This window comes from Streptomyces sp. NPDC003248 (assembly GCF_055563235.1).
Map to the genome: position 1 here is coordinate 1 of NZ_JBVHDT010000014.1, position 111359 is coordinate 111359.

At 73.5% G+C, this 111359-nt stretch carries 103 protein-coding genes, 4 pseudogenes and 1 riboswitch; of the genes and pseudogenes, 60 read left to right on the plus strand and 47 right to left on the minus strand.

Annotation, left to right across the window (positions count from 1 at the left end; genetic code table 11):
- The 3 genes and pseudogenes from ACZ3KJ_RS27395 to ACZ3KJ_RS27405 form a co-directional block, all read left to right on the plus strand.
- Positions 1-492 (plus strand): annotated as a pseudogene (locus ACZ3KJ_RS27395) (tryptophan halogenase); the annotation flags it as partial.
- Positions 489-746, plus strand: coding sequence for a phosphopantetheine-binding protein (locus tag ACZ3KJ_RS27400; RefSeq protein WP_467530851.1), 258 nt, complete (start codon positions 489-491; stop codon positions 744-746). The pseudogene ACZ3KJ_RS27395 and the gene ACZ3KJ_RS27400, both read left to right, overlap by 4 nt.
- Before the next feature lie 201 nt (positions 747-947).
- A pseudogene (locus ACZ3KJ_RS27405) lies at positions 948-1076 on the plus strand (trehalase-like domain-containing protein); the annotation flags it as partial.
- Positions 1077-1531: 455 nt separating this feature from the next.
- On the opposite strand, the gene ACZ3KJ_RS27410 reads toward ACZ3KJ_RS27405, so the two are convergent.
- Complete coding sequence (locus tag ACZ3KJ_RS27410) at positions 1532-2392, minus strand: pirin family protein (RefSeq protein WP_467531083.1); 861 nt, start codon at positions 2390-2392, stop codon at positions 1532-1534.
- Positions 2393-2508: 116 nt separating this feature from the next.
- On the opposite strand from ACZ3KJ_RS27410, the gene ACZ3KJ_RS27415 reads away from it, so the two are divergent.
- A complete protein-coding gene (locus ACZ3KJ_RS27415; protein WP_467530852.1) occupies positions 2509-2958 on the plus strand; it encodes a carboxymuconolactone decarboxylase family protein in 450 nt (149 codons plus the stop codon).
- A 51-nt stretch (positions 2959-3009) separates the two neighbouring features.
- On the opposite strand, the gene ACZ3KJ_RS27420 is transcribed toward ACZ3KJ_RS27415, so the two are convergent.
- Complete coding sequence (locus ACZ3KJ_RS27420; protein ID WP_467530854.1) at positions 3010-3507, minus strand: hypothetical protein; 498 nt, start codon at positions 3505-3507, stop codon at positions 3010-3012.
- Positions 3504-5879, minus strand: a complete 2376-nt coding sequence (locus tag ACZ3KJ_RS27425) for a molybdopterin oxidoreductase family protein (RefSeq protein ID WP_467530856.1) — start codon at positions 5877-5879, stop codon at positions 3504-3506. Before ACZ3KJ_RS27425 ends, ACZ3KJ_RS27420 begins: the two co-directional genes overlap by 4 nt.
- Positions 5880-6243: 364 nt before the next feature.
- Here ACZ3KJ_RS27425 and ACZ3KJ_RS27430 point away from each other — a divergent pair.
- Both ACZ3KJ_RS27430 and ACZ3KJ_RS27435 read left to right on the plus strand, forming a co-directional pair.
- Positions 6244-7471, plus strand: a pseudogene (locus ACZ3KJ_RS27430) (NUDIX domain-containing protein).
- Between the two features lie 186 nt (positions 7472-7657).
- Positions 7658-8845 (plus strand): phosphodiester glycosidase family protein, encoded by a 1188-nt coding sequence (locus ACZ3KJ_RS27435; RefSeq protein ID WP_467531085.1) that lies wholly within the window; start codon positions 7658-7660, stop codon positions 8843-8845.
- 12 nt (positions 8846-8857) lie between these two features.
- On the opposite strand, the gene ACZ3KJ_RS27440 is transcribed toward ACZ3KJ_RS27435, so the two are convergent.
- The 6 genes from ACZ3KJ_RS27440 to ACZ3KJ_RS27465 form a co-directional block, all read right to left on the minus strand.
- Complete coding sequence (locus tag ACZ3KJ_RS27440; protein WP_467530857.1) at positions 8858-9052, minus strand: hypothetical protein; 195 nt, start codon at positions 9050-9052, stop codon at positions 8858-8860.
- Between the two features lie 123 nt (positions 9053-9175).
- The gene (locus tag ACZ3KJ_RS27445; protein WP_467530859.1) at positions 9176-10036 is read right to left on the minus strand and encodes a phosphatidylinositol-specific phospholipase C/glycerophosphodiester phosphodiesterase family protein; all 861 of its coding nucleotides are present in this window, start codon (positions 10034-10036) and stop codon (positions 9176-9178) included.
- A 175-nt stretch (positions 10037-10211) separates the two neighbouring features.
- Entirely contained in the window at positions 10212-11294 is a 1083-nt protein-coding gene (locus ACZ3KJ_RS27450; RefSeq protein ID WP_467530861.1) for an acyl-CoA dehydrogenase family protein, read from the minus strand.
- On the minus strand, positions 11291-12472 hold the full coding sequence (locus ACZ3KJ_RS27455; RefSeq protein WP_467530863.1) for an acyl-CoA dehydrogenase family protein: 1182 nt from the start codon (positions 12470-12472) through the stop codon (positions 11291-11293). The genes ACZ3KJ_RS27450 and ACZ3KJ_RS27455 overlap by 4 nt, the downstream gene beginning before the upstream one ends.
- On the minus strand, positions 12469-13440 hold the full coding sequence (locus ACZ3KJ_RS27460) for an NADPH:quinone oxidoreductase family protein (RefSeq protein ID WP_467530865.1): 972 nt from the start codon (positions 13438-13440) through the stop codon (positions 12469-12471). The genes ACZ3KJ_RS27455 and ACZ3KJ_RS27460 overlap by 4 nt, the downstream gene beginning before the upstream one ends.
- Positions 13441-13538: 98 nt before the next feature.
- Positions 13539-14120, minus strand: coding sequence for a helix-turn-helix domain-containing protein (locus ACZ3KJ_RS27465; RefSeq protein ID WP_389517062.1), 582 nt, complete (start codon positions 14118-14120; stop codon positions 13539-13541).
- 78 nt (positions 14121-14198) lie between these two features.
- Here ACZ3KJ_RS27465 and ACZ3KJ_RS27470 point away from each other — a divergent pair, with 78 nt between their 5' ends.
- From ACZ3KJ_RS27470 to ACZ3KJ_RS27490, 5 genes are all read left to right on the plus strand, one after another.
- Entirely contained in the window at positions 14199-15158 is a 960-nt protein-coding gene (locus tag ACZ3KJ_RS27470; RefSeq protein WP_467530866.1) for an NAD(P)/FAD-dependent oxidoreductase, read from the plus strand.
- Positions 15159-15826: 668 nt separating this feature from the next.
- Entirely contained in the window at positions 15827-17365 is a 1539-nt protein-coding gene (locus ACZ3KJ_RS27475; RefSeq protein WP_467530867.1) for an ATP-dependent DNA ligase, read from the plus strand.
- Positions 17362-17826 carry an NUDIX hydrolase gene (locus ACZ3KJ_RS27480; RefSeq protein WP_467530869.1) on the plus strand — a complete coding sequence of 155 codons (465 nt, stop codon included), beginning with the start codon at positions 17362-17364 and terminating at the stop codon, positions 17824-17826. The genes ACZ3KJ_RS27475 and ACZ3KJ_RS27480 overlap by 4 nt, the downstream gene beginning before the upstream one ends.
- Positions 17827-17897: 71 nt before the next feature.
- Positions 17898-19283 (plus strand): NADP-dependent succinic semialdehyde dehydrogenase, encoded by a 1386-nt coding sequence (locus ACZ3KJ_RS27485; protein WP_467530870.1) that lies wholly within the window; start codon positions 17898-17900, stop codon positions 19281-19283.
- Positions 19284-19308: 25 nt separating this feature from the next.
- The gene (locus ACZ3KJ_RS27490) at positions 19309-19545 is read left to right on the plus strand and encodes a DUF6213 family protein (protein ID WP_358794725.1); all 237 of its coding nucleotides are present in this window, start codon (positions 19309-19311) and stop codon (positions 19543-19545) included.
- Between the two features lie 214 nt (positions 19546-19759).
- On the opposite strand, the gene ACZ3KJ_RS27495 is transcribed toward ACZ3KJ_RS27490, so the two are convergent.
- Positions 19760-20983 carry an acyl-CoA dehydrogenase family protein gene (locus tag ACZ3KJ_RS27495; RefSeq protein WP_467530872.1) on the minus strand — a complete coding sequence of 408 codons (1224 nt, stop codon included), beginning with the start codon at positions 20981-20983 and terminating at the stop codon, positions 19760-19762.
- A 171-nt stretch (positions 20984-21154) separates the two neighbouring features.
- Here ACZ3KJ_RS27495 and ACZ3KJ_RS27500 point away from each other — a divergent pair, with 171 nt between their 5' ends.
- Positions 21155-21796, plus strand: coding sequence for a TetR/AcrR family transcriptional regulator (locus tag ACZ3KJ_RS27500; protein WP_385074684.1), 642 nt, complete (start codon positions 21155-21157; stop codon positions 21794-21796).
- 80 nt (positions 21797-21876) lie between these two features.
- Here the strand turns inward: ACZ3KJ_RS27500 and def are convergent, their stop codons facing one another.
- A complete protein-coding gene (gene def, locus ACZ3KJ_RS27505; protein WP_467530874.1) occupies positions 21877-22431 on the minus strand; it encodes a peptide deformylase in 555 nt (184 codons plus the stop codon).
- 158 nt (positions 22432-22589) lie between these two features.
- On the opposite strand from def, the gene ACZ3KJ_RS27510 reads away from it, so the two are divergent.
- The 5 genes from ACZ3KJ_RS27510 (at position 22590) to ACZ3KJ_RS27530 (ending at position 27126) form a co-directional block, all read left to right on the plus strand.
- Positions 22590-23828, plus strand: a complete 1239-nt coding sequence (locus tag ACZ3KJ_RS27510) for a DUF1727 domain-containing protein (RefSeq protein ID WP_467530875.1) — start codon at positions 22590-22592, stop codon at positions 23826-23828.
- A gap of 19 nt (positions 23829-23847) precedes the next feature.
- Entirely contained in the window at positions 23848-24576 is a 729-nt protein-coding gene (locus ACZ3KJ_RS27515; RefSeq protein ID WP_467530876.1) for a type 1 glutamine amidotransferase, read from the plus strand.
- A 214-nt stretch (positions 24577-24790) separates the two neighbouring features.
- Positions 24791-25816: a 6-phosphofructokinase gene (locus ACZ3KJ_RS27520; protein WP_389517082.1), complete on the plus strand. Its 1026-nt coding sequence runs from the start codon at positions 24791-24793 to the stop codon at positions 25814-25816.
- Positions 25817-25922: 106 nt separating this feature from the next.
- Positions 25923-26873 carry a cytochrome c oxidase assembly protein gene (locus tag ACZ3KJ_RS27525; protein ID WP_467530878.1) on the plus strand — a complete coding sequence of 317 codons (951 nt, stop codon included), beginning with the start codon at positions 25923-25925 and terminating at the stop codon, positions 26871-26873.
- Positions 26874-26955: 82 nt separating this feature from the next.
- Positions 26956-27126, plus strand: coding sequence for a hypothetical protein (locus tag ACZ3KJ_RS27530; protein WP_385074669.1), 171 nt, complete (start codon positions 26956-26958; stop codon positions 27124-27126).
- An 87-nt stretch (positions 27127-27213) separates the two neighbouring features.
- On the opposite strand, the gene ACZ3KJ_RS27535 is transcribed toward ACZ3KJ_RS27530, so the two are convergent.
- Genes ACZ3KJ_RS27535 through ACZ3KJ_RS27550 form a run of 4 tightly spaced genes read right to left on the minus strand, consistent with a single transcriptional unit; the run spans position 27214 to position 31241 of the window.
- The gene (locus ACZ3KJ_RS27535) at positions 27214-28419 is read right to left on the minus strand and encodes a sensor histidine kinase (protein ID WP_467530880.1); all 1206 of its coding nucleotides are present in this window, start codon (positions 28417-28419) and stop codon (positions 27214-27216) included.
- The gene (locus ACZ3KJ_RS27540) at positions 28416-30131 is read right to left on the minus strand and encodes a sodium/solute symporter (RefSeq protein WP_467530882.1); all 1716 of its coding nucleotides are present in this window, start codon (positions 30129-30131) and stop codon (positions 28416-28418) included. The genes ACZ3KJ_RS27535 and ACZ3KJ_RS27540 overlap by 4 nt, the downstream gene beginning before the upstream one ends.
- The gene (locus ACZ3KJ_RS27545; RefSeq protein WP_467530883.1) at positions 30128-30490 is read right to left on the minus strand and encodes a hypothetical protein; all 363 of its coding nucleotides are present in this window, start codon (positions 30488-30490) and stop codon (positions 30128-30130) included. The genes ACZ3KJ_RS27540 and ACZ3KJ_RS27545 overlap by 4 nt, the downstream gene beginning before the upstream one ends.
- 1 nt (position 30491) lies before the next feature.
- A complete protein-coding gene (locus ACZ3KJ_RS27550; protein ID WP_467530885.1) occupies positions 30492-31241 on the minus strand; it encodes a LytR/AlgR family response regulator transcription factor in 750 nt (249 codons plus the stop codon).
- A 78-nt stretch (positions 31242-31319) separates the two neighbouring features.
- Between ACZ3KJ_RS27550 and ACZ3KJ_RS27555 the strand changes: the two genes are divergently transcribed.
- From ACZ3KJ_RS27555 to ACZ3KJ_RS27580, 6 genes are all read left to right on the plus strand, one after another.
- Positions 31320-31814, plus strand: a complete 495-nt coding sequence (locus ACZ3KJ_RS27555; RefSeq protein ID WP_385074656.1) for an Lrp/AsnC family transcriptional regulator — start codon at positions 31320-31322, stop codon at positions 31812-31814.
- 156 nt (positions 31815-31970) lie between these two features.
- The gene (gene ddaH, locus ACZ3KJ_RS27560; RefSeq protein ID WP_467530887.1) at positions 31971-32810 is read left to right on the plus strand and encodes a dimethylargininase; all 840 of its coding nucleotides are present in this window, start codon (positions 31971-31973) and stop codon (positions 32808-32810) included.
- The gene (rocD, locus tag ACZ3KJ_RS27565) at positions 32807-34033 is read left to right on the plus strand and encodes an ornithine--oxo-acid transaminase (protein WP_467530889.1); all 1227 of its coding nucleotides are present in this window, start codon (positions 32807-32809) and stop codon (positions 34031-34033) included. The genes ddaH and rocD overlap by 4 nt, the downstream gene beginning before the upstream one ends.
- Positions 34034-34484: 451 nt before the next feature.
- Positions 34485-37127 carry a SpoIIE family protein phosphatase gene (locus ACZ3KJ_RS27570; protein WP_467530890.1) on the plus strand — a complete coding sequence of 881 codons (2643 nt, stop codon included), beginning with the start codon at positions 34485-34487 and terminating at the stop codon, positions 37125-37127.
- Between the two features lie 89 nt (positions 37128-37216).
- Positions 37217-38656 (plus strand): PP2C family protein-serine/threonine phosphatase, encoded by a 1440-nt coding sequence (locus ACZ3KJ_RS27575; protein WP_467530891.1) that lies wholly within the window; start codon positions 37217-37219, stop codon positions 38654-38656.
- 149 nt (positions 38657-38805) lie between these two features.
- Positions 38806-39528, plus strand: coding sequence for a lysophospholipid acyltransferase family protein (locus tag ACZ3KJ_RS27580; RefSeq protein WP_467530893.1), 723 nt, complete (start codon positions 38806-38808; stop codon positions 39526-39528).
- 121 nt (positions 39529-39649) lie between these two features.
- On the opposite strand, the gene ACZ3KJ_RS27585 is transcribed toward ACZ3KJ_RS27580, so the two are convergent.
- The 7 genes from ACZ3KJ_RS27585 to ACZ3KJ_RS27615 form a co-directional block, all read right to left on the minus strand.
- Complete coding sequence (locus ACZ3KJ_RS27585; RefSeq protein WP_467530895.1) at positions 39650-40405, minus strand: urease accessory protein UreD; 756 nt, start codon at positions 40403-40405, stop codon at positions 39650-39652.
- A 1-nt stretch (position 40406) separates the two neighbouring features.
- Positions 40407-41084, minus strand: coding sequence for an urease accessory protein UreG (gene ureG / locus ACZ3KJ_RS27590; protein WP_467530897.1), 678 nt, complete (start codon positions 41082-41084; stop codon positions 40407-40409).
- A gap of 168 nt (positions 41085-41252) precedes the next feature.
- A complete protein-coding gene (locus tag ACZ3KJ_RS27595) occupies positions 41253-41927 on the minus strand; it encodes an urease accessory protein UreF (protein WP_467530898.1) in 675 nt (224 codons plus the stop codon).
- Positions 41928-41937: 10 nt separating this feature from the next.
- Positions 41938-43659: an urease subunit alpha gene (locus tag ACZ3KJ_RS27600; protein ID WP_389517108.1), complete on the minus strand. Its 1722-nt coding sequence runs from the start codon at positions 43657-43659 to the stop codon at positions 41938-41940.
- Positions 43652-43963, minus strand: coding sequence for an urease subunit beta (locus ACZ3KJ_RS27605; RefSeq protein ID WP_389517110.1), 312 nt, complete (start codon positions 43961-43963; stop codon positions 43652-43654). The genes ACZ3KJ_RS27600 and ACZ3KJ_RS27605 overlap by 8 nt, the downstream gene beginning before the upstream one ends.
- Positions 43964-43974: 11 nt before the next feature.
- Positions 43975-44277, minus strand: a complete 303-nt coding sequence (locus ACZ3KJ_RS27610; RefSeq protein ID WP_389517112.1) for an urease subunit gamma — start codon at positions 44275-44277, stop codon at positions 43975-43977.
- A 133-nt stretch (positions 44278-44410) separates the two neighbouring features.
- Entirely contained in the window at positions 44411-45040 is a 630-nt protein-coding gene (locus ACZ3KJ_RS27615) for a TetR/AcrR family transcriptional regulator (protein WP_467530901.1), read from the minus strand.
- Positions 45041-45156: 116 nt separating this feature from the next.
- Here ACZ3KJ_RS27615 and ACZ3KJ_RS27620 point away from each other — a divergent pair, with 116 nt between their 5' ends.
- The gene (locus tag ACZ3KJ_RS27620) at positions 45157-46170 is read left to right on the plus strand and encodes an ABC transporter permease (protein WP_467530903.1); all 1014 of its coding nucleotides are present in this window, start codon (positions 45157-45159) and stop codon (positions 46168-46170) included.
- Positions 46171-46403: 233 nt separating this feature from the next.
- On the opposite strand, the gene ACZ3KJ_RS27625 is transcribed toward ACZ3KJ_RS27620, so the two are convergent.
- Positions 46404-46685, minus strand: a complete 282-nt coding sequence (locus ACZ3KJ_RS27625) for a type II toxin-antitoxin system Phd/YefM family antitoxin (protein ID WP_467530904.1) — start codon at positions 46683-46685, stop codon at positions 46404-46406.
- 64 nt (positions 46686-46749) lie between these two features.
- Between ACZ3KJ_RS27625 and ACZ3KJ_RS27630 the strand changes: the two genes are divergently transcribed.
- The 3 genes from ACZ3KJ_RS27630 (at position 46750) to ACZ3KJ_RS27640 (ending at position 48729) form a co-directional block, all read left to right on the plus strand.
- Positions 46750-47385, plus strand: a complete 636-nt coding sequence (locus tag ACZ3KJ_RS27630; protein WP_467530906.1) for an ATP-dependent Clp protease proteolytic subunit — start codon at positions 46750-46752, stop codon at positions 47383-47385.
- A 7-nt stretch (positions 47386-47392) separates the two neighbouring features.
- Entirely contained in the window at positions 47393-47701 is a 309-nt protein-coding gene (locus tag ACZ3KJ_RS27635; protein ID WP_389517122.1) for a hypothetical protein, read from the plus strand.
- Between the two features lie 380 nt (positions 47702-48081).
- Positions 48082-48252, plus strand: a riboswitch (cyclic di-AMP (ydaO/yuaA leader).
- Between the two features lie 3 nt (positions 48253-48255).
- The gene (locus ACZ3KJ_RS27640; protein ID WP_467530908.1) at positions 48256-48729 is read left to right on the plus strand and encodes a C40 family peptidase; all 474 of its coding nucleotides are present in this window, start codon (positions 48256-48258) and stop codon (positions 48727-48729) included.
- Positions 48730-49395: 666 nt separating this feature from the next.
- Here the strand turns inward: ACZ3KJ_RS27640 and ACZ3KJ_RS27645 are convergent.
- Positions 49396-49854: an ATP-binding protein gene (locus ACZ3KJ_RS27645; protein WP_467530910.1), complete on the minus strand. Its 459-nt coding sequence runs from the start codon at positions 49852-49854 to the stop codon at positions 49396-49398.
- 212 nt (positions 49855-50066) lie between these two features.
- Between ACZ3KJ_RS27645 and ACZ3KJ_RS27650 the strand changes: the two genes are divergently transcribed.
- Together ACZ3KJ_RS27650 and ACZ3KJ_RS27655 are read left to right on the plus strand one after the other, a co-directional pair.
- Complete coding sequence (locus ACZ3KJ_RS27650) at positions 50067-50927, plus strand: helix-turn-helix domain-containing protein (protein ID WP_467530911.1); 861 nt, start codon at positions 50067-50069, stop codon at positions 50925-50927.
- 9 nt (positions 50928-50936) lie between these two features.
- Positions 50937-51179, plus strand: a complete 243-nt coding sequence (locus ACZ3KJ_RS27655) for a DUF397 domain-containing protein (protein ID WP_467530913.1) — start codon at positions 50937-50939, stop codon at positions 51177-51179.
- A 79-nt stretch (positions 51180-51258) separates the two neighbouring features.
- Here the strand turns inward: ACZ3KJ_RS27655 and ACZ3KJ_RS27660 are convergent, their stop codons facing one another.
- On the minus strand, positions 51259-52386 hold the full coding sequence (locus ACZ3KJ_RS27660) for an 8-amino-7-oxononanoate synthase (RefSeq protein ID WP_467530914.1): 1128 nt from the start codon (positions 52384-52386) through the stop codon (positions 51259-51261).
- 149 nt (positions 52387-52535) lie between these two features.
- On the opposite strand from ACZ3KJ_RS27660, the gene bioB reads away from it, so the two are divergent.
- Genes bioB through bioD form a run of 3 tightly spaced genes read left to right on the plus strand, consistent with a single transcriptional unit; the run spans position 52536 to position 55826 of the window.
- A complete protein-coding gene (gene bioB, locus ACZ3KJ_RS27665; protein WP_467530916.1) occupies positions 52536-53774 on the plus strand; it encodes a biotin synthase BioB in 1239 nt (412 codons plus the stop codon).
- Positions 53767-55047, plus strand: a complete 1281-nt coding sequence (locus tag ACZ3KJ_RS27670; RefSeq protein ID WP_467530918.1) for an adenosylmethionine--8-amino-7-oxononanoate transaminase — start codon at positions 53767-53769, stop codon at positions 55045-55047. Before bioB ends, ACZ3KJ_RS27670 begins: the two co-directional genes overlap by 8 nt.
- A 2-nt stretch (positions 55048-55049) precedes the next feature.
- The gene (gene bioD / locus ACZ3KJ_RS27675) at positions 55050-55826 is read left to right on the plus strand and encodes a dethiobiotin synthase (protein WP_467531087.1); all 777 of its coding nucleotides are present in this window, start codon (positions 55050-55052) and stop codon (positions 55824-55826) included.
- A gap of 29 nt (positions 55827-55855) precedes the next feature.
- Here the strand turns inward: bioD and ACZ3KJ_RS27680 are convergent, their stop codons facing one another.
- Both ACZ3KJ_RS27680 and ACZ3KJ_RS27685 read right to left on the minus strand, forming a co-directional pair.
- Positions 55856-56230: a fic family toxin-antitoxin system, toxin component gene (locus ACZ3KJ_RS27680; RefSeq protein WP_389517137.1), complete on the minus strand. Its 375-nt coding sequence runs from the start codon at positions 56228-56230 to the stop codon at positions 55856-55858.
- A 4-nt stretch (positions 56231-56234) separates the two neighbouring features.
- Complete coding sequence (locus ACZ3KJ_RS27685; RefSeq protein WP_467530919.1) at positions 56235-56522, minus strand: toxin-antitoxin system HicB family antitoxin; 288 nt, start codon at positions 56520-56522, stop codon at positions 56235-56237.
- Positions 56523-56660: 138 nt separating this feature from the next.
- On the opposite strand from ACZ3KJ_RS27685, the pseudogene ACZ3KJ_RS27690 reads away from it, so the two are divergent.
- The 9 genes and pseudogenes from ACZ3KJ_RS27690 to mug form a co-directional block, all read left to right on the plus strand.
- Positions 56661-57435 (plus strand): annotated as a pseudogene (locus tag ACZ3KJ_RS27690) (ABC transporter ATP-binding protein); the annotation flags it as partial.
- A 309-nt stretch (positions 57436-57744) separates the two neighbouring features.
- The gene (locus ACZ3KJ_RS27695) at positions 57745-60309 is read left to right on the plus strand and encodes an ABC transporter permease (protein ID WP_467530921.1); all 2565 of its coding nucleotides are present in this window, start codon (positions 57745-57747) and stop codon (positions 60307-60309) included.
- 323 nt (positions 60310-60632) lie between these two features.
- The gene (locus tag ACZ3KJ_RS27700; RefSeq protein WP_467530922.1) at positions 60633-61058 is read left to right on the plus strand and encodes a GNAT family N-acetyltransferase; all 426 of its coding nucleotides are present in this window, start codon (positions 60633-60635) and stop codon (positions 61056-61058) included.
- 178 nt (positions 61059-61236) lie between these two features.
- Complete coding sequence (locus ACZ3KJ_RS27705) at positions 61237-62571, plus strand: hemolysin family protein (RefSeq protein ID WP_467530924.1); 1335 nt, start codon at positions 61237-61239, stop codon at positions 62569-62571.
- Positions 62568-63581, plus strand: a complete 1014-nt coding sequence (locus ACZ3KJ_RS27710; RefSeq protein ID WP_467530926.1) for a hemolysin family protein — start codon at positions 62568-62570, stop codon at positions 63579-63581. Before ACZ3KJ_RS27705 ends, ACZ3KJ_RS27710 begins: the two co-directional genes overlap by 4 nt.
- A gap of 157 nt (positions 63582-63738) precedes the next feature.
- Positions 63739-64527 (plus strand): SGNH/GDSL hydrolase family protein, encoded by a 789-nt coding sequence (locus ACZ3KJ_RS27715; RefSeq protein ID WP_467530927.1) that lies wholly within the window; start codon positions 63739-63741, stop codon positions 64525-64527.
- A gap of 119 nt (positions 64528-64646) precedes the next feature.
- A complete protein-coding gene (locus ACZ3KJ_RS27720; protein WP_467530929.1) occupies positions 64647-64970 on the plus strand; it encodes a hypothetical protein in 324 nt (107 codons plus the stop codon).
- Between the two features lie 192 nt (positions 64971-65162).
- Positions 65163-66605, plus strand: coding sequence for an adenylosuccinate lyase (purB, locus tag ACZ3KJ_RS27725; RefSeq protein WP_467530930.1), 1443 nt, complete (start codon positions 65163-65165; stop codon positions 66603-66605).
- Positions 66602-67177 carry a G/U mismatch-specific DNA glycosylase gene (gene mug / locus ACZ3KJ_RS27730; RefSeq protein ID WP_467531089.1) on the plus strand — a complete coding sequence of 192 codons (576 nt, stop codon included), beginning with the start codon at positions 66602-66604 and terminating at the stop codon, positions 67175-67177. Before purB ends, mug begins: the two co-directional genes overlap by 4 nt.
- On the opposite strand, the gene ACZ3KJ_RS27735 is transcribed toward mug, so the two are convergent.
- From ACZ3KJ_RS27735 to ACZ3KJ_RS27745, 3 genes are all read right to left on the minus strand, one after another.
- Positions 67155-67598: a hypothetical protein gene (locus ACZ3KJ_RS27735; protein ID WP_467530932.1), complete on the minus strand. Its 444-nt coding sequence runs from the start codon at positions 67596-67598 to the stop codon at positions 67155-67157. The genes mug and ACZ3KJ_RS27735 overlap by 23 nt on opposite strands.
- A 155-nt stretch (positions 67599-67753) precedes the next feature.
- Complete coding sequence (locus ACZ3KJ_RS27740) at positions 67754-68479, minus strand: ABC transporter permease (protein ID WP_467530933.1); 726 nt, start codon at positions 68477-68479, stop codon at positions 67754-67756.
- 1 nt (position 68480) lies between these two features.
- A complete protein-coding gene (locus tag ACZ3KJ_RS27745) occupies positions 68481-69434 on the minus strand; it encodes an ATP-binding cassette domain-containing protein (protein WP_467530934.1) in 954 nt (317 codons plus the stop codon).
- Between the two features lie 155 nt (positions 69435-69589).
- Here ACZ3KJ_RS27745 and ACZ3KJ_RS27750 point away from each other — a divergent pair, with 155 nt between their 5' ends.
- From ACZ3KJ_RS27750 to ACZ3KJ_RS27765, 4 genes are all read left to right on the plus strand, one after another.
- The gene (locus tag ACZ3KJ_RS27750) at positions 69590-69925 is read left to right on the plus strand and encodes a Pepco domain-containing protein (RefSeq protein WP_467530936.1); all 336 of its coding nucleotides are present in this window, start codon (positions 69590-69592) and stop codon (positions 69923-69925) included.
- Positions 69926-69929: 4 nt separating this feature from the next.
- Entirely contained in the window at positions 69930-74756 is a 4827-nt protein-coding gene (locus tag ACZ3KJ_RS27755) for a wHTH domain-containing protein (protein WP_467530937.1), read from the plus strand.
- A gap of 14 nt (positions 74757-74770) precedes the next feature.
- Positions 74771-75433 carry a response regulator transcription factor gene (locus ACZ3KJ_RS27760; RefSeq protein WP_467530939.1) on the plus strand — a complete coding sequence of 221 codons (663 nt, stop codon included), beginning with the start codon at positions 74771-74773 and terminating at the stop codon, positions 75431-75433.
- Between the two features lie 98 nt (positions 75434-75531).
- Positions 75532-76704 (plus strand): ROK family transcriptional regulator, encoded by a 1173-nt coding sequence (locus ACZ3KJ_RS27765; RefSeq protein WP_467530941.1) that lies wholly within the window; start codon positions 75532-75534, stop codon positions 76702-76704.
- Between the two features lie 326 nt (positions 76705-77030).
- On the opposite strand, the gene ACZ3KJ_RS27770 is transcribed toward ACZ3KJ_RS27765, so the two are convergent.
- Positions 77031-77792 (minus strand): GntR family transcriptional regulator, encoded by a 762-nt coding sequence (locus ACZ3KJ_RS27770; RefSeq protein WP_467530943.1) that lies wholly within the window; start codon positions 77790-77792, stop codon positions 77031-77033.
- 289 nt (positions 77793-78081) lie between these two features.
- Complete coding sequence (gene sigJ / locus ACZ3KJ_RS27775) at positions 78082-78963, minus strand: RNA polymerase sigma factor SigJ (RefSeq protein WP_467530944.1); 882 nt, start codon at positions 78961-78963, stop codon at positions 78082-78084.
- Positions 78964-79099: 136 nt separating this feature from the next.
- Between sigJ and ACZ3KJ_RS27780 the strand changes: the two genes are divergently transcribed.
- The 4 genes from ACZ3KJ_RS27780 (at position 79100) to ACZ3KJ_RS27795 (ending at position 85282) form a co-directional block, all read left to right on the plus strand.
- Positions 79100-79930, plus strand: a complete 831-nt coding sequence (locus ACZ3KJ_RS27780; protein ID WP_467530946.1) for an alpha/beta fold hydrolase — start codon at positions 79100-79102, stop codon at positions 79928-79930.
- Positions 79931-80121: 191 nt separating this feature from the next.
- Positions 80122-81696, plus strand: coding sequence for an alkaline phosphatase D family protein (locus tag ACZ3KJ_RS27785; RefSeq protein ID WP_467530947.1), 1575 nt, complete (start codon positions 80122-80124; stop codon positions 81694-81696).
- 193 nt (positions 81697-81889) lie between these two features.
- The gene (locus tag ACZ3KJ_RS27790; protein ID WP_467530949.1) at positions 81890-83311 is read left to right on the plus strand and encodes a GNAT family N-acetyltransferase; all 1422 of its coding nucleotides are present in this window, start codon (positions 81890-81892) and stop codon (positions 83309-83311) included.
- Positions 83312-83590: 279 nt separating this feature from the next.
- The gene (locus ACZ3KJ_RS27795) at positions 83591-85282 is read left to right on the plus strand and encodes a DUF885 domain-containing protein (RefSeq protein ID WP_467530950.1); all 1692 of its coding nucleotides are present in this window, start codon (positions 83591-83593) and stop codon (positions 85280-85282) included.
- A gap of 54 nt (positions 85283-85336) precedes the next feature.
- Here ACZ3KJ_RS27795 and ACZ3KJ_RS27800 read toward each other — a convergent pair whose 3' ends face one another.
- Positions 85337-85837 (minus strand): rhodanese-like domain-containing protein, encoded by a 501-nt coding sequence (locus ACZ3KJ_RS27800; RefSeq protein WP_467530951.1) that lies wholly within the window; start codon positions 85835-85837, stop codon positions 85337-85339.
- Positions 85838-85969: 132 nt separating this feature from the next.
- On the opposite strand from ACZ3KJ_RS27800, the gene ACZ3KJ_RS27805 reads away from it, so the two are divergent.
- On the plus strand, positions 85970-86416 hold the full coding sequence (locus tag ACZ3KJ_RS27805) for an Lrp/AsnC family transcriptional regulator (RefSeq protein WP_467530952.1): 447 nt from the start codon (positions 85970-85972) through the stop codon (positions 86414-86416).
- Positions 86417-86481: 65 nt separating this feature from the next.
- On the opposite strand, the gene ACZ3KJ_RS27810 is transcribed toward ACZ3KJ_RS27805, so the two are convergent.
- From ACZ3KJ_RS27810 to ACZ3KJ_RS27830, 5 genes are all read right to left on the minus strand, one after another.
- Positions 86482-89475 (minus strand): AAA family ATPase, encoded by a 2994-nt coding sequence (locus ACZ3KJ_RS27810; RefSeq protein WP_467530953.1) that lies wholly within the window; start codon positions 89473-89475, stop codon positions 86482-86484.
- Positions 89472-90635, minus strand: a complete 1164-nt coding sequence (locus tag ACZ3KJ_RS27815; RefSeq protein ID WP_467530955.1) for an exonuclease SbcCD subunit D — start codon at positions 90633-90635, stop codon at positions 89472-89474. Before ACZ3KJ_RS27815 ends, ACZ3KJ_RS27810 begins: the two co-directional genes overlap by 4 nt.
- A 124-nt stretch (positions 90636-90759) precedes the next feature.
- Positions 90760-91386: a YigZ family protein gene (locus ACZ3KJ_RS27820; RefSeq protein WP_389517192.1), complete on the minus strand. Its 627-nt coding sequence runs from the start codon at positions 91384-91386 to the stop codon at positions 90760-90762.
- Between the two features lie 221 nt (positions 91387-91607).
- The gene (locus ACZ3KJ_RS27825; protein WP_467531090.1) at positions 91608-92138 is read right to left on the minus strand and encodes a SixA phosphatase family protein; all 531 of its coding nucleotides are present in this window, start codon (positions 92136-92138) and stop codon (positions 91608-91610) included.
- A 29-nt stretch (positions 92139-92167) separates the two neighbouring features.
- A complete protein-coding gene (locus tag ACZ3KJ_RS27830) occupies positions 92168-93058 on the minus strand; it encodes a hypothetical protein (protein WP_467530956.1) in 891 nt (296 codons plus the stop codon).
- A 114-nt stretch (positions 93059-93172) separates the two neighbouring features.
- Between ACZ3KJ_RS27830 and ACZ3KJ_RS27835 the strand changes: the two genes are divergently transcribed.
- Positions 93173-93580 carry a CoA-binding protein gene (locus tag ACZ3KJ_RS27835; RefSeq protein WP_467530958.1) on the plus strand — a complete coding sequence of 136 codons (408 nt, stop codon included), beginning with the start codon at positions 93173-93175 and terminating at the stop codon, positions 93578-93580.
- Between the two features lie 57 nt (positions 93581-93637).
- Positions 93638-94861, plus strand: coding sequence for a 4-hydroxybenzoate 3-monooxygenase (locus ACZ3KJ_RS27840; protein WP_467530960.1), 1224 nt, complete (start codon positions 93638-93640; stop codon positions 94859-94861).
- A 160-nt stretch (positions 94862-95021) separates the two neighbouring features.
- On the opposite strand, the gene ACZ3KJ_RS27845 is transcribed toward ACZ3KJ_RS27840, so the two are convergent.
- Positions 95022-95369, minus strand: coding sequence for an ArsR/SmtB family transcription factor (locus tag ACZ3KJ_RS27845; RefSeq protein ID WP_467531091.1), 348 nt, complete (start codon positions 95367-95369; stop codon positions 95022-95024).
- Positions 95370-95444: 75 nt separating this feature from the next.
- Between ACZ3KJ_RS27845 and ACZ3KJ_RS27850 the strand changes: the two genes are divergently transcribed.
- On the plus strand, positions 95445-96560 hold the full coding sequence (locus tag ACZ3KJ_RS27850) for a cation diffusion facilitator family transporter (protein WP_467530961.1): 1116 nt from the start codon (positions 95445-95447) through the stop codon (positions 96558-96560).
- A gap of 2 nt (positions 96561-96562) precedes the next feature.
- Here ACZ3KJ_RS27850 and ACZ3KJ_RS27855 read toward each other — a convergent pair whose 3' ends face one another.
- The 3 genes from ACZ3KJ_RS27855 to ACZ3KJ_RS27865 all read right to left on the minus strand — a co-directional run bounded on the left by ACZ3KJ_RS27855 (position 96563) and on the right by ACZ3KJ_RS27865 (position 98854).
- Complete coding sequence (locus ACZ3KJ_RS27855; RefSeq protein ID WP_467530963.1) at positions 96563-97120, minus strand: YbaK/EbsC family protein; 558 nt, start codon at positions 97118-97120, stop codon at positions 96563-96565.
- Positions 97121-97371: 251 nt separating this feature from the next.
- The gene (locus tag ACZ3KJ_RS27860) at positions 97372-97944 is read right to left on the minus strand and encodes a helix-turn-helix domain-containing protein (protein ID WP_467530965.1); all 573 of its coding nucleotides are present in this window, start codon (positions 97942-97944) and stop codon (positions 97372-97374) included.
- Positions 97945-98089: 145 nt separating this feature from the next.
- Positions 98090-98854: an acyltransferase gene (locus ACZ3KJ_RS27865; RefSeq protein WP_467530966.1), complete on the minus strand. Its 765-nt coding sequence runs from the start codon at positions 98852-98854 to the stop codon at positions 98090-98092.
- 122 nt (positions 98855-98976) lie between these two features.
- Here ACZ3KJ_RS27865 and ACZ3KJ_RS27870 point away from each other — a divergent pair, with 122 nt between their 5' ends.
- Complete coding sequence (locus tag ACZ3KJ_RS27870) at positions 98977-99504, plus strand: gamma carbonic anhydrase family protein (RefSeq protein ID WP_467530968.1); 528 nt, start codon at positions 98977-98979, stop codon at positions 99502-99504.
- A 93-nt stretch (positions 99505-99597) separates the two neighbouring features.
- Here the strand turns inward: ACZ3KJ_RS27870 and ACZ3KJ_RS27875 are convergent, their stop codons facing one another.
- Positions 99598-100260, minus strand: coding sequence for a DedA family protein (locus ACZ3KJ_RS27875; RefSeq protein ID WP_467530969.1), 663 nt, complete (start codon positions 100258-100260; stop codon positions 99598-99600).
- Positions 100261-100588: 328 nt separating this feature from the next.
- On the opposite strand from ACZ3KJ_RS27875, the gene galU reads away from it, so the two are divergent.
- Positions 100589-101557, plus strand: coding sequence for a UTP--glucose-1-phosphate uridylyltransferase GalU (galU, locus tag ACZ3KJ_RS27880; protein WP_467530970.1), 969 nt, complete (start codon positions 100589-100591; stop codon positions 101555-101557).
- 429 nt (positions 101558-101986) lie between these two features.
- Here galU and ACZ3KJ_RS27885 read toward each other — a convergent pair whose 3' ends face one another.
- The gene (locus ACZ3KJ_RS27885; RefSeq protein ID WP_467531093.1) at positions 101987-102424 is read right to left on the minus strand and encodes a DUF4442 domain-containing protein; all 438 of its coding nucleotides are present in this window, start codon (positions 102422-102424) and stop codon (positions 101987-101989) included.
- 246 nt (positions 102425-102670) lie between these two features.
- Between ACZ3KJ_RS27885 and ACZ3KJ_RS27890 the strand changes: the two genes are divergently transcribed.
- The 3 genes from ACZ3KJ_RS27890 (at position 102671) to ACZ3KJ_RS27900 (ending at position 106102) form a co-directional block, all read left to right on the plus strand.
- The gene (locus ACZ3KJ_RS27890; protein ID WP_467530971.1) at positions 102671-103693 is read left to right on the plus strand and encodes a DUF8017 domain-containing protein; all 1023 of its coding nucleotides are present in this window, start codon (positions 102671-102673) and stop codon (positions 103691-103693) included.
- Between the two features lie 155 nt (positions 103694-103848).
- Positions 103849-104964 (plus strand): MFS transporter, encoded by a 1116-nt coding sequence (locus ACZ3KJ_RS27895; RefSeq protein ID WP_467530972.1) that lies wholly within the window; start codon positions 103849-103851, stop codon positions 104962-104964.
- Positions 104965-105073: 109 nt separating this feature from the next.
- Positions 105074-106102 (plus strand): hypothetical protein, encoded by a 1029-nt coding sequence (locus ACZ3KJ_RS27900; protein ID WP_467530974.1) that lies wholly within the window; start codon positions 105074-105076, stop codon positions 106100-106102.
- Positions 106103-106217: 115 nt separating this feature from the next.
- Here the strand turns inward: ACZ3KJ_RS27900 and ACZ3KJ_RS27905 are convergent, their stop codons facing one another.
- Together ACZ3KJ_RS27905 and ACZ3KJ_RS27910 are read right to left on the minus strand one after the other, a co-directional pair.
- Positions 106218-107270, minus strand: a complete 1053-nt coding sequence (locus ACZ3KJ_RS27905) for a hypothetical protein (protein WP_467530976.1) — start codon at positions 107268-107270, stop codon at positions 106218-106220.
- A 26-nt stretch (positions 107271-107296) separates the two neighbouring features.
- Complete coding sequence (locus ACZ3KJ_RS27910; protein ID WP_467530977.1) at positions 107297-108649, minus strand: tetratricopeptide repeat protein; 1353 nt, start codon at positions 108647-108649, stop codon at positions 107297-107299.
- Positions 108650-108842: 193 nt separating this feature from the next.
- On the opposite strand from ACZ3KJ_RS27910, the gene ACZ3KJ_RS27915 reads away from it, so the two are divergent.
- On the plus strand, positions 108843-109409 hold the full coding sequence (locus ACZ3KJ_RS27915; RefSeq protein ID WP_467530979.1) for an ATP-binding protein: 567 nt from the start codon (positions 108843-108845) through the stop codon (positions 109407-109409).
- A 319-nt stretch (positions 109410-109728) separates the two neighbouring features.
- Complete coding sequence (locus ACZ3KJ_RS27920) at positions 109729-110028, plus strand: hypothetical protein (protein WP_467530980.1); 300 nt, start codon at positions 109729-109731, stop codon at positions 110026-110028.
- 410 nt (positions 110029-110438) lie between these two features.
- On the opposite strand, the gene ACZ3KJ_RS27925 is transcribed toward ACZ3KJ_RS27920, so the two are convergent.
- On the minus strand, positions 110439-111215 hold the full coding sequence (locus ACZ3KJ_RS27925; RefSeq protein ID WP_467530982.1) for a GntR family transcriptional regulator: 777 nt from the start codon (positions 111213-111215) through the stop codon (positions 110439-110441).
- Positions 111216-111359 lie beyond the last annotated feature (144 nt).

Sequence of the window (111359 nt, forward strand, 5' to 3'; positions counted from 1 at the left end):
CTCGCCTTCTACGACATGCAGCACAACGAGGACTCCTACTTCTGGCAGGCCCGCAAGGTCTCCCGGGCCGAGGCCACCGACCTGCGCGCCTTCGTGGAGCTGGTCGGCGGCGTCTCCTCCGGCGAGACGGCGCTCCTGGACACGGCCGCGCTCAAGGAGCGGTTCGCCGGCTCCTCCCGCGATCTGGCCGAGGCCGTCACCAGGACCGGGCCCGCGCAGACCGAGAGCGGCGAGCAGATGGGCGAGCTGTTCGGCACGGGTGTCGTGACGGAGGTCATGCAGGGCATGAACGAGATCCAGGCCCGCGCCTCCCTCGGCGGCGCGACGGCGCTGGAACGCCCCCTCTTCCCCGACGGCCTGATCCCCTCATCCGACGGCCTGGGCTGGACGGTACCGGAGCCGGACGACGCCGAACCCCCGACGAACGGCGCCGAACGGCCGACCGACGACGCCGAGCAGTCCGCGCTCACCCACGGAGGTCCGGTCGCATGACGTCGCTGGAGAAGCCGTTGACCCGTGAGCAGGTGCTCGCGGACCTCGCGGAGACACTGGAAGAGGACATCGGGGCGCTCGACGAGGATACCGACCTCGTCTCCTTCGGCCTCGACTCGATCAGGATGATGCACCTCATGGTCCTCTGGCGCCGCTACGGCGTCGAGGTGACCCTCCAGGACCTCACGGCGAATCCCACGCTGAAAGGCTGGTGGGAGGCGCTGAGCCTGCCCGACAGGCGGGGGATGGGGTGAACTCCGAGCGCATCGCCGCGAGCGTCCTGGCCGCCACCGGCGTGGTCGTGGCCCTCGCGGCCCTGCTCTCCGTGCTCGCCCGGCCCCTGGGCAGCCACCGGTCATCGGCCAGGTCCTCGCCGGCATCGCGCTCGGTCCAAGATGCCCGGCCGATCTCCCGCCGCCCCGAGCTCACTGCTCGCAGGCTTCTGCTCTTGTATGCGAGACGGCTCGATCGACTGGCTGTGCCTGCCCCGCTTCGACTCGCCAGCCGTGTTCGCCCGGCTGCTGGGCACGCCGAATCACGGTACCTGGCGGGTAAGCCCCGCGATCGAGGCAGAAGCGGTGCCGCAGTCGCCGATCAGCGCCGCTTTCGTATGTCCCGGCGTACCACTCGATCGTCTTCCTGACGCGCACTGGTAGAGACACACTGCGGTACTCCCCCGCCTCACTGTGCTGGAGCGGTCCGTACGCCGGGTGGACAGAATGACCTGCGGAGATATCAAACCCCCCGCTCCGCATCGGCCTCGCTCAACGCGGCCCGCGAGCCAGGCGAACCGCACCGGCCCGCCGAACCGCAAGAGACACCTGAGTCATCAGCTGATGACTCGTCAGTAAAGTCGGCAAAAGGTCAGCAAGAGGCTGACCAGAGTCGCCCGCAGGCAGCCACACTGTGGAAGCGCCTGCTGTTCTGACTCAGGCACTCGGCAGGGTCGGCCGTCGCCTCCGTGAGCCACCGGAGCGGTGGGAGGCAGTGGCCCTCAGGGTCGTACCTCCCTACCGCCAGAACCCGGTATCCGTGCAGGTCAGTGCCTGTTTCCCCGCGGTTTCAGCGGGGCGTTCGGCAGCTCGGGGGCGGGCAGTGGAGCGCCGTCGTAGCCGTCTACCTCGCCGAACCGGGGGCCGCCGAGCTCCGCCATCCAGTCCTCCCGTGCGCGGACGATGTCCTGGTGGGTGCGTCCGATGAAGTTCCACCACATGACGATCTCCTCCTCGAACGGAGGGCCGCCCAGCAGGACGGCCCGGGCCGTGTCGTCGGACTCGTTCGTGAGGGTGAGACGGGCGGCGCCGGGCTCCAGGCAGCCGAGTTCCGCGGGCCGCAGGGAGGTGTCGGCGAAGCGGACCGCCCCGGTGTCGACCAGGAGGCCGTGCTCGAAGGCGGGGTCGACGGGCAGGGTGACCGTGGCGCCCGGACTCAGGAGGAGTTCCGCGCCGAGGAGGGGCGTGAAGGTCCGTACGGGGGAGGTCGTCCCGGCGAGGGTGCCGAGGAAGACGCGGATCTCGGCGCCGTCCAGCCGTACCGGCTCGGGGACGTGGTGCTGGAAGTCGCGTCCGGTGGCGCGGTGCGCGTCGGGGAGGGCCACCCAGAGCTGGACGCCGTGCAGGACGGTGGTGTCCGGGGTGGAGACCTCGGTGTGGCTGATGCCGTGGCCGCCGGTCATGAGGTTGAGCTCGCCGGGGCGGACGAAGGCGTGGCTGCCGAGGCTGTCGCGGTGTTCGATCTCACCGCTGAACAGCCAGCTCACGGTCTGGAGTCCGGTGTGCGGGTGCGGCGCGACGTCCATGCCGCCGGTGTCGGCGACGTCGTCGGGGCCGTAGTGGTCGGCGAAGCACCAGGCGCCGATCAGCGAACGGGTACGCTGCGGCAGCGTCCGCCGTACGGTCATGGCCCGTGGGCCGCCCAGCGGCACGTCCCGCGGGGTGAGTACCTCGACCTTGCTCACTGCGGCCCACCTCTCGTCGGTTCCATCCCGACCCTCCCAGGAATGTTACATATTCAACTATGACTCGACGGATCTTCATAGACAAGCAGAGCCCCAAGGCCTATCACGCGCTGGTCCAGACGTCCGAGGCCGTGCGCGCGACGGCGGCCGACGCGGGCCTGGAGCGCACCGTCGTGGAGCTGGTCAACCTGCGCGTCTCGCAGCTCAACGGCTGCGCGTACTGCCTCGACCTGCACACCGGGGCCGCCCTGCGCGGGGGTGAGACCACGCGCCGGCTGGGGGTGCTCGCGGCGTGGCGGGACACCGACCTGTTCACCCCGCTGGAGCGGGCGGCCCTGGCCCTGGCGGAGGCGACCACCCACCCCAGCGACGCCGCCGCGCAGGAGACCGCGTACGCCGAGGCCCGGGAGGCCCTCACCGAGGACCAGATCTCGGCGGTGATCTGGGTGGCGGTCACCATCAACGCCTTCAACCGGGTGTCCATCCTGAGCAAGCACCCCGTCCACTGACGGCCCGTCCGCCTCGTGGCCGGGGGCGTCCCTGGAGCCGTCGGGAACGACCTAGGCGGAGGTGAGGATCTGTGACGCCTGCACCTTGATCAACGTGTTCGTCCAGCGCATCTGCCGCAGCGTCCGCGGGTGGCAGGAGCCGACGAGGTCCAGCAACTCCTCGTCGCGCAGGGCCTGGGCGGCCTGGGCGAGCATCTCCCAGTGCAGCGAGTTGCGGGCGGCGGCCAGGTGGAGGTCGCGCAGGTCGTGCAGGAGGAGCAGGCCCGCCGCGGGGCGCCGGCCGAGCGCCCCGGCGGTCCTCTCGCGCAGCGCGGCGAGGGCGCCGGGGCCCGGGTCGTCCGGCGGTCCCGGCAGGTCGAGGCCGTGGCGGCGGCCCGTCGCGGCCAGCCGGGCGGTGTGCTCGTGGGACCAGCGGGCGAGGTCCCTGGCGACGTGGTGGACCTCGTGCTCCGCGCGGTGCCGTTCCGCCGCGGCCAGCAGGTCCCGTTCCAGGCCGTGTTCGCCGTCGTGCAGGGCGCGCAGGGTGGCGGTGACTCCGGTCGTCGTCATCGGCGGCCGTCCTTCCCGGGGCCCTCGGCGCGCCGCGCGACGAGCGTGACGCGGGCGGCGCCCGACTTGAACAGGGGCTGCTTGGAGACCGGGTCCCAGTCGGTGACCGTCGTCTCGTTGGCGGCCCGTCCGGGGCCGCCGTCGGGCGGGCGGTGGCCCTCGGGGGTGTCCCAGTAGCCGTAGTGGAACGGCAGGAAGACCGTGCCGTCGCGCATGACGGTGGTCCGCAGCCGGGCGCGCACCGTGCCGCGCGGGGTCGTGACCTGGACGAGGTCGCCGTCGGCCAGGCCCTGCCGGGAGGCCTCCGACGGCGACAGCTCCGCCCACACGTCGGGGGCCGCGGCGTCGAGCTCGGGGACGCGGCCGGTCTTCGTACGGGTGTGGAAGTGGTGCACGGTCCGTCCGGTGATCAGCCGGAGGGGGTGGTCGGGGGAGGTCTCCTCGTGCGGGGGCAGGTACTCGGCGGCCTTGAGGACCGCCTTGCCGTCCGGGTTGAGGGACCGGTACTCGACGGGCTCCACGGACGCCCCGGTGACGAGGTCCCTGCCGTAGCTCTCGCAGGTGTCGGGGCGGGCGAAGGTGATGCCGCCGGTGTAGAGGCGCGGGGTGCCGCCGGGGGCGTCGGCGGTGCAGGGCCACTGGATGCCGCCGGCCTCGCGCAGACGGTCGTAGGACAGGCCGGTGTAGTCGCAGGGGCGGCCGGCACTGCACCGCTGCCACGCCGCGAACGCCGACTCCGGGTCGTGCCAGGTGATCAGCGGGGCGCCGTCCTTGTCGCGGAAGTCCATGCGGGCGGCGTAGGCGAGGAAGATGTCGAGGTCGGCGCGGGCCTCGCCGGGCGGGTCGACGGCCTTCTCCGAGAGGTGGACGGTGCGGTCCGCGTTGGTGAGGGTGCCCGTCTTCTCGCCCCAGGTGGCGGCGGGCAGGACGACGTCCGCGAGCTGCGCGGTCTCCGTGAGGAAGAGGTCCTGGACGACGGTGAACAGCTCTTCCCGGGCGAGGATCGCGCGGATGCGGGAGAGCTCCGGCAGGGAGACGGCCGGGTTGGTGCCGGTGATCCACAGGAACCGGACCGAGCCCTGTTCGGCGTTGCGGAAGATCTGCATCGCGTGGGTGGGCGGCGCGTGGTGCGGGATGCGTTCGGGCTCGACGTTCCAGATCCGGGCCAGCTCGGCGACGTGCGCGTCGTTCTCCCAGTTGCGGAAGCCCGGCAGGTCGCCGTCGGCGCCGCACTCTCGGGTGTTCTCGGCGCTGGGCTGGCCGTTCATCTGGAGCAGTCCGCAGCCGGGGCGGCCCAGCATGCCCCGGAGCAGGTGCAGGTTGTTGACCTGGACGGCGGCCGCGGTGGCCTGGTGGGACTGGTAGACGCCCTGGAGGACCGTGGACAGCAGCCGCTCGGCGGTGCCGAGGACCTCCGCCGCCCGTTCGATCTCGGCGGCCGGGACGTCGCAGACGCCGGCGGCCCACTTCGGGGTGCACCGCTCGACGGCGGCGGCCAGCTCGTCGAAGCCGACGGTGTGCCGCTCCAGGTAGGCGTGGTCGATCCGGTCGGTGCGGATCAGCTCGTGCAGCAGGGCGTTGAGCAGGGCGACGTTCGTGCCCGGGCGGGGGGCGAGGTGGACGTGGGCGTGGCGGGCGACGTGGGTGCGGCGCGGGTCCACGCACAGCAGCGTGGGCGGTTCGGGGCCGGCGAGCCGGTCCAGGACGCGCGCCCACAGCACCGTCTGCGTCTCGGCCATGTTGTGGCCGAACAGGGCGATGGTGTCGGCGTGGTCGATGTCCTCGTAGGAGCCGGGCTGTCCGTCGCAGCCGAACGTCTCCTTCAGGGCCTCGGCGGCGGTGGCCGTGCACAGGCGGGTGTTGCCGTCGAGGTGGTTGGTCCCGATGCCGGCGCGGGCGAGGACGGCGAGCGTGTAGTACTCCTCCAGGAAGAGCTGCCCGCTGGTGTAGAAGCCGAGGGCGCCCGGTCCCCGCTCGTCCAGCAGTGCGCGGGTGCGGGCGGCGATCCGGTCCAGCGCGGTGTCCCAGTCGCACTCCGTCAGCCGTCCGCCCTCGCGCACCAGCGGCCGGGTCAGCCGGTCCGGGGAGTGGTTGGCCTGCCAGCCGTACAGGTCCTTGGGTCCCAGCCGGCCGTGGTTGACCCGGTCGCCGGCCCTCCCCCGCACACCCACGATCCGGCCGTCCCGGACGGCGATGTCCATGGCGTCGCCGTTGGAGTGGAGCAGCGAGGCGGAGGGCACCCAGCGCTCCACGTCGTCCTCGGTGAGCCCGTCGGCCAGGTGCAGGTCGGTGCGGACGGGCCACGGCGCGCCGGGTCCGTAGGGCGTCCGGGGACCCCAGGGGTCCTCGATGCGGTCGGGTCCCTTCTCCACCACGTCACCTCCGCCGGTCGAGCTGCTTGCCCCGGGCGAGTACCCCGTTACGCCTGCACTGCGCGTCACGGGTGATCGTCCGGGGCGAGCGCCCCTGGGCCCGCCTTCTCGTACGCGCCGGGCGGAGCACCCCGTCGCCGCTTCGCCGCGGGCGAGCACCCCGTCGCACCCGTGCCGGCCCGTCGCAGGTGATCGTCCCGGGCGGACACACCCGCCGCGGCCGTGGCCGCCCGGCCGCGCCCCGGTCCCGCCCCGGGCCCCCCGGCCCCACGCCCCTCCCGTGCGCTCAGGGGATTGCCCGCCCCGGCCGCCGGTAAGGATCTCCCGGCCCGTGCACCCGCCCGCCCCGCCCCGGAGGACGCCCATGCCGCACCCTCTCGTCCCGGACGTTCCGGAGGGACCGGACGGCCCGGAGGCCGTCAACGCCGATGCCTGGCAGGCCTACGCGGAGGGCCACCTGCGGCGCGGTACGGCCGTCGCGGAGGCGGAGCGGACCGACCGGGGGTTCCCGGGCGCCGGACCGGACGAGGCCCTCCTGGGTGAGCTGAGGGGCCGTCGGGTGCTGGACCTCGGATGCGGCACGGCCGGGCACGCCGCCCGGCTCGCGCGCGTACGGCGCCGAGGTGGACGCCGTCGACCGTGCGCCCGGTCAGATCGAACGGGCCCGGGCCCGTCACGGCGACCTTCCCGGCCTGCGCCTCGTCCACGCGGACGCCGTGGCCCACCTGCGCGCCGCCGGTCCGTACGACGTCGTCTACTCCGTCGGCGCCGTGCCGTACATCGATCCGCTCCGTCTGCTGCCCGCGCTGGCGACGGCGCTGGCGCCCGGCGGGACGCTGTGCTTCTCGGTGCCGCACACCGGTGGGCGCGGGACGGGCCCCTCGACGGAGCTCGTGGCACGGCCCGGAACCCTGCCGTTGCCGGGCGGCGGCGAGGCACCGGTCCACCGGTGGGAGCCGGCCGCGCAGGTGTGGGAGCGGCTCCTCGCCGACCACGGGCTGCGCGTGGAGGAGGTGGTGGAGGTGCCGGCGCCGGATCCGGACCGCCCCGCCTCTCACCGCGTCTTCCGGGCCCGGCGCCCCGTGCGCGTGACGTCCCGCCCGCGCTCCGCGTCGCCGCCCGTCGCCCACGCGGCCCTCGGCGTCGGCGCCGTCCTGCACGGCCCGCGCGGGCTGCTGCTGGGCCGCCACCGCCGGGGCACCTGGGAGCTGCCCGGCGGCACGGTGGAGCCCGGGGAGTCGCTCCAGGAGGCGGTCGTAAGGGAGGTGCGGGAGGAGACCGGGCTGCGGGCGGACCCCTCGGACGTCCGGCTGCTGGGCACGCTCCTCGACGACGCCGGCGGTGTCGTCCGGGTGACGGTGGGCGCCGTCGTCACCGGCTGGCGGGGCGAACCGGCCGACCAGCCCGGCGAACGCGTCGGCGACTGGCGCTGGTACGCCCTGGACCGGCTGCCGCCGTCCCTGTTCGTGTGCAGCGCCCAGGCCCTCACCGCCTGGCGCCCGGACCTGCCGATCGACCACGCGCCGGCCCACTTCACACCGTACGAGGACCGTTCCTCGTACGGGTCCGCGTACGGGTCCTCGTACGGGTGACCGGGCGTCGGCCGCGATGTGACCCTTCCTCACCCGTTCTCGTGGTGTTCGCCGGGCCCCCGACGGTGACCCCCGCCGGTCGTGAGAAAGTTGCGGGCCCGAAACCACCCAGGGGGGTCCGTGACACCACATCAGACACCACTCCGGAGACAGCTTCGGAGACGGTACGGGGCGCGCAGAGCGACGCTGACGGTCCTGACGGCGCTCGGCACGCTGGCGGGCGGCCTCCTCGTGGGGGCGACGCCCGCCGGCGCGGCGACCTGGACCACCGTCGCGGCGGGCGTGGCCTACCGCCAGTACGACCTGACGGCCACGGCCGGCAGCACCCATGTGCACGTGCTGAGCGTCGACCTGACGAACAGCCACGTCCGCCTCGGCCTGCTGCATCCGGGGAAGGTCGCGGCCCGCGCGACGGTCTCCCGGCTGGCCACGGCGCAGAAGGCCGTGGCGGGCGTCAACGGGGACTTCTTCAACATCACCGAGACCCAGCACCCCGGCGTCGCCGCGACCGGCGCCTCCGTGGGCCCGGCCGTCGCGGACGGGAAGGCGCTCAAGGGCGCCGTTCCGGACGGCCAGCGGTTCGGGCCCGAACTGCCGCCGGGCACCACCACGAAGAACGTCGTCGGCGTCGGCACCGACGGCCGGGCCCGGCTGGACAGCCTGACCCTCGACGGATGGGTCACCACCATCGGGCGCCGCCTGCCGCTGGGCGGGCTCAACCAGTACGCCCTGGCGGAGAACTCCATCGGCGCGTACACGTCCGGCTGGGGCAGCGCCTCCCGGCGCCGGGCCACCTGCGGCACGGACACCGAACGGGCCGCCGCGTGCAGCACGAGCACCTACGAGGTGACCGTGCGCAACGGCGTGGTGGTGTCGTCCACCGCGACCCCGGGCAGCGGCGCCATCGCGGCGGACACGACCGTGCTCGTCGGACGGGAGGCGGGCGCGCAGCGCCTGCGCACGCTCGTCAAGGGGCAGCGGGTGACGGTGCGGTACGGCCTGACGGCCGCGTCGCGGCGCGCGTACCGCTTCGCCCTCGGCGGCTATCCGGTGCTCTCCGGCGGCCGGGCCCTGACCGGACTGGACTCCCGGACCTCGGCCGTACGGACGGCCGTGGGACTGGCGGACGGCGGGCGGCGCGTGCTGCTGTTCGCGGTGGACGGCGCGGCCGCCAACCGCTCGGGGCTGACCATCGCCGAGGTCGCCAAGTCGCTGAAGAGCCTGGGCGCCACCGAGGGCTTCAGCCTGGACGGCGGCGGCTCGACGACGCTCGTCGCCCGGGCGCCGGGAGCCTCCGGGGTCACGGTGCGCAACCACCCCTCCGGTGGCGCGGAGCGTCCCGTGCCGAACGGCATCGGCGTCTTCACGCAGTGAGCCCGCACGGCCTCACGGACGCAGGCTGCTGACGATGTCGGCGGTCGCCGTGAGGCCGCTGTGGATGGTGGGCGCCATGCTCGTGCCGGCCAGGAGGAACCCGAGCAGCAGACAGACCAGCGCGTGGGAGACCTTCAGTCCGCCGTTGCGCGTGAAGATCACAGCCAGGGCGAACAGCAACAGCACCATGGAAATGGAAACGGCCACGCCAACCTCCTCCGCGACGCCCGCTTTCGCGGCATTCGGCCGCAAGTGTGGCGTAGCGGAGGGTTCGTCCGTGCGCCTGGGCCGTCCTCCGAACGGGTGGTGTCGGCCGGGGCCGAGAATCCGCTATTCCGTCCCGTGGGCGTCGAGGAACGCCTCCAGGCCCGCCAGGTCGTCGGTGTTGAGGTGGTCGGCGCCGGCGGCGAGCAGTTCGCCCCAGAGCGCGTCCCGGGCGGGTCCGGGCGCGTCCGGGGTGGCCCAGAACCGCACCCGCTGCCCGCGCTCGTGGGCCGCGCCGACGATCGTGCGCAGCTTGAGGCGTTCCGCGTCGGGGAAGGCCCCGACGCCCTGCCAGGTGAAGTGCGAGGTCCAGTTGTCGCTGATCAGCGCGGCGAAGGAGGCCTCGGTGCTGCCGAGGTCGGTGAGGCGGCCGTCGTAGAAGGCGCGGCGCACGGTCTGCGCGGCCAGGGGCGTGCGGGCCGCGCGGTCGCCCGAGACGACGGCGGTGACCGGCCCGCGGCGCACCCGGCCGTGCGCGTACGTGGTGAACAGGTGCCGGTAGCGGTTCAGTTGGCGGTCGAGTTCGAGGTACGTGGACGCGCCCTCGGTCTTGATGTCGATCAGCAGTTGCAGCGGGGTGCGCGCGCCGCGGTACACCGAGCCGTGGTGGGCGCGTACACGGGCGGCGAGCGGGGCGAGGTAGAGGGACTCCAGGGTGCGCGCCGGGTCGAGGTCCACGGCGTCGTGGGCGACCAGGAGCTGGCCGTCGACGAGGAAGATGTCGGCCTCGACGCTGCCGAAGCGGTGGTCGAGGGCGTCCAGGAGGGGGCGCGGGTGCTCGTAGTCGTTGTGGGCGTGGGCGCGCCGCAACGGGCGCACGGGCGGCGTGCGTTCGGCCGCCAGCGCCTGGCCGGCGGGCAGGGCGACCGCTCCGGCGAGGGCGGCGCCGAGGGTGCTGAGGGCTCTGCGACGGGTGGTGAGGGGCATGGCTCCTGCCTCCCTGGGATGCCGTACGGGACCTCAGGGAGTATCACGCGTCGGGGACCCCAATGGGCCTGTACGCGAGAGGAGTTGGCCGGACCGCCGCCGGTCGTTCACCGGGTGCGCGGGAAGGCCCGCCCCGGGTGGGGCGGGCCTTCCCGCGTGCGCCGGCCGTCGGCCGTCAGGGGGCGCGGAGGTCGACCAGTTCGGCCAGGGCCTCCCGGTGGGCGCCGGCCGTGCCGTACGCGATCGCGTCGGCCTTGGCGCGCTTCAGGTAGAGGTGGACGGGGTGCTCCCACGTCATGCCGATGCCGCCGTGCAGTTGCAGGGCCTCCTCGGCGGCGCGGACGGCGACGGGTGCCGCGTAGGCCTGGGCGACGGCGACGGCCACGTCGGTGTCCTCGCCGGTGGTGAGCGCGTCGGCCGCGGCCCGGGCGGCGGCCCGGAGGCTGACGGTCTCCAGCCACAGCCGGGCGAGCCGGTGCTTGAGCGCCTGGAAGCCGCCGACGGGCCGGTTGAACTGCGTGCGCTCCTTCAGGTAGCGCACGGTCTCCGTCAACGCCCATTCGGCGACGCCGAGTTGTTCGGAGGCGAGCAGTCCGGCGGCGGCCCGCAGGGCGCGGTGGACGGCGGGTGCGGCGTCGCCGAGGCGGCGGCCGGACGCCCCGGCGAGGGTCACGGTGGCCAGCGGCCGGGTCAGGTCCAGGGCCGTCCGCGCGGTGACGGTGGCCGCGGAGGCGGCGACCGCGTAGAGCCCGCCGTCGTCCGCGGGCACGAGCAGCACGTCGGCGACCGCGGCGTCCGCGATGCCGGTCAGCTCACCGTGCAGACGGCCGCCTTCGAGCCGTACGGTCGGGAAGCCGGCGCCGGGGGCGGTGTGCAGCCCGACCGCGAGCGCCCCGATCGCCGTGGCGGACGCCAGCTCGGTGAGCAGGTCGTCGGCCCCGCACTCCAGCAGCGCCTCGGTGGCGACGACGGCGCTCGTCAGGTACGGCACGGGAGCCATCGCACGTCCGAGCTCCTCCAGGACGACGGCGGCCTCGCGGTGGGTGGCGCCCTGACCGGCCAGCTCTTCGGGGACGAGCAGGCCCGCGAGGCCCATCCCCCCGGCGAGCGCCTTCCACAGCGCCACGTCGTGCGGGGCGTCCGACTCGGTCCGGGCGATCACGCCCGGCGCGTCGCAGTGGTCGGCGAGCAGACCCCGGACGGCGGCGCGGAGGGCCTGTTCCTCCTCCGAGTACAGCAGGTCGGGCTGTGCGCTCATCGGGCCAGGTCCTTCCACGCGACGTCCTTGTCGGTGCGCGGCTCGGCGGGCAGGCCCAGGACGCGCTCGGCGACGATGTTCAGCAGGACCTCGCTGGTCCCGCCCTCGATGCTGTTGCCCTTGGACCGCAGGTAGCGGTAGCCGGCCTCACGTCCGGTGAAGTCGACGTGTTCCGGGCGGCGCATGGTCCAGTCGTCGTACAGCAGGCCCTCCTCGCCGAGGAGTTCGACCTCCAGGCCGCTGATCTCCTGGTTGAGGCGGGCGAAGGCGAGTTTCATGCCGGCGCCCTCGGGGCCGGGCTGGCCGGCGGCGAGCTGCTGGCGCAGCCGCTCGCCGGTGAGGCGGGCGACCTCGGCCTCCACCCACAGGGTGAGCAGCCGCTGGTGCAGGTCGTGCGTGCGCAGGCCGGGGCGTTCGCGCCAGGTCCTGGAGACCGGGCCGATCATGCCGCCCTCGCGGGGCAGCCGCATGCCGCCGATGGCGACGCGTTCGTTGTTCAGCGTGGTCTGCGCGACCCGCCAGCCGTCGCCGACCTCGCCGAGGCGGTGGGAGTCGGGGAGGCGGACGCCGGTGAGGAAGACCTCGTTGAACTCGGCCTCGCCGGTGATCTGGCGCAGCGGCCGGACCTCGACGCCGGGGTCGGTCATGTCGCAGACGAAGTACGTGATGCCCCGGTGCTTGGGCACGTCCGGGTCGGTGCGGGCGATGAGGATGGCCCAGCGGGCGAGGTGGGCGCTGGACGTCCACACCTTCTGCCCGTCGACCACCCATGTGTCGCCCTCGCGGACGGCGCGGGTGCCGAGCGCGGCCAGGTCGGATCCGGCGCCGGGCTCGCTGAACAGCTGGCACCACACCTCCTCGCCGGTCCACAGGGGCCGCAGGAACCGCCGTTTCTGCTCCTCGGTGCCGTAGGCGAGGATCGTGGGCGCGGCCATCCCGAGGCCGATGCCGATGCGCCGGGGGTCGTTGTCGGGGGCGCCCGCGGCCTCCAGCGCGGTGTCCACCACGGCCTGGAGGGACCGCGGGGCGCCGAGTCCGCCGAGGCCCTCCGGGAAGTGCACCCACGCCAGCCCGGCGTCGAAGCGGGCCCGCAGGAAGGCGAGGCGGTCGGTGCCGGCCGGGGGGTGCGCGGCCAGGAACTCCCGGGTGCGGCGCTCGAGTTCGGCTGCGTCGGTCATACGGCGGCTCCGTTCCCCGGGACGACGGCGACCCGGCCGGTGGTGGTGCCGTCGGCGACCCGCTGGACGGCGGCGGCGGCCTCCTCCAGCGGCACCCGCTCGCTGACCAGCGGCCTGACCGCGCCCTTGGCGGCCAGTTCGGTGAGCTGCTCGTGGCAGTGCCGGACCAGCTCGGGCTTCCTGGTGTTGTACAGGCCCCAGTGCAGGCCGAGGATCGAGTAGTTCTTGATCAGGGCGTGGTTCAGCGCGGGGTTCGGGATGGTGCCGCTCGCGAAGCCCACGACGACGATCCGGCCCTCGAAGGCGACGGTCTTGGCCGACTGGGCGTAGGCCTGGCCGCCGACCGGGTCGTAGACCACGTCGGCGCCGCGCCCGCCGGTGGCCTCCTTCACGGCGGCGACGACGTCCTCGCTCCGCCGGTCGATCACCACGTCGCAGCCCAGCTCCCGGGCGACGGCCGCCTTGCCGGCGCCGCCGACGACGCCGATCACGGTGGCGCCGGCCGCCTTGCCGAGCTGGACGGCGGCGCTGCCGACGCCTCCGGCGGCGGCGTGGACCAACAGCGTCTCGCCCGCTTCGAGGCCGGCCCGGCGGTGCAGGGCGAACCAGCCCGTCTGGTAGCCGATGTGCAGCGCGGCGGCCTCGGCGTCGTCCAGCGCGTCGGGGGCGGGCAGGACGGCGGCGGCGTCCGCGACGGCGTACTCGGCGAATCCGCCGTACGGCAGCGCGGGGGTGGCGAGGACCCGGCGGCCGTCCTCGGTCTCGCCGCAGATCTCCACGCCGGGGGTGAACGGCAGCGGCGGTCGCACCTGGTAGTGGCCCCGGCACATCAGCGCGTCCGGGAAGTTGACGTTCGCGGCGCGCACCCGGAGCAGGACCTGGCCGTCGTCGGGGACGGGCCGCTCGACCTGCCGGAGCCGCATCACCTCGCTCGGCTCGCCGTTCTCGTGCACCTGCCATGCCTGCATGCGGGGCCTCCAGGGGACTGCTGCGTCCGACCGGCTCTCCGACCGGGTCGAGGTGCATACTAAGCGGTCGCTTGCCAGGGGGGAACCCGTGACGCTCCTCACGACCGCTTGGGGCGCGCCCGCACGTGCATGCGCTCCCCCTGCGGTCCGAACAGGCTCAGGAACTCCGCCGGCCCCTCCCCCGTCGACCCGAACCAGTGCGGCACCCGGGTGTCGAACTCGACGGCCTCCCCCGCGGTCAGCACGAGGTCGTGATCGCCGAGGACCAGCCGCAGCCGCCCGGACAGCACGTACAGCCACTCGTACCCCTCGTGGGTGCGCGGCTCCGGCTCGTCCGTGCGCGGCGGGACCAGCACCTTGAAGGCCTGGAGGCCGCCGGGCTGCCGGGTCAGCGGCCAGTACGTGCGCCCGTGCCGCACGATCGGCCGGGCCCGCACCCGGGGGTCGCGCACCGACGGCGCACCCACGAGTTCGTCCAGTGCCACCTCGTGGGCCCGGGCGATCGGCAGCAGCAGCTCCAGGCTGGGCTTGCGCAGGCCCGACTCCAGCCGGGAGAGCGTGCTCACCGAGATGCCGGTCGCCTCGGACAGTCCGCCCAGCGTCGCGCCCCGCTCCTTGCGGATCCGCCGCAGCCGCGGGCCGACGTCCGCGAGCACCTCTTCCACACCGTCGTCACTCATGAGTCCATTGCAGTTTCGGCAAACGAGTTTGTCAACACGGCGGTGACCGGGTGACCGTGCCCCTGGAGGTGGTCACTCATGACCGAGGAATACGAAGTGATCGTGATCGGCGGTGGCGCGGCGGGCCTGTCCGCCGCCCTCGTCCTGGGCCGGGCCCGGCGCCGGACGCTGGTCGTGGACGCGGGCGAGCCGCGCAACGCGCCCGCCGCCCACATGCACGGCTACCTGTCCCGGGACGGGATGCCGCCCGCCGAGTTCCTGGCGGCCGGCCGTGAGGAGATCGCCCGGTACGGCGTGGAGCTGGTCCGGGACCGGGCGGTGGACGCCGAGCGGGGCGAGGACTTCGCCGTGCGGCTCGCCGGGGGCACCCCCTCCGGGGGAGGACGGACCGTGCGCGCACGCGCCCTCGTCGTCGCCACCGGCCTGAAGGACGAACTGCCCCCGGTCGAGGGCGTCGCCGCCCGCTTCGGCAGGGACGTGCTGCACTGCCCGTACTGCCACGGCTGGGAGGTCCGCGACCAGGCGTTCGGGGTGCTCGCGACGAGCCCGCTGAGCGTCCACCAGGCGCTGATGGTGACCCAGTGGTCGAAGGACGTGACGTTGTTCCTGCACACGGTCGCCGAGCGGGAGCTGTCCGACGAGGACCTGCGCAGGCTGGCCGCGGCCGGCGTGCGGGTGGTTCCGGGCGAGGTGGCCGGGCTGGTCGTGGAGGACGACCGGCTCACGGGCGTCCGGCTCATCGGCGGCGGCGTCCACGCGCGGGAGATCCTGTTCGTCGCGCCCCGCGCCGTCCCGCGGACCGACCTGCTGCGACGGCTGGGCGCCGAGACGACCGAGACGCCCTTCGGCACCTACCCGGTGGTCGACGCCCGCGGCCTGACGACCGTGCCGGGCCTGTGGGCGGTGGGCAACGCCTCCGGCTTCGCCGAACAGGTGGTCAACGCGGCCAGCCGCGGCTACCGGGCCGGCGCCGCGATCAACGGCGAGCTGCTGATGACGGACCTCGACCGGGCCACGGCGGCAACGCTGCGGGCGTAGCCGCGTCCGCACCCCCACCCCGGCATTGCCGGCGGGGACGCGGCCGCACCGACGCTGCGGGCGGAGCCGGCGCCGCGCCCGGTCCGACGCCGCGGGTCAGGGGGGACGCGGCCGCCCGGACGCCGCGGGTCAGGGGGGACGCGGGCGCCCCGACGCCGCGAGGCAGGGAGGACGCGGCCGCACCGGCGCTGCGGGTGCCCTCCCCCGCCGTGCCCGCGCCCGCGCTGCGGGTGCAGGGGGGACGCGCCGCCCCGACGCCTGCGGGCGGAGCGGCCACCACACCCGCCCCGGCACTGCGGGGGCGGCGGGGACGCGGCCACACCGGCGCTGCGGGTGCCGCCCCCGCCCCAACGCTGCGGGCGGAGCGGCCACCACACCCGCCCCGGCACCGCAGGTGCAGCGGCGACACCGCCACCCGGACGCCGCGGAAGCAGCGGGAACGCGGCCACACCGGCGCCGCAGGTGCGGCGGCGATGCGGCCACCCGGGCGCCGCGAGTGCAGCCGGGACGCGGCCGCACCGGCGCCGCGAGTGCCGTCCCCACCGCGCCCGCACCGGCGCCGCGGATGCCGTCCCCACCGCGCCCGCCTCCGCGCTGGGGGTGCAGGGGGACGCGCCGCCCCCCGCGCTGCGGGTGTAGCGGGGACGCCGTCGGTGCACCATGGCTGCATGCTGCTGACCCGGCTCGCCGACGTGTCGCGGGAGGTCGCCGCCGCCTCGGCGCGCTCCCGCAAGATCGCTCTGCTCGCCGAGCTGTTCCGGGACGCGGAGGCCGAGGACGTGCCGATCGTCATCCCCTATCTGGCCGGGCGGCTTCCGCAGGGGCGGCTGGGCGTCGGCTGGAAGGTGCTGGGCCGCCCGGTGGCCCCGGCCGGCGAACCGACCCTGACCGTGCGCGAGGTGGACGCCCGGCTCGGTGAGCTGGGCACGGTCGCCGGACCCGGGGCGCAGGCCGAACGGGTCCGGCTGGTCGGGGAGCTGATGGGCGCGGCCACCGAGCGGGAGCAGCGCTTCCTGCTCGGGCTGCTCACCGGCGAGGTCCGGCAGGGCGCGCTGGACGCGGTCGCGGTGGAGGGGCTGGCGCGGGCCACCGGGGCGCCCCCGCCCGAGGTGCGGCGGGCGGTGATGCTGGCGGGCTCGTTGCAGACGGTGGCGCAGGCGCTGCTCACGGACGGTCCGGCGGCGCTGGAGCGGTTCCGGCTGACGGTGGGCCGCCCGGTCCTGCCGATGCTGGCCCACTCGGCGTCCTCGGTGACCGAGGCGGTCGGCAAGCTCGGCGCCTGCGCGGTCGAGGAGAAGCTGGACGGCATCCGCGTCCAGGTCCACCGCGACGGCGACAGCGTGCGGGTCCACACCCGCACCCTCGACGACATCACCGACCGCCTGCCCGAACTGACCGCGGCGGCACGGGAGCTGCGCGGGGAGCGGTTCATCCTGGACGGCGAGGTCATCGCCCTCGACGGCACCGGCCGGCCGCGCTCCTTCCAGGAGACCGCGGGCCGCGTCGGCTCCCGCGTGGACGTGGAGACGGCCGCCCGGGAGGTCCCCGTCTCCCCCGTCTTCTTCGACGCGCTGTCCGTCGACGGCCGGGACCTGCTCGACCTGCCGTTCACCGAACGCCACGCGGAGCTGGCGCGGCTGGTGCCCGAGCCGATGCGGGTGCGGCGCACGGTGGTGTCCGGCCCGCCGGACACGGCGGCGGCCGAGGAGTTCCTCGAGGAGACCCTGCGGCGCGGTCACGAGGGCGTCGTCGTCAAGGCCCTCGACGCGCCCTACAGCGCCGGCCGGCGCGGCGCGTCCTGGCTGAAGGTCAAGCCCGTGCACACCCTGGACCTGGTCGTCCTGGCCGCCGAGTGGGGCCACGGACGGCGCACCGGCAAGCTCTCCAACCTGCATCTCGGCGCCCGTACCGCCGACGGCGGCTTCGCCATGCTCGGCAAGACCTTCAAGGGCATGACGGACGCGATGCTCACCTGGCAGACCGGGCACCTGAGGGAGCTGGCCGTCCAGGAGCACGGCTGGGGGCTGACCGTACGCCCCGCCCTCGTCGTGGAGATCGCCTATGACGGCCTCCAGCGCTCCACCCGCTACCCGGCCGGCGTCACCCTGCGCTTCGCCCGTGTGCTGCGCTACCGCGAGGACAAGCGGCCCGAGGAGGCCGACACCGTCGAGACCCTGCTCGCCGCGCACCCCGAGGTGCGTCCGTGACCGCGCGGCGCAGCGCGGGCCTGCTGCTGTTCCGGCGCACCGACGCCGGTGTGGAGGTGCTGCTGGGGCACATGGGCGGCCCGTTCTGGGCGCGCCGGGAGGCCGGGGCGTGGACCGTGCCCAAGGGCGAGTACGAGCCCGACGAGCCCGCCTGGGAGGCCGCCCGCCGGGAGTTCCGGGAGGAACTGGGCGTCGCGCCGCCCGACGGGGAGGCGGTCGAACTCGGTGAGGTCCGGCAGACGAACGGCAAGATCGTCACGGCCTGGGCGGTCGAGGCGGACCTCGATCCGGCGGCGGTCGAACCCGGCACGTTCGTCATGGAGTGGCCGCCCCGGTCCGGGCGGACGCGGGAGTTCCCCGAGCTGGACCGGGTCGCCTGGTACGGCCTGGACCGGGCGCGCGAGGTGATCGTCAGGGCCCAGTCCGCGTTTCTGGACCGGCTGGCGGAGCACTCGGGCTGAGAGCGCACGCGTTGCGGGGCCCGGCGCGCCGCGCGAAGGTCGAAGCACAGTCGGTTTCCAGGAGGTCGGTCATGCCCATCGCGACGGTGAACCCGGCGAACGGCGAGACGCTCAAGACGTACGAGGCCATGGACGAACAGGAGCTCGAACGCCGGCTCCAGCTCGCGCAGGCCACGTTCCGCACGTACCGCACGTCGGCGTTCGCCGAGCGGGCCCGGCTGATGGAGCGGGCCGCCGGCCTCCTCGACGAGGACGCGCCGGACGTCGCCCGGGTGATGACCACCGAGATGGGCAAGCCGGTCAAGCAGGCGCGGGCCGAGGCCGCGAAGTGCGCGCGGGCGATGCGCTGGTACGCCGGGCACGCGGAGGCGCTGCTCGCCGACGAGGAGCCGGCCGAGGCCGACGTGAAGGACTCCGGTGCCTCCCGCGCCCTGGTCCGCTACCGGCCGCTGGGCCCGGTCCTGGCGGTGATGCCGTGGAACTTCCCGCTGTGGCAGGTGATCCGCTTCGCCGCGCCCGCGCTGATGGCCGGCAACGTGGGTCTGCTCAAGCACGCCTCGAACGTCCCGCAGACCGCCCTCTACCTGGAGGACCTGTTCCACCGGGCGGGCTTCACGGAGGGCTGCTTCCAGACCCTGCTGATCGGCTCCGGCGCGGTCGACGAGATCCTGCGCGACGAGCGGGTCAAGGCCGCGACCCTGACCGGCAGCGAGCCGGCCGGACGCGCGGTCGCCTCCACCGCCGGCGAGATGGTCAAGAAGACGGTGATGGAGCTGGGCGGCAGCGACCCGTTCGTCGTGATGCCGTCCGCGGACGTCGACCGGGCCGCCGAGGTCGCGGTGACGGCGCGGGTGCAGAACAACGGGCAGTCGTGCATCGCCGCGAAGCGGTTCGTCGTCCACACGGACGTGTACGACCGCTTCGCGGAGCGCTTCACCGAAGGGATGAGGGCGCTGCGGGTCGGGGACCCGCTGGAGGAGGACACGGAGGTCGGCCCGCTGGCGAGCGAGCGGGGGCGCGCCGACCTGGAGGAGCTGGTGGACGACGCGCGGCGCGGCGGCGCCGGCGTGCTGTGCGGCGGGGAACGCCCGGAGGGGCCCGGCTGGTACTACCCGCCGACCGTCCTGGCCGGCGTCACCCGTGAGATGCGGATCCACCGCGAGGAGGCGTTCGGGCCGGTCGCGACGCTGTACCGGGCCGCCGACCTGGACGAGGCGGTCCTCATCGCCAACGACAGCCCGTTCGGCCTGAGTTCCAACGTCTGGACGCGCGACGAGGCCGAGGTCGACCGTTTCGTCCGGGATCTGGAGGCGGGCGGGGTGTACGTCAACGGCATGACGGCGTCCCACCCGGCCCTCCCGTTCGGCGGGGTGAAGCGGTCGGGTTACGGGCGTGAGCTGTCCGGGCACGGAATCCGCGAGTTCTGCAACATCACCACGGTTTGGCACGGTGCGTGACCGTCGCGCGGCTACGATCCCGGGTGTGAACCGCGAAGTGACTCTGCCGCTGATCGTCGACGACCGCGGGACCCTCCAGGTGTCCGCGGCCGACGTGAGCAAGCTGCTGCGGACGCTGGGCGGCCGGTGGCTGCATCTCGTCGAGGCGGGCGCGGAGGGGCTGGACGAGGACACCGTCGCCGCGCTGACCATCGAGCTGGCGAAGCTGGCGGATCGCATCGATGTGGCGTGCATCGCGCACAGCAGCGGGAGCACTCCGTAGGGGGTGCGGATGCGTTGCCGGGTGCGGACCGGTTGTGGCTGGTCGCGCCCACGCGGCGGAGCCGCACGTCGGCACAGCCCCGCGCCCCTGAGGCCTGCTGTTCCGCCGTCCGCCTTGAAGACGCCGCCTGCTGCACCCACCCAGGGGCGCGGGGAACTGCGCGACCGGCCGCGGGCGAGCCTCGGACCGCATCGCGCAGCGCCACCCCGCCGCGTCAGCGGATCGGCATCCCGGACAGGGTCCGGGCGATGACGAGCCGCTGGATCTCGCTCGTCCCCTCGAAGATGGTGTAGATCGCGCTGTCGCGGTGCATGCGCTCCACCGGGTACTCCCGGGTGTAGCCGTTGCCGCCGAGGATCTGGACGGCCTGCGCCGTCACCTTCTTGGCCGTCTCGCTCGCGAACAGCTTGGACATCGAGCCCTCGGCCGCGGTGAACGGCTTGCCGTTGATCGCCATCCAGGAGGCGCGCCAGACGAGGAGCCGGGCCGCGTCGATGGAGGTCCGCATGTCGGCGAGCTGGAAGGCGACGCCCTGGTTGTCGATGATGGGGCGGCCGAACTGCTCGCGGGTCCTGGCGTAGTCGAGGGCGACCTCGTAGGCGGCGCGGGCCGTACCGACGGCCATCGCGCCGACCGCCGGCCGCGAGGCCTCGAACGTGGCCATCGCCGCGTTCTTCACCCGCTCCCCGGACCTGGCCCGCTCACGGGCCCGCGCGAGGCGCTCGTCCAGCTTCTCCTTGCCGCCGAGCAGGCAGGAGCCGGGCACGCGCACCTGGTCGAGGACGACCTCGGCGGTGTGCGAGGCGCGGATGCCGTGCTTCTTGAACTTCTGGCCCTGGGAGAGGCCGGGCGTGCCGGGCGGGACGATGAAGGACGCGTGGCCCTTGGAGCCCAGCTCCGGGTCGACGACCGCGACGACCACGTGGACGTTGGCGATGCCGCCGTTGGTCGCCCACGTCTTGGTGCCGTTGATCACCCACTCGTCCTTGGCCTCGTCGTACACGGCCCGGGTGCGCAGGGAGGCGACGTCGGAGCCGGCGTCGGGCTCGGAGGAGCAGAAGGCGGCGACCTTGACGTCGTTGGCGTCGCCGTACATCTGGGGGATCCAGGTGCCGATCTGCTCCTCGGTGCCGTTGGCGAGGACGCCCACGGCGGCGAGGCCGGTGCCGACGATGGACAGGGCGATGCCGGCGTCGCCCCAGAAGAGTTCCTCCATGGCCATCGGGATGCCGAGGCCGGTCGGGTCGAAGTACTGCTGGGCGTAGAAGTCGAGGGAGTAGATGCCGACCTTCGCGGCCTCCTGGATGACCGGCCAGGGAGTCTCCTCACGCTCGTCCCATTCGGCGGCCGCGGGCCGGATGACGTCGGCGGCGAAGCCGTGCAGCCAGTCCCGTACCTCCTTCTGTTCGTCGTTGAGCTCCATGGTGAACTCGGCCATGTCCCCTCCAGCGGCGGGCAGTGCTTGTTACTAGCGGTAACCAAAGTCTGTTACCCGTCGGTAGGAAAAGTCAACCGCTGATGACACCTCGGCAGACCCGTTCGATGTCAGGCTGTTGTCAGGTGTTAGTTTGCGCAGGCGTCACCGAATCAGCACAGGTGGGGAGAGCACATGGACACCACGCAGCGGACCGAGCAGCAGCGGTCCGCCGACCGCCGACGGCGCGAGCTGCTGGAGGCCGCGGACAGAGTGGTGCTCCGGGACGGCCCCCAGGCCTCGATGAACGCCATCGCCGCCGAGGCCGGCATCACCAAGCCGATCCTGTACCGGCACTTCGGGGACAAGGGCGGCCTGTACGCCGCCCTCGCCACCCGGCACACGGACGCGCTGCTGGACTCCCTGCGGGCGGCGCTGGACGCCCCGGCCGAACGCCGGGAGCGGGTCGAGGCCACGCTGGACACCTACCTCGCGGCGATCGAGGCCCGCCCCCAGGTGTACCGGTTCCTGATGCATCCGGCGGAGGGGTCGCCCGGCGACCAGGGCTTCGACGTCGGCAAGCACTCGGCCCCGCTGCTGCGGCGGATGGGCGAGGAGCTGGCCCAGGTCATCGAGGACCGGCTGGACCTCGGGCCCGGGAGCCAGCAGCTCGCCCGGGTGTGGGGGCACGGCATCGTCGGCATGATGCACGCGGCCGGCGACTGGTGGCTGGGCGAACGGCCCTGCTCCCGGGCCGAGCTGGTGCGGAGCCTGGCGGACCTGCTGTGGGGACGGCTCGCGGCCGCGGGGGACCGGATCGGAGGTCCGGGCTTCTGACGGTGCCCGCGCCGCGGGGCGGACGGGGAGGCGACGACAGGCCCTGAGCCGGGTCGCGACCCCTGAGCCGTTCCGCCCCCCTACGCCGGTTCGCCGCCCCCGTGCCAGGAGGCCCGTGCCGCCTGCCGCAGCAGTCTGCGCCGGCGCCAGCCGGTCAGGTGGTCGGAGTAGACGCGGCCCTCCAGGTGATCGAACTCGTGCTGGAGGCACCGGGCGAAGAAGCCGGTGCCGTGGACCGTCACCGGCTCCCCCGTCACCGTCACCCCCTCGACCACCGCGTGGTCGTACCGTTCCGTCCCCGCCTCCAGGCCCGGCAGGGACAGACAGCCCTCCGGGCCCCGGACCACCACCCCGTCGGCCTCCACCAGGCGCGGGTTCACCACGTGTCCCAGGTGGCGGACGTCCTCGTCGTCGGGACAGTCGTAGACGAACACCCGCAGGGGCTCCCCCACCTGGTTCGCGGCGAGGCCGACGCCCTGGGCCGCGTACATCGTGGCGAACATGTCCTCGACCAGACGGGCGAGCTCCGGGCCGAAGCCGGTGACCTCGTGGCAGGGTTCCCGCAGGACGGGGTCGCCGAGGAGCGTGAGGGGCCGGACCCGCCCGTGGGCGCCCGGGATGGAGCCGTTTCGCATGGCGGCAAGGGTACGGTCCTTTCTGACACGGGCATGCCGCGCGCGGGGTCGGCCGGTGCCGGGATTCGGGAGTGCGAATGGATCTCGATAGGCTGACCACCCACCACGTTGCCGTCAGGCTTCAGGCGCGGCGCGTACGCAAGGAGGATCGAGAACTGATGGCAGGCAACTCGGACCCGCTCACGCCACGGGCCAAGCTGGCCGTGACCGCGGGCAAGGCGGTCGCGGCGGCATCACGCGCCGCCGGACGCGGCAGCGGTTCGGTGATCGGCGGCCGGGTGGCGCTGAAACTCGACCCCGACCTCCTCGCCCGGCTCGCGCAGAACCTGGACGTCGTCCTCGTCTCGGCGACCAACGGCAAGACCACCACCACCCGGCTGATCGCGGAGGCGCTGCGGGCCGCGGGCCAGGTCGTGTCCAACGCGCTCGGCGCCAACATGCCCGCGGGCATCACCTCGGCGCTGGCGGGCGGCTCGGACGCCAAGTTCGGCGTGATCGAGGTCGACGAGAAGTACCTCGCGGGCGTGGCCCGGGACACCGCGCCCAAGTGCATCGCGCTGCTCAACCTCTCCCGCGACCAGCTCGACCGCGCCGCCGAGACCCGGATGCTCGCGGAGAACTGGCGCGAGGGGCTGGCCGGCTCCAAGGCCGTCGTCGTGGCGAACGCCGACGACCCGCTGGTGGTGTGGGCCGCGTCCTCCTCCCCCAACGTGGTCTGGGTCGCCGCGGGGCAGATGTGGAAGGACGACGCCTGGTCCTGCCCCTCCTGCGGCGGTGTGATGCAGCGCCCGGGGGACGACTGGTTCTGCGGCGAGTGCGGCTTCCGCCGGCCGACCCCGAGCTGGGTGCTCTCCGGCGACCACGTCCTCGACCCGCACGGCTCCGCCTGGCCCATCCACCTCCAGCTGCCGGGCCGCGCCAACAAGGCCAACGCCGCCTCCTCGGCCGCCGTGGCCGCCGTCTTCGGCGTGCCGCCGCAGGTCGCCCTGGAGCGCATGTACCAGGTGCAGGCCGTCGCCGGACGCTACGACGTCGTCCAGTTCATGGAGCGCGACCTGCGCCTGCTGCTGGCGAAGAACCCCGCGGGCTGGCTCGAGACGTTCACCCTGATCGATCCGCCGCCCACCCCGGTCATCCTGTCGGTGAACGCGCGCGGCGCCGACGGCACCGACACCTCCTGGCTGTGGGACGTCGACTACACCCGCCTCACCGGCCACCCGATCTTCGTCATCGGCGACCGCAAGCTGGACCTCGCGGTGCGCCTGGAGGTCGCGGGCCAGCACTTCCAGGTGTGCGACAGCGTCGACCAGGCGGTGCAGCTGGCGCCGCCCGGCCGGATCGAGGTCATCGCGAACTACACCGCCTTCCAGGACCTGCGCCGCCGCGTCGGCAACTGAGACGAGGAACCATCACGTGATGAGCGACAACCAACTCCGCGTCGTCTGGGTCTACCCGGACCTGCTCAGCACCTACGGCGACCAGGGCAACGCCCTGGTCGTGGAGCGCCGGGCGCGGCAGCGCGGCCTCGACGTGGCGCGTCTCGACGTCCGCAGCGACCAGCCGATCCCGACCTCCGGCGACATCTACCTCATCGGCGGCGGCGAGGACCGGCCGCAGCGGCTCGCGGCCGAGCGGCTGCGCCGCGACGGGCACCTGTACCAGGCGGTGAACAACGGCGCGATCGTGTTCGCGGTCTGCGCCGGCTACCAGATCCTGGGCCACGAGTTCGTCAACGACCTCGGGCAGCGCGAGCCGGGCCTGGGCCTGCTCGACGTCACCACGGTGCGCGGCCAGGGCGAGCGGTGCGTCGGCGACGTCCTCGCCGACATCGACCCGCGCCTGGGCCTGCCGCAGCTGACCGGCTTCGAGAACCACCAGGGCGTCACCCACCTCGGCCCGACCGCCCGCCCCTTCGCCCGGACCCAGATCGGCAAGGGCAACGGCACCGGCGACGGCACCGAGGGCGCCTACAACGACACCGTGTTCGGCACGTACATGCACGGCCCGGTGCTCGCCCGCAACCCGCTCATCGCGGACCTGCTGCTGAAGCTGGCGCTCGACGTGAACGCGCTCCCGCCGATCGACGACCACTGGTACGAGGCGCTGCGCAACGAGCGCATCGCGGCGGCTCAGCAGCCGGCGTGACCGCGTGCCGCGGCGGCCCGTCCGACCAGCCGTTCAGCCGATGGTCGGTCCACCGTCAGCAGCCCGTCTGACCGTGCATACGCACAGGTGAGCGGGTCCGTCCAGCAGGCGGACGCGTTCTTCGGCCCCGCCCCCTCCTGCCGCTAGGGTGGCGGGGATCGAGCCGGACGACGCGGTCCGGACCCGGCCCCTGCGAAGAAGGTTGTATCGGGCTATGCGCATTGGTGTCCTCACGTCCGGCGGCGACTGCCCCGGCCTGAACGCCGTCATCCGGTCCGTCGTGCACCGTGCCGTCGCCGACCACGGCGACGAGGTCATCGGTTTCCGGGACGGCTGGAAGGGCCTCCTGGAGTGCGACTACCTCAAGCTCGACCTCGACGCGGTGGGCGGCATCCTCGCCCGCGGCGGCACGATCCTCGGCTCCTCCCGCGTGCAGCCCTCGCACCTGCGGGACGGCGTGGAGCGGGCCCGCGGCCACGTCGCGGAGCTCGGCCTCGACGCCATCATCCCGATCGGCGGCGAGGGCACGCTCAAGGCGGCCCGTCTGATGTCGGACAGCGGCCTGCCCGTGGTGGGCGTGCCGAAGACCATCGACAACGACATCGCGGTCACCGACGTCACCTTCGGCTTCGACACGGCCGTGGGCGTGGCGACGGAGGCCCTCGACCGGCTGAAGACCACCGCCGAGTCCCACCAGCGGGTCCTCGTCGTGGAGGTCATGGGCCGCCACACCGGCTGGATAGCGCTGCACTCGGGCATGGCGGCCGGCGCCCACGCCATCGTCGTGCCCGAACGGCCCTTCGACATCGAGGAGCTCGCCGCGCGGGTGGGCGAGCGGTTCGAGGCGGGCAAGCGGTTCGCGATCGTCGTCGCGGCGGAGGGGGCCAAGCCGAAGCCCGGGACCATGGCCTTCGACGAGGGCGGCAAGGACATCTACGGGCACGAGCGGTTCGCCGGCATCGCACGGCAGCTCTCCCTGGAGCTGGAGTCCCGGCTCGGCAAGGAGGCGCGTCCCGTGATCCTCGGGCACGTGCAGCGGGGCGGTACGCCCACCGCGTACGACCGGGTGCTGGCCACCCGGTTCGGGTGGCACGCGGTGGAGGCGGTTCACCGGGGCGAGTTCGGGATGATGACGGCGCTGCGCGGCACGGACATCGTGATGGTGTCGCTGGCGGAGGCGGTCGAGACGCTCAAGACCGTGCCGGTCGAGCGGTACGCGGAGGCGGAGACCGTGCTCTAGCCGTACGGCGAGTTCCTCCGGCCCCCGGTGACACAGGTCGCCGGGGGCCGCTCTAGTCTTGGGGGGCTGGAAACGTACAAACCCCCCACGAATCAGGAGCCGGCGGATGGATCACAGCGGGCACGGCATGACCATGGATCTGCCGCCGTTCACGCTGGGGCGGGGTCTTCAGTGGTCGGCGGACCCCTTCTTCCTCGTCGCCTGCCTGCTGGGGCTGGGCCTGTACGCGTGGGGGGTCGTCCGGTTGCGGCGGCGCGGGGACGCGTGGCCGGTGTCGCGGACGGTGGCGTACGTCGTGGGCGTGCTGACCGTGGCGCTGGTGATGTGCACCCGGCTGAACGACTACGGCATGGTCATGTTCAGCGTGCACATGGTGCAGCACATGGTGATCAGCATGCTGTCGCCGATCCTGATCCTGCTCGGCGCGCCCGTCACCCTGGCGCTGCGCGCGCTGCCGACGGCGGGCCGGGGGCGCAAGGGGCCGCGTGAGCTGCTGCTGATGCTGCTGCACAGCCGGTACCTGCGGGTGATCACGCACTTCGCCTTCACGATCCCGCTGTTCATCGCGAGCCTGTACGCGCTGTACTTCACGCCGCTCTTCGACTTCCTGATGGGCTCCAGGGCGGGGCACCTGGCGATGATGGTGCACTTCCTCGCGGTCGGTGTGGTGTTCTTCTGGCCGATCATGGGCGTGGACCCGGGGCCCAACCGGCCGGGCCATCTGATGCGGATGCTGGAGCTGTTCGCCGGCATGCCGTTCCACGCGTTCTTCGGCATCGCGCTGATGATGGCGTCGACGCCGATGGTGACGTCGTTCGAGAACCCGCCGGCCTCCCTCGGCATCGACGCCCTCTCCGACCAGAACGCGGCCGGCGGCATCGCCTGGGCGTTCAGCGAGATCCCGTCCGTGCTGGTCCTCATCGCCCTGCTCTTCCAGTGGTACGGGTCGGAGCAGCGGCAGGCCAAGCGCAAGGACCGGGCCGCCGACCGGGACGGCGACAAGGAGCTCGCGGCGTACAACGCCTATCTGGCCTCGCTGAGCACGCGCCAGGACTGACGGGCCTGCGCCGAACGGCGGAACCAGGGCACCATGGAGGGGGACGCGCCCTGCGGAGGGTGTGCCGGAGGAGGGTGTCGCGATGCCCGGTACGACGGACGGCTCCACGAAGACCATGGGGGTGATCACCCTCGGCGGGCTCGTGGTGGTGACCGCCTACACGGTGGCGCTCGGCAGCAACGGCTGGCTGTGGTTCGGCTGGGTCGTGCTCGGGCTGATCACGCTCGCGCTGGTGGTGACGCGGACGCCCTGAGGGCGGCCCGGGGCGGGCCGGACGGGACCGTCCGGACTCCGGCGGCTGACGGCCCCGGCGATGGACGGCCCCGGCGGCGGACGGCGTTCAGCCGGGCCCGGGCCGGGCCGCCGGGTGCACCCCCGGCCGGTACTTCGGCAACCGGGCGGTGACCTTCATCCCGGCGCCGGGCGCGGTCTCGATGACCAGGCCGTGGTCGTCGCCGTACACCTGGCGGAGCCGGTCGTCGACGTTGGACAGGCCGATCCCGCCGGAGGGGCTCACCCCGCCGGCCAGGATGCGCCGCAGCAGGACCGGGTCCATGCCGGCGCCGTCGTCCTCGATCACGACGAGCGCCTCGGCGCCGGCGTCCTGGGCGGTGATCTGGATGTGGCACTTGTCGGTCTTGCCCTCCAGTCCGTGCTTGACGGCGTTCTCCACCAGGGGCTGGAGGCACAGGAACGGCAGGGCGACCGGGAGGACCTCGGGGGCGATCTGGAGGGTGACGGAGAGGCGGTCGCCGAAGCGTGCGCGGACCAGCGCCAGGTAGTGGTCGATGGCGTGCAGCTCGTCGGCGAGGGTGGTGAAGTCGCCGTGCCGCCGGAACGAGTAGCGGGTGAAGTCGGCGAACTCCAGCAGCAGCTCACGGGCGTGCTCGGGGTCGGTGCGGACGAACGACGCGATCACCGCGAGCGAGTTGAACACGAAGTGCGGTGAGATCTGGGCGCGCAGCGCCTTGAGCTCGGCCTCGATGAGGCGGGTGCGGGACTGGTCGAGGTCGGCCAGCTCCAGTTGGACGCTGACCCAGCGGGCGACCTCCCCGGCGGCCCGGACGAGGACGGCGGACTCGCGGGGCGCGCAGGCGACGAGGGCGCCGTGCACCCGGTCGTCGACGGTGAGCGGGGCGACGACGGCCCAGCGGACGGGGCAGTCGGGGGTGTCGCAGGCCAGCGGGAAGGCCTCGCCGCGGCCGGTGTCGAGCGGGCCGGCCAGCCGGGCCGTGATCTCGGCGCGGTGGTGGGCGCCCGCGCCGTCCCAGACCAGCACCTGCCGGCGGTCGGCGAGGCAGAGGGCGTCCGTGCCGAGGAGGGTGCGCAGCCGGCGGGCCGACCTGCGGGCCGTCTCCTCCGTCAGGCCGGCCCGCAGCGGGGGTGCGGCGAGCGAGGCGGTGTGCAGGGTCTGGAAGGTGGCGTGCTCGACGGGGGTGCCGAGGCCGCCCAGGGTCTCGGGGCGGGCGGTGCGCCGGCCGAGCCAGAACCCGGCGGCGAGGAACGGCAGGATCGCGATGCACAGGCCCGCCAGGAAGCCGCTCACGCCTTCACCTCCGCCGCCCGCAGCTCCTCGGGGAGGTGGAAGCGGGCCAGGACCGCCGCCGTGCCGGGCGGGACCCGGCCCGCGGTGGCCAGGGAGACCAGGACCATGGTGAGGAAGCCCAGCGGGACGGACCACAGGGCGGGCCAGGCGAGCAGGGCGTGCGCGGTTCCCGTCACGGGCAGGCCGGCCATGGTCGCGGCGACCGCGACGAACGCCGAACCGCCGCCCACCAGCATCCCGCAGGCCGCGCCGGGCGGGGTGAGCCGCCGCCACCAGATGCCGAGGACGAGCAGCGGACAGAACGAGGACGCGGAGACCGCGAAGGCCAGCCCCACCGCGTCCGCCACCGGCAGCCCGCCCACCAGCAGGCTCGCCCCCAGCGGGACGGCCATGGCGAGGCCGGTGCCGAGCCGGAAGTGACGCACGCCGCGCGAGGGCAGCACGTCCTGGGCGAGCACCCCCGCCACGGCCATGGTCAGCCCCGACGCGGTGGACAGGAACGCGGCGAAGGCGCCCCCGGCGACCAGCGCGCCGAGCAGGTCGCCGCCGACGCCGCCGATCACCCGGTCCGGCAGGAGCAGCACGGCGGCGTCGGCGTCGCCGGTGAGGGCGAGTTCGGGGGCGTAGATGCGGCCCAGGGCGCCGTAGAGGGGCGGGAGCAGGTAGAAGCCGCCGATGAGGGCGAGGACGGCGACGGTGGTGCGGCGGGCGGCGACGCCGTGCGGGCTGGTGTAGAAGCGGACGACGACGTGGGGCAGGCCCATGGTGCCGAGGAAGGTCGCGAGGATCAGTCCGTACGTGGCGTACAGGGGGCGTTCCTCACGGCCGGCGGCGAGGGAGGTGGACAGGCCGCCGTTGCCGCCGCGGTCGGCGGTGGGGACGGCGGTGCCGCGCGGGAAGGTGAGGCGGGTGCCCTGCTCGATGCGGTGGGTGCCGGCCGGGAGGCGGAGTGCGGCGCCGTGGTGCCGGCGGCCGTCGACGGTGCCGTCCACGGTCACGGTGAGGGGCCGGTCCAGCCTGAGGTCGAGCCGGTCGTCGACCCGGACGGAGCGCTGGTCGCGGAAGGCGGGCGGTTCCTCGAAGACGTGCCGGGGCGCGCCGTCGCCCTGCCAGGCGAGGACCAGGAAGAGGGCCGGGACGAGGAGCGCGGTCAGCTTGAGCCAGTACTGGAAGGCCTGGACGAAGGTGATGCTGCGCATGCCGCCCGCGGCGACGGTCGCGGTGACGACGACGGCCACGATCAGACCGCCGAGGGTGTCGGGGGCCCCGGTGAGGACGGTCAGCGTCAGCCCGGCGCCCTGGAGCTGCGGCAGCAGGTAGAGCCAGCCGACGCCCACGACGAAGGCGCCCGCGAGCCGTCGTACCGCCTGGGAGGCGAGGCGGGCCTCGGCGAAGTCGGGGAGGGTGTAGGCGCCGGAGCGGCGCAGCGGGGCGGCGACGAACAGCAGCAGCACCAGGTATCCGGCGGTGTAGCCGACCGGGTACCAGAGCATGTCCGGGCCCTGGACGAGGACCAGGCCGGCGATGCCCAGGAAGGACGCGGCGGACAGGTACTCGCCGCTGATGGCGGCGGCGTTGAGGCGGGGGCCCACGGTGCGGGAGGCGACGTAGAAGTCGGAGGTGGTGCGGGAGATCCGCAGGCCGAACGCGCCGACCAGGACGGTCACCACGACGACGAGGGCGACGGCGGGGACGGCGAAGGCCGAGTTCACCGGTCCTCCACCAGGCGGACCAGGTCGCGTTCGTTGCGTTCGGCGCGGCGGACGTACCAGCGGGCGAGCAGGACGAGCGGGGCGTAGAGGCCGAAGCCGAGGACCGCCCACTCCAGGCGGCGGGCGTCGGGCATCGCCGCGAACAGCAGGGGCAGCGGGCCGACGAGGAGGGCGAGGACGGCGAAGGCGGTGAGCGCGGCGCGCAGCTGGGTGCGCATCAGGGAGCGGACGTAGGTGTGGCCGAGGGTGGTCTGCTCCTCTATCTCGGTGCGCGGGCGGTGGTGGCCGGAGGTGCGCCGGGCGCGGCGGGGCGGGCCGGTGACGACGACGCGGCGCTCGGCGGGGTCCTGCGGGGGCACGTCACGGCCTCCTCATCAGCAGGTCCCGCAGTTCACGGGCGTGCCGGCGGCTGACCTGGAGCTCCTCGCCGCCGACCAGGACGCTCACGGTGCCCGCGTCGAGGCGGAGCTCGGCGACGTGGCGCAGGGCGACGAGGTGCCGGCGGTGGATGCGGACGAAACCGCGGGCCCGCCAGCGCTCCTCCAGGGTGGAGAGCGGGATCCGGACGAGGTGGCTGCCGCGGTCGGTGTGCAGCCGGGCGTAGTCGCCCCGGGCCTCGACGTGGGTGATGTCGTCGACGGCGACGAACCGGGTCACCCCGCCGAGCTCGACGGGTATGTGGTCGGGGTCGGGCTCGTGGACCGGGATGAGGGGTGCGGTGCCGCGCAGCTCGGCGGCCCGGCGTACGGCCTCGGCGAGGCGTTCCGCGCGGACCGGCTTGAGGACGTAGTCGACGGCCTTGAGGTCGAAGGCCTGGACGGCGAAGTCCTCGTGGGCGGTGACGAACACGACCAGCGGCGGGCGGGCGAAGCCGGTGAGCAGCCGGGCCAGGTCGAGGCCGTCCAGGCCGGGCATCTGGATGTCGAGGAAGACGACGTCGACGGCTTCGGGTCCGTCGGGGCCGGACTCCAGGGCGCGGTTGATCCGGCGCAGTGCCTCGGTCGCGTCACCGGCGCCCTCCACGCTGCCGATCCGGGGATCGGCGGCGAGCAGGTACAGCAGTTCCTCCAGCGAGGGGCGTTCGTCGTCGACGGCGAGGGCGCGCAGCATGAACGTGGAGTGTAGGGGCGATCCGCACGGCTGGACACGTGCCGGGGCGTGGACGTATCCGCTGGATACAGTGCCGACATGAGCAGCACACCGCCGCCGTTCGACGGACTCGACCGCAAGATCCTCACCGCGCTGATGGCGAACGCCAGGACGAGCTTCGCCGAGATCGGCTCGGCGGTCGGGCTGTCGGCGACGGCGGTCAAGCGCCGGGTGGACCGGCTGCGGGACAGCGGGGTGATCACCGGGTTCACGGCGACGGTGCGGCCGTCGGCGCTGGGCTGGCGGACGGAGGCGTACGTGGAGGTGTACTGCGAGGGCGCGGCGCCGCCGCGGCGGCTCGCGGAGGTGGTGCGCAACCATCCGGAGATCACCGCGGCGATGACCGTGACCGGCGGGGCGGACGCCCTGCTGCACGTGCGGGCGCGGGACGTGGAGCACTTCGAGGAGGTGCTGGAGCGCATCCGGGTCGAGCCGTTCATCCGGAAGACGATCAGTGTGATGGTGCTGTCGCACCTGCTGCCGGAGAGCCCGGAGGCCGGCGCCACCCAGGTGGCTCCCGACGACGGCGGCTGACGCAGCGGTCGTGCGCCCGGTGGGCCTACTGCGCAGCGATCGTGCGTGAACACGCAGTGATCGTTCCTTGTCGGGCGTCCTGTCGCTTCCTACCGTGGTGTCAACCACAAGTCGACACCACCGTCGACGCCGTAGGAAAAGCGGAGGAACCCCTCTGTGACCGTCAGCCGTGTGCCGCGCTCCCGGCGCTTCCTGGTCTGTGACCCCAGACACTTCGCCGTGCAGTACGCGATCAACCCCTGGATGCATCCCGACACCCCCGTCGACGTCGACCTCGCCCGTGACCAGTGGCAGGCCCTGATCCGCGCCTACCGCGCCCACGGCCACACCGTGGACACCGTGGAGCCGGTCCCCGGGCTGCCCGACATGGTCTTCGCCGCGAACTCGGCGGTCGTCGTGGACGGCCGCGTCTTCGGCTCCCTCTTCCACGCGCCGCAGCGGCGCCCCGAGTCCGTGCACTACGACACCTGGTTCAAGGCGGCGGGCTACGACGTCCACCGGCCCGAGTCCGTCTGCGAGGGCGAGGGCGACCTGGTGTGGACGGGACGGTACCTGCTGGCGGGCACCGGGTTCCGCACGACCCGGGAGGCGCACCGCGAGGCGCAGGAGTTCTTCGGCCACCCGGTGATCAGCCTGACGCTGGTGGACCCGCACTTCTACCACCTCGACACGGCGCTGTTCGTGCTGGACGGCGGTCCCGCGGACGCCGTCCCGGACACCGCGAACATCGCGTACTACCCGGAGGCGTTCTCGCCGGGCAGCCGGGAGGTGCTGGCGCGGCTGTACCCGGACGCGGTGCTCGCGACCCGCGAGGACGCGCTGGCGTTCGGGCTCAACTCCGTCTCCGACGGCCGTCACGTCTTCATCGCCCCGCGTGCGGAGGCGCTCGCGGCCCGTCTGGCCGATCGTGGCTATGTCCCCGTCCCCGTCGACCTCTCGGAGTTCCAGAAGGCCGGCGGCGGCATCAAGTGCTGCACCCAGGAGATCCGCTCATGACCGCACCCGCCCGTACGCGTACCTCCGCCGACCTGATCCGGGCCGAGGAGCCCGTCCTGGCCCAGAACTACCACCCGCTGCCGGTGGTGGTGGCGCGCGCCGAGGGCGCCTGGGTGGAGGACGTCGAGGGCCGCCGGTACCTCGACATGCTGGCCGGCTACTCGGCGCTGAACTTCGGCCACCGCCATCCGGCGCTGGTCGAGGCGGCGCACCGCCAGCTGGACCGCCTCACGCTCACCTCCCGCGCCTTCCACAACGACCGGCTGGCCGAGTTCGCCGAGCGGCTCGCGGAGCTGACGGGCCTGGACATGGTGCTGCCGATGAACACCGGCGCCGAGGCGGTCGAGAGCGGCGTCAAGGTGGCCCGCAAGTGGGCGTACGAGGTGAAGGGCGTCCCGGCCGACCGGGCCACGATCGTGGTGGCGGCGGACAACTTCCACGGCCGTACGACGACGATCGTGAGCTTCTCGACGGACGAGACGGCCCGGCGGGGTTTCGGGCCGTTCACGCCCGGCTTCCGGATCGTGCCGTACAACGACCTCGCGGCGATGGAGGCGGCGGTCGACGAGACGACCGCGGCGGTGCTGATCGAGCCGATCCAGGGGGAGGCGGGCGTCGTCATCCCCGACGACGGCTACCTCGCGGGCGTCCGCGAGCTGACCCGCCGGGCCGGGTGCCTGTTCGTCGCCGACGAGATCCAGTCCGGGCTGGGCCGTACGGGCCGCACCCTGGCCGTGGAGCACGAGGGCGTGGTGCCCGACGTGCTGCTGCTCGGCAAGGCGCTGGGCGGCGGCATCGTGCCGGTGTCGGCGGTCGTCGCGCGGCGTGAGGTGCTGGGCGTCCTGCGTCCGGGTGAGCACGGGTCGACCTTCGGGGGCAATCCGCTGGCGGCCGCGGTCGGCACGGCGGTGGTGGAGCTGCTGGCGACGGGCGAGTTCCAGCGGCGGGCGGCGGAACTGGGCGTCGTCCTGCGGGACGGCCTGACCGGGCTGGTCGGCCAGGGCGTGGTGGGCTTCCGCGCGCGCGGGCTGTGGGCGGGGGTCGACGTGGACCCGGCGGTGGGCACCGGCCGGGAGATCGGGGAGCGGTTGCTGGCGGAGGGCGTCCTGGTCAAGGACACGCACGGCTCCACCATCCGGCTGGCACCGCCGCTGACGATCACCGCGGAGGAGCTGGAGTCGGCCCTGGGGGCGCTGGAGCGGGTGTTGCGCCGGGCGGGGTGAGGGGTCCGCCCGGCGGCGCGGGAGGAGGCAGCACCGGGTCGGCGGGACGGTGCGGACCGGGGGTGCGCCCGGCGGGGCACGGAAGGAAGGCCGTCGCGCAGGCCGTGCCGTTCCGGTGCGCGGCACGCCGTGCCGTTCCGGTGCGCGGCACGCCGTGCCGTTCCGGTGCGCGGCCGCCGTGCCCGTTCCGGTGCGCGCCACGCGACGGGGGCGGCGCCGCGGCTCCGTACGGGGGCGGCCTCCCCCTTCGCCGTGGGGACCGCCTCCGGAGGCACCCGCCCTGGGGACGCGCCGCCGCCGGAGGAACCCAACCTGGGGAGCGCCGTCCCCGAGGAACCCGCCCCCGCCGGGGGACCGCGTCGCGCACATCGTGGAGGCGCAGGGTGAAGATGGAGGCAAGTGGTGGCGGACCACTCTCAGCGACAGAGAGTCAGCGACAGAGAGGTCGACCGTGGGCTCACACGACGAGGACGACGTTGCCCGCCGGCGGTTCGACGTGGCGGACGCCGCGCCCCTGCTGCTCGACGCACGGGGTGTGGTGACGAGCTGGACCCGGGACGCCGAGCGGCTGCTGGGGTACGCGGCCGTCGATGCGGTGGGCAAGGACCTGGCCGGGCTGCTGGCCCACGGGGACGCCGAGCGGATGCCGGACGTGCTGGAGCGGTGCCGCCGGGACGGCGGGTGGGCGGGGCTGCTGGCGGCCCGCCGCGCCGACGGCCGGCCGGTGCCGCTCATGGCCCGGATCACCTCGGCGGACGAGCTCGGCGGACCGGGGCGCTGGCTGCTGCTGCTGTGCGAGCGGGGCGACGCCCCCGGCTGGAGCATGAACCGTCAGGTGCTGGAGCAGCTGGTGGCCGGTTCGCCGATCGGTATCGCCATCGTCGACACCGACCTGCGCTTCGTGTGGTCGAACACGGCCCTGAGCCGGTTCGGCGGCGGCCCGCCCGAGCGCCGGCTGGGGCTGCGGTTCGCGGACGTCCAGCCGGGCCTGGACGCGGAGGCGGTCGAGGCCCAGATGCGGCGCGTGCTGGAGAGCGGCGAGACCGTCGTCGGCTACGAGCACGTGGGACGCGTCCGGGCGGCGCCGCACCGGGAGACGGCGCACGTCATGTCGTTCACCCGCCTCGACGACGAGCACGGGCGTCCGATGGGCGTCTACTACACGGTCGTGGACATCACCGACCGCCACCGTGCCCGGCGGCGCCTGGCCCTGCTGGACCGGGCCGGCCGGCGCATCGGCCGCACTCTGGACATCGCGCGGACCGCGCAGGAGCTTGCGGACGTGGCGGTGGCCGGTTTCGCCGACGCCGTCGCCGTGGACCTGCTGGAGCCGGTGCTGCGGGGTGCGGAGCCCGCCGCGGCGCGGGCACCGGGCGAGACCGTGGTGCTGCTCAGGGTCGGGCAGCGGTCGGGAGCGGAGGAGGCCGGTGACGGCCTCACCGGCTGCGGCACGGGTACGGCGTCCGGTTCGGGCTCGGGCTCGGGCTCCGATACCGGCACCGGCACCGGCACCGGCTCCGGCACGGGTACGGCGTCCGGCTCCGGTTGCGCCGAGGCCGAGGCCGACGCCGGGGCCCGGGCCCGGGCCCGGGCTCGGGCTCGGGCTGGGACCGGGTCCGGGGCTGGGGCCGGTGCCGGGGCCGGTGCGCATCCCGTCGTCGCGTACCCGGCCGGGTCGCCTCCCGTGGGCTGTCTGGTCAGCGGGCGGCCCTGGCGGGCGGAGCGGCTGGAGGAGGCCGGGGGATGGGGGCCCGCGCTGCCCGCGGTCGGCGGGGAGCACGTCGGGCCGCCCAGTGTGCTGGTGGTGCCGGTCCGGGCGCGCGGCACGACCCTGGGCATCACGACGTTCCTGCGCCACCCCGGCAAGGAGCCCTTCGCCGAGGACGATGTCGCGCTGGCCGAGGACCTGGTGTCGCGGGCGGCCGTCTGCGTGGACAACGCCCGCCGCTACACCCGCGAGCGCGACGCGGCGCTCGTGCTCCAGCGCAGCCTGCTGCCCCACCGGCTGCCCGAGCAGGACGCCGTCGAGGTGGCCGCCTGCTACCTGCCGGCCGACGAGCTGACCGGCATCGGCGGGGACTGGTACGACCTGATCCCGCTGTCGGGCGCACGGGTGGCGCTGGTGGTGGGAGAGGTCCCCGGACACGGCATCGACGCCGCCGCGGCCATGGGGCGGCTGCGGACCGCCGTGCGGACGCTCGCCGCCCTGGACCTGCCGCCGGAGGAGATCCTCGCCCACCTCGACGACCTGGTCGCCTGCACGGCCCGGGAGGAGGTCGGCGGGCCGGAGGCGTGGGTGGAGGCCCCGGAGGCGGTGGGGTCGGGGTGCCTGTACGTCGTCTACGACCCCGTCGACGGGCGCTGCGCGATGGCCGCCGCCGGGCACCCCGCGCCGGCCGTCGTGCTGCCCGACGGCACGGTCACCTTCGTCGACCTGCCGCAGGGGCCGCCGCTGGGCGCCGGCGGGCCGCCGTTCGAGTCGACCGAGCTGCTGCTGGCGCCGGGCAGCACGCTCGCCCTGCACACCGACGGTCTGCTGGCCGGGGGCGAGGAGTGGACGCCGCACACCGACCGGGAGCGGCTGCGGCGGGCCCTGGAGCGGCAGGAGCCCGGGCTGGACCTGCGCTGCCGGGCGGTGATCGACGTCCTCGCCCCGGACCGGCCGCACGACGACGTGGCGCTGCTGATGGCCCGCACCCGCCGCCTCTCCCCCGACCAGGTCGCGGACTGGGAGCTGCCCGCCGACCCGGCCGCGGTGGCCGAGGCCCGCAAGGCCGCGAGCCGCCGGCTGGCCGAGTGGGACCTCACCGAGCTGTCCTTCACCACGGAACTGGTGGTCAGCGAACTCGTCACCAACGCGATCCGGCACGCCGCCGGCCCCATCCGGCTGCGGCTGATCCGTGAGCGCTCCCTGGTCTGCGAGGTGCACGACGGCGTCACCACCGCGCCCCATCTGCGTCACCCGCGCACCACGGACGAGGGTGGGCGGGGGCTGCTGCTGGTCTCGCAGGTCACCCGGCGCTGGGGCACCCGTTTCGTCCCCGGCGGGAAGATCATCTGGGCCGAGCAGTCGCTCACGGGACCGGAGCTGTGACGCGGCCGCCGCTCCCCACCGACCGACCTTCGTGACAAAATGTCGCAATATCGACATGCGCGGCAAGAGTCGGACGGGGCGTGGGTCGGATGGGGCATGGATCGGGCGGAACGGACGGGACCGGTGCCGGAACCGGCGCCGGGACCGGCGCCGCCGCCGAAGCGGCGGTCGACTACGCCGCGGTGTTCCAGGCGCTGCCCGGCAGCGTGTCCCTGCTGACCCCCGGGCTGGTCTTCGCCGACGCCAACGAGGCGTTCCTGCGCCTGGCCGGACGCCGGCGCGAGCAGGTGGTCGGACGCCATCTCTTCGAGGTCTTCCCGGACAACCCGAACAACCCCTCGGCGGACGGCGTGCGCAATCTGGAGGCCTCGCTGCGCCGGGTGCTGGCCACCGGCGAGCGCGACGCCATGGCCCTGCAACGCTACGACGTCCAGCCGGCCGACCGGCCCGGCGAGTGGGAGGAGCGCTACTGGAGCCCGGTCAACGCGCCCGTGCGCGGGGCGGACGGCTCCGTGGTGCTGCTGGTGCACCGCGTCGAGGAGGTCACCGAACTGCTCCGGGCCCGCGGCCTCGGCCGGTCCGGGAACCAGCCGGAGAACCGGTCCGGGAGCCAGCCGGAGAACCGGTCCGGGAGCCAGCCGGAGAACCGGTCCGGGAGCCAGCCGGGGAACCGGTCGGGGAGCCGACCGGAGAACCGGCCGGGGAGCCGGTCGGCAGTTCCGGCGGAGGACCCGCCGCACGCGCTGGAGGCCGAGCTGTACACCCGCGCCCGCGAACTCCAGGAGGTCAACGAACGGCTGCGGCGGGCCCACGCCCGTGAGCGCGAGGTGGCCCTCGCCCTCCAGGAGGCGATGCTGCCCGCGCCCGGACGGGTCCGCCACCACAGCGCGGCCGTGCGCTACCGGCCCGCCGTCGGCGCGCTCAACGTGTGCGGGGACTGGTACGACCTGGTCGACCTCGTCGGCGGCCACCGCATCGGCGTGGCCGTCGGCGACGTCGTCGGGCACGGCCTGGCGGCGGCCGGGGTGATGGGCCAGCTGCGCAGCGCGCTCAGCGCCGCCTCCCGGATGGCCGCGGGGCCCGCCCAGGCCCTGGACGTGCTGGGCCGGTACGCGCACGTGGTGGACGGCGCGGAGGCGGCCACGGCGGTCACCACGTTCGTCGACTTCGACCACCACACCATCACGTACAGCAGCGCCGGACACCTCCCGCCCGTACTCGTGCACCCCTCGGGCCGGGTGGAACTGCTCGACCGGGCGACCGATCCCCCGCTCGACGCCCGCCCCGACCCGGTGCCCCGGCCGCAGGCGACCACCTCCTTCGACACCGGCGCCACACTGGTGCTGTACACCGACGGCCTGGTGGAGCGGCGGCGCGAGGCCATCGACACCGGCCTGGCCCGTCTGACGGAAGCCCTCGCCCGGCACCGGACCGAGGACCCCGAGACCCTGGCCGACTCCGTCCTGCTGGAGCTGCTGCCGCCCGGCGGCACGACCGACGACACGGCGCTCGTCGTCGTGCGGCTGTGAGGGGGTACCCCGGTGGTACGGAGTGACGTGCCGTCAGCCCGCGGGTTCCGGCCGCAGCCGCCCCCGCCTACACTGGCACCCCACACCGTGCCGGTTGACCTGCCGGAACACGGCGGCCCCGCCGATCGGCCGGACTGAGGAGCGACGCCTTGTTCTACCACCTCCTGAAGTACGTGGTGCTGGGGCCGCTGCTGCGGCTGCTGTTCCGGCCCCGCATCGAGGGGCTGGAGCACGTACCGGCGTCCGGCGCGGCGATCATCGCCGGCAACCACCTGTCGTTCTCCGACCACTTCCTGATGCCGGCGGTCCTCAAGCGGCGCATCACCTTCCTCGCCAAGGCCGAGTACTTCACCGGTCACGGCGTCAAGGGCCGGCTGACCGCCGCGTTCTTCCGCAGCGTCGGGCAGATCCCGGTCGACCGCTCCGGCAAGGAGGCGGGCCAGGCCGCGATCCGCGAGGGCCTCGGTGTCCTGCGCAAGGACGAGCTGCTGGGCATCTACCCGGAGGGCACCCGCTCGCACGACGGCCGCCTCTACAAGGGCAAGGTGGGCGTCGCGGTGATGGCCCTGAAGGCCGGGGTGCCGGTCGTCCCCTGTGCCATGATCGGCACCTTCGAGGCGCAGCCGCCCGGCCAGAAGATCCCCTCCTTCCGTCCCGTCGTCATCCGCTTCGGCGAACCGCTGGACTTCTCCCGCTACGCCGGCATGGAGAACGACAAGACGGTCCTGCGCGCGGTCACCGACGAGATCATGTACACGATCCTCACGTTGTCGGAGCAGGAGTACGTCGACCGGTACGCGGCCGACGTCAAGGCGGAGGAGGAGACCGCCCGGGCGAAGGCGCGCAGGTTCCCCCGGCTGCCGCTCAGCTGACCGCGGAGCGCTGACCGCAGACCGCAGACCGCAGACCGCAGACCGCAGACCGCAGACCGCAGAGCATGCGGGCCGCAGAGCACGCGGGCCGCAGAGCACGCGGGCCGCGCGAACGCGGACGTCACTCCAGGGACATGAGCGCCTCGTCCAGGATGCGCCGCAGCCGCAGACCGTCCGGGGCGACCGCGGTCACCAGGGCGGCCGGCCCGGCCAGCGGCACGAGCGTGGCGGTGTCGCCGAGGACCCGTGCGGTCACCGGCCGGTCGCGGAACTCGGGCCGTACGACGACCAGTTGGCCGAGGGCGCGGTGTCCGCCGAGGACGGCGGGCCCGTCCCAGCCGCCGGGGGCGCCCGGACCGCAGGCCAGCTGCTGGTCGAGCACGGGCCGTCCGCCGACCCGTACGACGAGGCGGCTGGTCAGGCGCCCCGGCTCCTCCCCCACCCGCCCGAGCACCTGCTCCTCGCGCAGCACGAGCCGGGCCCGGGGCGCCAGTCCGACGTGCGTGGTGACAGACAGGTCACTGCCCTGCGCGGAGATCAACGGCTCGGGCAGCCAGTGCAGTTCGCCGTCGTCGGCGACGTCGATCCGTACGTCGTAGCGGGCCTCCTCCTTGCCCTGGCCCGGCAGGGCGATGGTGGCGGCGGCCGAGCCCAGGCGCAGCCGGGCGCCGCTGTCGACGGCCGCCTCGACGGCGAGGCGGTCGCCGCCGAGGGGGCCGCTCATCGCGCCGACGAGCATGACGCGCGCCTGACCGCCGTCACCGCCGCGGGTGCGCCGCAGCGCGAGGGGCCCGTCGCTCTCCAGGACGGGCAGGGCGGTCCCGCCGCGCCCGTCCCGCCGCGCGCGGATCCGGGCGGTGGCGTGCACACCGCTCATCTCACGCCACCCACGCGGCGCGCTGCTCCCGCACCCACTCGGCGACGTCCCGCACGCCGGTCGCGCCCCGCAGCGACTGGAACACGACGGGCAGTTCGGCGCGCTGCGCCTTGGCGTCGGCGGCCATCCGGGCGAGGTCGGACCCGACGTACGGGGCGAGGTCGGTCTTGTTGACGACGAGCAGGTCGGCGGTGGTGACGCCGGGCCCTCCCTTGCGCGGGATGTCGTCCCCGCCGGCGACGTCGATGACGAAGATCTGGGCGTCCACCAGTCCCTTGGAGAAGGTGGCGGTCAGGTTGTCGCCCCCGGACTCGACGAGGATCAGGTCGAGCGGCCCCACCTCGTCCTCCAGGTCCTCCACGGCCTCGAGGTTGGCGGAGATGTCGTCCCGGATGGCGGTGTGCGGACAGGCGCCCGTCTCGACGGCCGTGATCCGCTCCGGCGGCAGCACGGCCTCCCGGAGCAGGAACTCCGCGTCCTCCCGCGTGTAGATGTCGTTGGTCACGACGGCCAGCGACAGTTCGTCCCGCAGGGCACGGCAGAGCGCGGCGACGGTGGCGGTCTTCCCCGACCCGACGGGACCGCCGAGCCCGATACGGAGGGCGCGCCGCGCCCCGTCGGGGCGCCGGGCGTCGGCACCGACGGCCGGGGTGACGGTGTGGGAGTGATCGAGGTGCACGTGGAACTCCTTCGCTTGCGAACGCCGGTCAGGACAATGCAGCCCGTCTGGGGGTCCCCCCTCTGGGGGAGTTTGAGGACGAGGCCCGTTCAGGGCCGAAGCGGGGGCCCAGGGGCGGCAGCCCCCTGACGGGGTCGAAGGGGCGGAGCCCCTTCAGGGAGAGGCCCCTCACGACGCGAACAGCCGCACCGGCCACCCCGCATGCCCCTCCGCCCCGATCTCGAGCAGCGGCGCGGAGGCGGACGGCAGCGCGTCGGTCCCGGCGGCCACCGCCGCCCGCCCCGCCGCGACCGCCCGGTCGACCACCCGGTCCGTCTCCGGCGCCAGCCGCGCCAGCACCGCCGTGGCCGAGAAGGGGTCGAGGCTCAGCAGCCGCACCACCGCGGTCGCCGGTCCGCTCACGCTCTCGTACGCCGCGCAGTGCGCCGCGTCCTCGGGCCCGAGTCCGGCCGCGCGGGCCGCCAGGCCCAGCACCACCGGCTGGTGGGCGCCCTTGGGGAAGGCCCGTGCCAGGGCGTCCAGTTCGTCGCTCGGCCAGACCGCGCGGGCCGCTCGCGTCAGCTGCCGTCCCAGTTTGCGCGCGGCCGTGCGCAGCGCGGGGGACGGGGTCCGGGCGTCGGCCGCCGCGTCGAGTTCCGCCGGGTCGCCGCCGGCCGCGGCGGCCGCGGCCAGGGCGGCCGCCACCAGCCCCGCGGTGTGCAGCCGTCCGCGGCAGAAGTCCTCCAGGCTCGCCGCGCCGGTGATCCGTCCGGCCTTGACGGCTTCCTCCGCCCCGCCGGAGTGCGCGTGCCCTCCGGCGGGGAAGCGGCCGTCGGCCAGGACGAGGAGCGCTGCCCTTGTCATACCGGCGTCCTCAGAAGAGGAAGTAGCGCTGGGCCATGGGCAGCTCCGCGGCCGGTGTCGCCTCGACGAGTTCCCCGTCGACGCGCACGGCGAAGCTGTCGGGGTCGATCTCGACCCGGGGCCGGGCGTCGTTCTCCCGCATGTCCGCCTTGGTCACGCCCCGCGTGGAGTCGATGGCGACGAACCTCTTGCCGAGGCCCAGCCGTTCCGGCAGCCCGTCGTCGAGGGCGAGCGGGGCCACGAAGTTGACGGAGTTGGCGGCCGGTGCCCGGCCGATCGCCCCGTACATCGGGCGGGGCAGGATGGGCTGCGGGGTGGGGATGGAGGCGTTGGCGTCGCCCATCTGCGCGTACGCGATCTGCCCGCCCTTGAGGACGAGGTGCGGCTTGACGCCGAAGAACGCCGGTTCCCACAGGACGAGGTCGGCGAGCTTGCCCGTCTCGACGGAGCCGATCTCCCGGGCGAGGCCCTGGGCGAGCGCCGGGTTGATCGTGTACTTGGCGACGTACCGCCGTACCCGCCGGTTGTCGGCCCGGCCGTCGCCGGGCAGCGCGCCCCGCCGCCGCTTCATCACGTGCGCGGTCTGCCAGGTCCGCAGGACGACCTCGCCGACCCGCCCCATGGCCTGTGCGTCGGAGGAGATGATGGAGATGGCGCCCAGGTCGTGCAGGACGTCCTCCGCGCCGATGGTCGAGGGCCGGATCCGGGACTCGGCGAACGCCAGGTCCTCGGGCACCGCGGGGTTGAGGTGGTGGCACACCATCAGCATGTCGAGGTGTTCCTCGGCGGTGTTCACGGTGTACGGCCGTGTCGGGTTCGTCGAGCTGGGCAGGACGTGCGGCTCGGAGACGACGGTCATGATGTCGGGCGCGTGCCCGCCGCCGGCGCCCTCGGTGTGGTAGGCGTGGATGCCGCGGCCGGCGATCGCGGCGAGCGTGTCGCCCACGAATCCGGCCTCGTTGAGGGTGTCGGTGTGGATGGCGACCTGGATGCCGGTCTGCTCGGCGACGGTCAGCGAGGCGTCGATGACGGCCGGCGTGGAGCCCCAGTCCTCGTGCAGTTTGAGGCCCAGCGCCCCGCCCCGGATCTGCGACAGCATCGCCTCGTGGGAGACGGTGTTGCCCTTGCCGAGGAAGCCGATGTTCAGCGGGTACCGCTCCATCGCCTCCAGCATGCGGGCGAGGTGCCAGGGGCCGGGCGTCACGGTCGTCGCCTTGGAGCCCTCGGCGGGCCCGGTGCCGCCGCCCACGAGCGTGGTGACGCCCGCCGCGAGCGCCTCGTCGGCGATCTGCGGGCAGATGAAGTGGACGTGCGCGTCGACGGCTCCGGCGGTGAGGATGCGGCCGTTGCCGGCGATGATCTCGGTCTCCGGGCCGATCACCAGGTCCGGGTGGACCCCGTCCATGGTGTCGGGGTTGCCCGCCTTGCCGATGCCGGTGATCCGGCCGTCGCGGATGCCGACGTCGGCCTTGACGATCCCCCAGTGGTCCACGATCACGGCGCCGGTGACGACGGTGTCGGGCGCGCCGTCCGCGCGGGTGGCGCGGGACTGGCCCATGGACTCGCGGATGACCTTGCCGCCGCCGAACACGGCCTCGTCCCCGGCGAGTCCGGGACCGCCGGAGCGGTCCTCCTCGATCTCGACGATCAGGTCGGTGTCGGCGAGCCGGATGCGGTCACCGGTGGTGGGGCCGAACAGGTCGGCGTACGCGGCGCGGGAGATCTCAGGCATCGAGGGCGCCTCCGGTCTCGCCGCGCAGCCCGGGCACCACGCGGGCGCCGGCGAGGGGGACGAGGGCGACGTCGACGGGCAGCCCCGGCTCGAAGCGCACGGCGGTGCCCGCGGGGACGTTCAGCCGCTTGCCGCGTGCGGCGGCGCGGTCGAACTCCAGGCCGGGGTTGGCCTCGGCGAAGTGGTAGTGGGAGCCGACCTGGACGGGCCGGTCGGCGGCGTTGAGGACGGTGAGCCGGGTGACCTCACGGCCCTCGTTGTACACGATCGGGTCCTCGGCGAAGAGGATCTCTCCGGGAATCATCGGGGCCCCTCTCAGACGATCGGGTCGTGGACGGTGACGAGCTTGGTGCCGTCCGGGAAGGTCGCCTCGACCTGGACGTCGTGGATCATCTCGGGGATGCCCTCCATGACGTCGTCGCGGGTGAGCAGCTTGCGGCCGGAGGCCATGAGCTCGGCGACCGTCCGGCCGTCGCGTGCCCCTTCGAGGATGTGCGCGGTGATGAGGGCGACCGCCTCGGGGTGGTTGAGCTTCAGCCCGCGGGCGCGGCGCCTCTCGGCGACGTCGGCCGCCACGTGGATCAGCAGCCTCTCTTGCTCGTGCGGCGTCAGTTGCACGTCCCACCTCACATCCTCGCTCCGGACCTTGCGGGGCCCGGTTGCCGCGGCCACGGGGGAAAAGTCCCAGGTGGCGTGAAGGGGCAGGCTAGTTGGGCCGCGTTTCACGCACGTTACCCGAGCGGTGTGACCGTCAGACCCCGGGGTCGGTGCCCGGCATGCTCATCAACGCGCGCAGACCGTCCCGCAGGACGTCCACCGACGTCGGCCCGAACAGGGACTGCTGGGCGATGAAGCCGAGGACGGTGGCGATCATCGTGCGGGCCACGTGGTCCGGCGGTACGTCCGAGCGCATCGTCCCGGCCGCCTGGTGGGCCTCGACGATCCGCGCCCATGCCGCGCGCACGACGGTGTAGCCCTCGCGCAGGACGTCCGCGAGGGTGTCGTTGCGCGGGATCTCCGACCAGACCTGGACGACCAGGCGCGGGAAGGCGGGGACGCCGTCCACGGTGAGGGACTCGCGCAGGCCGAGGGTCCGGTCGAGGACGGCGGGCACGAGGCGGTCGGGCGGCGGGGGCGGGCTCTGCTCGGCCGCCGCCTCGAAGGCGGCCCGGACCTCGCCCAGCACCTCCGAGACGATCGCGGCGATCAGCTCGTCCTTGCCGCCGAAGTACCGGTACACGGCGCCGGCCGAGAGATCGGCCTCCTTCAGGACGTCCTGCATGGAGGTGGCGTGGAAGCCGTTGCGCGCGAAGCAGAGCGCGGCGGCGTCGAGGATCTGCCGGCGGCGGGCGTCGAGGTGGGCCTGGGATACGCGTGCCATGGCCCAAAACTTAAAACGAACGTTCCTTCTTGACAAGCGCCCCACAGGCGGCGCACGGTGGTGACAGAGCTAAAACGAACGATCCTTCTTTTTAGAGTCGGCCGGAGGAGATTCCCATGAACACCGCTCCCGCCCCCGCCACCAGGGCTCCCGCCCGGCGCGCGATCGCGGTCGTCGTCCTCGTCCCCGTGCTCACGGCGCTCGCCCTGTGGGCCTTCGCCTGGCCGGCCGCCCGCACCGCACCCCGCGACCTGCCGCTCGGCGTGGCCGGCCCCCGGGCCGCGATCACCCAGGTGGAGAAGACCCTCGAACGGCACGAGGGCGCCTTCGAGATCCACCGCTACGACGACGAGGCCGCGGCCCGCGCCGCCGTGGCGGACCGGACGGTGTACGGCGCCGTGGTCGTCACTCCCCAGGGCCCCGAGCTGCTGACCGCGTCGGCCGCGAGCCCGGTCGTCGCCCAGCTGTTGCAGCAGGCGGTCGACCGGCAGGCCGCGGCCGACGGCACCGACGTCCGGACGGTGGACGTCGTCGCCGCCTCCGCGAACGACCCGCGCGGGGCGGCACTGAGCGCGAGCGTGCTCCCGCTGGCGCTGGCCGGCATCGCGGCGGGCGCGGTGGTGACCCTGCTCGGCCTGCGCGGGGTCCGCGCCGCGCTCGCACTGGTCGGCACCGCCGCTCTGGTGGGCCTCGTCGCGGCGGCGCTCGCGCACAGCTGGCTGGGGGTGCTCGCCGGCGACTGGTGGGCGGAGGCGGCGACGTTCGGTCTGTCGACACTGGCGGTGAGCGCGGCCGTGGCCGGGTGCGCCGCCCTGCTGGGCCCCGCGGGCATCGGCCTGACGGCGTTCACCGTGATGTTCCTCGGCAACCCGTTCTCCGGGGCGGCCTCGGCGCCGGAGATGCTGCCCGAGCCGGTCGGCGCGATCGGCCAGTGGCTGCCGCCGGGCGCGGGGACGACGCTGCTGCGCTCGGTGTCCTTCTTCGACGGCGCGGCGGCCACCGGTCCCGCCCTGACCCTCACCTGGTGGGCCGCGCTGGGCCTGGGAGCGGTGCTGCTCGGCGACGCGCTGAAGGGCCGCGCGAGGAGCGCCGCACCGGCCGCCGGCCGGGAGGCCGCACTCGCCGGCTGACCCGCGCACCGGGAAGCCACGCCCACCGGGAGGCCCCCCAGATGGAGGCCACCCCCACCGGCGCCCCACCGGCCTGACGGCCCGGCCCGCCGCCGGAACCCTCGACCGACCGTGCGCCCTCCGTCTTGGCGGAGGGCGCACGGTTCTGCGCGTCCGACCGCCCCCGTCCCCATCCGCCGGGATGCGCCTGGAATGTGCGGGGATACGCCGGGATGCGGCGGGGACGCGGCCGTCTAGCGGTGGTTCGGCCCCCGGTGCTCGGCCGCGATCCCGAACCGCTGCTGTTCGAGGGAAGCCGGGGCCGCCGCCTCGCGGACCGCGGAGACGGAGCTGATCACCTGCTCGCCCTCCGGGGCGTCGAGCGCGTCGAGCCGTTCCAGGTCGGCGGCGGAGACCAGGGCGACGAGGGGCTTGCCGTGCCGCGTCACGACGACGCGCTCGCCGCCGTACACCACCCGGTTGATCAGGTCGGCGAGCTCAGCCCTGGCTTGCGTCACCGGAATCTCGTAGGCCATGACCCCATTCTAACGTCACGTACGTCCTGTACATTTTTTACAGACGTCGAAGGAGGGGGTTCCCATGACCCGACCGTCCGCCCGCCATGTCCTGCCCGAGTTCACCGAACGCACCGGCTCGGGGTACCGGACGCTGGACCCGTACTCGAAGCTGCTGGAGGAGCGCATCGTCTTCCTGGGCACGCCGATCGACGACACCGCGGCGCACGACGTGATGGCCCAGCTCATGTACCTGGAGCACCGGGACCCCGACCGGGACATCTCGCTGTACGTCAACTCCCCGGGCGGCTCGTTCAGCGCGATGTCGGCCGTCTACGACACGCTGCGGTACGTCACCTGCGACGTGGCGACCGTCTGCCTGGGCCAGGTCGGCTCGGCCGCCGCCGTCCTGCTGGCCGCGGGCACACCGGGCAAGCGGTCCGTGCTGCCGGGCGCGCGCGTGGTGCTCCGCCAGCCGTCGCTGCCGGAGCCGGTGCGGGGGCAGACCGGCGATCTGGTCGTCCAGGCCCGGGAACTGGCCCGCACCCGCACCCTCCTGGAGGAGATGCTCGTACGGCACACCGGGCGCAGCCCCGAGCAGGTGAGCGCCGACCTCGAACGCGACCGGATCCTCGACGCCCGCCAGGCCGTGGAGTACGGCCTGGCGGACCGGGTGGTCCCGGCCCGCAGTGCTTCCGGCGGCCTGCCGGGCGTGGGGTGAGCCGCCGATGCTGCCTCCCGAGCTGCCTCCGCTGCCCGCGCTGACCCGGGCCGAGGCCGAGCTGATCGACCGTTACCTGGAGGTGGTCGACCTGCTCGGCCGGATCAACCCCGCCCGCGACGGCGACACCTACCGCGGACTGCGCGCCGCCCAGGCACTGGTGGGCAGGGCGACCGCGCTGCGCGACGCGCTGACGCTGATGCACCAGCGGGGCGAGAGCGAACTGCACGCGCCGACGCTCGCGCGGGCGCTGCGCGTGCTCGACGGAGAGCGCCGCACCGCGCGCGTCACGATGCCTCCGCTCCCCGACCGATGACGTACGGGTGTCCCGACGGCTCGGTGTTCGCCGAAAGCGTGACGCCCGGACCCGAGTCGAAACGGACCGAACGGCGTACCCCCGGGCGGCCCATCCTCGGCTGCTTTTTCCAGCCCACAGCGGTTGCGCGAAATGAGGGGCACCGCGCCGGAACGGAGGGTTCCAGTGCTGGTCGGGGGGTATGTCGTCGTCTTGACACCTGACCCGCCATCAGGGTGTCCACCCGAACGGGTGAGTGGTGAGTAACCCCACAAATCCCCGGTTGCGTTGGGATTTTCGGACATCGGTGCGCCAAGATCCCTGACTGACGACAAGCCCCCGCCACAAGCGGCGGGGCGGTCCGGGCGGACGCCGAGTCCTGCCGCCGCCCGGATGACCGGTCGACAGGAGTGCATCGGCAGGAGTGGAGGACCCAAGCACGACGGGTCGCCGGAACGGTCGCGCCATGACCGGACCGAGCAGCCCTTGGGGTGAAGCCGCAGCAGCGGCCGGGCAACTTCGCCAGCCCGAATCCGACAGGTCATCCTTCACAGGCGGCTGACGAAGGGTTGCGCATGACTGCGCTGAATCGTGTCCCGTCGCTCATGGCCCGGGCCGGCACGGCCTCGGCCTTCGCCATCGCCGCCGTGGGCGGCTCGATCGTGGTCCCGGGTGTCGCCTCCGAAGCGGCGGCCGCCACCCCGGCGACGAAGGCACTCCAGATCGCGGCCTCCAAGAAGGGTTCGCCCTACCGGTACGGTGCCACCGGGCCGAACAGGTTCGACTGCTCGGGGCTCACGCTGTACTCGTTCAAGAAGGCGGGCAAGAAACTGCCCCGTACGGCGGCCCAGCAGTACAACAAGACCACCCACATCTCGGCGAGCAAGCGCAAGGCCGGGGACCTCGTGTTCTTCCACTCGGGGTCGTACGTCTACCACGTCGGGATCTACGCCGGTAAGGGCAAGATCTGGCACTCCCCGAAGACCGGGGACGTGGTGAGGTTGCAGAAGATCTGGACCAAGAGCGTCTGGTACGGCCGGGTCAAGTGACCCTCCGGGGGCGGTGGCGGCGTCCCTGACGCGCCGCCACCGCCTCCGGAGCCCGCCCCCGGAGCCCGGGGCCGGTGGTCGGGGCGTGGGGGCCGTCAGGCGGCCGCTCGCGCCGCCGGCGCCACGCCCAGGGCCGTCACACAGCCGTTCGCGGCCCTCCGTGGCCCTCGTGGCCCTCGCGGACCTCCGTGGCCCTCCGTGGCCCTCCGTGGCCCTCGCGGTCCTCCGTGGCCGTCACAGTCCTCCACGGCCTCACAGCCCTCCGCAGCCGCCGAGTCCCGCCCGTCCCCACCGGTCGCCCCAGGCCTCGCCCTGCCGGGCACCACCACGCCCTCGGACGTTCCCCGTCCCTCCGGGGCCGGCCGCTGCCGCCCCCGCGCCACCCCTGCCGGCCGAGCGTGCGGCCCGCGCTCACGCCCTCCCGAAACCACCCGTTCGGCGGACACCTCCGCCCGCACCCCGCACACCACTCGTCCGGCGGACGGCCACACCCGTGCGGCCCGCCGCCTCCCCGCGCACCTCCCCCTGGCCCCGAAGCCGCACGTCCCCGAGTCCCCCGCACCCCGCCCCCACAGCCGTCCGCCACCCATCCCCGCCCCCGCCCCCGCCCCCGCACACACTCCACGCCCTCACCGCTCCCCGTCCCGCCGCGGAATCCGGGCGGGGTCAAGGTTCCTGTTGGCCCGCCGTCGCCACCGGCTCCACGGGCACCGTCCACGGCAGGTCGACGCAGATGGTCTTGCCGCCCTCGCGGGTGGGGCGGACGCGGAGTCGGCCACCGCACTCCACGGTCAGCCACCGGATGATCACCAGGCCGCGGCCGTTGTCCTGCTGGACGGCGGCCGGCAGGCGCCTGGGGAAGCGCGGGTGGCTGTCGGTGACGCCGATGCGCAGCAGCTCGTCCCGGTCGAGCCGGAGGTCCACCCGGAAGGTGGGCGACTGCCCGAAGGTGTGCTGTACGGCGTTGGTGGCGAGCTCGGAGACGATGAGGCGGACGGTGTCGGCCGTCTCCGCCTCCGCGGGAAGACCCCATCCCCCCAGCGTGGTCAGCACGAACGCGCGGGCCGTGGACACCGAGGCGGGATCGCTCGGCAGAGTGAGGGATGCTTCCAGATGGTCTGCCATGGCGATGCCGTCCCTTTCCCACGGGACCGGAGTCCGACACGGTGCGGATGGTTCGAGTACGGTCCCGGACTGGTGCTTCGTCGCCAGATTGCCATCAGCGGGCCGCCACCGGTGGCGATCCACCGAGAAGTGCATATATCTGTCGCTCGATGCGGTGAACTCTGCCACGGCAGAGCGTATTTGGACGGCCCGTAGGGAGTAAGGAGGACTCCATGCAGCACGGTCCCGCGGTGCGCCGCCGGAAACTGGGCGCCGAACTGCGGGCCCTGCGCGCCCGCCTCGGCCTGACCAGTGGGGAGGCGGCCCGGCTCGTGGGCTGGCACCAGTCGAAGGTGAGCCGGATCGAGACCGGCACCAGCGGTACGAAACCCGCCGACGTGCGGTTACTCCTCGACGCCTACGGCGTGTCCGATCCCCGGCTGCGCGAGCTCATGCTGGCGTTGGCGGGGTCCGCCGACAGCGGCGGACGGGATCACTGGGTGCACGCCTACCGCGGCGTACTCCCGCCCGCCTACCGGGACTTCATCAGCCTGGAGTCGCAGGCGAGCGCGATGCGCACCCTGGAGACGACCGTGGTCCCGGGGCTGCTCCAGACGCCCGAGTACGCGCGGGCGGTGACGAGGGCCGCCGTCGAGGGCGCCGACGAGGACCAGTTGGACACCCTGGTGGAGGTGCGGCTGGCCCGCCAGGACGTCCTGCGCGCACAGCCGCCGCTGACGCTGAACGCGGTGCTGGACGAGGCCGTGCTGCGCCGGGAGGTGGGCGGTCCGGAGGTCATGGCGCGGCAACTGGACCGGCTCGTGGAGGCGGGCCGGCTTCCCCAAGTGACCCTCCAGGTACTGCCGTTCAGTGCCGGAGCTCATATCGGAGTCACAGGTTCTTTCGTTATCTTCTCGTTTACGAGCACTTCTGATCTGGATGTGGTTGTTCTCGACCACTTGACGAGTAGCCTCTACCTCGAACGGAAAGAACACCTCCAGGCCTACACAGAGGCCTTCGACGCCCTTCGGGCGCACGCCCTTTCACCCGAGGACACACTGGAATACATCGCCGCGAAAGCCGCCGGCACGTAAGGAGGCACCATGACTGCACTGCCTCGGAACGTACCCTCCAGTAACGACCTGCACGACCGCCACCGTCCGCAGGGTCTGCGGTGGCTGCGCAGCAGCTACAGCACGGGAGCCAACAACTGCGTGGAGACGGCCCGCCCGGAGACCGGACCGTGGGCCGGCCTGCTCGCCGTACGCGACTCCAAGGACCCGGCCGGACCCGCCCTGCTCTTCTCCCCCGAGAGCTGGACGGGCTTCACGGCCACGTTCCGCTGACCTTCGTCCGGAACGTCCGGACCGACGTCCGGACCCCTACCCCCACCCCTGTCCCGGCGCCCGGCCGTGTCACGCCGACTCATGGCCGTGTCTCGCCGATCACTCGTACAGCGCGTTCGATCTGCGCCTCGGAGAGGTCCGCACGGGCGGTCAGCCTCAGGCGTGAGACGCCGTCGGGCACGGAGGGAGGACGGAAGCAGCCGACGGTCAGCCCTGCCGCCCGGCAGTCCGCCGCCCAGCGCACGGCCCGCTCCGGGGACGGCGCACGCACAGAGACGACCGCGGCGTCCGGACGCACCGCCTCCAGACCCGCGGCCGTCAGCCGCGCGTGCAGGTCGCCCGCGACCGCACGCGCGCGTGCCGCGCGTTCCGGTTCGCGGCGCAGCAGCCGCAGTGCCGCCAGGGCCGCGCCCGCCGCCGCGGGGGCGAGGCCGGTGTCGAAGATGAACGTCCGGGCCGCGTTCACCAGGTGCTCGATCACCCGCGCGGGTCCGAGCACGGCCCCGCCCTGGCTGCCGAGCGACTTGGACAGCGTGACCGTGACGACGACGTCGCCGGCGCCGGCCAGCCCCGCGGCGTGCGGGGCGCCGCGCCCGCCGGCGCCGAGGACGCCCAGCCCGTGGGCGTCGTCGACGAGCAGTCCGGCCCCGTGCTCCCGGCACACCTCGGCGAGGGCGGCCAGCGGGGCCGCGTCGCCGTCGACCGAGAACACCGTGTCGGAGACCGTCAGCGCCGGGCCCGGGTGCGTGCCGAGCGCCTTGCGCACGGCGTCCGGGTCGGCGTGCGCGACGACCTGGGTGGTGCCGCGGGCCAGCCGGCAGCCGTCGATGAGCGAGGCGTGGTTCCCGGCGTCCGAGACGATCAGGGTGCCGTGCGGGGCCAGCGCGGTGACCGCCGCCAGGTTCGCGGCGTAGCCGGAGGAGAGGACCAGGGCCGCCTCGAAGCCGCAGAAGCCGGCCAGTTCCCGTTCCAGCTCGGCGTGGAGTTCGGTGGTGCCGGTGACGAGACGGGAGCCGGTGGCACCGGCGCCCCAGGTCCGGGCGGCCCGCGCCGCGCCCTCGGTGACCTCCGGATGACGGGCCAGGCCCAGGTAGTCGTTGCTCGCGAGGTCGAGGAGCGCAGCGTCGGCCGGCCGGGGACGCAGGGTCCGTACGAGTCCGGCGCGGCGGCGCAGCTCCGCCTGCTCGTCGATCCAGCCGAACGCCATGGGGCCCTCCGGTGATTTTGTAGGTAGCGGACAGACACTAGCGGCAGGTGTGGCCGCACATGGTGTGGCACTACCCACACGTCGAAGCGGGCGTGTTGTGCGATCCCTACCTTGGCCAGGAGTGGTCCGGTAGGACAGGATCGGCTCTCATGGACCTGTTGAACACGCTGGTGGACAAGGGGCTTCGGCGCGAGCTGCCGACCCGTGCGGAAGCGCTGGCCGTCCTCGCGACGTCCGACGACGACCTGCTCGACGTGGTGGCCGCGGCCGGCCGGGTGCGCCGGCACTGGTTCGGGCGACGGGTGAAACTCAACTACCTCGTCAACCTCAAGTCGGGGCTGTGCCCCGAGGACTGCTCCTACTGCTCCCAGCGGCTCGGCTCCACGGCCGGGATCCTCAAGTACACCTGGCTCAAGCCCGACGAGGCCTCCGAGGCGGCGGCCGCGGGGCTGGCCGGCGGGGCGAAGCGGGTGTGCCTGGTGGCGAGCGGGCGCGGTCCGACCGACCGGGACGTGGACCGGGTCTCCGAGACCATCAAGGCCATCAAGGAGCAGAACGAGGAGGTCGAGGTGTGCGCCTGTCTCGGTCTGCTCTCCGAGGGGCAGGCGGAGCGGCTGCGCGCGGCGGGCGCCGACGCCTACAACCACAACCTGAACACGTCCGAGGGGACGTACGCGGACATCACGACCACGCACACGTACGCCGACCGGGTGGACACGGTCCACAAGGCGCACACGGCGGGACTGTCCGCCTGCTCCGGGCTGATCGCCGGCATGGGCGAGAGCGACGAGGACCTGGTCGACGTGGTCTTCTCGCTGCGCGAGCTGGACCCGGACTCGGTCCCGGTCAACTTCCTGATCCCCTTCGAGGGCACCCCGCTCGCCAAGGAGTGGAACCTCACCCCGCAGCGGTGCCTGCGGATCCTGGCGATGGTGCGATTCGTGTGCCCGGACGTCGAGGTGCGCATCGCGGGCGGACGCGAGGTCCATCTGCGCACGATGCAGCCGCTCGCGCTGCACCTGGCCAACTCCCTCTTCCTGGGCGACTACCTCACCAGCGAGGGCCAGGCGGGCCGGGCCGACCTGGAGATGATCGCGGACGCCGGCTTCGAGGTGGAGGGCGCGGGACAGGTGACGCTGCCGGAGCACCGCGTCCCCGCCGGCGGCGACGGCGGGAGCTGCGGGGGCGGCGGACCGCAGGAGAACGCCGGGTGCGGGTCGCACGGCAGCGCCGGGTGCGGAGCGCACGAGGGCGCGGGCTGCGGGTCGCACGAGGCGGGTGCCGTCTGCGGTTCCGCTCCGGTGGTGGCGGCGGCCGGCGAGCCGCGCACGGACCTGGTCGCCGTACGCCGCCGGGGTGCCGGGACGGACCTCGCGCCCAATGCCTGACCCGAACGTGCCGGAGCTGCTGGACCTCGACCGGCGGCACGTGTGGCATCCGTACGGTCCGATGCCCGGCCGGGCCGAGCCGCTCGTCGTGGAGTCGGCGAGCGGGGTCCGGCTGCGGCTCGCCGACGGCTCGGGCGAGCTGGTCGACGGCATGGCGTCCTGGTGGTCGGCGATCCACGGCTACAACCACCCGGTGCTGAACGAGGCCGTGCGCGCGCAGCTCGGCCGGATGAGCCACGTGATGTTCGGCGGGCTCACCCACGAGCCCGCCGTACGGCTGGCGAAGCTCCTCGTCGACATGTCGCCGGAGGGGCTGGAGCACGTCTTCCTCGCCGACTCGGGGTCGGTGTCCGTCGAGGTCGCGGTCAAGATGTGCTTGCAGTACTGGCGTTCGCTGGGCCGGCCCGGCAAGCGGCGGCTGCTGACCTGGCGCGGTGGCTACCACGGCGACACCTGGCAGCCGATGTCGGTGTGCGACCCCGAGGGCGGCATGCACGAACTGTGGGCCGGCGTACTGCCCCGTCAGGTGTTCGTGGACGCACCGCCCGCCGACTTCGACGAGGCGTACGCGGAGCGGCTGCGCGCGGCGGTCGAACGGCACGCCGACGACCTGGCCGCGGTGATCGTCGAGCCTGTGGTGCAGGGGGCCGGCGGGATGCGGTTCCACTCCCCCGCCTATCTGCGGGTGCTGCGCGAGGCGTGCGACGCGCACGACGTGCTGCTGGTGTTCGACGAGATCGCGACCGGGTTCGGGCGCACGGGCGCCCTGTTCGCGGCGGAGCACGCCGCGGTGACACCGGACGTGATGTGCGTCGGCAAGGCGCTGACCGGTGGGTACCTGACCATGGCGGCCACCCTGTGCACGGCACGGGTGGCCGACGGGATCTCGCGGGGCGAGGTCCCGGTGCTCGCCCACGGCCCCACCTTCATGGGCAACCCGCTGGCGGCGGCCGTCGCCTGCGCCTCGATCGAGCTGCTGCTCGGCCAGGACTGGCGCACGGAGGTCGAACGGATCGGGACCGGCCTGCGGGAGGGGCTGGCCCCCGCCCGGGAGGTGCCGGGTGTGAAGGACGTACGGGTCCTCGGGGCCGTCGGTGTCGTCCAGCTGGACCACGCCGTCGACATGAAGGCCGCCACGGCGGCCGCCATACGGGAGGGCGTGTGGCTGCGGCCGTTCCGCGACCTCGTCTACACGATGCCGCCGTACGTCACGGACGACGCGGACGTGGCACGGATCGCGCGCGCGGTGTGCGCCGCGGCGCGGGAGGGATGAACATGCCGATCCTGGTGATCACGGGGACGGGTACGGAGATCGGCAAGACGGTCACGACCGCGGCCCTCGCCGCGTCGGCGCTGGCGGCGGGCCGGTCGGTGGCCGTGCTGAAGGCCGCCCAGACCGGCGTACGGCCGGACGAGCGCGGGGACGCCGACGAGGTCGCGCGGCTCGCGGGCGCCGTCACGACCGCCGAGCTCGCCCGCTACCCGGACCCGTTGGCCCCGGCGACCGCCGCCCGGCGGGCCGGCCGGGAACCGGTGCGTCCGCGGCAGGTCGCCGAGGCCGCGGAGAAGCTGGCCACCGAGCACGACCTGGTCCTCGTCGAGGGCGCGGGCGGGCTGCTCGTCCGCTTCGACGAGACCGGCGGGACCCTGGCCGACGCCGCGGAGATGCTGCGGGCGCCGGTGCTCGTGGTGGCTCCGGCGGGCCTGGGCACGCTGAACACCACCGAACTGACCGCCCGCGAGCTCCGGCGCCGCGGCGTGGAGCTGCTGGGTGTGGTCATCGGCAGCTGGCCCGGCTCGCCCGATCTGGCGATGCGGTGCAACGTCACCGACCTCCCGGAGGTCGCGGGGGCCCCGCTGCTGGGGGCGCTGCCCGCCGGCGCGGGGTCACTGACGCCCGCCGACTTCCGCGAGCGGGCGCGGGGCTGGCTGGCGCCGCGCCTGGAGGGGACGTGGAAGGCGGAGGCGTTTCGCCGGAACGTGGCGGATGCGGCCGGCGTGGCGGGCCTGGCGGATGCGGCGGGTGCGTCAGGTGCGGCGGCTCGGGTCTGAGGGCATCGGCGTCCGGCACGGGCCGGGCCTCACCTGCTCCACTGGCGCAGCTCCCGGGCGATGTCGTGCACCGACGCCTCACCGCTCTTGACCAGGCGGGCCAGGTCGCGGACCTGCTCGGGCGAGGTGACGACCTTCACCCCGCTGGCCACCAGGTAGGCGTAGGCGACGGAGCAGGCGAAGAGGGCGTTGGAGCGCTCCAGCGCGGGGACGTGGAGGAGGAGCTGGAGCAGCGACGCCGCGCGGGCGTGCGGGGTGTCGTAGACGGGGACGTCGAAGATCTCGGCGCGATGGCGCGCCACCGCCGCGACCAGGGCTCCCCAGTCGGTGACCTGGGGGTCTCCCGGTGTCTTCTGCTCGGCGAGCATCAGCAGCCAGGCGAGGTCGATGGTCAGGTCGTCCAAGGGTTCAGCGGCCGCCTTCGTGCGCGCCGCTCCCGGCCGTGCGGCCCTCGGCTGCGCGGCCCTCGGCTGGGCGGCCCTCGCGGGCGGCGCCGAATTCCTCGGCGAAGACGGTCTCGTACTGCTTCATGAAGTCGGCCGCGGCCTCCACGAAGGTGTGGCCCGCCTCGCCGGTGTCCTGCCGGACCAGCTCTTCGATGTAGCGGTTGACGCTCATGCCGCGCGCGGTGGCCTGCTCGCGGGCGGCGCGGGCCGTACCCTCGTCGACGCGGACGTTCAGCTGGGTCTTCGCCATACCGTCGACGCTAGCGCCGGGACGCTAGCAGCGGCAAGGGCGGTCCGGTGGCCTAAAGAGATACCGGGTGTGCGCCGGGTCACACTACGCTCGTCGGGACCGGCACGTCGGTACGTCCCCCCGATCGAGGAGGCAGCCTTGTCCACACCTGCTGTGCGGCACGCCCCCGGCCTGGCGTCGGCCGACGGCGTGGCGGCCCGGGCCCGGGCACTGACCAAGGCGTACGGCTCCGGCGAGACCGCCGTGCTGGCGCTGGACTCGGTGGACGTGGACATCGTGCGGGGACGCTTCACCGCCGTGATGGGGCCGTCGGGCTCGGGGAAGTCCACGCTGATGCACTGTCTGGCCGGGCTCGACACCGTCTCGGGCGGGCAGGTGTGGCTCGGCGACACCGAGATCACGGGGCTGAAGGAACGGGAGCTGACCCGGCTGCGCCGCGACCGGATCGGGTTCATGTTCCAGTCGTTCAACCTGATCCCGACCCTCGACGCGGCCGAGAACATCACGCTGCCGATGGACATCGCGGGGCGGAAGCCGGACCGGGAGTGGCTGGACCGGGTGATCGACACGCTGGGGCTGCGGGACCGTCTCACACACCGGCCCGCCCAGCTGTCCGGCGGTCAGCAGCAGCGCGTGGCCTGCGCGCGGGCGCTCGCCTCCCGCCCGGAGCTGATCTTCGCGGACGAGCCGACCGGCAACCTGGACTCGCGCGCCGGCCTGGAGGTCCTCGCCTTCCTCCGGGAGGCCGTGGACGGCCTGGGCCAGACCGTCGTCATGGTCACCCACGACCCGGGCGCCGCCGCCCACTCCGACCTGGTGCTCTTCCTCGCCGACGGCCGGATCGTGGACGAGATGGAGCGTCCGACGGCGGAGACGGTGCTGGAGCGCATGAAACGCTTCGACGGGATCCGCGCCCGGGCGGGGGCGACCGCGGGCGAGCCCGGCGCGGCCCTGGGCGAGCCCGGCCCTGCTCCGAGCCAGCCCGGCACGGCACCGGACGGCTCTGGCGACTCCGGCACGGCTGCGGGCGGCTCCGGCACAGTCGCGGGTGACTCCGGCACGGCCCCGAGCAAGCCCGGCACGGCACCGGGCGCCTCCGGCACGGTCACGGGCGAGCCCGGCACCGCCGCAGGCGAACCCGGCACCGCCGCAGGCGAACCCGGCACCGCCGCAGGCGAACCCGGCACCGCCGCGGGCGAGCCCGCCGGGAAGGGCTGAGCCGGTGCTGCGGGCCACGCTTCGGAGCTTCCTCGCGCACAAGGGCCGCCTGCTGCTGTCCGCCCTCGCCGTAGTGCTGTCGGTGGCGTTCGTCGCGGGCAGCCTGATCTTCTCCGACACGGTGGCGCGTACCTTCGACCGCCTCTTCGCGTCCACGTCGGCCGATGTGACGGTCGAGCCGGAGGAGGACCTGACCGCCTCCGTGCCCACCGGCGCGGTCCGGACCCTGCCCGCCGCCCTGGCCGGCCGGGTGGCCCGCACCGCAGGAGTGGCCTCGGCCCACGCCGACGTCAGCGTGGAGAACGTCACGGTCGTCGACGCCCACCACACGTCCGTGGGCCAGTCCGGCGGGGCGCCGACCATCGCCTCCGACTGGTACGTCACCGAGCGCAGCGCCGTGGAGCTGACCTCCGGCCGCGCCCCGCGCGGCGCCGGGGAGGCCCTGATCGACGCCGACACCGCCGGCCGCAAGGACGTGGAGATCGGCGACACGCTGACGGTGATGGCCCAGCCGGGTTCCTTCCCGGTCCGCGTCGTCGGCATCGCCACCTTCCGGACCACCAACCCGGGCGCCGCCCTGGTCTTCCTCGACCCCGCGGTGGCCGCCACCCGGCTCCTGGGCTCGCCCGACCTGGCCACCGGCATCTCCGTCGACGCCGCGCAGGGCGTGACCGACGCCGAGCTGAAGCGCCGCGTCGCCGCCGCGGTCGGCTCCGGCCCCTACGTCGTGCAGACGGCCGACGAGCAGGCGAAGTCGGCGGCCGAGGAGCTGGGCGGGTTCCTCGACGTCATCAAGTACGTGATGCTCGGTTTCGCGGGGATCGCCGTGCTGGTGGGCGTGTTCCTGATCGTCAACACGTTCGCGATGCTGGTCGCCCAGCGGACCCGTGAGCTGGGTCTGCTCCGCGCCCTCGGCGCGGACCGCCGTCAGGTACGGCGCTCGGTGCTCACCGAGGCGGTGCTGCTGGGCCTGGCCGGCTCGACGCTGGGCCTCGCGGCCGGCATCGGCCTGGCGGCCGGTCTGATCCGGCTGATGAGCGCGCTCGGCATGAACCTGAAGACCACGGAGATGGTCGTCGGCTGGGCGACCCCGGTGTCGGCGTACGCCGTCGGCGTCGGCGTCACCTTCGTGGCCGCCTACCTCCCGGCCCGGCGCGCGGCGGCCGTGTCGCCCATGGCGGCCCTCGCGGACGCGGAGGTCGCCGGTGTGGGACGGCCGCTGCGGGTGCGGGCGGTGGCCGGGGCGGTCGTCGGCGGGCTCGGCGCCGCCGCCCTGGCCGGCTGCGTGACCGCGTCCCGCACGGCGACGGCGGCCTCGCTGCTAGGCGTGGGGGTCGTCCTCACGCTCGTCGCCACCGTCGTGGCGGGCCCGCTGCTGGTGCGTCCGGTGATCCGGGTGCTCGGCGCGGGCTTCCCCGTCCTGTTCGGCGCGGTCGGCCGGATGAGCCGGCGCAACGCGCTGCGCAACCCGCGCCGCACGGGCGCGACCGCCGCCGCCCTCATGGTGGGCCTCGCCCTGGTGGGCGGCATGTCGGTGGCCAGCGCCTCGATGTCGGAGTCGTTCGACCGGCAAATCGACGAGACGCTCGGCGCCGACTTCGTCGTCCAGGACGCCGGCTTCACGCCGTTCCCGCAGGAGGTGACCGACCGGGTCCGCGCCACGGACGGCGTCGGGGTCGTCGTACGGCAGCGGTTCGCGCCGGTCGCCGTGCGGCTGCCCGACGGCGAGCGGCTCCAGACGACGGCCGCGGGGTACGACGACCGGATCGACGAGGTCGCGCGGGTGCGGTACGCGCGGGGTGACTCGGCGGCCGCGCTGGCCGACGGCGCGCTCGGCATGGACGCGGACTTCGCCGCGGAGCACGGCGTGCGGATCGGCAGCGTGCTGCCGGTGCGGTTCCCCGGCGACCGGACCGTCCAGCTGAGGGTGGGGGCGCTCACCGACCAGGACAGCGAAAGCTTCGGCATGCGCGGTGGGCTGTTCCTCAACGCCTCCGCCGTCGAGGAGTACGTGCCCGGGGGCCAGGACTCGGTGCTGTACCTGAACGCCGCCCCCGGCACCGACGCCGACGAGCTGCGGCCCCGGCTGGAGCGGACGCTGGAGCCGTATCCGCAGGTGCAGGTGCGCGACCAGGCCGACTACAAGGAGCTGGTCCACGGCCAGATCGCCGTGCTGCTGTACCTGGTGTACGCGCTGCTCGGGCTCGCGATCGTCATCGCGGTGCTCGGGGTGGTCAACACCCTGGCGCTGTCGGTGGTGGAGCGGACCCGGGAGATCGGGCTGCTGCGGGCCATCGGGCTGGCGCGGCGGCAGGTGCGCCGGATGATCCGGCTGGAGGCGGTGGTGATCGCCGTGTTCGGTGCCGTCCTGGGGCTCGGGCTGGGGCTGGTGTGGGGCGTGTGCATACAGCGGGTGCTGGCCCTGGAGGGCATGAAGGAGCTGGCGATCCCGTGGGGCACGGTCGTCGTGGTCGTCGTCGGCTCGGCGGTGGTCGGCGTCGTGGCGGCACTGCTGCCGGCCCTGCGCGCCTCACGGATGAACGTGCTGGCGGCCATAGCGCACGAGTGACCACGGCGCGGCGGAAGACCGCGCACAGCGGAAGCACGGTGGAAGCCCGCACCGCACCGCACCCCACCGCACCCCACCGCACAGCACCGCACCGCACCGCACGGCATCGCACGGCACCGCACCGCACTGACCGGAGGAAGGTTCATGGCGCGCCCGTTCCGCTTCGGAGCGAGTCTGGTCGAGCCCGCGCCCGCCGGGGAGTGGCACGCCACGCGCACGTGGAGGCCTTCGCGCCCGTGATCGCGGAACTGCGGGGCCGGTGACGACCGTCCGGATGCTGGAATTCCGCTGTTCGGCCCGCGCTCCGTGGTGTGATCGGCGGCATGTCTGAACTGCGGATACGGGCGGCGACGCCCGACGACCTCGACGCCGTCCTGGACTTCTGGAAGACCGCCGCCGAGGGCACGAGCATCAGTGACGACCGGGAGGGCGTGGAGCGGCTGGTCGCCCGTGACCCGGAGGCGCTGATCCTGGCCGAGCGGGACGGGGAACTGGCCGGCACGGTGATCGCCGGGTTCGACGGGTGGCGCTGCCACCTGTACCGGCTGGCGGTGCATCCGCACCACCGCCGCCAGGGGATCGGCTCGGCGCTGCTGGCCGCCGCGGAGGAGCGGTTCGTCCGGCTGGGCGGGCGGCGCGGCGACGCCATGGTGCTGACGCGGAACGAGACCGCGCATCATGCCTGGCGGGCTGCGGGGTACACGCCCGAGGAGCGCTGGCGGCGCTGGGTGAAGCCGCTCGCCGACTGACCTCACCCACCAGCCGCTTTGCCGATCCTTTACACTTGGGGGACCGTGCGGATCGTACGGTCCCCCTACCGGCCTTGAAACGTGAAAGGTGTGAGCGTCCGCCCATGGGCGAGCCTCCCAGTACGCGACATCGCGCGATCCTCCCTGCCCTGTCCGACCATGGGACGGAGGTGACACGATGACGGAAGTCCTCCTGCTGCTGGTGGCGATCCTGCTGTCACTGGCGTGCGGCGCCTTCGTAGCGGCCGAGTTCTCGCTGACGACCGTGGAGCGCAGCGAGCTGGAGCGGGCCGTCGAGCGGGGCGAGACCGGCGCGGCCGGCGCCCTGAAGGCCGTCCGCAACCTCACGTTCCAGCTGTCCGGCGCCCAGCTCGGCATCACCGTCACCAACCTGGTCGTCGGCATGCTCGCCGAGCCGTCGATCGCCGCGCTGATCTCCGGGCCGCTGGAGTCGGCCGGTCTGTCCGCCGGCGCGGCGAGCTCGGTCGCGCTGGTGCTGGGCACCGCTCTGTCGACGGTGTTCCTGATGGTCGTCGGCGAGCTCGTCCCGAAGAACTGGGCGATCTCCTCCCCGCTGGCCGTGGCCAAGCGGGTGGGCAACGCCCAGCGCTGGTTCAGCGCCGCCTTCCGCCCCTTCATCACGCACCTGAACAACACCGCGAACCGCGTGGTGCGCCGGTTCGGGCTGGAGCCCGCCGAGGAGCTGGCCTCCGCCCGCGGCCCCCAGGAGCTGGTCGCGCTGGCCCGGCACTCCGCCAAGCAGGGCGCGCTGGAGGCGGACACCGCCGAGCTGTTCGTGCGCACGCTGAACCTGGCCGACCTGACCGCGGAGAACGTGATGACACCGCGCGTCCAGGTCGTCGCCCTGGAGGCCCGGGCGACCTGCGAGGACGTCGCGAACGCGACCCGGGCGACCGGCCTGTCCCGCTTCCCCGTCTACCGGGACACCCTGGACCAGGTGGTCGGCACCGCCCACGTCAAGGACGTCCTGGCGATGCCCGCGGAGCGCCGTACCCGCGTGTCCGTCGCCGAGATCATGCGCGAACCGCTGCTGGTGCCCGAGAGCCTGACCGTGGACCGTCTCCTGGACCGGCTGTCCGGGAAGCGGACGATGGCCGTGGTCATCGACGAGTACGGCGGGACGGCCGGGGTGGCGACCCTGGAGGACATCGTCGAGGAGGTCGTCGGCGAGGTCCGTGACGAGCACGACCCGCACGAGACGCCCGACCTCGCCCCCGCGGGCACGGACGACACCGGCCGCGCCCTGTACACGGCCGACGGCGCCGCCCGCACCGACCAGCTCGCGCGCGTGGGCCTGCACGTCCCGGAGGGCCCCTACGAGACGCTCGCCGGCCTGGTCGCCACCGAGCTGGGCCGCATCCCGGCCGTCGGTGACCGGGTCGAGGCCGCCGGCTGGCGCATGGACGTGGTCGACGCGTCCGGCCACCGGGCCGCGCGGGTGCTGCTGCACGCGCCGCTCGACGACGCGTCGGAACAGGAGGTCGGCCGGTGACCGCCGTCCAGTTGCTGATCGGCCTGGCGACCCTGGTCGTCAACGCCTTCTTCGTCGGCGCGGAGTTCGCGCTGATCTCCGTACGCCGCTCGCAGATCGAGCCGTACGCCGAACAGGGCGACCGGCGCGCCCGCAGCGTGCTGTGGGGCCTGGAGCACGTGTCCGCGCTGATGGCGGCCGCCCAGCTCGGCATCACGCTGTGCACCCTGGTCCTCGGCGTGGTCGCCGAACCGGCGATCGAGCACCTGCTGGAACCGGCGTTCCACGCGGTCGGCGTGCCCGAGGGGGCCGGTCACGCGGTGTCCTTCGTGATCGCGCTGACCCTGGCCACGTACCTGCACATGCTGCTGGGCGAGATGGTGCCGAAGAACATCGCGCTCGCCGAGCCGGTGCGCAGCGCGCTGCTGCTCGGCCCGCCGCTGGTCGCGCTCTCCCGGGCGCTGCGCCCGGTGATCTTCGCGATCAACGCCTTCGCGAACGGGCTGCTGAAGCTGCTGCGGATCGAGGCCAAGAACGAGGTCACGGCCACGTTCTCGGACGCGGAGCTGGCCCAGATCGTCAAGGACGCGGGCGAGGCCGGGCTCCTCGACGACCGCGCCCAGGAGCGGCTGCACGACGCCCTGGAACTGGGCCGGCGCCCGGTGCGGGACGTCGTCGTCCCCCTGGAACGGGTCGTCTACGCGCACGTGGGCGTCACCCCGGACGGGCTGGAGCGGCTCGCGGGCGAGTCGGGGTTCTCCCGCTTCCCCGTCGTCGACGAGGGCCGCCGGATCGTCGGGTACCTGCACGTGAAGGACGCGCTCGACGCCTCGCCCCGGGACGAGGCGTTCCGGCTGCGGGACCTGCGGCCCATCGCGCGCGTGCGGGAGACGACGCCCCTGGACGACGTCCTCACGGCCATGCGGGGCAGCCGGACGCACCTGGCGGCGGTGATCGGCGCCGACGGGCGGCTCGCCGGGCTGGTGACCATGGAGGACGTGCTGCGCGAGCTGTTCGGGCAGCGGGCCTGAGCGGGCGCGGGCGGCGGGGGTGAGCGGGCGCAGGCAGCGGGCCTGAGCAGGCGCGGGCGGCGGAGGTGAGCGGGCGCAGGCGTCGGAGGTGAGCGGGCGCGGCCGGCGGGGGTGACCGACCGCTGGGTATGCCCGGCGGGATACCATCGCTGACGCCATGCAGACGAACACCACACCCCCGTACTCCAGCCTGGTCGCGGTCGGCGACTCGTTCACCGAGGGCATGTCGGACCTGCTGCCCGACGGCACCTACCGCGGCTGGGCGGACCTCCTGGCGGGCCGGATGGCGGCCCGCACGCCCGGCTTCCGGTACGCCAACCTCGCGGTGCGCGGCAAGCTGATCGGCCAGATCGTCGAGGAGCAGGTGGACGTGGCCGCCGCGATGGGCGCCGATGTCATCACCCTGGTCGGCGGCCTGAACGACACCCTGCGCCCGAAGTGCGACATGGGCCGGGTCACGGGCCTGCTGACGGAGGCCGTGGAGCGGCTGGCCCCGTCCTGCAAGCGGCTGGTGCTGATGCGCAGCCCCGGCCGGCAGGGCCCGGTCCTCGAGCGGTTCAGGCCGCGCATGGAGGAGCTGTTCGCCTGCGTCGACGGCCTCGCCGCCCGCCACGACGCCCTGGTCGTCGACCTCTACGGCGCCCCCTCCCTGGGCGACCCGCGGATGTGGGACGTGGACCGGCTGCACCTGACGGCCGAGGGCCACCGCCGGGTCGCCGAGGCGGTCTGGCAGGCCCTCGGCCACGATGCCGAGGACACCGACTGGCACACGCCGATGCCCGCGACGCCGCCGCCGGGCTGGCTCACGCGGCGCGTGGCGGACGCCCGGTTCGCCCGGCGGCACCTGCTGCCGTGGATAGGCCGCCGCCTCACCGGCCGCTCGTCCGGCGACGGCCTGCCCCCCAAGCGCCCCGAGCTGCTGCCGTACGAGGTTCCGCCGGCGTAGGCGCGCGGCGGAGAACGGCACCTCGGTAATTCGCCATTGACCATGGCGAGTTGCGGCACCCGTTCGGGTGAATAAAGTGGATTGTGACCAATTGACCCACGCCCCGAAAGGGGACAGTCATGCGTGCACACAGCGGAAAGCGGGCCACCGCCCTCGGTTCCCTCCTCCTCGCCGTCGGCGTGGTCCTCACCCCTGTCACCCTCCAGCAGGCATCGGCGGCCACGCCGAGCACACCTCACGCCGGCGTGTCCACGGTGGTGGACAGTCCACGGGACTACCGACGGGGCTTCAGGGACGGTTTCCGGGACGGGTACGCGGACGCCAGGGACGACTGCCGGCGCGAGAAGGCGAAGAAGTACTCCTTCAGCAACGACGACTACACCCGCGGCTACGCCGACGGCTACAGCTCCGGGTACGCCCGGGCCGAGCGGCGGTACTGCTGAGCCGCACGGGCCGGCGGAGCGTCCGGAGCACGGCCCCGCCCCGGTGGAAGGCCACCGGGGCGGGGCCGCCCCTGTCACACACCTGTCACGCACTGTTCGCGGGGCGACCGCCTCGAACGCCGCTGACCTGGGCGTTCTCACACTGCGTAGACGGTGACGGACCACTGTGGACGGTAGGTAAACTCCGTACACGTGACTTCCGCTCCCGCCAAGCCCCGCATCCCGAACGTCCTCGCCGGACGCTACGCCTCCGCCGAGCTCGCCACGCTCTGGTCGCCCGAGCACAAGGTGAGGCTGGAGCGTCAGCTCTGGCTCGCCGTGCTGAAGGCGCAGAAGGACCTCGGGATCGAGGTCCCCGACGCGGCGATCGCCGACTACGAGCGCGTCCTCGACCAGGTCGACCTGGCCTCGATCGCCGAGCGCGAGAAGGTCACGCGACACGACGTGAAGGCGCGGATCGAGGAGTTCAACGACCTCGCCGGGCACGAGCACGTGCACAAGGGCATGACCTCCCGCGACCTCACGGAGAACGTCGAGCAGCTCCAGATCCGCCTCTCGCTGGAGCTGATGCGCGACCGTACGGTGGCCGTCCTGGCCCGTCTGGGCAAGCTGGCCGGCGAGTACGGCGAGCTGGTCATGGCCGGCCGCTCCCACAACGTGGCCGCGCAGGCCACCACCCTCGGCAAGCGGTTCGCGACCGCCGCCGACGAGCTGCTCGTGGCGTACGGGCGGGTCGAGGAGCTGCTGGGCCGCTACCCGCTGCGCGGCATCAAGGGCCCGGTCGGCACCGCGCAGGACATGCTGGACCTGCTCGGCGGGGACGCCTCCAAGCTGGCCGGCCTGGAGCAGCGCATCGCCGACCACCTGGGCTTCGCCCAGGCCTTCACCTCGGTCGGCCAGGTGTACCCGCGCTCGCTGGACTACGAGGTTGTCACCGCGCTGGTGCAGCTGGCGGCGGCGCCGTCGTCGCTGGCGAAGACGGTCCGGCTGATGGCCGGGCACGAGCTGGTGACCGAGGGCTTCAAGCCGGGCCAGGTCGGCTCCTCCGCGATGCCGCACAAGATGAACACCCGCTCCTGCGAGCGCGTCAACGGGCTGATGGTGATCCTGCGCGGCTACGCCTCGATGACGGGCGAGCTGGCCGGCGACCAGTGGAACGAGGGCGACGTGTCCTGCTCGGTGGTCCGCCGGGTGGCGCTCCCCGACGCGTTCTTCGCCCTGGACGGCCTGCTGGAGACGTTCCTGACGGTGCTCGACGAGTTCGGCGCCTTCCCGGCGGTCGTGGCGCGTGAGCTGGACCGCTACCTGCCGTTCCTCGCCACCACCAAGGTGCTGATGGGCGCGGTGCGCGCGGGCGTCGGCCGGGAGATCGCGCACGAGGCGATCAAGGAGAACGCCGTGTCCTGCGCGCTGGCGATGCGCGAGCAGGGCGCCGAGCGCAACGAGCTGCTGGACCGGCTGGCCGCCGACGAGCGCATCCCGCTGGACCGCGCCGGGCTCGACGCGCTGATGGCCGACAAGCTGTCCTTCACGGGTGCCGCCGCCGACCAGGTGGCCGTCGTCGTCGGCCGGATCGAGGAGATCGTGAAGCAGCGCCCGGAGGCCGCGGGTTACACCCCCGGAGCGATCCTCTGACCCGCTTCACCCAGGCGGACCTGGAGGCCGCCCGCGACCGCCTCGTCCCGGACGTGGTCGCGGGCGGTCTGCGTGTGCTGTTCTGCGGGATCAACCCGGGGCTGATGACGGCGGCGACCGGCCACCACTTCGCCCGCCCCGGCAACCGCTTCTGGCCGGTGCTGCACCTGTCGGGTTTCACACCGCGCCTGCTGAAGCCGGCGGAGCAGCGGGAGCTGCTGGAGTACGGGCTCGGCATCACCAACGTGGTCGCGCGGGCCAGCGCCCGCGCCGACGAGATCACGGCGGAGGAGTACCGCGAGGGCGGGCGGCTGCTGGCGGAGAAGGTGACCCGGCTGAAGCCGCTCTGGCTGGCCGTGGTGGGCGTCACGGCCTACCGGGCGGCGTTCGACGACCGCAAGGCCACGGTGGGCCCGCAGGAGCGGACCATCGGGGACACGCGGGTGTGGGTGCTGCCCAATCCCAGCGGGCTCAACGCCCATTGGACGGCGGCGACGATGGCGGAGGAGTTCGCGCGGCTGCGGGTCGCGGCCCGGACGGATCCGCCCGCTACGGCGGATCCGTCTCGGTGACGACGGCGAGCAGCTGGAACGGCAGCTCCTTGTCCCACTGGGAGACCCCGAGGGCTATCCAGCGCGCGGTGTCCGGCGACCGCCACAGGTGGAGGTCCGGCACGTGCGCGCTGAGGGAGGCCCAGGGCTCGGGTATGTCCTCGCCGTCCATGGAGCGCTCCAGCGTGCTCGCCAGGCTGATGCGGTGCGGTGGGCCCCAGCGGTCGGCGAGCCGCTCCGTCAGCCCGTCGCGGTCGGCCTCGTACTGCGCCCCCGTCTCCTCCCACTCCGTCCCGTCGTCCTCCCAGAAGTCGCCGCTGGTCTGTAACTCGGCGACGAGATAACCGGGTCCGCCCGTGCCCACGTCCGTCCTGCCGTGCTCCGCGGGGAAGTCCCGGGCACACAGCAGGTCGACGGTGGCGAGGCAGCGTGCGATGTCCATGCGAGCCAGTAAACAGGCCGCCACTGACAAGTGGCGTGGCGTCAGGCACCGCGCGGGTCGGGCCGTGTGGATCGGGCGGTGTGGATCGGGCGTCGCGGATGGGACGTCGCGGACCGGTCCGCCCGCGTCAGGTCCCGCGGATCAGGCCTCCCGCGTCAGGCGTCCCGGCGCCGCACGCTCCACGCGCCCGCGAGGAGCGCGGCGGCGGTCCACAGCGCCGTCACCCCGAGCCCGGACCACGCTCCGAGCCAGCCGTCGTGCGACTCGTGCAGGACCACCTGGCCCGCCTTGTCGGGCAGGAAGTCGGTGGCTCCTCCGGCCACGTCCCCGATCACGAACGAGACCACGACGAGGAACGGGATCAGCAGGGACAGCGCGCCCACCCCGCTGCGCAGCACGGCCGTGAGACCGGCCGCGAGGAGCGCCATCAGGGCCAGGTAGACCGCGCCGCCCACGACACCGCGCGCCTGCTCGCCCACGGTGAGACCGCTCGCCGCGTCGCCGAGCCCCGCCCTGGCGGCGACGAGGGCGGTGAAGGCCGTGACCAGCCCGACGGCCAGCACCGGTACGGCGATCGCCGTCGCCTTCGCCGCGAACCACCGTCCGCGCCGCGGCACCGCGGCGAGCGAGAGCCGCAGGGCGCCCCCGTGGAACTCCGAGGAGACGGCCGTGGCGCCGAAGGAGATCGCGGCGATCTGACCGGACGTGACACCGGACAGGGCCGTGAACAGCGGGTCGAACTCCGGGCCGGACGTCTCGGAGACGCCCGCGATCGCGGAGAACGCCGTGGTCGCCGCCCAGAGCGCGAGCAGCGCCCCGAGCAGCGAGCGGAGCGTGCGGATCTTCAGCCACTCGGAGTGGAGGACGGGTGCGAACGACATGTCAGGCCTCCTGCGGCCGCGCGGTGAACTCGGTCTCGGTCGACGTCAGATCGAGGTAGGCCTGCTCCAGCGTTCCCTCCTCCGCGGCGAGTTCCAGGACCGGCACTCCGGCGGCGGACGTCAGGCGTCCGATGTCGTCCACGCGCGCGTGGTCGACGGTCCAGTGCCCGTCGTCGTGCTCCACGGCGTGGTGGCCGTGCGGGGCCAGGGCGCGTCCGAGCGCGACGGGGTCCGTGGTGCGGACCCGTACGCGCGGGCGCACGCGCGCGTCGATGAACTCCCGCATCGGGGTGTCGGCCAGGAGGCGTCCCCGGCCCAGGACGACGAGGTGGTCGGCGAAGGACGCGGTCTCGTTCATGAGGTGGCTGGAGACCAGGACCGTACGGCCCTCCCCCGCGAGCCTGCGCAGCAACGCCCGGATCCAGACGATGCCTTCGGGGTCGAGGCCGTTGGAGGGTTCGTCGAGCAGGACCACCTCGGGGTCGCCGAGCAGGGCCGCCGCGATGCCGAGGCGCTGGCGCATGCCCAGGGAGTACGTCCTCACCCGGCGCCGCGCCACCGACGCCAGACCCGTCTGCGCCAGCACCTCGTCGACCCGGCCGCGCGGGACGCGGTTGCTCACCGCCAGCGTCAGCAGGTGGTCGCGTCCGGTACGGGAGCCGTGCGCGGCCTGCGCGTCGAGGAGCGCGCCCACGTGGCGCAGGGGTTCGCGGAAGGCGCTGTAGCGGCGGCCGCCGAGGGTGACGGAGCCGGAGGCCGGCCGGTCGAGGCCGAGCACGAGCCTGCGGGCGCCGTCCCCGTCCGGGTCCGCGTCGGGGTCACCGGCGACGTCCTCAGCCTGGAGGTGCGCAATCCGCTGACCGCCCGCGTACCCGGCCCGGGCGGGGGCGACGGGCTGCGCGGCATGCGCGAGCGGACCGCGCTGCTCGGCGGACGGGCGTCGATCGGACCGCACGGGGACGAGTGGCGGGTGCGGGCCGAGATCCCGATCGCGCGGGCCGCGACAGGCCCGCGCTCGCGCTGATCGACGTCAACTCCCCTCACTTCCGTACAAGTTGCTTTACCATCTCCTCATCTGCGAAGGACCTCCAGTTCGGGAGCCGTGTGCCCATGTCGTCCGAAGAACAGCACCTGACCGAGTCCACCCTGCCCGTCTGGGTGGCCGCCGACGACATCGACGAGCTTCTGGACGAGTCCAAGGGGTTGCTGAGCCGCAACGGCGACGCCGTGCTCCAGCAGGTCCCCCTCGGCCCGCTGCGGAAGAACCTCACGGCGACGGTGGACGCCCTCCAGCAGCTGTTCGCGGACGTCGCCGCCCGCGGAGGGCCGCTGCCCCTCCAGGAGGCGCACCTCTCCTTCCAGATCACGGCCGGAGGCGGTGTGCAGTTGATCGGCACCGGACAGGTGCAGGGCACCCGGGCGATCACCCTGATCTTCAAGCAGTGATCCCATGGGGCGCCATCTCGCCTTGCTCGTGGGCGCGAGCGACTACCAGTCGACGCAGGGAGACTTCTCCTCACTCGGTTTCATCCCCGCCGAACTCGAACAACTGCGCGTCGCCCTGATCGACCGGGGCTTCGAGGTCGAGCTGGTGGCGCGCGGCTACGTGGACGATCACGGAACCGGCATCAACGCCTCCCACATCCGCAGCAGTATCAACAAGGCGCTCGCGAACGCCCGGATGAACGACACCCTGCTGATCGTCGTCAGCGGTCACGGGATCCAGCACGAGGGCCGCGACTACATCGTGCCGGAGGGCCTGCACCCCTACGACGACCACGTCGAGGAGTCCGTCCCGGTCGACTGGGCGGCGGGTGCGGTCTCCCGGAGCCAGGCGGACACGGTCGTCTTCCTCCTGGACACCTGCCGGGAAGGCGTCCGCGAGGAGGCGAAGGGGCGCGGGCGCCTCGTGCGGCGCGCGCCGGACCTGGACTGGAAGCTCGAGCGGCGGCGGAAGGTCGCCCGGATCTTCGCCTGCTCGCCGCTGGAGAAGGCCCTGTGGGCCAAGGGCGGCGCCGGGGGCGACGGAGCCGCGGCGGCCCCCTTCAGCCTGTTCACCCGGGCGCTGACGGACCTCGTCCGCGAACACCGCCCCCGGATGACGCTCCCCCAGCTCCTGGCCTCCCTCCAGACCCGCATCGACGAACTGCACACCGTGTGCGGGAAGAACGGCCGGCCGCAGCAGGTCGACCACCAGATCACCAGTGGGCCCGTACGCGACGAGATCGTCGTCCTGCCCTCCCTGGCGGGCGCCGAGGAGGATCCCCCCGCCCGCTCGTACGCGGACCACGCCTGGGTGCACATCGTCACGGAGCACCGCGCCTGGAGCCTCGTGCCCGCGTCCTCGTCGGTGCCCGTGGCCGGCCTCAAGCAGCGGTGCGCGGAGATCACCGCGCGGCTGGCGGCCGAGAACGACCTGCACGCCCCGCGGCTCACGGACGATCCCTGGCACGATCCGACGCACGCCGAGCGGACGAGCGGCCAGCTGGCCCAACTGCTCATCGGCGCTCCGTCCTCCGAGCGCCCCCGAGCGCTGACCGACCTGATGCCGACGGAAGCCGCCCTGCTGGCGCTCACCCCGTTCCTGGCGCACACGGTCGAGGCCCGGCTGGCGGCGGCCGAGGCACAGGTGCTCCAGGACGATTCGCCGCAGTTCACCACGTTCATCGAGCGCTACCCGCGGGAACGACGGCGGCTGGAGCAGGCGCGGCGGGCGGGCAACGCCCCGGCGGTCGCACAGATCCGCTGGTGGCTGTTCCACCGCTGGCTGTTGCACCGCGGCGAGAGCTACCACCAGTCCGTCGTCGACCCCCTGCTGCCACCCCCCGCCGACGACCTCGCCGACTGGGTGCCCCGCGCCCTGGGCTCCGACGTCCTGCTCCGGCTGGTGAACGAACTCCGGCTGTCGCCCTTCTCGCTGCCCGGGTCGGGCGACCAGACGGAGGCCCAGGGCGTCGAGGGCGCCGCGCCCCGCGTCCGGTCCGTGGTGGCGCAGGGCGAGGCCGACCAGCACGACGTGCGCGAGCGCCTCCTCGCCACCCTGCTGAAGCTCGCCCGCGCCCGGGCCGTCACACCGCAAGCACTGCCGCAGGTCCTCGTACAGAACCTCGGCGTCCGCCACCAGGTCGACCTCCACGAACTGCGGACGTGTCTTCAGAAGTCGTACTGGGACCGGGTGGCGAAGAGCATCACTCTGCGCGCCACCACGCGGCATCACGTGGGGACGCTCGCGGTCGAGATGTACTGCGACCAGGTCGACGGACTGCTGCGGGACATCGGGAGGCAATCCGATCTGCCGATGGACCTGCGGCCGCTGGAGAACCTGCCCGCCCGCGCCGAGCCCGACCTCGACGCCCCGCAGCACCTGCGGGAGGCGATCCGGTTCCGCGCCGACGAGGAGCGGGTCCTCGACCTGCTCATGGGGCGCAACCTGTACAAGAACCCGGAGCTCGCCGTCCGCGAGCTGTACCAGAACGCCCTGGACGCCTGCCGTCACCGGGAGCTGCGCACGCGGTACCTGCGCCGCATGGGGCACTCGCTCCCGGAGTGGGAGGGCCTCATCTCGTTCAAGCAGGGCGTCGACTCCCTGGGCCGGCACTACCTGCGGTGCACGGACACCGGCATCGGCATGGGTGTGAACGAGATCCGGCACGCCTTCGCCGAAGCCGGCGCACGCTTCGTCCACCTGCCCGAGTACGTGCGGGAGATGGCGTTGTGGCAGCAGCACGCCGAGGATCTCAAGCTGTACCCCAACAGCCGCTTCGGCATCGGAGTGCTCAGCTATTTCATGCTCGCCGACGAGATCACCGTCGAGACCTGCCGGCTCAGCATGGAGGGGCGTCCGGGGCAGGGTCTGCGCGTGTCCATCGCCGGTCCCGGCACCCTCTTCCGGATCGATCCGCTGCCCGACGACCCGGAGCGGGACGCGGGCACCACGGTCACCCTCTATCTCAACCCGCCGGAGGAGGACGAAGGCCCGCTGTCCTGCGTGCAGGTGCTGAGCGAGCACCTGTGGATCGCCCCGTTCCGCACCACCGCCTCGATGGGCGGGACGCCCGTGCGGTGGGAGGCGGACCAACTGCGCAGGGAGTCCCTCGACCAGCACCAGTCGGGTCACATGAGCCCGCTGTGGCGGCACGAGCGCGGGAAGAAGGTGCCGGTCGCCCGGGCGCCCGGTGGGAGGCTGTACTGGGTCGACGGGAACGGCGTGTACCTGGCGGACGGCGTCAAGACGAGCGACAACGCCTTCGGCATGGTCGTCGACCTCCGGGACGATCTGCGGCCGGAACTGCTCTCCGTGGACCGCGTGGAACTCCAGCGGTACGACGAGGCCGCCGTACGACAGCTCCTGCTGGACGGCATCCCCACGCTGATCAGCAGTCCCGTGTTCTCGTACGCGTGGGCGCTGACGCTGGCGGGCAGCGACGAGAAGCTCACCGTGGAGTGCCTGGAACACGCCGTGGCGGCCGGGAACACCTGGGACGTCTTCGGGCACGAGGTGCCCGTCGCCACGAGCGGCCTGTTCGCGCCGGACGAGCTGATCCTGCGTGCCGTCACCGGACAGCCACCGCAGGATGGCCGGGCTCGGTCGCTCCACGACCACCTGTTCGTCTCCTGCCTGCCGGAGTACGTCGTCCGCTGGCGTCTGCTGTCCTACCTGCGCGCGGGTCTGGGAGGGCCGACGACCGACGTCGTGGCCGGAGCCGAGCTTCTGACGGCGCTGCCCACCGACCTCACCCTGCTCAGCCGCACGTCCCACGGCGGGGCACGCGCCTGGAGGCAACTGCTCACGGCCTGGCGCACGGACAAGCCGTACGACACGCGCCGCAGGGGCCTTCCCGTGGAGAACGGCCTGTCGTCGACGGTGCACGACACCGGCCTTCCCTTCATCGACTCCCTTCCCGTGTGGGCGGACAGCACGGAGGAGCCGGAGCTGGACGACGTGCTCCGGTGGGTGGAGTCGACCGGGAGGACCGTGCGCGAAGTCGTGCAGCGCCTCACCGCCCTGGGCTTCCGGGTGGCCGACCTGCGCGTCTCCCCGGAGCTGGGACCGGACGACCTGGCGTATCTGCGGCAGGTGGGCTCGTACGGCGCCCGGCTCCTTCCGCAGACCCCCCTCTCCTGGCCGCAGTTGGTGTACTCCGCGGCACGCGCCCGCACCACGGTGCCGGAGGCGGCCGAGCGTCTGACACGGCTGGGATACACCGTGACCGCCCCGCTCCGGGGTGAGGTACGGCCCGGCGAGGGGGACGTCTCCCTCCTGGAGGCCCTGTACAGGGCCGAGGACGGATCCGACCGGGCCGGGACCGACGCGCTGTCCGTCGCGCAGGTCGTCGTCGCCTCCCTGGCGACGCTCACCTCGCCCGCGGCCGTCGCCGCGCGCGCGGCCGAGCTGCACATCGAGGGGCCGCGGCACCGGTTCGGCGCCATGCCCCTCGACGACACCGACCGCCGGATCCTGAGCCGCGACCTGGACGGGCAGTACCCCTGGCTGGACCCGAACCGCGACATTCCCGTGCCCCACCTCATCGGAGCGTCCAGAGCCACCGGCCTCGACCCCGATGCCGTGGCCGAGCGGCTGCGGCTGCACGGGTTCACACCACCGGAGGTGACACCCCGGTGGGCCGGGATCACCGACGACGACCTGCTCATGCTCAGCGCCAGGGCCTCGGGGCTGGGACACTATCCCGACGCTGACACTCCGATGAGCCGCGATCACGTACGCCAGATCGCCCTCGCCCGGAACGTCCCGCTCGCCGACGTCCGCCGGCGTCTGGCCGACCTCGGGTACACGGTGCCGCGCGAGGATCCGGTGCTCGACGGGCTGACCACGGACGATCTGAGCCTCGTCACGAGGTACGTCACCGACTGGGACGCGGAAGGCCGGACCGCCATGGTCGTACCGGCGGCCCACGTCCGCGCGGCGGCCCTCCGCCTCGGCCGTCCCGCGGCGGAACTGGCCGAGAGGCTGACGGCCCTCGGCTGCCGTGTCGAGACACCGCCGGAGTCCTTCGCCCATCCCACGCCCGCCGATGTCCTGGCGGCCTGCCTGGCCGCCCCCTCCGGCGCCGCGGGGCCGACGGCGGAGGACTGCCGGAGCACCGAGCTGTCCCTGGCCGACCTCACCGCGCTCGCTCTTCGCTTCGGGCTGCCGTTCCGGGAGGTGGCGCTGGAGGCCACGCGACGCGGTCTCCGGCACGAGGCCGAGGACTGGTTCCCCGCCCCCGCCGCCGATCCGCCGCCTCGCGCAGCGGTGCCGGCGCACGCCAAGTCCTGATCTACGCTGGCCGGATGCCGGTGACCGTACTGCTCGTCGACGACGAACCCCTGGTCCGCGCGGGTCTGCGCGCCGTGCTGGAGGCGGAGCCCGACATCGAGGTCGTGGGGGAGGCCGCCGACGGGGCGGCGGTGATCCCGCTGGTGCGTAGCCTGCGGCCCGACGTGGTCGCCATGGACGTCCGCATGCCGCTGATGGACGGCATCGAGGCGACGCGTGCGGTGCTGCGGACGGTGGCGGAGCCTCCGAAGATCGTCGTGGTGACGACGTTCGAGAACGACGAGTACGTGTACGAGGCGTTGCGCGCGGGCGCGGACGGGTTCCTGCTGAAGCGGGCCCGGCCGGCCGAGATCGTGCACGCGGTGCGGCTGGTCGCGGAGGGTGACTCGCTGCTGTTCCCGGCGTCGGTACGACGGCTCGCCGCCGAGTACGGCGACGGGCACGGCAGCCGGGCGGCGCGGGACGCGCTGGCGCGGGCCCGGCTGACCGAGCGGGAGGCGGAGGTGCTGCGGCTGATGGCGCGCGGGCTGTCCAACGCGGAGATCGCCGCGCGGCTGGTCGTCGGGGCGGAGACGGTCAAGTCCCATGTGAGCGCGGTGCTGGCCAAGCTCGGGGCGCGGGACCGCACCCAGGCGGTGATCACGGCGTACGAGTCGGGGTTCGTGGCGGCGGGCTGAGCCGGGCGCCTCGGCCCGTGTACGCCTTCGGCACTCGCCGGGGTCCGCCGCGCCGAGTACGATCCGCCCCACACGCGCACGAGCTGGGAGGACGGACGTTGGGGCGGCTGACCGGCGGGGATCCCTCGCTGCTGCGAAGGATCAACTCCGCGGTGGTGCTGCACGCGTTGCGTGCCGCCGACTGCGCGACGCTGACGGAGATCACCCGGGTGACCGGTCTGTCCCGGCCGACCGTCGAGGGCGTCGTCGAGGATCTCATCGGCGCCGGTCTCGTCGTCGAGAAGGCGGCCGAGGAGGGGGCCGCCCGACGCCAGGGGCGCCCGGCGCGGCGGTTCCGGTTCCGTGCGGAGGCCGGTCATCTGCTGGGCCTGGAGATCGGCGCGCACCGGGTGGCCGCGCTCCTGGCCGACCTGGACGGGCGGGTACTGGGCGCCCAGGCCAAGGACGTCGACGAGTCGGCCCCGGCGGACGAGCGGCTGGAGCGGTTGCGGACCGCGGTCGCCGAGCTGCTGCGCCGGGCGGGCGTCCCGCGCAGCTCCCTGCGGGCCGTCGGGGTCGGCACGCCCGGGATCGTCGAGGCCGACGGGACGGTACGGCTGGGGACCGCGCTGCCCCAGTGGACGGGGCTGCGGCTGGGCGAACGGCTGAGCCGCTCCTTCAAGTGTCCGGTGCTGGTCGAGAACGACGCCAACGCGGCGGCCGTCGCCGAGCACTGGAAGGGCTGCGCCACCGAGTCCGACGACGTGGTGTTCGTGCTGGCGGGGCTGAGTCCGGGCGCCGGCTCGCTGATCGGCGGGCGGCTGCACCGGGGGTACGGCGGGGCGGCCGGGGAGATCGGCGCGCTGCACCTGCTGGGCCGGGAGGTGACGCCGGAGACGCTGCTGTCGACGACGGACGAGCCGCTGCACCCGTTGGACGAGCAGGCGGTCGCCGAGGTGTTCGCCCAGGCCCGCCAGGGCGACCAGCGGGCCCGCGCGGCCGTGGACCGCTTCCTCCAGCGGCTCGTGCACGACGTGGCCGCGCTGGTCCTGGCCCTCGACCCCGAGCTGGTCGTCGTCGGCGGCTGGGCGGCGGGACTGGACGGCGTACTGGAGCCGCTGCGGCGGGAGTTGGCGCGGTACTGCCTGCGGCCCCCGAGGGTGGCCCTGTCGCTGCTCGGGGAGGCGGCCGTGGCGACGGGGGCGCTGCGGCTGGCCCTCGACCACGTGGAGGAGCAGCTCTTCGCGGTGGAGGGGACGGTGACGGGGCGCTCGCCGGCGGGGCACCCGTGAGGCGGGCGGCGCCCCAGGGGTGGTTCGGGGTGGTCCGGGAGTGGGTGGTTCGGGACCGTCCGGGAGTGGGTGGTTCGGGGCCGTCCGAAGGTGGTTCGGGAGGCTCGGGAACGGTCCGGGGCGGTCCGGCGCGGTCAGGAACAGTCCAGGGCGGGCCGGCCGGGGCCCGTCGCACGGGCCGTACGGTCGGCCCGTAGGGCGGGCCCTGTGCAGGGGCCGTACGGCGAGCCCGGCGGGCCGGCCGTGCGACGAGTCCGGCGGGCCGGCCGTGTGGCGAGCCCGGCAGACGGGGCGCCCGGCGGGCCGGGCGATCCGGGCCGCGGTCGTCAGGACGCCTGGTGCTGCGGGCCGGGGTGGATCTCCACGCCGCCCGACGCGCCGAACGTCAGCCGGCAGGTGTCGGCGCGGTAGGTGGCGACGGAGAGCGCCGCGGTGCGGCCCCCGGTGAAGAAGCGGGTGGTGACGACGAGGACCGGCGCGCCGGGCAGCCGGTCGAGTTCCTTGGCGTCGTCGGCGCGGGCCGAGCCCAGTTCCACGGCGCGGTCCTGCCCCTCCAGCGCCAGGTGCTGGAGCGCGCGCAGCACCGCACGCGCGCGTGCCGCCCCGGACGGGGCGTCGATGCCGGTGAGGTCGGGCACCGACGCGTGCGGCACGTAGAGGAGTTCGGCGGCGACGGGCTGGCCGTGCGAGACCCGCGAGCGGCGCACGATGTGCACGGGGGTGTCGCGGCCGGTGTCCAGGGCGTCGGCGACGGCGGCCGGCGGGGCCGCGAGCGCGCAGTCGACGGGCCGCCAGGCGTCGTCGCCGGCGCCCGGCCAGTCCTGCCGCTCCGCGCCGACGTCGACGCCCACGCGGGGCGGCGCGACGGTGGTGCCGACGCCGCGGCGACGCTGGAGCCGGCCCTCCAGCTCCAGCTGCTCCAGCGCCTGCCGGAGCGTGGCGCGGGCGACGCCGAAGCGGGCGGCGAGCTCACGCTCGTTGGGGAGGATCTCCCCCACGGCGAACTCGGAGTCCAGTGCCTCGGTGAGCACCGTCCTCAGATGCCAGTACTTCGGTTCCGCTACCGATTCCAGTTGCGTGGTCCCCACCCTGTCCTCCGCAATCACCGTGGTCCGGTGGCGTTTTCGCGCCCTTGTTTATTAAAGGTTGTTGTACTTCTCTGCGACCATAGGACGGCCCCCACCCTTGGTCAAGACCAATCCACGACGCCTCGGGACACCGACAGGACCCCGCAGCACGGCGTTCACGCGGCGTTCGTACGGAGCGGTGTGCGGGTGGCGGCGCGCGCGGGTGACGGAACGGCGAGGCCCCCGTCCGGGGGGAACGGGGGCCGGGGTCGGGGCCGGGGGCGGGTCCGGGACGCGGTCGCGCCGTCGGTCAGCCCGCCAGGGCGCGCAGCTTGTCGGGGTTGCGGATGACGTAGACGGTCCGGATGCCGCCGTCGGCCACGTCGATCTGGAAGAGGGCGTCCGGCTTGCCGCCGGACAGCACCAGGACGGCGAAGCCGCCGTTGACCTCCAGGTAGCGGTGGGACACGTCGGGCAGGCCCTTGCCCGCCACGCCGACGAGGAACCGGCCGACGTGATCGGCGCTCTCCAGGACGCGCAGCGGCGCCTTCGCCTTGCCGCCGCTGTCGCCGACGAGCTGGGCGTCCGGTGCGAGCAGCGCCATCAGGCCCTCCAGGTCCCCCTCCACGGCGGCCGCGAGGAACCGTTCGGTGAGCTCGCGGCGCTGGACGGGGTCGACCTCGTAGCGGGGCCGCCGCTCCTCGACGTGCCGGCGGGCCCGGCCGGCCAGCTGGCGCACCGCGGACTCGGTCCGGTCGAGGACGGCGCCGATGTCGGCGTACGGATAGCCGAACGCCTCCCGCAGGACGAACACCGCCCGCTCCAGCGGGGACAGGGACTCCAGGACGACGAGGACGGCGAGGGAGACGGAGTCCGCGAGCACGGCCCGTTCGGCCGTGTCCTCGACGGTGTCGCCGAAGTCGGTGACGTACGGCTCGGGCAGCCAGGGGCCGACGTAGGCCTCGTTGCGGGTCTTGATGCGGGCCAGGCGGTCGAGGGCGAGGCGGGTGGTGACACGCACCAGGTAGGCGCGGGGTTCCCGCACGTCGCCGCGGTCGGCGGCGGACCAGCGCAGCCAGGCGTCCTGGACGACGTCCTCCGCGTCGGCCACCCGCCCGAGCATGCGGTAGGCGACGCCGAGGAGGAACGGACGGTGCTCTTCGAAGACGTCGGTGGCGGTCTCTGCGGTCACGGTGCCATCCCATCCGACGGGCGCGCGGGTGTCCAGCCGGTTCGCGCACGAAGGGCTACCCACGGGTAGCAGTTGCTGACAAGCTGTCTACACACGCGTCCGGCCGGCGTCCGCCCGTTGACACGAGGAGTCCTCCATGTCCGCCACCGCCTCCTTCACGGTTCCCTCCCCCCGCGGTCCGCGGCCCGTCACCGTCTCGTACGCGCGCGTGGGGCGGGGCGAGCCGCTGCTCCTGCTGCACGGCATCGGGCATCACCGGCAGGCATGGGACCCGGTGGTGGACATCCTGGCCACCGAGCGGGACGTGATCGCCGTCGACCTGCCCGGCTTCGGCGCGTCCCCGGCCCTGCCCGACGGGCTCGCCCACGACCTGCCCACGACCACCGCGGTGCTCGCGGCCTTCTGCGCGGCGCTGGGGCTCGGACGCCCCGACGTGGCGGGCAACTCGCTGGGCGGTCTGCTGGCCCTGGAGCTGGCCCGCGAGAAGCGCGTACGGTCCGTCACCGCACTGTCCCCGGCCGGGTTCTGGTCGGAGGCCGAGCGCCGTTACGCCTTCGGCGTGCTGCTCGCCATGCGGAGGGTCGCCCAGCGGCTGCCGCTGCCCCTCGTCGAGCGCCTCTCCCGGACCGCGGCCGGCCGCACGGCCCTCACCAGCACCATCTACGCCCGCCCGGGCCGCCGTTCGCCCGAGGCGGTGGTCGCCGAGACGCTCGCGCTGGCGCGGGCCACCGGCTTCGACCAGACCCTGCGGGCCGGTACGACCGTGAGGTTCACCGACGACCTCCCCGGCACGCCCGTCACCGTCGCCTGGGGCACCCGGGACATGGTGCTCGTACGCCGCCAGGGGGTCCGCGCCAAGCAGATCATCCCCAAGGCCCGCCTGGTCCGCCTGCCCGGCTGCGGCCACGTCCCGATGAACGACGACCCGGCCCTCGTCGCCCGCGTGCTCCTCGACGGCAGCCGCTGAGACGGGCCGGGCCGCCGTTCCCCGCCGCGGACGACGGGCGATCCCTGCTGCCGGACGGCCGTCGTCCGCCGCCCGGACGGTCGCCCGACGTCGCGACGCCCAGTTGTTCACCTGCGGTTTCCGTGTGCGCTGCGGCGTACCAGTAGGTGTGACGGTGCACACCGGCCGGTACCGTCCCAGGAGGCCCCTCCATGTCCTTCAGTCCGCTCCCCGGGCGCCGCAGTGTTCTGCGGGGCTCGTTGGCCGCGTCCGCGGCGCTGACCCTTCCCGTCGCCGCCGGTGCGGCGCCCGCCCTCGCCCTGTCGGGGCGGCCCGCGGCGCAGTGGGGCGTGCAGACCGGGGACGTGTCCGCGCACGCCGGACTGGTGTGGGTGCGGTCCGACCGTCCCGCGCGGATGATCGTCGAGACGGCCGCCACGGAGTCGTTCCGCGACGCGCGCCGCTTCCACGGTCCGCTGCTCGGCGCGGGCACCGACTTCACCGGCACGACGCAGTTGCGCGGGCTGCCGGCCGGCGAACAGGTGCACTACCGCGTGCTGCTCGCCGACCCGGACGACCCGCGCCGCACCGGCGAGCCGGTGACCGGCACCTTCCGGACCGCGTCCGACACGCGGCGCGACGGCGTGCGGTTCGTCTGGTCCGGCGACCTGGCCGGACAGGGCTGGGGCATCAACCCGGAGATCGGCGGCTACCGGATCTACGACGCGATGGCCGCTCTCGACCCGGACTTCTTCCTGTGCAGCGGCGACAACATCTACGCCGACGGCCCGCTCACCGGGACGGTCACCCTGCCCGACGGGCGGACCTGGCGGAACGTCACCACCGAGGAGAAGGCGAAGGTCGCCGAGACCCTGGCGGAGTTCCGCGGCAACTTCCGCTACAACCTGCTGGACGAGAAGCTGCGGGCCTTCAACGCCCGCGTCCCCTCGATCATCCAGTGGGACGACCACGAGGTCACCAACAACTGGTTCCCGGGCGAGATCTTCGCCGACACCCGCTACACCGAGAAGAACGTCGACGTGCTCGCCGCGCGCGCCCGGCAGGCGTTCTCGGAGTACTTCCCGATCTCGACCCTGCGCCGCCCCGACGGCCGGGTCTACCGGGTGCGGCACCACGGACCGCTGCTGGACGTCTTCGTCCTGGACATGCGCACCTACCGGAACGCGAACTCGGCGGACGACCAGACCACCGACGCGCAGGGCATCCTCGGCCGCGAGCAGTTGGAGTGGCTCCAGCGCGAGCTGTCCCGCTCCCGGGCCGTGTGGAAGGTGATCGCCTCGGACATGCCGATCGGCCTGGTGGTGGCGGACGGCACCGACGGGGCCGCCAACTTCGAGGCGGTGGCGCAGGGCGACCCGGGCGCGCCCCTCGGCCGTGAGCTCCAGATCGCCGAACTGCTGCGGTTCGTCAAACACCGGCGGATCACCGGCACGGTGTGGCTGACCGCCGACGTCCACCACACCTCGGCCCAGCACTACGACCCGTCCCGGGCCGCGTTCACGGACTTCGCGCCGTTCTGGGAGTTCGTCTCCGGGCCGCTCAACGCGGGCGCCTTCCCGGCGAGCGCGCTGGACGGCACGTTCGGCCCGGACCGCGTCTTCGTCAAGGCCCCCACCGCGTCCAACGTCTCCCCGGCGGAGGGCTACCAGTTCTTCGGCGAGGTCGACATCGACGGCGACAGCGGGGAGCTGACGGTCCGGCTGCGCGAGCAGGACGGCACCGTGCTGTTCACCAAGGTGCTCCAGCCGGGCCGGGTCGGTCAGTAACTGCCTTACCCTGTAAGGGCGCTCCGCGCATCGGCGTCATCCCCCGGTGCGCGGCGCGGTCCCGTGTACGACCTGCGGCTTCGCAGCCGTAGAAGAATCAACAATCCGGACATATGCCCCCTTTACCCATCAGTCACACAGCGTTCGCGATCACGCAACACCCGTCCTTCACAGTGGCTGCATGAGTCGAGACATGTCTGATGTGACGCGCCACAAACACGGGCGCCCGGTGCACCACTGGCGGCGGGACGCGGTCGAGCTCGCCGCGCTCTTCACGGCGGTCGCGGTGGCCGACGTCGTCGCGAACCTCGTGGGGCACGGCCCCGACGGACCCGGACTGCTGGTCCTCTCCGCCGCCGCGCTGATCGCCACGGCGGGGTTCCACATCTGGTGGTCACGCCGCCACGGTCACGCGCCTCCCACGAGTGATACCGGTGCCCGGCCGCCCTCCCCCGAGGGTCAGGCCGGGCCGTCCGGGCTCCCCGGCCGGGCCGCCGGGGAGAGTGTCCTGTGGCGGATGCGGACGACGGTGAAGGACGAGCCGGGGTCGCTGGCCGCGCTGTGCGCGGCGCTGGCCGAACACCGGGTGGACATCCTCAGCCTGCAGACGCACCCGCTGGGCGAGGACACCGTCGACGAGTTCCTGCTGCGCGCCCCCGGCGCGCTGGCCGGCGCCGACATCACCCGGGCCGTGGCACGGGCGGGCGGCGCCGACACCTGGATCGAGCGGGCCGACGCCCACGACCTGGTGGACGCCCCGACCAGGGTGCTGGGCCTCGCCACCCGTACGGCCCTGGACGCGGCGGAACTCCCGCTCGCGCTGCGGCAGTTGCTGGGCCGGTGCACGATCCGTTCGCTGCCCGCCACCGCGCGCGGCGCCGAGCGGCGGCCGGACGGCGTGCCCGTGGAAGGGGTCCTGGAGGACACCGTGATGCGCCTGCGGGCGCCGGAAGGCGGAGTGATCACCGTGGAGCGGCCGTACCTGCCGTTCACCCCGACCGAGTTCGCGCGGGCGCGGGCACTGGTGGAACTCGACGCCCGCCTGGGCCCGCGCGTCCCGCGCGGACACGACGTGCTGACGCTGCCCGAGGGCGACGACATCACCGTGCGCCGGGCGGACCTCGGTGACCTGGAGGCGGCGAAGGCGATGCACGAGCGCTGCTCGGCGCGCACGCTCGGCATGCGCTACCACGGGCCGGTCGGCGACGCCGACCGCTACCTCAACCACCTGCTCAGCCCCCGCTTCGGCCGCACCCTCGCGGTGCAGGCGCCGTCCGGGAGCGTCGTCGGCCTGGGGCACCTCCTGTGGGACGGCGACGAGACGGAGGTGGCGCTGCTCGTCGAGGACCGGTGGCAGCGGCGCGGCATCGGCGGCGAACTGCTCGGCCGGCTGGTGGCGATGGCCGTCGAGGCGGGCTGCGAGAGCGTCTACGCCGTGACGCAGTCCTCCAACACCGGCATGGTCGCCGCCATGCGCGGCCTGGGCCTGCCCCTCGACTACCAGATCGAGGAGGGCACCCTCGTCATCACCGCCCGGCTGGACCTGTCGGCCGTGAGCGGCGCGGAGCTGTCGCTGGAGGGGTCCGGGTCCGGGGAGCGGGCCGCCCGCGACTGACCCTGGTGTCCCCGGCGGGCCCGGTGTACCGGCGGCCCGGCGACCCGGCGGCCCGAGTACGGCCCGGTGACCCCGGTGACCCGGCGGCCCGGTGACCCCCGTACCGCCCCGGCGGCCCCGGCGGCCCGGTGTTCCCGGCGACCCGCGGGACGGACGGCCCGGCACCTTTCGGTGCCGGGCCGTCCGTCCCGCGTCAGGAGCCTCGCCGCGCCTGCTGCCGCCCGCCGCGTCGGAGCAAACGCCGTGACGCGCGCCTCCCCGCGTACGAGGATGGTGCGCATGTCGCAGACCAACACCCCGCTGCCCCGCGAGGTCGCCGACGCCTACGTCGACGAGCTCATCGCCCTCGACCCGGTCACCGGTACCTACCTCGGCGTGAAGGAGAGCTCGAGCCGTCTGCCCGACTTCTCACCCGCGGGCCAGGAGGCCCTCGCCCGGCTCGCCCGGGACACGCTGGCCCGGCTCGACGAGGCGGAACGGCGGCCCGGCGCGGACAGGGACGTCGAGCGCCGCTGCGGACGGCTGCTGCGCGAGCGGCTCACCGCCGAACTCGCCGTGCACGACGCCGACGAGGGCCTGCGCTCGGTCGGCAACATGTCCACCCCGGCGCACCACGTGCGCGAGGTGTTCACCGTGACGCCGACGCAGACCGACGAGGACTGGGCGGCGATCGCCGAACGGCTGCGCGCGGTGCCGGCGGCGCTGGCCGGCTACCGCGAGTCCCTGGCGCTCGGCCTGGAGCGCAAGCTGTACGCGGCGCCGCGGCCGACCGCCACGTTCATCGGCCAGCTCACCGAGTGGGCGGACCCGGACGGCTCGGGCCGCGGCTGGTTCGAGACCTTCGCCGCCGACGGGCCCGACGCGCTGCGCACTGAGCTGGACGAGGCGGCCCGGGCGGCCACCGCGGCGGTCGTCGCCCTGCGGGACTGGATGCGTGATGTGTACGCGCCGACCGTGGCGGCCGCGCCGGACACCGTGGGCCGCGAACGCTACGCGCGCTGGTCCCGCTACTTCAACGGCACCGACCTCGACCTCGACGAGGCGTACGCGTACGGCTGGTCCGAGTACCACCGCATCCTCGCCGAGATGAGGCGGGAGGCGGAGAAGGTCCTGCCGGGCGCCGAGACGCCGTGGACGGCGCTCGCGCACCTCGACGAGCACGGCAAGCACATCGAGGGCGTCGACGAGGTCCGCGACTGGCTCCAGGGCCTGATGGACCAGGCGATCGACGCGCTGGACGGCACCCACTTCGAACTCGCCGAGCGGGTGCGGAAGGTGGAGTCGCGCATCGCCCCGCCCGGCAGCGCGGCGGCCCCGTACTACACGTCCCCGTCGGAGGACTTCTCCCGCCCGGGCCGCACCTGGCTGCCGACGATGGGCCTGACCCGCTTCCCCGTCTACGACCTCGTCTCGACGTGGTACCACGAGGGCGTCCCCGGCCATCACCTCCAGCTCGCGCAGTGGGTGCACGTGGCCGGGGACCTCTCCCGCTACCAGGCCACGGTCGGCATGGTGAGCGCCAACGCCGAGGGCTGGGCGCTGTACGCGGAGCGGCTGATGGACGAGCTCGGCTTCCTCACCGACGCCGAGCAGCGGCTGGGCTACCTGGACGCGCAGATGATGCGCGCGGTGCGGGTCATCGTCGACATCGGCATGCACCTGGAGCTGGAGATCCCGGCGGACTCCCCCTTCCACCCCGGTGAGCGCTGGACCCCGGAGCTCGCCGAGGAGTTCTTCGGCGCGCACAGCAGCCGTCCGAAGGACTTCGTGGCGAGCGAACTGACCCGCTACCTGAGCATCCCCGGCCAGGCCATCGGCTACAAGCTCGGCGAACGGGCCTGGCTGCTGGGCCGGGAGAGGGCCCGCGAGCGGCACGGCGACGCCTTCGACCTGAAGTCCTGGCACATGGCGGCCCTCTCGCAGGGGTCGCTGGGCCTGGACGACCTGGTGGACGAGCTGGCACGGCTGTGACCCACGGCGTGCGGAGAGACGGCGGGTCCCGCGGGGGCCCCTCTCTCGCACGCCTCAGCAGCCGCAGTCCCCGGCGGCGTCCACCGGCGCGGTCAGCGGATCGGCGTCGCGCCGCTCCCGGCCCTGCCAGGTCTCGAACTCGAAGCCCTCGCGCACCCAGTACTCGAAACCGCCGAGCATCTCCTTGACGCGGTAGCCGAGTTCGGCGAGCGCGAGGGCGGCGCGGGTCGCGCCGTTGCAGCCGGGTCCCCAGCAGTACGTCACGACCGGGACGTCCTTGTCGAGGAGCTGTCCCGCCTGCTCGGGGATGAGCGCGGTGGGCAGGTGGACCGCGCCGGGAACGTGCCCCTGGTCCCAGGACGCGGTGGAGCGGGAGTCCAGGACCACGAAGCCGGGGTCGCCGCCGGCCGCGAGCGCGGCGGCCACGTCGGAGACGTCCGCGTGGAAGACCAGGCTCGCCCGGAAGTAGGAGGCGGCCTCGGCCGGGGCCGCGGGGGCCACGCGCAGGACGGGGTTGGCGGGGGTGACGGCGGTGGTGGCGCTGAGGGCGGTCATCGCAGGGCCTTTCGCGGTGGTGCTGACTGATTCCCGATGACCGGAAATCTACGGCCGTCGGTCCGCGCGCTGAAGGGGCGTTCCACGGCCCCGGCCTTGCCCGACCGGGGTTTTCCCTGCTATTCCTCGGCCATGACCGTGTATTCCCCGGACGCCACCGACCGGCGCATCCTCGACGTCCTCCAGCGCGAGGGCCGGGCCAGTTTCGCCGACCTGGCGCGTGCCGTGTCGATGTCGGCCAGTGCCGTCACCGAGCGGGTGCGGCGCCTGGAGGAGGCGGGCGTCATCCAGGGCTACGCGGCCGTCGTGGACCCCGAGCGGCTGGGGCTGCCGATCCTGGCGTTCGTCCGGCTGCGCTACCCCACCGGCAACTACAAGCCGTTCCACGACCTGGTGGCCGTCACGCCGGAGATCCTGGAGGCGCACCACGTCACCGGCGACGACTGCTTCGTCATCAAGGTCGCCGCCCGCTCGATGCGGCACCTGGAGGAGGTGTCGGGCCGGATCGGCGCGCTGGGGTCGGTGACCACCAGCGTCGTCTACTCCTCACCGCTCCCCCGGCGCCCGCTCAGTCCCTGAGAGACACCCCGCACGCTCCGTGCGCCCCGCACGCTCCGTGCGCCCCGTGCGCCGGGGCACGGGCGTCACACGTCGGCGCGCTGGCGCACCACCGACCCGGCCCTGCCCTTGACGACCTCCAACTGCGCGTGGATCCGCCGCCGCAGGTCGGCCACGTGGCTGACGATGCCGACGCTGCGGTCACGTTCGCGCAGGGAGTCCAGGACGTCGAGGACCTCGTCCAGGGTCTGGTCGTCGAGGCTGCCGAACCCCTCGTCGATGAAGAGCGTGTCCAGCCGGACCCCGCCCGCCTCGTCGGTGACGACGTCGGCGAGGCCCAGGGCGAGCGCCAGCGAGGCGAAGAAGGTCTCGCCGCCCGACAGCGTGGACGTGTCCCGCTCCCGCCCGGTCCAGGCGTCGACGACGTGCAGTCCGAGCCCGCTGCGGCCGCGTCCGGTCCGGTCGTCGGAGTGGACGAGGGTGTAGCGCCCGGAGGACATGCGGTGCAGGCGCGCGGTCGCGGCGGCGGCCACCTGTTCCAGCCGGGCGGCCAGGACGTACGACTCCAGGCGCATCCTGCGCCCGTTGTCCGCCGAGGTGCCGGCGGTGAGGCCGGCCAGGCGGGCCACGCGGTCGTACTCCTCCCGCAGGGGCGCCAGCCGGCGCACGCCGTCGGCCGCGCGCGCGGACAGGCGGTCGAGTTCGGCGCAGCGGCGGGCGGCCGCGTCCTCGGCGGAGGCGGCCCGGCGCAGCCGCTCGGCGGCCTCGGCGGCGGCCTGTTCCGCCCCGGGGAGGTCGGCGGCGGGCCGCTGCGCGGCGGCCGCGGTCTCCGGCTCGGCGAGCACGGCCCGTACGGCCGCCTCCTCGGCCTGCCGGGCGTCCAGGCGCCGTTGCAGCTCGCGGTGGGCGGTGGCGTCGAGGAGGGCGTCGGCGGCGGCCCGCGGGGTGTCGAAGCCGGCCCGGAAGGCGGCCTCGTCGAGGCGTCCGTCGGCGGCCTTGAGGCGTTGGGCGCTCTCCTCGGCGGCGCGGGCGGCGTCGGCGGCGTCGGTGAGCCGGGCGGCCTGCCGCTCCAGGTGCGCGGCCCGCGCGGCCACGCTCTCCGCGGTGCCGCGCGCCTCGGCCAGTTCCTGCTCCAGCGCCGTCCGTTCCCGCTCCAGCCGCTCCCGGTGGCCCACCCGGGAGGCGGCGCGCACGGCGGCGTCGCGCAGGGCGGCCGTGCGCCGCTCGTGTTCCTGCTCGGCCCGGCGCAGCTCCTCGCGGGCCGGATGCAGCGCGGAGGCGTCCCGGCGGGCCTCGGCGTGGCGGCGCTCCAGCTCGTCGGCCTCGGCGGCGAGCCGGTCGGTCGGGGTGTCGCCCGCCTCGGCGCCGGCGGCGGCGAGCGCTTCCCGGGCGAGACCGAGGTCGCGTTCGGCGTCCGCCCGCTCCCGCTCGGCCCGCTGGTGGGCGGCGAGGGCCTGTTCCTCGGCCTCCCGGTCGACGTGTCCGGCGACCTTGCGGGCGGGTGCGGGGTGGTCGGTGGCGCCGCAGACGGCGCAGGGCTCGCCGTCCCTGAGGGTGGCGGCCAGTTCGGCGGCGATGCCGTTGAGCCGCTGCTCCTTGAGGTCGAGCCAGTGCGTACGGGCCGCCAGCGCCCGCTCCGCGCAGGCGAGGGCCCGCCGCTGGGCGTCCTCCGTGTCGCGGGCCAGTGCGTCGCGCAGCCGGGCCGCGGTCAGCCGCCGCCGGGCGGGCTCGCGCTGCACGGCGAGCTGTTCGGCGCGGGTGGCGGCCTCCTGGGCGGACTCGACGCGGGCCTGGAGCGAGGCGCGGGTCGCCTCCCAGTCCGCGAGCCAGCCCTCGGTCTCCGCCAGCACGTCCTCGTCGGCGCGCTCCTGCCGGTCCAGGTCGGCGCGCTCGGCGAGCAGGCCGGCCAGGCGCCGCTCGCCGCGCCGGGCCGACTCCAGGCCGCCCAGCTCCTGGGCGGCGCGGCGTGCGGCGGCGGCGAGTCCGGCGGCGCCGGCCTCCGCGAACCGCTCCGGGAGCAGCCCGCGCGCGCGGGCCTCGGCGGCGGCCGCCCGGCGGTGTTCGGCCTCGGCGGCGTCGCGCAGCTCCAGCGCCGGCGCCACCGCCTCCGCCTTGCGGGCCCGCTCCATCCGCTCCCGCGCCTCCCGGTGCTCCCCGGCCCGCTCCTGAAGCAGCCGGGACCGCTCCCGGGCCTGCGCGAACCGCCCCTGCAACCGGGCCAGTTCCCGTACGTCGGACAGGGCGCGTTCGGCGGCGGCGCGGGCGGACTCGGCCGCGAGGCGGGCACACTCGGCGACCGTCAGCTGCTCCCGCGCGGTGCTGCGGGCGACGGCGGCGGCGGACAGCACGGCCTCGGCGAGTCCCGGCTCGCCCGGGGCCAGCTCGGGCAGTTCCATGGCGTCACCGGCGGCCTGCTGCATGCGGTGCGCGTCCGCCAGCAGTGCCGCGTCGCCCTCACGCACGCGTGCCTCCGCCGTGCGCCGCCGTTCCGCGAGGCGCTTCTCGACCTCGGCGAAGCGCTGCGTGTCGAAGAGGCGTCCGAGGAGCCGGCCGCGCGCCTCGGCGTCGGCCCGCAGGAAGCGCGCGAAGTCGCCCTGGGGCAACAGCACGACCTGGCAGAACTGCTCGCGGCTCATGCCGAGCAGCTGGGTGATCTCCTCGCCTATCTCCTGGTGGGAGCGGCTGAGGTCCTTCCACGTCCCGGCGACGGCGTCGTACTCGCGCAGCTCGCTCTGGGCCTTCTCGACCGTCGTGCCCGTCCCGCGCCTCTTGGGGCGCTCCCAGGGCGGCCGGCGGGTGACCTCCAGCCGGCGGCCGGCGACGGTGAGTTCGAGGGTGACCTCGGTGCGGGTGCCGGGGGCGGCGTGGTCGGAGCGCAGGGTCAGGCCCTGGGCGCTCTGCCGGGCGCCCGGGACGGAGCCGTACAGCGCGTAGCAGACGGCGTCCAGGACGGACGTCTTGCCGGCGCCCGTCGGTCCGTGCAGCAGGAAGAGGCCGGCGGCGGACAGCTCGTCGAAGTCGACGCTCTGGGAGCCGCCGAAGGGGCCGAAGGCGGTGAGGCCGAGCCGGTGCAGCCTCATCGGGCGACCTCCCGGACGGCGTCGTCGGCGCGGACGGCGTCGAAGGCGTCGCGCAGGACGGCCCGCTCGCGTCCGTCCGGGCCCGCCCCGCGCACATGGGCGACGAAGTCCTCGGCGACCTGCTGGTCGCTGCGGCCGGCGAGGCGCCGGGCGTACGAGACGCCGGGGTCGTCCGGGGCGCGGTCGGGGGCGAAGACGAGGCTGAGGGTGTGCGGGAAGCGCTCGGTGAGCCGGGCCATGGGTTCGGCCGGGCGGACGGCGTCGGTGAGCGTCGCCTCCACCCAGGCCTCCTCGTGCCGGGCCAGCGCGGGATCGGCGAGCAGCTCCTCCAGCGTGCCCCTGAGGCGGGCCAGCGCGCGCGGCACCGGGCAGTCGATCCGCTCGGCGTCGACCGAGCCGTCGGCTCCCAGGTCGACGAGCCACATCGTCTTGCGGTGCCCGGCCTCGGAGAAGGAGTACGGCAGCGGCGAGCCGGAGTAGCGCACCCGCCCGGTGATGGTCTGGCAGCCGTGCAGGTGCCCGAGCGCCACGTAGTCGACGCCGTCGAAGACGCCGGCGGGCACGGACGCGACGCCGCCGACGGTGATGTCCCGCTCGCTGTCGCTGGGTTCCCCGCCGGTGACGAAGGCGTGGGCGAGGACGACGGAGCGCGTTCCGCGCGCGCGGTCGGCGAGGTCGGCGCGGACCCGGTCCATGGCGGCGGCGAGCACCGTCTCGTGGCCCGCCCGCTCCACGCCGAACTCGTCCTTCACCAGGGCCGGCTCCAGGTAGGGCAGCCCGTAGAAGGCGACGTCGCCGTGCGCGTCGGTGAGCACCACCGGGGTGCCCGCCGCCGCGGGGTCGGTGCGCAGGTGGACGCCCGCGCGCCCGATCAGTCCGGCGCCCACGCCGAGGCGCCGCGCGGAGTCGTGGTTGCCGGAGATCATGACGGTCGGCACGCCCAGCGCGGCGAGCCGGTGCAGGGCGTCGTCGAACAGCTCCACGGCGGCGAGCGGCGGCACCGCCCGGTCGTACACGTCCCCCGAGACGACCACCGCGTCCACCTCGCGCTCCCGCACGGTGGCGACGAGGTGGGCGACGAACTCGGCCTGGGCGCCGAGCATGTTCACCCGGTGGAACGCCCGGCCGAGATGCCAGTCGGAAGTGTGCAGGAGCCTCATGGGCTCCGAGACTAACGGCCGGGTCCGACATCACGGCCGGTCACTCGCGCAGCACCCCGTCACACCGCGCGCCACAAACGGACGTTACGGACATTTGGCTTGCGTGGGGGAGGTGACCGCCGCCTCACGCGTCCCCGTACGCCTCCCCGCCCACCTCGAAGCCGGCCGTGCCCGCCGTGACGTCCGCGAGCCACGCGCGGACGGCGTCCACGTCGGCGTCCGGCAGTCCGATCTCGATCGCGACCGCCTCCCCGTAGCGCACGTCGCGCACCTCGCGGCCGGTGGCGCGCAGGTCGTTCTGCACCTTCCCGGCCCGCTGGTGGTCCACCGTCACCGTCGCCAGGCGGAAGCGGCGGCGGGTGATGGTGCCGAGGGCGTCGAGGGCCTCGCCGACCGCGCCGCCGTAGGCGCGGATCAGTCCGCCGGCGCCGAGCTTCACGCCGCCGTAGTAGCGGGTGACGACCGCCACGACGTAACGCATGTCACGGCGCAGCAGCATCTGGAGCATCGGCACGCCCGCGGTGCCGCCGGGTTCGCCGTCGTCACTGGCCCGCTGCACGGCGGCGTCGGCGCCGATGACGTAGGCCCAGCAGTTGTGGGTGGCGTCGGCGTGCTCCTTGCGGACGGCCGCGACGAAGTCCTGGGCCTCCCGCTCGGTGGCGGCCGGTGCCAGGGCGCACAGGAAGCGGGAACGGTTGACCTCGGTCTCGTGCACGCCCGCGTGGGCGACCGTGCGGTACTCGTCCTGCATCCGGCCAGCCTATGCGGTGGCACGGGGCACCCGGCTGCCCGGGACGCCGCCGGGGCGCCGGCCCAGCGGGCCGCGGACGGGGACCGAGGACCGGCCCGGCGCCGAGGCGGCCGGGCGGGCCGCCCTGGTGACTCGGGCACACCGCTGCCCGGGACGCCGCCGGAGCATCCGGAGCGCCGGCTCAGCGGGCCGCGGACCGGCTCAGCGGGCCGCGGACCGGCTCAGCGGGCGCCTCTGGGGACGGCCGTCGCCGTCAGCCGGGCCCGGCCCGGAGCCAGGTCCGCCCAGCCGGGCCCGGACCAGTCCAGCACCGCGATCGCCGACGTGGGGAACTTCACCCGCACCCGCTCCAGGCTGTCGCCGGACCCCTCCCCGGCCAGGGCGAGGACCAGCTCCTGGAGACCGGGGTTGTGTCCGACCAGCAGCAGCGTCCCGACGTCGGCGGGCGTCTCCCGGACGACCGCCAGCAGGTCGTGCCGGTCGGCCGCGTACAGCCGGGGCTCGTACCGGACGGGCGGCCGGCCGCCCCACTCGGCGCCGGCCAGCTCCCAGGTCAGCCGGGCGCGCACGGCGGTGGAGCACAGCGCGAGGTCGGGGACCCAGCCGCCCTGCGCGAGCGCCCGCCCCGCGGCGGGCGCGTCCCGGCGACCGCGCTCGCCCAGCGGCCGCTCGTGGTCGGCGACGCCCTCCGGCCACGCCGACTTGGCGTGCCGCAGCACCACGAGCCGCCGCGGCGGCCCGGCGTCCGCCATGGGTCCGGCATCCGCGCCGGTGCCGGCGTTCACGCCGGAGCTCCCAGGTCGCGGGTGAGGTCGAGGCCGAGGAGACGGTCGGCGTAGGCGTACGTCTCGAAACGGGCGCCGGGCGGGAGGTCGGTCCCGGCCTGTTCCACCGTCCGCAGCACGCGCAGCACCTCCGGCACGTCCAGGTCGTCCTCCCAGGCAGCGCGGAGCCGTCCGCGCACCTCGTCGGGGACGGGCCGTGAGGGCTGTCGCGCCCAGTCGGCGACGGCGCGCCGCCAGCGCGCGAGGGTGTCGTGGGCGGCGCGCAGCGCGTCGGCGTCGAGCGGGGCGGGCCGGCGGTGATGGTGCGACAGCAGGGCGAGACGCAGGGCGGCGGGGTCGGTCCCCGGACGGCCGTCGTCCCCGTGCTGCCCAGCGGGACCGGACGACCCCACGGCGGACGGCCCTACGCCGGACGGGTCGCCCGACGGACCGACGCCGGACCCGGACGGGCCTACGCCGGACAGGTCGCCCGACGGACCGAGCAGATCCAGCAGCCGCAGCACGTCGGCATCGGCGGGGGCGGGGGCGGGCCGGACGGGGGCCACGGCGATCCGGACGCCGTCGGGCGTCTCGCCGTCCTCCGCGACCACGTGCAGGGCGCGGGCCGTACCGGTCCCGGCCGCGAGGTCCCGCCCCTCCTCGAAGGGCCGGACCCCCAGGGCCGCCCCGGCCGTCCGCAGTTCCCGCCGGTCCCCGCCGCCGGTGAGCAGGGCCAGGACGGGCGTGCCACCGAGCTCCAGGGCACGGACGAGGAGGTCGGCGACCAGGAGGACCCGGAGCGCGCCGGGGCCGTACCCGGGCGCGTGGACCTGGACACGGGTCAGGCCCCGGCGGGCGGGGGCGGCGGCGACGGACTCGCCGGTTCGGGCGTCGATGATGCGCAGCACGGGGCGAGCGTAGGCGGCCGGCGGGCCGTCCGCAGTCCGACGGCACGGAATCAGGGCCGCGCGTGCGGTGTTGAGCCGGTCACCACACGTCCCCGTCCGTCAAGGAGGCCGCCGGTGCACGGCGACGAGGCAACGATCCGGAAGATCCTCACCGAGCTCGGCGACACCTGGGCGGTGGTGGGCCTGTCGACCAACTCCCGGCGGGCGGCGTACGGCGTCGCCGGGGTGCTCCAGCGCTTCGGCAAGCGGATCGTGCCGGTCCACCCCAAGGCGGAGACGGTCCTCGGGGAGCGGGGGTACGCCTCGCTCGCGGACATCCCGTTCGAGGTGGACGTCGTCGACGTCTTCGTCAACAGCGACCTCGCCGGGGCCGTCGCGGACGAGGCCGTCGCCAAGGGGGCCAAGGCCGTGTGGTTCCAGCTCGGCGTGGTCGACGAGGGCGCCTACGACCGCACGCGCGCCGCGGGGCTGGACATGGTGATGGACCGCTGCCCGGCGATCGAGATCCCCCGCCTGGGCTGAACCGGTGGACCGCTCCGGGCCCCCGATGTCCTTCGAGGGGGCACCCATAATGTGCGGATGACCACCGCCTCCCCCCGCCCCGACTCCCCCGCGCCGGAACGGACTCCGGTCGTCGTCGTGGGCGCCGGCCCCGCCGGTCTGACCGTCGGCAACATCCTGCGCGCCGCACGCGTCGACTGCGTGGTCCTGGAGACGGAGACCCGCGCCTTCATCGAACGCCGGCCACGGGCCGGAGTCCTCGAGGAGCGGGCGGTGCGCGAGCTCCAGCGGCGCGGCCTGGCCGCCGACCTGCTGGAGCGCGCCCAACGGCACACCGCGTGCGAGTTCCGCTGCGGCGGCGAGCGGTACCGCTTCTCCTACGGTGAGCTGACGGGCCGCCACCACTTCGTCTACCCGCAGCCGCTGCTGGTGACGGACCTCGTGCGCGAGTACGTGGACGTGCGCGGCGGGGACGCCCGGTTCTCGGTGCGCGAGGTCGCGCTGCACGACCTCGACACGGACGCCCCGTCGGTGTCGTACCTCTGCCCCGAGACGGGGGAACGGCGGCTGCTGCGCTGTGACGTCGTGGTCGGCGCCGACGGGGCGCGCGGGGTCAGCCGGGCCGCGCTGGTGCCGGAGCGGGCGCGGATCGCGCGGCACGACTACGGCACGGGCTGGCTGGCGCTGCTGGCGGAGGCGCCGCCGTCGTCCGACTGCGTGCTGTTCGGCATCCACCCGCGCGGGTTCGCCGGGCACATGGCCCGCAGCCCGGAGGTCACCCGCTACTACTTGCAGTGCCCGCCCGGCGACGACCCGGCCAACTGGTCCCACGAACGCGTCTGGACCGAGCTGCGCGAGCGCCTCGGGGCCGCCGGCGCCCCGGAGCTCGTCGAGGGCAGGCTGATCGAGAGGCGCGTGCTCGACCTGCACGACTACGTCGTCGAGCCGATGGCGCACGGGCGGCTGTTCCTGGCCGGGGACGCGGCCCACCTGGTGGCGCCCATCGCCGCCAAGGGCATGAACCTCGCCCTGCACGACGCCTTCCTGCTCGGCGACGCCCTGGTCGCGGCGGTGCGGGACGGTGACGCGTCGGGTCTGGAGGGCTATTCGGAGGCGTGTCTGCGGCGGGTGTGGGACTACCAGGAGTTCTCGCAGTGGCTGTCCGAGGTGTACCACGGCTCCGCCACGGGGGATCCGTTCCGCGCGGGCACCACGCGCGCCCGGCTGCGCCGCCTGTTCACCTCGCCCGCCGCCGCGGCGGCGTTCGCGGAGCAGTACCTGGGGGCGGCGGAGCGGTACTGACCGGGTCTCGGACCGTCAGCCGGATCTCGGACCGTCAGCCGGATCTCAGACCGTCAGCCGGGTCTCGGACCGTCAGGCGGGCCCGCGGCTGGTCGTGCACTGCCTACTCGTGCACCGGCTGCGTGCACCGGCTGCGCGCACCGGCCTGTTCGTGCACCTGCTAGTCGTGCACCGGCTGGTCGCCGAGCCGGTGGTCGGCCACGCTCAGCGCCTCGCCGACCAGGCGGCGCAGATGGCCGTCGCGCAGGGAGTAGATCACCCGTCGGCCCTCCTTGCGGGTGCCGACGAGCCCCGCGAGCCGCAGCCGTGCCAGGTGCTGGCTCACCGCCGGGCGGGCCGCCCCGCACACCTCCGTCAGCGTCGTCACGTCCGCCTCGCCCGAGGTCAGGGCGTGCAGCAGGGTCAGGCGCGTACGGTCGCCGAGCAGGGCGAGCAGCTCGGCCGCGAGGGCGAACTGCTCCTCGCCGGGACTGCGCGGGTGCGCATGATGCGCAGGTGACAGGTGCATGTGTGCGCTCACACGCACATAATGGCCGAGCGGGCGGACGCACGTCCACCGCGGCGCACCGGAAAGGGGATCGACGTGAGCGAGCGGCACCGGCACGACCACGGTCACGACCACCACGAGCACCACGGTGCCCACCACCACGACCACCACAACCACCACCAGGGCCGCCACGGCGACAAGACCCACCACGGTCACCACCCCCGCTCAGGTATGCGCCACCGCCTCGCCCACCTCCTGACCCCCCACTCCCACGAGACCGCCGACAAGCTGGACCGTGCCCTGGAGTCCTCGGCCCAGGGCATGCGCGCGCTGTGGATCTCGCTGGCGGTCCTCGGCGTGACGGCGGCGGCGCAGGCGGCCGTGGTGGTGGCCTCCGGCTCGGTGGCGCTGCTGGGAGACACCTTGCACAACGCGGCGGACGCGCTGACCGCCGTACCGCTCGGGATCGCGTTCGTGCTGGGACGGCGGGCCGCCACCCGCCGCTTCACCTACGGCTACGGACGGGCGGAGGACCTGGCGGGACTGGCGATCGTGGTGACGATCGCCGCGTCGGCGGCCTTCGCCGGCTGGGCGGCCGTCGACCGGCTGCTGGACCCGCGGCCCGTGGAGCACGTGCCCGCGGTGGCGGCGGCCGCGCTCGTCGGCTTCGCGGGCAACGAGTGGGTGGCCCGCTACCGCATCCGCGTCGGCCGCGCGATCGGCTCGGCGGCGCTGGTCGCGGACGGGCTGCACGCGCGCACCGACGGGTTCACGTCCCTGGCCGTGCTGCTGGGCGCCGGCGGGTCCGCGCTGGGGTGGCGGGCGGCTGACCCCGTGGTGGGGCTGGCGATCACGGCGGCGATCGTGCTGGTGCTGCGGGACGCCGCGCGGGAGGTGTTCCGGCGGGTGATGGACGCCGTCGACCCGGCGCTGGTGGACCGGGCCGAGCGGGCGCTGCGGGAGGTCGAGGGCGTGCGCGGGGTGGGCGAGCTGCGGCTGCGCTGGATCGGGCACCGGCTGCGGGCCGAGGTCGCGGTCGTCGTGGACGGCGAGGCGACGGTCCGGGCGGCGCACGCGATCGCCGTGGACGCCGAACACGCCCTGCTGCACGCCGTGCCGCGGCTGACGGCGGCGCTGGTGCACGCGGATCCCGCGCCGGCGCCGGGCGAGGACGACCCGCACCGGGCCCTCGCCCATCACGCCGCGGTCTGAGGTCAGGCCGTGCCGAGGCCGTCCAGCACCACCGCGCCCGGCAGGCCGGCGAACGCCTTGCCCGGCACGAGCAGCTTCCCGCGCCGGCGTCCGCTGCCCACCAGGACGTAGGGCAGGTCGACGACGGCCGAGTCGACCAGTACCGGCCAGGTCTCGGGGAGTCCGACGGGGGTGATGCCGCCGTACTCCATGCCGGTCTCCCCGGTGGCCGTGTCCATCGACGCGAAGGAGGCTTTGCGGGCGCCGAGTTGACGGCGTACGACGCCGTTGACGTCGACGCGGGTGGTGGAGAGGACGACGCACGCGGCGAGCGTGGTGTCGCCGCCGCGCCGGCCCGCGACGACGACGCAGTTCGCCGACCGCTCCAGCAGCTCCTGCCCGTAGTGCTCCACGAAGACGGCGGTGTCGGCCCACCGCGGGTCGGTGTCGACGTAGAGGATCTGGTCGGCGGGGACGCTGCCGCCCCAGTGGCGTACGGCGTCGGCGACCGGGCGGGTCAGCTCGTCGAGGCAGTCGGGGGCGGGCCGGGCGTCGTCGAAGTGTCCGATGGGTGCGTCCATGGCCGCACGCTAACAGCAGCCCCACGGCGGGCGGACGCCCGTCCCGGCGCACGGGGACACCGCGGCCGGCGGGCCCGTCCCCCGGACGGAACAAGCCGGACCTCTCGGCCGGCGGACGCCCGTCCCGGACACGGCAGGCCGGACCGCACGGCCAGCGGACCCGTGTTCCGCGGACGCCCGTCCCAAAGTACGGCTGACGCCCGTCCCAAAGCTCCGCGGACGCCCGTCTCAAAGCACGGCGGACGCCCGTCTCAGCGCACGGGCGGCACCGACACCGTCAGCACCATCTCCGTCGGCAGCTCGCCGTGGTTGGCGTAGGTGTGGGCCGCGTCGGCCTCGAAGGTGACGCTGGCGCCGGCCGGGACGCGGTACTCCGTTCCCTCGACGGTGAGGCTCAGTTCGCCGGCCGTGACGTGGGCGATCTCGACCGTGCCGGCCGGGTGCGGGTCGGAGCCGCTGCTCTCGCCCGGCATCAGCCGCCAGTTCCACATCTCCAGCGGGCCGGGTGCCTCCGTGCCCGCGAGCAGCCGGCTGTAGCTGCCGGCCTCGGTGTGCCACAGCCGGACCACCTGGTCGGCCGGGACGACACGGACCTTGGGGCCCCGCTGGTAGTCGAGCAGGGTGGTGATGCTGACGCCGAGCGCGTCACCGATCTTGACGACCGTGCCGAGGCTGGGGTTGGTGCGGGCCTGCTCGACCTGGATGAGCATCCCGCGGCTGACGCCGGCCCGGGCGGCCAGCACGTCCAGGGTGAAGCCGCGCACCGCGCGCCAGTGCCGGACGTTGCGCGCCAGGGACTGGGTCAGCAGGTCGAGGTCCGACACGTTCCGTCCACTTCGTTCAAACGTCGTTCACGTGCACCCGATCGTGCACCGAACTGTACTGCGAGCCTCCCGTGCCGGCGCTCTGCGCCCTGGCCACGAGCCTTCCGGGGGCCGGCCGGCCCCGGCGGCGGACCGCGGGCGCGGGTCAGGCCTCGGGCTCCAGCCGGGCCAGCCGCTCCGCCGCCTCCTCGTCCAGCCCCGACAGCGCGACGAGCTGCTGCGAGGTGACCCCGTCGGGGATCGGCACGGGCGCCGGGGTCCGCAACGGCGGCTGCCAGCCCTCGTCGGGCGTCCAGCGCCGTACGACGCGGGCGGGCGCCCCCGCCACCACGGCGTGGTCGGGCACGGTCCCGCGCACCACCGCCCCGGCCGCGACGACGACGTTCCGCCCGATCCGCGCCCCGGGCAGGATCACGGCCCCCGTGCCGATCCAGCACCCCGGCCCGATCTCCACCGGCTCCATCCGCGGCCACTGCCTGCCGATGGGCTCGTGCGGGTCGTCGTAGGAGTGGTTGGTGGAGGTGACGTAGACGTACGGGCCGAAGTAGCAGTCGCTGCCGATGGTGACCGTGGTGTCGGCGATGACGTGGCTGCCGCGGCCCAGGACGACGCCGTCGCCGACGCGCAGGATCGGGTCGGGCCCCAGGTCCAGGTCGGGCATCAGGCCGGCCGTCAGCGTGACCTGCTCGCCGACGATGCAGTGCGCGCCGAGGTGGATCCACGGCTCCCCGAAGACCGTGCCGAGCGGGAACGCGAGCCGGGTGCCGGTGCCGATCGAGCCGAAGCGGAAGCGGCCGGGGTGCTCGGCGGTGACCGAGCCGGTCCGCTGCACCCAGGCCCAGCCCGCGTGGACGGCGCGCTGCGCGAGGCGGCGCCGCCAGGATGAGAACGTGTTCTTGCTCTTCGGCACCCGCACACGGTACTCAGCCCGCGCGGACCCCAGGACGCCGCAACCCTGTGATCTTCACCCCACGGGGTGGCGTACGGTGCCGGTGTGCCGCGGACGAGGAGCGGACGGAGAGGAGACGGTCGATGACGCACAAGGCGCTGATCACGGGCATCGGCGGCAGGCAGCCCGCGATCCACGAGGAGGCCTTCGTGGCCCCCACGTCCTCGGTGATCGGGGACGTGACGCTGGAGGCGGGCGCCAGCGTCTGGTACGGCGCGGTGGTCCGCGGCGACGTCGAGCGGATCTCCGTCGGGGCGCGGAGCAACATCCAGGACAACTGCACCCTGCACGCCGACCCCGGTTTCCCCGTCACCATCGGCGAGCGGGTCTCCGTCGGGCACAACGCGGTCGTGCACGGTGCGACCGTGGGCGACGACTGCCTGATCGGGATGGGGGCGACCGTGCTGAACGGGGCGGTGATCGGGGAGGGCTCGCTCGTCGCCGCGCAGGCGCTGGTGCCGCAGGGGATGGAGGTGCCGCCGGGCTCGCTGGTCGCGGGGGTGCCCGCGAAGGTCAAGCGGGAGCTGACGGAGGAGGAGCGCCAGGGCGTCACGCTGAACGGCACCCTGTACGCGGACCTGGCCAAGGCCCACGGCGAGATCCACCGGTAGGGGCACGAGACCCGGCCGCGGACGGACAGCAGGCGTCGGGCGGCAGGCATCGGGCGGCAGGCGTCCGTCGGGCGGGCCGTGACCCGGCCCGGACTACTCCGCGGCCGCCACGGCCTCGGCCTCGGCCCCGTCCTCCCGCGCGGCGTCCTGCGCCTGCATCCTGCGGGCCTTGCGCTTGATCACCAGCATGGACGTCAGGCCGATGAGCACGGCCACCACCAGCCCCAGCCAGGAGAACCTCTTCAGCCAGGACTCCGCGACGACACCCACGTAGTAGATGACGGCCGTCGTACCGCCCGCCCAGACGATCCCGCCGAGGACGTTGGCGATGAGGAACTTCCAGTACGGCATGTGCAGGACGCCCGCGAGCGGGCCCGCGAAGATGCGCAGCAGGGCGATGAAACGGCCGAAGAAGACGGCCCACATGCCCCACTTCTCGAAGGACCGCTCCGCCGTGGCGATGTGCCCCTCGCTGAAGTGCCGGGGGAACTTCCCGCCGAGCCAGGCCAGCAGCGGGCGTCCGCCCTTGCGGCCGATGGCGTAGCCGATGGAGTCGCCGATCACGGCGCCGGCGGTGGCGCAGGCACCGAGGACGAAGGGGTCGATCTCGCCGTGCTGGGAGGCGAGCAGGGCCGAGGAGACGAGGATGATCTCGCCCGGCAGCGGGATGCCCAGACTCTCCAGGCCGATGACCAGGCCCACCAGCGCGTAGATGGCGACCGGGGGCACGGCTTCGAGCCACTCCTGGACATGCATGGCCGATTCCTCCCGCTGGGCTGTGCCGCATCTGCTGATGAAGGTTCTTCGGGTCGTACGGGGTCGTACGGGGTCGTACGGGCCGCCTGCCGGCCTGCCCGAGGGCGCGCGTCCGGTTCCTCGCGGTGCGACCGGTACGACCGGTGCGCCGCGAGCGGGCGCACGGCAGGAAGCCTACCGGCTCGCCCGGGACCGCCGGCCCGGTTCCCCGTCCGTACACCTTCGGTCCACGCCCGCGCGGGCGGGGGTTCACCGGGGCGTCCGCCGCACAGCAACCTCTTGGGTGGCTCCCGGGGTACTCCCACACCTGTGCGCCAGCATGATCACCATGAGCGCCCCTCACTCCCCCTCCGTCGCCCCGCCCGCAGCCGGCGTCCGCAAGGCGGTCGTCCCGGCAGCCGGACTGGGCACCCGCTTCCTGCCCGCGACGAAGGCGACCCCGAAGGAGATGCTTCCGGTCGTCGACAAGCCGGCCATCCAGTACGTCGTCGAGGAGGCCGCCGCGGCCGGCCTGGACGACGTCCTGATGGTCACCGGCCGCCACAAGCGGGCCATCGAGGACCACTTCGACCACGCCTTCGAACTGGAGCAGGCCCTGGCGGCCAAAGGCGACACCGTACGACTGGACGCGGTCCGCGACCCGGCGCGCCTGGCCGACATCCACCACATCCGGCAGGGCGATCCGCTGGGCCTCGGCCACGCCGTGCTGTGCGCCCGCCACCACGTCGGCGACCAGCCGTTCGCGGTCCTCCTCGGCGACGACCTCATCGACCCGCGCGAGACGCTGCTCAGCCGGATGCTGGAGGTCCGCGACCGGTACGCCGGCAGCGTGGTGGCCCTGATGGAGGTGCCGCCCGAGCAGGTCCACCTCTACGGCTGCGCCGCCGTGGAGCCCGCCGGTGAGGACGGCGTCGTACGCGTCACCGGTCTCGTCGAGAAGCCGGCCCGCGAGGACGCGCCGAGCCGGTACGCCGTCATCGGACGCTACGTCCTCGACCCGGCCGTCTTCGACGTCCTGGAGCGCACCGCGCCCGGACGCGGCGGCGAGATCCAGCTCACCGACGCCCTCCAGGAGCTGGCCGTGACCGGCACGGTGCACGGCGTGCTCTTCTCCGGCCGCCGCTACGACACCGGCGACAAGGCCGACTACCTGCGCACGGTGGTCCGGCTGGCCTGCGACCGGCCCGACCTCGGACCGGAGTTCGTCGCCTGGCTGAAGGAGTTCGTGGCCGGGCTGGAGGACACCACCGGGGAGCGGGACGCGAACCGGGCGGAGCCGGAGCGGCGGGCGGCGTGACGACAGGCAGGGCCCCGGCCGCGGGCGGATGCCGTGCCGTGGCCGGGGCCCTGCCGCCACCACGAACCGGGTCGGCCCGCGGGGCCGAGTCGGCGCCACCCGGCGCGATGGCGCCCGACCGGCGCGTAGCCCCCCAGGCGCGCAACCCCACCAGGCACTCAGCCCCACCAGCCGGGCAACCCCACCAGGCACGCCGCCCCACCAGGCGCGATAGCGCCCCTCGGGGCGAGGCGCGGTGGACGCCACCCGGCGGGAGGCACCCCACATGGCACGGCGGCCCCCACCGACGGGAGGCGCCCCACCGACGGAAGCCGCCCCACCGGCGGCAGGCGCCCCACCCGGCGGCAGGCGGCCGGCCCCGCGTGAAGCGCCCCCAGACGCTCAGCGCGAGAGCGCCGCCGCGCCCAGCGCAGCCACAGCTGCCTCCGCTCAGCCGTTGGGGCGCAGGGTCCACACGACGGTCATCTCACCGGTGACCGCCCCGTCGCCCCGGTGGATCTCGATCCGTACCGGGAACTCGGGGCGCTCGCCGGCGTCGAGCTCGGCGACGACCTCGGCGGCCGGGCGGCCGAGGGTCGCGGTCGCGGTGACGGCGCCCATCGCCAGCTTGCGGTACGCGATCACGGCACTGACGGCGAGCGGCACGGCGCGGGAGAGCTGGTCGCCGAACGCGGCGAGGACGATCGCGCCGCTGGCGGACTCGCCGAGCGTGAACATCGCCCCGGCGTGCGGCCCGCCCACGTGGTTGTGGAAGTCGCTCTGGTCCGGCAGGGCCACCACGGCCTTCTCCGGCCCTGTCTCGAGGAACTCGAGGTTCAGGGTCCGGGCCATGGGCACCGTGGCGGCGAGCATCTCGCCGATGGACATCTGGTCTGCGCTCATGACCACGATGTTACCCACGAGTAGCCGCCCCCACCAGAGCCGTGCCGCGGCGACGGTCACCGGGCGCCACGGCGCTCGGGACCTGGGAGATCACGGTCACCGCACGGGTCGTCCACGGGTCCGGGCGGCGGACCACCGATGCGGACCACCGATACGGACCGCCGATTCGGTACGTCCCTGACAAGGGGTGGTGACCCGTTCGTGTCCGGGACGGCACTAGGGTTTCAGGCCATGTGGCCAGGACAGCAGCCGCCCGGGGGAGAGCAGAACCCGCAGGCGCAGAACAATCCGTACCAGCAGCCGGGATACCAGCAGCCCAATCCGTACCAGCAAGCCGGCTACCAGCAGCCCAACCCCTATGCACCCACGGCGCAGTGGGGTGCTCCGGCGCCCGCGGGGCCCCCGCAGACCGGCGGCGGGGGCGGCGGCAACCGGACGAAGCTCATCGCGATCGTGGCGGCCACGGCCGTCGTCGTGGCCGCCGGTGTCACCGGTTTCCTGGTGCTCGGCGGAGAGGACGGGGACCAGGCCGAGGGCGGTACCGGCAAGAGCAGCACGACCCCCACCGTGTCCGCCGATCCGAGCGGCTCCGCCTCGTCGTCGGCCGGCGCGGACGACAACCCGCGCGGCACCGAGACGCTCGAACCGACCGTCGCGGGCTGGAAGGTCGTCGTGAACCCCAAGCGCGGGGTCGCCTTCGACGTGCCGGCGGACTGGGAGGTCCAGTCGCCGACCCTCAGTCAGGGCTTCGAGTGGGAGGACGAGGAACAGCCCGACGGCTACGACTCGATCATCCAGTCGGGCACCGTCGAGTACAAGTCCAAGTGGTGCACGGAGGACGACGACAAGGACGGCACGACCGACGACACCGCGCTCGCCATCGCCGGCACCAAGGGCGCCGAGGGCGCCAAGAACACCGACGAGATCGCGATCAACACGCCCGCCTGGTGGGTGTTCGGCGGCTACACCCAGCCGGACAAGAAGAGCCTCACGTTCGACGAGAAGGCCACCGCGTACACGACCGCCTCCGGCGTCCAGGGCAGTTACGGATGGGCCCGGTCGACGAACACGCCCCAGACGGGCAAGTGCGCCTCCGACGGCAAGGCGATCACGTTCGGCTTCAAGAACTCCAAGGGCGATTACGTCTCCTGGAACCTGTACACGGCCAAGGGCGTGAAGGACGAGCTGCCGGACGAGACGATCATGAAGATCCTCAGCACGGTACGGCTGCACGGCGAGCCGACGGAGGGATGACGAAGGGATGACGGAGAGCTGACGGCCGCCGGAGGCGGCGGTACACGGCAGACGGGCCGGACGGCACTCCGGGCCGGTACACGGCGGGTCAGGCCGGCCCCCGCAGCAGGTGAAACGGTTTGGCAGATCGGTGGCCGGGCGGCGATAGTCGGCCGGTGACCTCTGCCGCCGCCGACCTCCGCTCCCGCCTGCGCGGGCCCGCCTGGGCGGGCCGCAACTACAGACTGCTGACCGCCTCCGCGTTCGTCACGGGCCTCGGCAGTCACGGCGCCCTCATCGCCGCCGCGTTCGCCGTCATCGGGACGGGGGGCGACGGCGGCGACGTGGGTCTGGTGGCCGCGGCCCGCACCCTGCCCCTGGTGCTGTTCCTGCTGATCGGCGGCGCGGTCGCCGACCGGCTTCCGCGGCACCGGGTGATGGTCGCGGCCAACGCCCTCAACTGCCTCTCGCAGGCCGTGTTCGCCGTGCTCGTGCTCACCGGCGAGCCCCGGTTGTGGCAGATGATGCTGCTGACCGCGCTGGGCGGCACCGGTCAGGCGTTCTTCAGCCCCGCCGCCGAGGGCATGCTGCTGTCGTGCGTCGAGGGCGAGCAGGCCGGCCGGGCGTTCGCACTGTTCCGGATGGCGATGCAGGGCGCGGTGTTCGCCGGTGCGGCCCTCGGCGGTGCGATGGTCGCCGTGGTGGGACCGGGCTGGGTGCTCGCGGCGGACGCCGCCGCGTTCGCCCTCGCCGGGACGCTGCGCGCGTTCCTAGACGTCGGACATCTGCCGGAGCGCGGCCGGGGCGGTGGCGTGCTGGCCGATCTCCGGGAGGGCTGGCGGGAGTTCAGCGGCCGTCCGTGGCTGTGGGGCATCGTCCTCCAGTTCTCGATCGCGAACGCGGTCGTCGGCGCCGCCGACGCGGTCTACGGCCCTCTCGTCGCCCGGGACCATCTGGGCGGGGCGGGCCCCTGGGGCCTCGCCCTGGGCTTCTTCGGGGCCGGCACGGTGGCCGGTGCCGTGCTGATGACCCGCTGGAGACCTCGCCGTCTGCTCCTCGCCGGCACCCTGTGCGTCTTCCCCCTGGCGCTGCCGTCCGCGGCCCTCGCCGTCCCCGTCCCGGTGGGCGTCCTGTGCGCGGTGATGTTCCTGACGGGGGTCACCCTGGAGGTCTTCGGCGTCTCCTGGATGACCGCGCAACACCTTGGCGAAGATAACCAAATGGACGCACCGCACCGTCCCATCTGGGTGTGTCCCACCTCCTGCTACGAGCCGTCGGCAGGCACAATCTGACAACGTGACAAGTACCGATACCGGTAAGGTTCCCGTACTTCATTCCAGATTCGGATGATCGGAACCCGCCTTGTCGGACTTGCTCGCGCCTCTGAACCAAGAGCAGTTGATGCTGCTGACCGCGATGGCCACACCCTACGCGCGAGAGGGGAAGTGGCCACTGTGGGGCTACGTGCAAGACCAACTTGGCCGGGATGGACTGGACGCAACAGCGATTCTGCACACGCTGCCCAAGGCAGGATCGCAGGGTTCAATCGGACCGTCGTACGGGGTCGCGTGGCACATCCGCCCCTATATGGCAGACGACGCCCGGCCAGCCCTCACGGTGGCAGCTGCGGCACACCTCCCAGAGCTGGACTCTTTGATTGCGCAGCCATTTCTCAGGGTGCTGCATCTCATGATCAAGGCACGCCTCGACGCGCCTTTGGCAACTCAAGAGGTAGCGCGACCGGAGATCGCTCGCTCTGATATTGAGCAAGCCTTTCCGAGCTTTGGGAGCGTTTTCATGGGGTGTCTCCCCGACATCCTCAATTACGAGCCTGCCACTGCGTCAGGTATGTCCATTGAGGGCGAGGAGTGGACGAGGTCCATTCCACGGAGTGTTCTTGAGTACAAGGGCGTTCATGACCTTGAGTCGTACGTACGGCGAACCACAGAGCTGGTGAACCGTTGGGTGACGACACCTCCGCACGGAGCTGCAACGGATGTGGCACAACCGCTTCCCGTCCCGCCTGTCGTCTACGTAGAGGAGTCGTTGATCGAAGAGCTGGAAAACAAACTGGGTTCCACAAGGTGGCACCTCGGCAAACTAGTCCAGTTGCTGCAAGAACTGAACAGAAACTACGCCGACGGTCATCCCTACGCGTGTCACGCGCTGCTTCGCGCGATTCTTGACCACGTACCCCCGATCCTCGTCCAGCCTATCTCAGGAAAGGTGAGCTTTGATCAGGTGGTCAGTAACTACTCTTGGTCCCGCACTGATGAAGCGTATGTGAGGAAACTAAAGGACTTCCGTGTGCAAGGCGACGACGTGTTGCACCGTCAGATTCGTACCACTGCAGACCTCATCAATATGAACGATGTTCCCCCACGAGCCTGGCTGAACAGCTTGATTCGGGCCTGCATCGACGCACTTTAAAGGCCGTAAGGACGCTTGCGCCCTAAGGTCGCGATGCGAGCCCTGCACCAATTCGTTTTGACGTCGGGGCTGGTGACAACTGGCGCCTCCAGAAATGAAGTGAGACGAGGAGGAACTATTGGCCAGAAATCCCGCGAATCAACTCGATCTTTTGCGCTGCCTTTTTTCCGTAACTGGCCAATGCTGTCAATATGACTGGGACGGAGACCGCGATCGGCTCCAAGCTTGCCGGAAGATTAAACGCGTTCACCAGATACAGGCTAGTGGCCGACAGAGAAAGAGCGATGAGTGAAGTTACGACAAGTCGAATCGAGTCACGGTCAGGGATCACCACGTGGGCAACCTTGCTATCTTCTAGCATGCTCCCGTGACGGCCGTCGGCGCACCTTTCAGCAACGAGGAGCATCACGGCACCAAACTCCATCAACTCGGCATCGGTCATTTCTTCACTCGTTTCTTCAATGCTTTGTAGGTATGTCGCAACCTTCAATGCGTGAAGTTTCACCGCTCTACGCCTTCCCCGCCTCGCAAACCCCCTCGTGAATCGATGAACCGTGCGCAGTCGAATGCGGGCGTATCGCAATTCTTTGGCGACTTTCTGAAGTGCCGCAACACGCCTTTCCCCGCCCTTGCCAAGTGCCTCCGAACATGCGACCACTACATCGGAACAACAGTATACGATCGAGGATTTGCGGTATGTCAGGACAGTTTTTCGGCCCGGGGTCCGAATTCCATCGAAGCCCAGCCCTACGCGAAATCCCAAAATTACTGGACCAAGCATGAAGGCTGCATAGTATCCGACGAGCAGGATACTGACTAGGGAAGCCCTGAGCACCCCGACAACTACGTCGACAGAGTCGGCGTTCTTTGTTGCTGCGACCACAGAGCCCAATACCTTGCCCACGATGTTTCTCGTTGAATTGGGGCGACTGTCGAGCAGCATAACAAACGGAATTATCGACCAGAACCCAGAAAGCATGCCATACAACTGGGTTACTAGCGAGCCCTTCTTGTAGTAGCGCTCGTGCACCCGCAAGGCAATCTTTACTCTTGGCTGCACCGCAGTTCCAAGCGAAAGCCGGGTCGCGGCAGCCGTAAGTTTCTCAATCTCTTTGTCGGCAGCCTCACGACGCTTCCTTTCCACCCTGTGTCGCACCCCGTTCAGCATGGGGGACATCATCCCACGGCGAGCTCTCAGAAGGGGAGTTCGGGCCTGGCTGCACCTCGCTTGATGGTCGTGACCCGCTCGTGAAAGTCGCGCGTTGCGGCCTCGCGGGGGTAGCGAGAGCGGAGTTCCTTGTCCAACTCGTCAGCGACTAAAAGTAGGGACGGGAGAGACTTGCGGTCGGCTTCGAGCGCCGTGGTGCCCATGCCGATGGCTTCCTCTATGTCACCAGTACGAGCGGCCGCCACGCCGAGGGTGAGTCGCGCTTCTGCTGCGCGCATTGGGGAGATCTCGGTGCCGTCTGGGCCGGTGCTGATGCGGATTACTGAGCGGGCGTGGGCGGCGGCGCGTTCGTCGTCTCCGAGGAGACGGTAGGCGTCCATCTCGTAGAAGTCCCACTTGTCGGGGTCGATGATGAAGTGGTGTTCGGGGTGGTCTGGGCGCGGTAGGCGGTCCAGGCGGGCGCGGCCGGCGTCGAGGGAGTCTCGGACCAGGCGGCCGTCTCCCATGCGGGCGGCGGCTCGTGCCTTGTGGGCGTAGAGCTGTACGCCGACGGAATGGGTCTGGTCGGCGACGTGGCCAGCCTCGACGGCTTCGAGCATGTCTTGCCAACGGCTCTGGGTGAGAGCGAACCATGCCTCGATCTCCCATGCCCACGCCATGATTTCGCCGTGGCCGGCCTCCTGGCCGATGCGGAGTGCGGCGGCCTTGCTGAGGTTGGCGGCCTCGCGCTGGCCTCGGTCGTACTGGACGCACGCGTTCAGCAGGAACAACCATCCGGTGTCGACGAGTAGTTCCCGGTGCTGGCGGAGGGTCATCCGGCCTTCGAGTTGCTTGGTGACGTACTGGAGGCCGTTGCGGGTGCGTTCGTGGAGGTAGTCGGCATCGGCGTATGGATACGCGCGGGCGAGTTGGTCAATGCCCTGTTCGATCGACTCCAGGGCGGCGCTGTTGATGCTGGACATCTCCGTGCGCCGGAGCATCTCGGCAATGTCCCACAGACCGGCGCCGCCCTGGGCAATCAGAGTGCTGGGGTCGTCGGTGGGGGAGGTGGTAGCCGGTCGGTCCAACTCCCATGGCCGGGGTGCGAGTCCTGCGAGGTGGCCGGGGATGCGCAGTCCATCGACGACTTCGAGGATCTTGAAGTACTGCGTGATCCGTGGGCGGACGCCCTTGCCGTCGGTCTCGGGGCGGGCCATCTTGCCGATGTGTTCGCGCTTGTAGCCGACGGCTTCGGAGATCTTGGCGTAGCTGATGTGGCCGTGGATCTTGGCGAGTCTGAAGACTTCGCCGAAGTCGTGGTTGGCGATCGCTGACCGCACGTCCGCGCGTTCGAGCACGTGTGGCGGCAGAGCTGCCGGTGTCGGTGCTACCTCGGCCATCTCACTTCCCCATCGTGATTGACCTGACGCTCTTCGTCAGATCGGCTCTCTCGATCTGCACTGACGTCCTGGCTCCGAGTGTACCGGTGAGGGGGGTCCCCAAGAGGGGGGAGCGGCAGGTGGGTTGAAGGGTGCACTCTCATCACCCTGCCGGGACGGCCTCGGTAGACGTGACCTGAGACGGGACCCGTTCATGGACTCGAGAAGAGCGCGATCACACGCGCACTTAGCGAGTGAACTGGATGCGTATGCACACTGGTTCACCGCGCCGGATCCCTCGTCCGGCGGGCACTACCTGACGCTGACGCTCTTTGCGGACTGCGGCAACGCGGCGCGCGTCGCACGTGACCAGACGGCCGAGTTCCTCCGGGGCGTGGGCGCCGGCGCGGTGGTGGACGACGCTCGGTTGATCGTGTCGGAGCTGGTCGGGAACGTGGTGAACCACGTGGTGCCGGAACGCTCCCTGACCCGCCCCGGCGGCTCCCGTCGTGTCGACGTGCACTTCAAGGTGTGGCCGAAGTGGCTTTTCATCGGGGTCGCGGACGAGGACTCGTCGCCGCCGCTGCTGCCTCTGGGCGACACGTTCTGGCCGGGCCTGATGGAAGAGCTGTCTGAGGCGGTCCTGCCGGACAGCGGCCGGGGGCTGCTCATCGTGCAGCGCTTGGCGGCGGCGGTGTGGTGGACGCCGGAAGACCGGGGAGGCAAGACCGTGTGGTGCCGCCTCGATCTCAGCTCGGGGACTTGGAGCCTGCCGTCTTGATGATCTCCGGCTGTCGTTGCGCGTCTCGCTCTCTCACGAGTGCGCGGCGGCCGGGTGCCGGACGGTAGCTCGTCCGGCGAACGAGGCGTGGCTCCTGGGACGGTTCGCTGAGATCCCCACTCAGTGCCCAGGGGCCACGCTTCACAACCTAAGACCGAGACCGGGCCACCCCATCAGCCCTGGAAAGCGAAGGGTGGCCCGGTTGGGGAACGCGAAGATCCCCGGTGCCTGATGGTACCGGGGTCTTCGTGCTGCGCATCTGCCCTGGACCAAAGAGAGTTGACGATCCGTTATCTAGATCAGGGTAGGGGTGGCACAGGTGAGCGGCTTGGGCGAGGGCTGGCCGGGTGAGGGACTGGACGACGCGTCGGGCGTGGGGTCCGGTCTGTGGGTGCGTGGCGTCGACTACATGGCGGGTTGGCGCGTGGCGCGCGAGGCTGCCGATCAACTGAACCTTGCTCTGCTCGCTGCGGAGTTCGAGCCGTCCGAGTTAAGGGCCGTCGCCGCGACGAACGACGACGGGGGCGGCCTCGTGCGCCTGGTGGGCCTGCCCAGTGCGGCGGTCCGGCTCGCAGGGCTCCTGGGGAGGCTCGCTGATGGTGACGGCGGTGTGCTGTGAGGGGTGTTTCTGCTGGTGGGTGGTGCGCGTGGGCACGTCGCCGGGCGGAGAGATTTTGGGCGGTAGCTGCCATGGGGCGAGTGAACAGGGGGCCTTACGCTGCTCAGGCGAATCGGGCAGGTGGTGCACCTGCCCGCGGTTGTGCCCGATTGGCCCCCTGTTCTTCGAGGCTCGCCCCATGGGAGCTGCCTAAAATCTCTCCGGCCGGCGACCCCCAGCCCCGTGGGCTCCGGCCCTCGGCGGCCGGTCGTCGCCTCGACTCCTTGGGCGTGCTGTCGTGTGGGGCGTCCGGCGCTCGGCCGGGACCGGCGGTCACGCCGCACGCCCGGCCGGGGCGGCCGGGCGCCCCGGCGCGCCGCAGGCGCGCCCTTGAGGAAGTGAAGGCTGTTTCGACCGATGGCCGTTGGCGATCATGCCGGGCGGCGTCGGGTGGGCTCTTTGTCGGCGGTGATCCGGTAGGTGAGTTCGGTGCGGTCGGCTCCGATGCGGAGTTCTTCGAGGATCAGTGGGTCGTCGGTGCCGCAGGTGACGCGGGAGACGTGCAGAACCGGGGTCGCGTCGGGCAGGCGCAGTGCGGTGCGCTCGTCGGGCAGCGGCATGCGGGCGCGTACCGTCTCGGACCACCACAGTTTGTGCCCGGCCTTCGTCAGCGTGGCGTAGACCGTCGCGGGTTCGATGTCCGGCGTCTCGGCGAGATCCGGTACGGCTTCGGCCGTAACGAAGGGGATCAGCGTGCGGTGCATCGCCCGCGCTCCGGTGGCCGGGTCGACCAGCAGCCGGTCACAGCCGAACAGTGCATCTTCCGCCTGGAGTTCCAGCAGGTGGGCTGTGGCTTCGGTGGCGTGGGTGCGGTAGGTGCTCGGCTCTTCGGTCTGCTGCCAGGTAGCTACGCCGTACAGCGTGAAGTGCCCGGCCGGTGTCTTGCCGACGTAGCGGGAGATGCCGGCGACGGGTCCGCTGTCGGAGCGTACGAAGCTGCCCTTGCCGTGGCGGACGTCGATGAGTCCTTCGGCGCGCAGGGCGGCGACGGCGTTGCGGACGGTCGGGCGCGAGACCTGGTAGCGCTCCATGAGCTGGGCTTCCGAGGGGAGCGGGGCGCCGGGTTCGTACTCGCCCTTGAGGATCGCTTCGCGGATGGCGGCGGCCACCTGCTGGTAGAGGGCTCCGGGGCGCTGGATCTCAGACATCTGGGCATCTCCGACGGGTCGGTGTCGTAGGCACGTCGCACGCGCGGCGTCACTCGTCAGCATAAGTAGTTGCGCACTCGCCGTACAGCACTCCACACTCATCACTCGTAAGGACAAGTGACGTCAGAAGAAGCTGACGTCGTG

Bases quoted from the DNA above. Each gene is read 5' to 3' on its own strand.
- ACZ3KJ_RS27400 (WP_467530851.1), top strand. From the start codon at position 489: ATGACGTCGCTGGAGAAGCCGTTGACCCGTGAGCAGGTGCTCGCGGAC.
- ACZ3KJ_RS27410 (WP_467531083.1), bottom strand. From the start codon at position 2,392: ATGACCGTACGGCGGACGCTGCCGCAGCGTACCCGTTCGCTGATCGGC.
- ACZ3KJ_RS27415 (WP_467530852.1), top strand. From the start codon at position 2,509: ATGACTCGACGGATCTTCATAGACAAGCAGAGCCCCAAGGCCTATCAC.
- ACZ3KJ_RS27420 (WP_467530854.1), bottom strand. From the start codon at position 3,507: ATGACGACGACCGGAGTCACCGCCACCCTGCGCGCCCTGCACGACGGC.
- ACZ3KJ_RS27445 (WP_467530859.1), bottom strand. From the start codon at position 10,036: ATGCCCCTCACCACCCGTCGCAGAGCCCTCAGCACCCTCGGCGCCGCC.
- ACZ3KJ_RS27450 (WP_467530861.1), bottom strand. From the start codon at position 11,294: ATGAGCGCACAGCCCGACCTGCTGTACTCGGAGGAGGAACAGGCCCTC.
- ACZ3KJ_RS27455 (WP_467530863.1), bottom strand. From the start codon at position 12,472: ATGACCGACGCAGCCGAACTCGAGCGCCGCACCCGGGAGTTCCTGGCC.
- ACZ3KJ_RS27460 (WP_467530865.1), bottom strand. From the start codon at position 13,440: ATGCAGGCATGGCAGGTGCACGAGAACGGCGAGCCGAGCGAGGTGATG.
- ACZ3KJ_RS27465 (WP_389517062.1), bottom strand. From the start codon at position 14,120: ATGAGTGACGACGGTGTGGAAGAGGTGCTCGCGGACGTCGGCCCGCGG.
- ACZ3KJ_RS27470 (WP_467530866.1), top strand. From the start codon at position 14,199: ATGACCGAGGAATACGAAGTGATCGTGATCGGCGGTGGCGCGGCGGGC.
- ACZ3KJ_RS27475 (WP_467530867.1), top strand. From the start codon at position 15,827: ATGCTGCTGACCCGGCTCGCCGACGTGTCGCGGGAGGTCGCCGCCGCC.
- ACZ3KJ_RS27485 (WP_467530870.1), top strand. From the start codon at position 17,898: ATGCCCATCGCGACGGTGAACCCGGCGAACGGCGAGACGCTCAAGACG.
- ACZ3KJ_RS27495 (WP_467530872.1), bottom strand. From the start codon at position 20,983: ATGGCCGAGTTCACCATGGAGCTCAACGACGAACAGAAGGAGGTACGG.
- ACZ3KJ_RS27500 (WP_385074684.1), top strand. From the start codon at position 21,155: ATGGACACCACGCAGCGGACCGAGCAGCAGCGGTCCGCCGACCGCCGA.
- def (WP_467530874.1), bottom strand. From the start codon at position 22,431: ATGCGAAACGGCTCCATCCCGGGCGCCCACGGGCGGGTCCGGCCCCTC.
- ACZ3KJ_RS27510 (WP_467530875.1), top strand. From the start codon at position 22,590: ATGGCAGGCAACTCGGACCCGCTCACGCCACGGGCCAAGCTGGCCGTG.
- ACZ3KJ_RS27515 (WP_467530876.1), top strand. From the start codon at position 23,848: ATGAGCGACAACCAACTCCGCGTCGTCTGGGTCTACCCGGACCTGCTC.
- ACZ3KJ_RS27520 (WP_389517082.1), top strand. From the start codon at position 24,791: ATGCGCATTGGTGTCCTCACGTCCGGCGGCGACTGCCCCGGCCTGAAC.
- ACZ3KJ_RS27525 (WP_467530878.1), top strand. From the start codon at position 25,923: ATGGATCACAGCGGGCACGGCATGACCATGGATCTGCCGCCGTTCACG.
- ACZ3KJ_RS27530 (WP_385074669.1), top strand. From the start codon at position 26,956: ATGCCCGGTACGACGGACGGCTCCACGAAGACCATGGGGGTGATCACC.
- ACZ3KJ_RS27550 (WP_467530885.1), bottom strand. From the start codon at position 31,241: ATGCTGCGCGCCCTCGCCGTCGACGACGAACGCCCCTCGCTGGAGGAA.
- ACZ3KJ_RS27555 (WP_385074656.1), top strand. From the start codon at position 31,320: ATGAGCAGCACACCGCCGCCGTTCGACGGACTCGACCGCAAGATCCTC.
- rocD (WP_467530889.1), top strand. From the start codon at position 32,807: ATGACCGCACCCGCCCGTACGCGTACCTCCGCCGACCTGATCCGGGCC.
- ACZ3KJ_RS27575 (WP_467530891.1), top strand. From the start codon at position 37,217: ATGGGGCATGGATCGGGCGGAACGGACGGGACCGGTGCCGGAACCGGC.
- ACZ3KJ_RS27585 (WP_467530895.1), bottom strand. From the start codon at position 40,405: ATGAGCGGTGTGCACGCCACCGCCCGGATCCGCGCGCGGCGGGACGGG.
- ACZ3KJ_RS27595 (WP_467530898.1), bottom strand. From the start codon at position 41,927: ATGACAAGGGCAGCGCTCCTCGTCCTGGCCGACGGCCGCTTCCCCGCC.
- ACZ3KJ_RS27600 (WP_389517108.1), bottom strand. From the start codon at position 43,659: ATGCCTGAGATCTCCCGCGCCGCGTACGCCGACCTGTTCGGCCCCACC.
- ACZ3KJ_RS27605 (WP_389517110.1), bottom strand. From the start codon at position 43,963: ATGATTCCCGGAGAGATCCTCTTCGCCGAGGACCCGATCGTGTACAAC.
- ACZ3KJ_RS27615 (WP_467530901.1), bottom strand. From the start codon at position 45,040: ATGGCACGCGTATCCCAGGCCCACCTCGACGCCCGCCGCCGGCAGATC.
- ACZ3KJ_RS27620 (WP_467530903.1), top strand. From the start codon at position 45,157: ATGAACACCGCTCCCGCCCCCGCCACCAGGGCTCCCGCCCGGCGCGCG.
- ACZ3KJ_RS27625 (WP_467530904.1), bottom strand. From the start codon at position 46,685: ATGGCCTACGAGATTCCGGTGACGCAAGCCAGGGCTGAGCTCGCCGAC.
- ACZ3KJ_RS27630 (WP_467530906.1), top strand. From the start codon at position 46,750: ATGACCCGACCGTCCGCCCGCCATGTCCTGCCCGAGTTCACCGAACGC.
- ACZ3KJ_RS27635 (WP_389517122.1), top strand. From the start codon at position 47,393: ATGCTGCCTCCCGAGCTGCCTCCGCTGCCCGCGCTGACCCGGGCCGAG.
- ACZ3KJ_RS27640 (WP_467530908.1), top strand. From the start codon at position 48,256: ATGACTGCGCTGAATCGTGTCCCGTCGCTCATGGCCCGGGCCGGCACG.
- ACZ3KJ_RS27645 (WP_467530910.1), bottom strand. From the start codon at position 49,854: ATGGCAGACCATCTGGAAGCATCCCTCACTCTGCCGAGCGATCCCGCC.
- ACZ3KJ_RS27650 (WP_467530911.1), top strand. From the start codon at position 50,067: ATGCAGCACGGTCCCGCGGTGCGCCGCCGGAAACTGGGCGCCGAACTG.
- ACZ3KJ_RS27655 (WP_467530913.1), top strand. From the start codon at position 50,937: ATGACTGCACTGCCTCGGAACGTACCCTCCAGTAACGACCTGCACGAC.
- ACZ3KJ_RS27660 (WP_467530914.1), bottom strand. From the start codon at position 52,386: ATGGCGTTCGGCTGGATCGACGAGCAGGCGGAGCTGCGCCGCCGCGCC.
- bioB (WP_467530916.1), top strand. From the start codon at position 52,536: ATGGACCTGTTGAACACGCTGGTGGACAAGGGGCTTCGGCGCGAGCTG.
- ACZ3KJ_RS27670 (WP_467530918.1), top strand. From the start codon at position 53,767: ATGCCTGACCCGAACGTGCCGGAGCTGCTGGACCTCGACCGGCGGCAC.
- bioD (WP_467531087.1), top strand. From the start codon at position 55,050: ATGCCGATCCTGGTGATCACGGGGACGGGTACGGAGATCGGCAAGACG.
- ACZ3KJ_RS27685 (WP_467530919.1), bottom strand. From the start codon at position 56,522: ATGGCGAAGACCCAGCTGAACGTCCGCGTCGACGAGGGTACGGCCCGC.
- ACZ3KJ_RS27700 (WP_467530922.1), top strand. From the start codon at position 60,633: ATGTCTGAACTGCGGATACGGGCGGCGACGCCCGACGACCTCGACGCC.
- ACZ3KJ_RS27705 (WP_467530924.1), top strand. From the start codon at position 61,237: ATGACGGAAGTCCTCCTGCTGCTGGTGGCGATCCTGCTGTCACTGGCG.
- ACZ3KJ_RS27715 (WP_467530927.1), top strand. From the start codon at position 63,739: ATGCAGACGAACACCACACCCCCGTACTCCAGCCTGGTCGCGGTCGGC.
- ACZ3KJ_RS27720 (WP_467530929.1), top strand. From the start codon at position 64,647: ATGCGTGCACACAGCGGAAAGCGGGCCACCGCCCTCGGTTCCCTCCTC.
- ACZ3KJ_RS27735 (WP_467530932.1), bottom strand. From the start codon at position 67,598: ATGGACATCGCACGCTGCCTCGCCACCGTCGACCTGCTGTGTGCCCGG.
- ACZ3KJ_RS27740 (WP_467530933.1), bottom strand. From the start codon at position 68,479: ATGTCGTTCGCACCCGTCCTCCACTCCGAGTGGCTGAAGATCCGCACG.
- ACZ3KJ_RS27750 (WP_467530936.1), top strand. From the start codon at position 69,590: ATGTCGTCCGAAGAACAGCACCTGACCGAGTCCACCCTGCCCGTCTGG.
- ACZ3KJ_RS27755 (WP_467530937.1), top strand. From the start codon at position 69,930: ATGGGGCGCCATCTCGCCTTGCTCGTGGGCGCGAGCGACTACCAGTCG.
- ACZ3KJ_RS27760 (WP_467530939.1), top strand. From the start codon at position 74,771: ATGCCGGTGACCGTACTGCTCGTCGACGACGAACCCCTGGTCCGCGCG.
- ACZ3KJ_RS27780 (WP_467530946.1), top strand. From the start codon at position 79,100: ATGTCCGCCACCGCCTCCTTCACGGTTCCCTCCCCCCGCGGTCCGCGG.
- ACZ3KJ_RS27785 (WP_467530947.1), top strand. From the start codon at position 80,122: ATGTCCTTCAGTCCGCTCCCCGGGCGCCGCAGTGTTCTGCGGGGCTCG.
- ACZ3KJ_RS27790 (WP_467530949.1), top strand. From the start codon at position 81,890: ATGTCTGATGTGACGCGCCACAAACACGGGCGCCCGGTGCACCACTGG.
- ACZ3KJ_RS27795 (WP_467530950.1), top strand. From the start codon at position 83,591: ATGTCGCAGACCAACACCCCGCTGCCCCGCGAGGTCGCCGACGCCTAC.
- ACZ3KJ_RS27800 (WP_467530951.1), bottom strand. From the start codon at position 85,837: ATGACCGCCCTCAGCGCCACCACCGCCGTCACCCCCGCCAACCCCGTC.
- ACZ3KJ_RS27805 (WP_467530952.1), top strand. From the start codon at position 85,970: ATGACCGTGTATTCCCCGGACGCCACCGACCGGCGCATCCTCGACGTC.
- ACZ3KJ_RS27810 (WP_467530953.1), bottom strand. From the start codon at position 89,475: ATGAGGCTGCACCGGCTCGGCCTCACCGCCTTCGGCCCCTTCGGCGGC.
- ACZ3KJ_RS27815 (WP_467530955.1), bottom strand. From the start codon at position 90,635: ATGAGGCTCCTGCACACTTCCGACTGGCATCTCGGCCGGGCGTTCCAC.
- ACZ3KJ_RS27820 (WP_389517192.1), bottom strand. From the start codon at position 91,386: ATGCAGGACGAGTACCGCACGGTCGCCCACGCGGGCGTGCACGAGACC.
- ACZ3KJ_RS27825 (WP_467531090.1), bottom strand. From the start codon at position 92,138: ATGGCGGACGCCGGGCCGCCGCGGCGGCTCGTGGTGCTGCGGCACGCC.
- ACZ3KJ_RS27840 (WP_467530960.1), top strand. From the start codon at position 93,638: ATGACCACCGCCTCCCCCCGCCCCGACTCCCCCGCGCCGGAACGGACT.
- ACZ3KJ_RS27845 (WP_467531091.1), bottom strand. From the start codon at position 95,369: ATGCACCTGTCACCTGCGCATCATGCGCACCCGCGCAGTCCCGGCGAG.
- ACZ3KJ_RS27855 (WP_467530963.1), bottom strand. From the start codon at position 97,120: ATGGACGCACCCATCGGACACTTCGACGACGCCCGGCCCGCCCCCGAC.
- ACZ3KJ_RS27870 (WP_467530968.1), top strand. From the start codon at position 98,977: ATGACGCACAAGGCGCTGATCACGGGCATCGGCGGCAGGCAGCCCGCG.
- ACZ3KJ_RS27875 (WP_467530969.1), bottom strand. From the start codon at position 100,260: ATGCATGTCCAGGAGTGGCTCGAAGCCGTGCCCCCGGTCGCCATCTAC.
- galU (WP_467530970.1), top strand. From the start codon at position 100,589: ATGAGCGCCCCTCACTCCCCCTCCGTCGCCCCGCCCGCAGCCGGCGTC.
- ACZ3KJ_RS27885 (WP_467531093.1), bottom strand. From the start codon at position 102,424: ATGTCCATCGGCGAGATGCTCGCCGCCACGGTGCCCATGGCCCGGACC.
- ACZ3KJ_RS27890 (WP_467530971.1), top strand. From the start codon at position 102,671: ATGTGGCCAGGACAGCAGCCGCCCGGGGGAGAGCAGAACCCGCAGGCG.
- ACZ3KJ_RS27900 (WP_467530974.1), top strand. From the start codon at position 105,074: ATGCTGCTGACCGCGATGGCCACACCCTACGCGCGAGAGGGGAAGTGG.
- ACZ3KJ_RS27905 (WP_467530976.1), bottom strand. From the start codon at position 107,270: ATGCTGAACGGGGTGCGACACAGGGTGGAAAGGAAGCGTCGTGAGGCT.
- ACZ3KJ_RS27910 (WP_467530977.1), bottom strand. From the start codon at position 108,649: ATGGCCGAGGTAGCACCGACACCGGCAGCTCTGCCGCCACACGTGCTC.
- ACZ3KJ_RS27915 (WP_467530979.1), top strand. From the start codon at position 108,843: ATGGACTCGAGAAGAGCGCGATCACACGCGCACTTAGCGAGTGAACTG.
- ACZ3KJ_RS27925 (WP_467530982.1), bottom strand. From the start codon at position 111,215: ATGTCTGAGATCCAGCGCCCCGGAGCCCTCTACCAGCAGGTGGCCGCC.